115 protein-coding genes, 2 tRNA genes and 2 pseudogenes (2 of these 119 only partly in view) are annotated in these 115,343 nt (G+C 34.5%); 83 read left to right on the forward strand and 36 right to left on the reverse strand.

What is annotated here, in order from left to right; genetic code table 11:
- Positions 1-362, reverse strand: the 5' portion of a protein-coding gene (locus GJV85_RS02205; protein ID WP_207562248.1) for an exonuclease domain-containing protein. It extends 379 nt beyond the left edge of the window; 362 of the gene's 741 nt are visible here — the first part of the coding sequence; it begins with the start codon at positions 360-362; its stop codon lies beyond the left edge, outside the window.
- Between the two features lie 110 nt (positions 363-472).
- Here GJV85_RS02205 and GJV85_RS02210 point away from each other — a divergent pair, with 110 nt between their 5' ends.
- The gene (locus GJV85_RS02210; protein ID WP_207562249.1) at positions 473-865 is read left to right on the forward strand and encodes a hypothetical protein; all 393 of its coding nucleotides are present in this window, start codon (positions 473-475) and stop codon (positions 863-865) included.
- 8 nt (positions 866-873) lie between these two features.
- Here GJV85_RS02210 and GJV85_RS02215 read toward each other — a convergent pair whose 3' ends face one another.
- From GJV85_RS02215 to GJV85_RS02225, 3 genes are read right to left on the reverse strand one after another with little or no spacing between them, the layout of a single operon-like run.
- The gene (locus tag GJV85_RS02215) at positions 874-2,895 is read right to left on the reverse strand and encodes a sensor histidine kinase (RefSeq protein ID WP_207562250.1); all 2,022 of its coding nucleotides are present in this window, start codon (positions 2,893-2,895) and stop codon (positions 874-876) included.
- On the reverse strand, positions 2,895-3,311 hold the full coding sequence (locus GJV85_RS02220; protein WP_207562251.1) for a hypothetical protein: 417 nt from the start codon (positions 3,309-3,311) through the stop codon (positions 2,895-2,897). Before GJV85_RS02220 ends, GJV85_RS02215 begins: the two co-directional genes overlap by 1 nt.
- Complete coding sequence (locus GJV85_RS02225) at positions 3,311-4,453, reverse strand: hypothetical protein (protein ID WP_207562252.1); 1,143 nt, start codon at positions 4,451-4,453, stop codon at positions 3,311-3,313. The genes GJV85_RS02220 and GJV85_RS02225 overlap by 1 nt, the downstream gene beginning before the upstream one ends.
- Before the next feature lie 143 nt (positions 4,454-4,596).
- On the opposite strand from GJV85_RS02225, the gene GJV85_RS02230 reads away from it, so the two are divergent.
- From GJV85_RS02230 to GJV85_RS13640, 10 genes and pseudogenes are all read left to right on the forward strand, one after another.
- Positions 4,597-6,246: a hypothetical protein gene (locus GJV85_RS02230; protein ID WP_207562253.1), complete on the forward strand. Its 1,650-nt coding sequence runs from the start codon at positions 4,597-4,599 to the stop codon at positions 6,244-6,246.
- Positions 6,247-6,256: 10 nt separating this feature from the next.
- Entirely contained in the window at positions 6,257-6,829 is a 573-nt protein-coding gene (locus GJV85_RS02235) for a hypothetical protein (protein WP_207562254.1), read from the forward strand.
- A 10-nt stretch (positions 6,830-6,839) separates the two neighbouring features.
- Complete coding sequence (locus GJV85_RS02240) at positions 6,840-7,334, forward strand: TlpA family protein disulfide reductase (protein WP_207562255.1); 495 nt, start codon at positions 6,840-6,842, stop codon at positions 7,332-7,334.
- A 2-nt stretch (positions 7,335-7,336) separates the two neighbouring features.
- Positions 7,337-7,555: a DUF4266 domain-containing protein gene (locus GJV85_RS02245; protein WP_207562256.1), complete on the forward strand. Its 219-nt coding sequence runs from the start codon at positions 7,337-7,339 to the stop codon at positions 7,553-7,555.
- Positions 7,546-8,664, forward strand: coding sequence for a DUF3570 domain-containing protein (locus GJV85_RS02250; RefSeq protein WP_207562257.1), 1,119 nt, complete (start codon positions 7,546-7,548; stop codon positions 8,662-8,664). Before GJV85_RS02245 ends, GJV85_RS02250 begins: the two co-directional genes overlap by 10 nt.
- 35 nt (positions 8,665-8,699) lie before the next feature.
- Positions 8,700-9,584 carry an FAD:protein FMN transferase gene (locus GJV85_RS02255; protein ID WP_207562258.1) on the forward strand — a complete coding sequence of 295 codons (885 nt, stop codon included), beginning with the start codon at positions 8,700-8,702 and terminating at the stop codon, positions 9,582-9,584.
- A gap of 85 nt (positions 9,585-9,669) precedes the next feature.
- Positions 9,670-9,819, forward strand: a pseudogene (locus GJV85_RS13630) (YgaP-like transmembrane domain); the annotation flags it as partial.
- 339 nt (positions 9,820-10,158) lie between these two features.
- Positions 10,159-10,752 (forward strand): annotated as a pseudogene (locus tag GJV85_RS13635) (HD-GYP domain-containing protein); the annotation flags it as partial.
- Positions 10,745-11,113 carry a nitrate/nitrite transporter NrtS gene (gene nrtS, locus GJV85_RS02265; RefSeq protein WP_242689818.1) on the forward strand — a complete coding sequence of 123 codons (369 nt, stop codon included), beginning with the start codon at positions 10,745-10,747 and terminating at the stop codon, positions 11,111-11,113. The pseudogene GJV85_RS13635 and the gene nrtS, both read left to right, overlap by 8 nt.
- Positions 11,114-11,324: 211 nt before the next feature.
- Positions 11,325-12,011 (forward strand): methyl-accepting chemotaxis protein, encoded by a 687-nt coding sequence (locus GJV85_RS13640; RefSeq protein ID WP_255550637.1) that lies wholly within the window; start codon positions 11,325-11,327, stop codon positions 12,009-12,011.
- A gap of 8 nt (positions 12,012-12,019) precedes the next feature.
- Here the strand turns inward: GJV85_RS13640 and GJV85_RS02275 are convergent, their stop codons facing one another.
- The gene (locus GJV85_RS02275) at positions 12,020-12,685 is read right to left on the reverse strand and encodes a response regulator transcription factor (RefSeq protein WP_207562261.1); all 666 of its coding nucleotides are present in this window, start codon (positions 12,683-12,685) and stop codon (positions 12,020-12,022) included.
- A 79-nt stretch (positions 12,686-12,764) separates the two neighbouring features.
- Here GJV85_RS02275 and GJV85_RS02280 point away from each other — a divergent pair, with 79 nt between their 5' ends.
- Positions 12,765-13,898 carry a DUF819 family protein gene (locus GJV85_RS02280; RefSeq protein ID WP_207562262.1) on the forward strand — a complete coding sequence of 378 codons (1,134 nt, stop codon included), beginning with the start codon at positions 12,765-12,767 and terminating at the stop codon, positions 13,896-13,898.
- Positions 13,895-14,932: a dipeptide epimerase gene (locus GJV85_RS02285; protein ID WP_242689819.1), complete on the forward strand. Its 1,038-nt coding sequence runs from the start codon at positions 13,895-13,897 to the stop codon at positions 14,930-14,932. The genes GJV85_RS02280 and GJV85_RS02285 overlap by 4 nt, the downstream gene beginning before the upstream one ends.
- Here the strand turns inward: GJV85_RS02285 and nhaA are convergent.
- From nhaA to GJV85_RS02300, 3 genes are all read right to left on the reverse strand, one after another.
- A complete protein-coding gene (nhaA, locus tag GJV85_RS02290) occupies positions 14,903-16,237 on the reverse strand; it encodes a Na+/H+ antiporter NhaA (RefSeq protein WP_207562263.1) in 1,335 nt (444 codons plus the stop codon). The genes GJV85_RS02285 and nhaA overlap by 30 nt on opposite strands.
- Before the next feature lie 95 nt (positions 16,238-16,332).
- A complete protein-coding gene (locus tag GJV85_RS13645; RefSeq protein WP_207562264.1) occupies positions 16,333-17,403 on the reverse strand; it encodes a methyl-accepting chemotaxis protein in 1,071 nt (356 codons plus the stop codon).
- 67 nt (positions 17,404-17,470) lie between these two features.
- Positions 17,471-18,721: a diguanylate cyclase gene (locus GJV85_RS02300; protein WP_207562265.1), complete on the reverse strand. Its 1,251-nt coding sequence runs from the start codon at positions 18,719-18,721 to the stop codon at positions 17,471-17,473.
- A gap of 73 nt (positions 18,722-18,794) precedes the next feature.
- Between GJV85_RS02300 and GJV85_RS02305 the strand changes: the two genes are divergently transcribed.
- From GJV85_RS02305 to GJV85_RS02340, 8 genes are all read left to right on the forward strand, one after another.
- Positions 18,795-20,063: an ATP-dependent DNA helicase gene (locus GJV85_RS02305; RefSeq protein ID WP_207562266.1), complete on the forward strand. Its 1,269-nt coding sequence runs from the start codon at positions 18,795-18,797 to the stop codon at positions 20,061-20,063.
- Entirely contained in the window at positions 20,057-20,950 is an 894-nt protein-coding gene (locus GJV85_RS02310; RefSeq protein ID WP_242689820.1) for a DMT family transporter, read from the forward strand. The genes GJV85_RS02305 and GJV85_RS02310 overlap by 7 nt, the downstream gene beginning before the upstream one ends.
- A 97-nt stretch (positions 20,951-21,047) precedes the next feature.
- Positions 21,048-21,893, forward strand: a complete 846-nt coding sequence (locus GJV85_RS02315) for a PhnD/SsuA/transferrin family substrate-binding protein (RefSeq protein ID WP_207562267.1) — start codon at positions 21,048-21,050, stop codon at positions 21,891-21,893.
- Positions 21,890-23,362 carry a TolC family protein gene (locus GJV85_RS02320; RefSeq protein ID WP_207562268.1) on the forward strand — a complete coding sequence of 491 codons (1,473 nt, stop codon included), beginning with the start codon at positions 21,890-21,892 and terminating at the stop codon, positions 23,360-23,362. Before GJV85_RS02315 ends, GJV85_RS02320 begins: the two co-directional genes overlap by 4 nt.
- Positions 23,363-23,372: 10 nt before the next feature.
- Positions 23,373-24,302, forward strand: coding sequence for a phosphate/phosphite/phosphonate ABC transporter substrate-binding protein (locus GJV85_RS02325; protein WP_207562269.1), 930 nt, complete (start codon positions 23,373-23,375; stop codon positions 24,300-24,302).
- A complete protein-coding gene (locus tag GJV85_RS02330; RefSeq protein ID WP_207562270.1) occupies positions 24,295-25,878 on the forward strand; it encodes a sensor histidine kinase in 1,584 nt (527 codons plus the stop codon). Before GJV85_RS02325 ends, GJV85_RS02330 begins: the two co-directional genes overlap by 8 nt.
- 1 nt (position 25,879) lies before the next feature.
- Positions 25,880-27,580, forward strand: coding sequence for a two-component system response regulator (locus GJV85_RS02335; RefSeq protein ID WP_207562271.1), 1,701 nt, complete (start codon positions 25,880-25,882; stop codon positions 27,578-27,580).
- Positions 27,581-27,611: 31 nt separating this feature from the next.
- Positions 27,612-27,764: a hypothetical protein gene (locus tag GJV85_RS02340; RefSeq protein ID WP_207562272.1), complete on the forward strand. Its 153-nt coding sequence runs from the start codon at positions 27,612-27,614 to the stop codon at positions 27,762-27,764.
- A 43-nt stretch (positions 27,765-27,807) separates the two neighbouring features.
- Here GJV85_RS02340 and GJV85_RS02345 read toward each other — a convergent pair whose 3' ends face one another.
- On the reverse strand, positions 27,808-28,356 hold the full coding sequence (locus GJV85_RS02345) for a hypothetical protein (protein ID WP_207562273.1): 549 nt from the start codon (positions 28,354-28,356) through the stop codon (positions 27,808-27,810).
- A gap of 138 nt (positions 28,357-28,494) precedes the next feature.
- Between GJV85_RS02345 and GJV85_RS02350 the strand changes: the two genes are divergently transcribed.
- Positions 28,495-28,773: a peptidylprolyl isomerase gene (locus tag GJV85_RS02350; protein WP_207562274.1), complete on the forward strand. Its 279-nt coding sequence runs from the start codon at positions 28,495-28,497 to the stop codon at positions 28,771-28,773.
- On the opposite strand, the gene miaA is transcribed toward GJV85_RS02350, so the two are convergent.
- The gene (gene miaA, locus GJV85_RS02355) at positions 28,757-29,644 is read right to left on the reverse strand and encodes a tRNA (adenosine(37)-N6)-dimethylallyltransferase MiaA (RefSeq protein WP_207562275.1); all 888 of its coding nucleotides are present in this window, start codon (positions 29,642-29,644) and stop codon (positions 28,757-28,759) included. The two genes, GJV85_RS02350 and miaA, sit on opposite strands and share 17 nt — an antisense overlap.
- Before the next feature lie 68 nt (positions 29,645-29,712).
- Between miaA and mqnP the strand changes: the two genes are divergently transcribed.
- From mqnP to GJV85_RS02400, 9 genes are all read left to right on the forward strand, one after another.
- Positions 29,713-30,573, forward strand: coding sequence for a menaquinone biosynthesis prenyltransferase MqnP (mqnP, locus tag GJV85_RS02360; protein WP_207562276.1), 861 nt, complete (start codon positions 29,713-29,715; stop codon positions 30,571-30,573).
- Positions 30,570-31,091 (forward strand): hypothetical protein, encoded by a 522-nt coding sequence (locus tag GJV85_RS02365; RefSeq protein ID WP_207562277.1) that lies wholly within the window; start codon positions 30,570-30,572, stop codon positions 31,089-31,091. The genes mqnP and GJV85_RS02365 overlap by 4 nt, the downstream gene beginning before the upstream one ends.
- Positions 31,091-31,609 carry a hypothetical protein gene (locus GJV85_RS02370; protein ID WP_207562278.1) on the forward strand — a complete coding sequence of 173 codons (519 nt, stop codon included), beginning with the start codon at positions 31,091-31,093 and terminating at the stop codon, positions 31,607-31,609. The genes GJV85_RS02365 and GJV85_RS02370 overlap by 1 nt, the downstream gene beginning before the upstream one ends.
- A gap of 11 nt (positions 31,610-31,620) precedes the next feature.
- Positions 31,621-32,787, forward strand: coding sequence for an FtsW/RodA/SpoVE family cell cycle protein (locus GJV85_RS02375; protein ID WP_207562279.1), 1,167 nt, complete (start codon positions 31,621-31,623; stop codon positions 32,785-32,787).
- 1 nt (position 32,788) lies between these two features.
- The gene (murG, locus tag GJV85_RS02380) at positions 32,789-33,808 is read left to right on the forward strand and encodes an undecaprenyldiphospho-muramoylpentapeptide beta-N-acetylglucosaminyltransferase (RefSeq protein WP_207562280.1); all 1,020 of its coding nucleotides are present in this window, start codon (positions 32,789-32,791) and stop codon (positions 33,806-33,808) included.
- Entirely contained in the window at positions 33,805-34,404 is a 600-nt protein-coding gene (locus GJV85_RS02385) for a DedA family protein (protein ID WP_207562281.1), read from the forward strand. The genes murG and GJV85_RS02385 overlap by 4 nt, the downstream gene beginning before the upstream one ends.
- Positions 34,405-34,406: 2 nt before the next feature.
- A complete protein-coding gene (locus tag GJV85_RS02390) occupies positions 34,407-34,886 on the forward strand; it encodes a DUF420 domain-containing protein (RefSeq protein WP_207562282.1) in 480 nt (159 codons plus the stop codon).
- A gap of 26 nt (positions 34,887-34,912) precedes the next feature.
- Positions 34,913-35,383: a thioredoxin-dependent thiol peroxidase gene (gene bcp / locus GJV85_RS02395; protein ID WP_207562283.1), complete on the forward strand. Its 471-nt coding sequence runs from the start codon at positions 34,913-34,915 to the stop codon at positions 35,381-35,383.
- 136 nt (positions 35,384-35,519) lie between these two features.
- Entirely contained in the window at positions 35,520-36,722 is a 1,203-nt protein-coding gene (locus tag GJV85_RS02400) for an IS256 family transposase (RefSeq protein ID WP_207561025.1), read from the forward strand.
- Between the two features lie 70 nt (positions 36,723-36,792).
- On the opposite strand, the gene GJV85_RS02405 is transcribed toward GJV85_RS02400, so the two are convergent.
- Entirely contained in the window at positions 36,793-38,475 is a 1,683-nt protein-coding gene (locus GJV85_RS02405; protein ID WP_207562284.1) for a DUF3373 family protein, read from the reverse strand.
- Positions 38,476-38,793: 318 nt separating this feature from the next.
- Between GJV85_RS02405 and rpsB the strand changes: the two genes are divergently transcribed.
- From rpsB to GJV85_RS02450, 9 genes are all read left to right on the forward strand, one after another.
- Positions 38,794-39,561 (forward strand): 30S ribosomal protein S2, encoded by a 768-nt coding sequence (gene rpsB / locus GJV85_RS02410; protein WP_207562285.1) that lies wholly within the window; start codon positions 38,794-38,796, stop codon positions 39,559-39,561.
- A 2-nt stretch (positions 39,562-39,563) separates the two neighbouring features.
- Positions 39,564-40,616 (forward strand): translation elongation factor Ts, encoded by a 1,053-nt coding sequence (gene tsf / locus GJV85_RS02415; RefSeq protein WP_207562286.1) that lies wholly within the window; start codon positions 39,564-39,566, stop codon positions 40,614-40,616.
- A gap of 101 nt (positions 40,617-40,717) precedes the next feature.
- The gene (locus tag GJV85_RS02420) at positions 40,718-41,362 is read left to right on the forward strand and encodes an ABC transporter ATP-binding protein (RefSeq protein WP_207562287.1); all 645 of its coding nucleotides are present in this window, start codon (positions 40,718-40,720) and stop codon (positions 41,360-41,362) included.
- A 13-nt stretch (positions 41,363-41,375) separates the two neighbouring features.
- Positions 41,376-42,140 carry a flagellar biosynthetic protein FliR gene (gene fliR, locus GJV85_RS02425; protein ID WP_207562288.1) on the forward strand — a complete coding sequence of 255 codons (765 nt, stop codon included), beginning with the start codon at positions 41,376-41,378 and terminating at the stop codon, positions 42,138-42,140.
- Positions 42,141-42,209: 69 nt separating this feature from the next.
- Positions 42,210-44,042 (forward strand): DNA topoisomerase IV, encoded by a 1,833-nt coding sequence (locus GJV85_RS02430; RefSeq protein WP_207562289.1) that lies wholly within the window; start codon positions 42,210-42,212, stop codon positions 44,040-44,042.
- A complete protein-coding gene (gene gmk, locus GJV85_RS02435) occupies positions 44,042-44,662 on the forward strand; it encodes a guanylate kinase (protein ID WP_207562290.1) in 621 nt (206 codons plus the stop codon). Before GJV85_RS02430 ends, gmk begins: the two co-directional genes overlap by 1 nt.
- 68 nt (positions 44,663-44,730) lie before the next feature.
- Positions 44,731-44,961 (forward strand): Sec-independent protein translocase subunit TatA/TatB, encoded by a 231-nt coding sequence (locus GJV85_RS02440; RefSeq protein ID WP_207562291.1) that lies wholly within the window; start codon positions 44,731-44,733, stop codon positions 44,959-44,961.
- A gap of 3 nt (positions 44,962-44,964) precedes the next feature.
- Positions 44,965-46,566, forward strand: coding sequence for an arginine--tRNA ligase (gene argS, locus GJV85_RS02445; RefSeq protein ID WP_207562292.1), 1,602 nt, complete (start codon positions 44,965-44,967; stop codon positions 46,564-46,566).
- 1 nt (position 46,567) lies between these two features.
- Positions 46,568-46,888: a hypothetical protein gene (locus tag GJV85_RS02450; RefSeq protein ID WP_207562293.1), complete on the forward strand. Its 321-nt coding sequence runs from the start codon at positions 46,568-46,570 to the stop codon at positions 46,886-46,888.
- On the opposite strand, the gene GJV85_RS02455 is transcribed toward GJV85_RS02450, so the two are convergent.
- Positions 46,885-47,586, reverse strand: a complete 702-nt coding sequence (locus GJV85_RS02455) for a L,D-transpeptidase family protein (protein WP_207562294.1) — start codon at positions 47,584-47,586, stop codon at positions 46,885-46,887. The two genes, GJV85_RS02450 and GJV85_RS02455, sit on opposite strands and share 4 nt — an antisense overlap.
- A 54-nt stretch (positions 47,587-47,640) precedes the next feature.
- Here GJV85_RS02455 and GJV85_RS02460 point away from each other — a divergent pair, with 54 nt between their 5' ends.
- Entirely contained in the window at positions 47,641-48,261 is a 621-nt protein-coding gene (locus tag GJV85_RS02460) for an acyl-CoA acyltransferase (protein WP_207562295.1), read from the forward strand.
- 142 nt (positions 48,262-48,403) lie between these two features.
- Positions 48,404-49,639, forward strand: a complete 1,236-nt coding sequence (locus tag GJV85_RS02465; RefSeq protein WP_207562296.1) for a Na+/H+ antiporter NhaC family protein — start codon at positions 48,404-48,406, stop codon at positions 49,637-49,639.
- A 60-nt stretch (positions 49,640-49,699) separates the two neighbouring features.
- Here GJV85_RS02465 and hpf read toward each other — a convergent pair whose 3' ends face one another.
- From hpf to fliW, 6 genes are all read right to left on the reverse strand, one after another.
- Positions 49,700-50,233, reverse strand: coding sequence for a ribosome hibernation-promoting factor, HPF/YfiA family (hpf, locus tag GJV85_RS02470; RefSeq protein WP_207562297.1), 534 nt, complete (start codon positions 50,231-50,233; stop codon positions 49,700-49,702).
- A 65-nt stretch (positions 50,234-50,298) separates the two neighbouring features.
- A complete protein-coding gene (locus GJV85_RS02475) occupies positions 50,299-50,760 on the reverse strand; it encodes a hypothetical protein (RefSeq protein ID WP_207562298.1) in 462 nt (153 codons plus the stop codon).
- A complete protein-coding gene (locus GJV85_RS02480; RefSeq protein ID WP_207562299.1) occupies positions 50,736-51,632 on the reverse strand; it encodes a type II secretion system protein in 897 nt (298 codons plus the stop codon). The genes GJV85_RS02475 and GJV85_RS02480 overlap by 25 nt, the downstream gene beginning before the upstream one ends.
- The gene (locus tag GJV85_RS02485) at positions 51,632-52,252 is read right to left on the reverse strand and encodes a prepilin-type N-terminal cleavage/methylation domain-containing protein (RefSeq protein WP_207562300.1); all 621 of its coding nucleotides are present in this window, start codon (positions 52,250-52,252) and stop codon (positions 51,632-51,634) included. The genes GJV85_RS02480 and GJV85_RS02485 overlap by 1 nt, the downstream gene beginning before the upstream one ends.
- The gene (locus tag GJV85_RS02490; protein ID WP_207562301.1) at positions 52,246-56,847 is read right to left on the reverse strand and encodes a Calx-beta domain-containing protein; all 4,602 of its coding nucleotides are present in this window, start codon (positions 56,845-56,847) and stop codon (positions 52,246-52,248) included. Before GJV85_RS02490 ends, GJV85_RS02485 begins: the two co-directional genes overlap by 7 nt.
- Before the next feature lie 162 nt (positions 56,848-57,009).
- On the reverse strand, positions 57,010-57,393 hold the full coding sequence (fliW, locus tag GJV85_RS02495; protein WP_207562302.1) for a flagellar assembly protein FliW: 384 nt from the start codon (positions 57,391-57,393) through the stop codon (positions 57,010-57,012).
- Positions 57,394-57,517: 124 nt separating this feature from the next.
- Between fliW and bamD the strand changes: the two genes are divergently transcribed.
- Both bamD and lon read left to right on the forward strand, forming a co-directional pair.
- A complete protein-coding gene (bamD, locus tag GJV85_RS02500) occupies positions 57,518-58,255 on the forward strand; it encodes an outer membrane protein assembly factor BamD (RefSeq protein WP_207562303.1) in 738 nt (245 codons plus the stop codon).
- 17 nt (positions 58,256-58,272) lie between these two features.
- Positions 58,273-60,690, forward strand: a complete 2,418-nt coding sequence (gene lon / locus GJV85_RS02505) for an endopeptidase La (RefSeq protein ID WP_207562304.1) — start codon at positions 58,273-58,275, stop codon at positions 60,688-60,690.
- Positions 60,691-60,710: 20 nt separating this feature from the next.
- On the opposite strand, the gene GJV85_RS02510 is transcribed toward lon, so the two are convergent.
- The 6 genes from GJV85_RS02510 to GJV85_RS02535 all read right to left on the reverse strand — a co-directional run bounded on the left by GJV85_RS02510 (position 60,711) and on the right by GJV85_RS02535 (position 69,229).
- Entirely contained in the window at positions 60,711-61,088 is a 378-nt protein-coding gene (locus tag GJV85_RS02510; protein ID WP_207562305.1) for a response regulator, read from the reverse strand.
- Positions 61,089-61,099: 11 nt separating this feature from the next.
- Entirely contained in the window at positions 61,100-64,543 is a 3,444-nt protein-coding gene (locus tag GJV85_RS02515) for a hybrid sensor histidine kinase/response regulator (RefSeq protein ID WP_207562306.1), read from the reverse strand.
- A gap of 3 nt (positions 64,544-64,546) precedes the next feature.
- On the reverse strand, positions 64,547-66,496 hold the full coding sequence (locus GJV85_RS02520; protein ID WP_207562307.1) for an Hpt domain-containing protein: 1,950 nt from the start codon (positions 66,494-66,496) through the stop codon (positions 64,547-64,549).
- A 14-nt stretch (positions 66,497-66,510) separates the two neighbouring features.
- Positions 66,511-66,924 carry a PAS domain-containing protein gene (locus tag GJV85_RS02525; protein WP_207562308.1) on the reverse strand — a complete coding sequence of 138 codons (414 nt, stop codon included), beginning with the start codon at positions 66,922-66,924 and terminating at the stop codon, positions 66,511-66,513.
- Between the two features lie 69 nt (positions 66,925-66,993).
- Positions 66,994-68,799, reverse strand: a complete 1,806-nt coding sequence (gene uvrC, locus GJV85_RS02530) for an excinuclease ABC subunit UvrC (RefSeq protein ID WP_430739169.1) — start codon at positions 68,797-68,799, stop codon at positions 66,994-66,996.
- Positions 68,786-69,229: a hypothetical protein gene (locus tag GJV85_RS02535; protein WP_207562309.1), complete on the reverse strand. Its 444-nt coding sequence runs from the start codon at positions 69,227-69,229 to the stop codon at positions 68,786-68,788. Before GJV85_RS02535 ends, uvrC begins: the two co-directional genes overlap by 14 nt.
- A 152-nt stretch (positions 69,230-69,381) precedes the next feature.
- Between GJV85_RS02535 and GJV85_RS02540 the strand changes: the two genes are divergently transcribed.
- The 5 genes from GJV85_RS02540 to GJV85_RS02560 all read left to right on the forward strand — a co-directional run bounded on the left by GJV85_RS02540 (position 69,382) and on the right by GJV85_RS02560 (position 77,162).
- Complete coding sequence (locus GJV85_RS02540; RefSeq protein WP_207562310.1) at positions 69,382-70,830, forward strand: L-aspartate oxidase; 1,449 nt, start codon at positions 69,382-69,384, stop codon at positions 70,828-70,830.
- Positions 70,830-72,170 carry a sodium:proton antiporter NhaD gene (gene nhaD / locus GJV85_RS02545; protein ID WP_207562311.1) on the forward strand — a complete coding sequence of 447 codons (1,341 nt, stop codon included), beginning with the start codon at positions 70,830-70,832 and terminating at the stop codon, positions 72,168-72,170. The genes GJV85_RS02540 and nhaD overlap by 1 nt, the downstream gene beginning before the upstream one ends.
- A gap of 121 nt (positions 72,171-72,291) precedes the next feature.
- Entirely contained in the window at positions 72,292-73,830 is a 1,539-nt protein-coding gene (guaA, locus tag GJV85_RS02550) for a glutamine-hydrolyzing GMP synthase (RefSeq protein WP_207562312.1), read from the forward strand.
- Positions 73,831-73,852: 22 nt separating this feature from the next.
- On the forward strand, positions 73,853-74,482 hold the full coding sequence (locus GJV85_RS02555; RefSeq protein WP_207562313.1) for a uroporphyrinogen-III synthase: 630 nt from the start codon (positions 73,853-73,855) through the stop codon (positions 74,480-74,482).
- Positions 74,483-74,513: 31 nt separating this feature from the next.
- Positions 74,514-77,162 carry an ATP-binding protein gene (locus GJV85_RS02560; RefSeq protein ID WP_207562314.1) on the forward strand — a complete coding sequence of 883 codons (2,649 nt, stop codon included), beginning with the start codon at positions 74,514-74,516 and terminating at the stop codon, positions 77,160-77,162.
- Positions 77,163-77,169: 7 nt separating this feature from the next.
- Here the strand turns inward: GJV85_RS02560 and GJV85_RS02565 are convergent, their stop codons facing one another.
- Entirely contained in the window at positions 77,170-77,988 is an 819-nt protein-coding gene (locus tag GJV85_RS02565; RefSeq protein ID WP_207562315.1) for an HDOD domain-containing protein, read from the reverse strand.
- A 367-nt stretch (positions 77,989-78,355) separates the two neighbouring features.
- Between GJV85_RS02565 and purD the strand changes: the two genes are divergently transcribed.
- The 10 genes from purD to GJV85_RS02615 all read left to right on the forward strand — a co-directional run bounded on the left by purD (position 78,356) and on the right by GJV85_RS02615 (position 87,569).
- Positions 78,356-79,621, forward strand: coding sequence for a phosphoribosylamine--glycine ligase (gene purD, locus GJV85_RS02570; RefSeq protein ID WP_207562316.1), 1,266 nt, complete (start codon positions 78,356-78,358; stop codon positions 79,619-79,621).
- 11 nt (positions 79,622-79,632) lie between these two features.
- On the forward strand, positions 79,633-80,082 hold the full coding sequence (locus GJV85_RS02575; protein WP_207562317.1) for an RDD family protein: 450 nt from the start codon (positions 79,633-79,635) through the stop codon (positions 80,080-80,082).
- Positions 80,075-82,237: an LPS-assembly protein LptD gene (locus GJV85_RS02580; protein ID WP_207562318.1), complete on the forward strand. Its 2,163-nt coding sequence runs from the start codon at positions 80,075-80,077 to the stop codon at positions 82,235-82,237. The genes GJV85_RS02575 and GJV85_RS02580 overlap by 8 nt, the downstream gene beginning before the upstream one ends.
- 14 nt (positions 82,238-82,251) lie before the next feature.
- Positions 82,252-82,908, forward strand: coding sequence for a phosphoribosyltransferase (locus GJV85_RS02585; protein WP_207562319.1), 657 nt, complete (start codon positions 82,252-82,254; stop codon positions 82,906-82,908).
- Entirely contained in the window at positions 82,905-85,085 is a 2,181-nt protein-coding gene (locus GJV85_RS02590; RefSeq protein ID WP_207562320.1) for a polyribonucleotide nucleotidyltransferase, read from the forward strand. Before GJV85_RS02585 ends, GJV85_RS02590 begins: the two co-directional genes overlap by 4 nt.
- A 162-nt stretch (positions 85,086-85,247) precedes the next feature.
- A complete protein-coding gene (locus GJV85_RS02595; RefSeq protein ID WP_207562321.1) occupies positions 85,248-85,562 on the forward strand; it encodes a F0F1 ATP synthase subunit C in 315 nt (104 codons plus the stop codon).
- Positions 85,563-85,637: 75 nt separating this feature from the next.
- Positions 85,638-85,721, forward strand: a tRNA-Leu gene (locus GJV85_RS02600).
- Positions 85,722-85,807: 86 nt separating this feature from the next.
- Positions 85,808-86,455, forward strand: coding sequence for a hypothetical protein (locus tag GJV85_RS02605; protein ID WP_207562322.1), 648 nt, complete (start codon positions 85,808-85,810; stop codon positions 86,453-86,455).
- Positions 86,456-86,552: 97 nt separating this feature from the next.
- Complete coding sequence (locus GJV85_RS02610; RefSeq protein WP_207562323.1) at positions 86,553-87,005, forward strand: MOSC domain-containing protein; 453 nt, start codon at positions 86,553-86,555, stop codon at positions 87,003-87,005.
- Positions 87,006-87,101: 96 nt separating this feature from the next.
- Positions 87,102-87,569, forward strand: a complete 468-nt coding sequence (locus GJV85_RS02615; protein WP_207562324.1) for a hypothetical protein — start codon at positions 87,102-87,104, stop codon at positions 87,567-87,569.
- 68 nt (positions 87,570-87,637) lie between these two features.
- On the opposite strand, the gene GJV85_RS02620 is transcribed toward GJV85_RS02615, so the two are convergent.
- The 4 genes from GJV85_RS02620 to GJV85_RS02635 all read right to left on the reverse strand — a co-directional run bounded on the left by GJV85_RS02620 (position 87,638) and on the right by GJV85_RS02635 (position 89,613).
- Positions 87,638-87,976, reverse strand: a complete 339-nt coding sequence (locus GJV85_RS02620) for a hypothetical protein (protein WP_207562325.1) — start codon at positions 87,974-87,976, stop codon at positions 87,638-87,640.
- 96 nt (positions 87,977-88,072) lie between these two features.
- A complete protein-coding gene (locus GJV85_RS02625; RefSeq protein ID WP_207562326.1) occupies positions 88,073-89,035 on the reverse strand; it encodes a D-alanine--D-alanine ligase family protein in 963 nt (320 codons plus the stop codon).
- Between the two features lie 219 nt (positions 89,036-89,254).
- Positions 89,255-89,331, reverse strand: a tRNA-Met gene (locus GJV85_RS02630).
- A gap of 63 nt (positions 89,332-89,394) precedes the next feature.
- Positions 89,395-89,613, reverse strand: a complete 219-nt coding sequence (locus GJV85_RS02635; RefSeq protein WP_207562327.1) for a cold-shock protein — start codon at positions 89,611-89,613, stop codon at positions 89,395-89,397.
- Between the two features lie 353 nt (positions 89,614-89,966).
- Here GJV85_RS02635 and GJV85_RS02640 point away from each other — a divergent pair, with 353 nt between their 5' ends.
- From GJV85_RS02640 to GJV85_RS02650, 3 genes are read left to right on the forward strand one after another with little or no spacing between them, the layout of a single operon-like run.
- Entirely contained in the window at positions 89,967-92,207 is a 2,241-nt protein-coding gene (locus GJV85_RS02640) for a dynamin family protein (RefSeq protein WP_207562328.1), read from the forward strand.
- Complete coding sequence (locus GJV85_RS02645) at positions 92,207-94,231, forward strand: dynamin family protein (RefSeq protein ID WP_207562329.1); 2,025 nt, start codon at positions 92,207-92,209, stop codon at positions 94,229-94,231. Before GJV85_RS02640 ends, GJV85_RS02645 begins: the two co-directional genes overlap by 1 nt.
- Positions 94,224-94,835, forward strand: coding sequence for a pentapeptide repeat-containing protein (locus GJV85_RS02650; protein ID WP_207562330.1), 612 nt, complete (start codon positions 94,224-94,226; stop codon positions 94,833-94,835). The genes GJV85_RS02645 and GJV85_RS02650 overlap by 8 nt, the downstream gene beginning before the upstream one ends.
- A gap of 38 nt (positions 94,836-94,873) precedes the next feature.
- On the opposite strand, the gene GJV85_RS02655 is transcribed toward GJV85_RS02650, so the two are convergent.
- On the reverse strand, positions 94,874-95,317 hold the full coding sequence (locus GJV85_RS02655) for an FAD synthase family protein (RefSeq protein WP_207562331.1): 444 nt from the start codon (positions 95,315-95,317) through the stop codon (positions 94,874-94,876).
- A 130-nt stretch (positions 95,318-95,447) separates the two neighbouring features.
- Here GJV85_RS02655 and GJV85_RS02660 point away from each other — a divergent pair, with 130 nt between their 5' ends.
- Positions 95,448-96,098, forward strand: a complete 651-nt coding sequence (locus GJV85_RS02660) for a CDP-alcohol phosphatidyltransferase family protein (protein ID WP_207562332.1) — start codon at positions 95,448-95,450, stop codon at positions 96,096-96,098.
- Here GJV85_RS02660 and GJV85_RS02665 read toward each other — a convergent pair.
- The 3 genes from GJV85_RS02665 to GJV85_RS02675 all read right to left on the reverse strand — a co-directional run bounded on the left by GJV85_RS02665 (position 96,088) and on the right by GJV85_RS02675 (position 97,195).
- A complete protein-coding gene (locus GJV85_RS02665; RefSeq protein WP_207562333.1) occupies positions 96,088-96,459 on the reverse strand; it encodes a rhodanese-like domain-containing protein in 372 nt (123 codons plus the stop codon). The two genes, GJV85_RS02660 and GJV85_RS02665, sit on opposite strands and share 11 nt — an antisense overlap.
- Positions 96,460-96,539: 80 nt before the next feature.
- Positions 96,540-96,782 carry a hypothetical protein gene (locus GJV85_RS02670; RefSeq protein WP_207562334.1) on the reverse strand — a complete coding sequence of 81 codons (243 nt, stop codon included), beginning with the start codon at positions 96,780-96,782 and terminating at the stop codon, positions 96,540-96,542.
- A 29-nt stretch (positions 96,783-96,811) separates the two neighbouring features.
- Positions 96,812-97,195, reverse strand: a complete 384-nt coding sequence (locus GJV85_RS02675; protein WP_207562335.1) for a group III truncated hemoglobin — start codon at positions 97,193-97,195, stop codon at positions 96,812-96,814.
- A 162-nt stretch (positions 97,196-97,357) separates the two neighbouring features.
- Between GJV85_RS02675 and GJV85_RS02680 the strand changes: the two genes are divergently transcribed.
- The 14 genes from GJV85_RS02680 to GJV85_RS02745 all read left to right on the forward strand — a co-directional run bounded on the left by GJV85_RS02680 (position 97,358) and on the right by GJV85_RS02745 (position 108,106).
- Positions 97,358-98,017: a ferritin family protein gene (locus GJV85_RS02680; RefSeq protein WP_207562336.1), complete on the forward strand. Its 660-nt coding sequence runs from the start codon at positions 97,358-97,360 to the stop codon at positions 98,015-98,017.
- A gap of 37 nt (positions 98,018-98,054) precedes the next feature.
- A complete protein-coding gene (locus GJV85_RS02685) occupies positions 98,055-98,972 on the forward strand; it encodes an AAA family ATPase (RefSeq protein ID WP_207562337.1) in 918 nt (305 codons plus the stop codon).
- Complete coding sequence (locus tag GJV85_RS02690; RefSeq protein WP_207562338.1) at positions 98,938-99,810, forward strand: DUF58 domain-containing protein; 873 nt, start codon at positions 98,938-98,940, stop codon at positions 99,808-99,810. The genes GJV85_RS02685 and GJV85_RS02690 overlap by 35 nt, the downstream gene beginning before the upstream one ends.
- The gene (locus GJV85_RS02695; protein WP_207562339.1) at positions 99,779-101,695 is read left to right on the forward strand and encodes a transglutaminase TgpA family protein; all 1,917 of its coding nucleotides are present in this window, start codon (positions 99,779-99,781) and stop codon (positions 101,693-101,695) included. The genes GJV85_RS02690 and GJV85_RS02695 overlap by 32 nt, the downstream gene beginning before the upstream one ends.
- A 61-nt stretch (positions 101,696-101,756) precedes the next feature.
- Positions 101,757-102,266: a shikimate kinase gene (locus tag GJV85_RS02700; RefSeq protein ID WP_207562340.1), complete on the forward strand. Its 510-nt coding sequence runs from the start codon at positions 101,757-101,759 to the stop codon at positions 102,264-102,266.
- 30 nt (positions 102,267-102,296) lie between these two features.
- Positions 102,297-102,968: a response regulator transcription factor gene (locus GJV85_RS02705; protein WP_207562341.1), complete on the forward strand. Its 672-nt coding sequence runs from the start codon at positions 102,297-102,299 to the stop codon at positions 102,966-102,968.
- Positions 102,925-104,115 carry a sensor histidine kinase gene (locus GJV85_RS02710; RefSeq protein ID WP_207562342.1) on the forward strand — a complete coding sequence of 397 codons (1,191 nt, stop codon included), beginning with the start codon at positions 102,925-102,927 and terminating at the stop codon, positions 104,113-104,115. The genes GJV85_RS02705 and GJV85_RS02710 overlap by 44 nt, the downstream gene beginning before the upstream one ends.
- A gap of 77 nt (positions 104,116-104,192) precedes the next feature.
- A complete protein-coding gene (locus tag GJV85_RS02715) occupies positions 104,193-104,498 on the forward strand; it encodes a c-type cytochrome (RefSeq protein WP_207562343.1) in 306 nt (101 codons plus the stop codon).
- A gap of 14 nt (positions 104,499-104,512) precedes the next feature.
- Entirely contained in the window at positions 104,513-104,851 is a 339-nt protein-coding gene (locus GJV85_RS02720) for a cytochrome C (RefSeq protein WP_207562344.1), read from the forward strand.
- Between the two features lie 32 nt (positions 104,852-104,883).
- Positions 104,884-105,336, forward strand: a complete 453-nt coding sequence (locus GJV85_RS02725) for a thiosulfate oxidation carrier protein SoxY (protein ID WP_207562345.1) — start codon at positions 104,884-104,886, stop codon at positions 105,334-105,336.
- A gap of 46 nt (positions 105,337-105,382) precedes the next feature.
- Positions 105,383-105,688, forward strand: a complete 306-nt coding sequence (soxZ, locus tag GJV85_RS02730) for a thiosulfate oxidation carrier complex protein SoxZ (protein WP_207562346.1) — start codon at positions 105,383-105,385, stop codon at positions 105,686-105,688.
- A 110-nt stretch (positions 105,689-105,798) separates the two neighbouring features.
- On the forward strand, positions 105,799-106,683 hold the full coding sequence (locus GJV85_RS02735) for a GGDEF domain-containing protein (RefSeq protein ID WP_207562347.1): 885 nt from the start codon (positions 105,799-105,801) through the stop codon (positions 106,681-106,683).
- 155 nt (positions 106,684-106,838) lie between these two features.
- Positions 106,839-107,174: a hypothetical protein gene (locus GJV85_RS02740; protein ID WP_207562348.1), complete on the forward strand. Its 336-nt coding sequence runs from the start codon at positions 106,839-106,841 to the stop codon at positions 107,172-107,174.
- A 107-nt stretch (positions 107,175-107,281) separates the two neighbouring features.
- Positions 107,282-108,106: a tetratricopeptide repeat protein gene (locus tag GJV85_RS02745; RefSeq protein WP_207562349.1), complete on the forward strand. Its 825-nt coding sequence runs from the start codon at positions 107,282-107,284 to the stop codon at positions 108,104-108,106.
- 13 nt (positions 108,107-108,119) lie between these two features.
- Here GJV85_RS02745 and GJV85_RS13750 read toward each other — a convergent pair whose 3' ends face one another.
- Positions 108,120-108,251, reverse strand: coding sequence for a hypothetical protein (locus GJV85_RS13750; RefSeq protein WP_255550560.1), 132 nt, complete (start codon positions 108,249-108,251; stop codon positions 108,120-108,122).
- 115 nt (positions 108,252-108,366) lie between these two features.
- Here GJV85_RS13750 and GJV85_RS02750 point away from each other — a divergent pair, with 115 nt between their 5' ends.
- Together GJV85_RS02750 and GJV85_RS02755 are read left to right on the forward strand one after the other, a co-directional pair.
- A complete protein-coding gene (locus tag GJV85_RS02750) occupies positions 108,367-108,819 on the forward strand; it encodes an Hsp20/alpha crystallin family protein (protein ID WP_207562350.1) in 453 nt (150 codons plus the stop codon).
- A 12-nt stretch (positions 108,820-108,831) separates the two neighbouring features.
- Positions 108,832-109,257 carry an Hsp20/alpha crystallin family protein gene (locus GJV85_RS02755; protein WP_207562351.1) on the forward strand — a complete coding sequence of 142 codons (426 nt, stop codon included), beginning with the start codon at positions 108,832-108,834 and terminating at the stop codon, positions 109,255-109,257.
- Between the two features lie 89 nt (positions 109,258-109,346).
- Here the strand turns inward: GJV85_RS02755 and GJV85_RS02760 are convergent, their stop codons facing one another.
- Positions 109,347-109,781 carry a hypothetical protein gene (locus GJV85_RS02760; protein WP_207562352.1) on the reverse strand — a complete coding sequence of 145 codons (435 nt, stop codon included), beginning with the start codon at positions 109,779-109,781 and terminating at the stop codon, positions 109,347-109,349.
- A 399-nt stretch (positions 109,782-110,180) separates the two neighbouring features.
- Positions 110,181-110,549 (reverse strand): thioredoxin, encoded by a 369-nt coding sequence (gene trxA, locus GJV85_RS02765; protein ID WP_207562353.1) that lies wholly within the window; start codon positions 110,547-110,549, stop codon positions 110,181-110,183.
- 181 nt (positions 110,550-110,730) lie between these two features.
- Between trxA and GJV85_RS02770 the strand changes: the two genes are divergently transcribed.
- The 4 genes from GJV85_RS02770 to GJV85_RS02785 form a co-directional block, all read left to right on the forward strand.
- The gene (locus tag GJV85_RS02770) at positions 110,731-111,291 is read left to right on the forward strand and encodes a TetR/AcrR family transcriptional regulator (RefSeq protein WP_207562354.1); all 561 of its coding nucleotides are present in this window, start codon (positions 110,731-110,733) and stop codon (positions 111,289-111,291) included.
- Positions 111,292-111,362: 71 nt separating this feature from the next.
- The gene (locus GJV85_RS02775; RefSeq protein WP_207562355.1) at positions 111,363-112,643 is read left to right on the forward strand and encodes a TolC family protein; all 1,281 of its coding nucleotides are present in this window, start codon (positions 111,363-111,365) and stop codon (positions 112,641-112,643) included.
- On the forward strand, positions 112,640-113,734 hold the full coding sequence (locus tag GJV85_RS02780; RefSeq protein WP_207562356.1) for an efflux RND transporter periplasmic adaptor subunit: 1,095 nt from the start codon (positions 112,640-112,642) through the stop codon (positions 113,732-113,734). The genes GJV85_RS02775 and GJV85_RS02780 overlap by 4 nt, the downstream gene beginning before the upstream one ends.
- 1 nt (position 113,735) lies before the next feature.
- A protein-coding gene (locus tag GJV85_RS02785) for an efflux RND transporter permease subunit (RefSeq protein WP_207562357.1) crosses the window boundary here: on the forward strand, positions 113,736-115,343 show its 5' portion. It continues 1,497 nt past the right edge of the window; 1,608 of the gene's 3,105 nt are visible here — the first part of the coding sequence; the start codon lies at positions 113,736-113,738; the stop codon falls past the right edge of the window.

The following is a 115,343-nucleotide window of genomic DNA, read 5'->3' on the forward strand; positions in this document are numbered from 1 at the left end:
GGGAGTATATGCTTAGCCACACGAAGAGTGTCTATCACTTTCATTTGAGTGTCAAAGCCCTCTTTTTCTAGCATCTTCAAATCAAAAGGAGCGTTATGGATTATCATATAATTATCTTCAGTGTTAAGCTCTAGCAGTCTCTTGTAGGCTGAAGTCTCAACACAAGTTGGTTTGCCCTCAATCAGTTCTTGCGTTATGCCATGAACTTCCATCGCTCCATAACTTATGGGAACATCTGATGAGTTAAACTCATTGTGTACTTCTACCTCTTTTGCACCAAGGACTATATAACCTAGTTGTATGACTCTATCACTCTCTGCCGTTCCTGTTGTTTCTGTATCTAAAATTATATATTTTGCCATTAGTTTTACTCTTTTTTATTGTTTAATATTCTTCTATGAAAATGTAACAAAATTTCGCTTAGTATATCTATACTTTTGCTATAATCTCTCTTTATTTGAAGAGGATATTTATGATAAACGAACTTATATTGAACTACCTAATTATTTTTGTGTTTTTAGAGATTTATGAAGTATGGTGGCAAAAGGCAAACACTGTTATGGGAATGTTAGCTAAGATGTACCAGCACTACAGCAAAAATATTTTCCTATTTTTTATCATGCATCCGACATTTTACTTTGCAATTTTCTTTATGATGATGAGTGATTATAATGGATATGGCATTACACTTTTTTTGATAAAAACTGCTGATATGGTTTTGAAGTTAATCCTTATAAAACAGATATTTATAGACAAAGAGATATCTAAAGAGTTGACTTTAGCTATTCTCGCTCCTCTTCATCCACTCCTTCCTTACATAGGAATTGGACTCTATCCACCACTGATATATATGGCACTTATGTAGATATTGGTTTAAATTTTTAGAGAAAAGATAGCAGTAGAACCCTTTTTTAAACCATCACTCGTAAGTTGAATATCGCCATCAAGAAGATTAGCCATTTTTTTACTCAAAGAGAGGCCTAAACCTGAGCCCTTATGTTTTTTTTGCATAATGTTTTGAACTTGGGTAAAGTCACTAAAAAGCTTGCTAATGTCATCTTGAGATAGCCCAATTCCACTATCTTCTACCACTATATATAAAGAACTATTTTTATTATATACACTCAGTTTTACATAACCGCTAGAAGTGAATTTTATCGCATTTGAGAGCAGGTTAAGAATGATTTGCTGAAACATTTTAGAATCAGTTTGAATCCTCTTCTCTCCTAGCTTATCACTTATAAGCTCAAAAGCTATCTCTTTATCATCTGCAAGTGGTCGTAGCATGTCATAACAGTTTTGCACGAGTTCTAAAATATCCACATCTTTGATGTGTGTCTCCATCTTTCCAGCTTCAATTTTTGCAATGTCGAGTATCTCATTTATCATACTCAGAAGATACTCAGCAGATGACTCAATACTAGCAACGGAGTCTTGCTGATTTTCTGTAAGCTCTTCATAAGAGATGAGGTTTTGAGAGAATCCAATTATTGCATTTAGGGGAGTGCGAAGCTCATGTGACATATTTGATATAAATGCTGATTTTGCTTTTGAGACTGCTGTTGTAGTGTTTATAAGTCTTATCCTTTCAAGTTGAAGAGTAATCATACTTACGATAGAAGCATAAAAGTTTCGTTCATTCTCATCATCTATATTTTTTACAATCAATGAGATTGATCCGAAATACTCTTTAATATCTTTTTCAAAATTTGTTACATAAATATCTATAGAGTTTTGGTCTTTATTTTTGTGGAAATAGAGATCATTTTTGTTTGTAAGTTTTTGGATCTCTTGAATGGATGTCTCTATACACTCCTGCTCATCTTGCGTTTGAATAATAGTGTTAAATATCTCTATTAGTTGTATGAAACGCTGGAGTCTTACTCTATTTTCTGTCTCTAAAGTTTTTAGAGCATCGGAGGTAGTTTCAAGCATCTTGTTAAATGAATCAGCAAGTGTTGCTATCTCGTCTTGCGTGTTAATTGTAAGTTTTGTCGCATAGTTATGCTCTTTTGTAATTGTATCGGTAACTTTTGTGAGTTGCTGTATCGGTTTTACTATCTCTTTGGCGTATCTTATAGAGACTATTATAATGATAAGCAGTATAAGTGCAGATGTGTAGAGTATAAACCTTGTAAAATCATAGAGCATGCCTAAAGCTATATCTTTGTTAACGCCATAGACTAGATAGAAGCTTTCTAAGAATGAAGAGATCTTCTTATAGACTATCACATGTTCATCCGTTATGACACTCTCTATGTCTTTTTGAATACTGAACTTTAGATGGGCATCATCTCCTACACTAAAAGAAGAATTTGGATTTATAAGATAAGAGTGTATGCCCTCTTGTTTATGAAGATACTTATGTAGATTTAAAAGATTGTACTTTAAGACTAAATGACCTAATGTTTTTCTTTTATTAAAAGAGCTATATATGCTTGAGTAGATGTAGAGATATTTATCAACTATAGAGAAGCCACTTTCGTTTTTTAAAGGAAGTTGATGAAATCTCTGGGATAGGCTCATAATATTTGAAGATGAGACAATGTTTGCACTCTTATCGACAACAAGCATCTCTATATCTAAGTCATAATCTGCTACTTTTTTACTAAGAAGATTTGATATGCGTTTATCTATATCTTCGGCTAATATATCATCCATAATCTCAAGTGAACTCAAAAAGTTAATCTCTTTTTGCATTGATTTAAGATGTGCCTCTATGCGTTTTACCACTACTTCAGTTTGATTTATCTGCTCAGTTATGATTTTATCAAGCATCTTATTTTCACCCAAAAAGAGTGTGTAGCTTAAAAGGGCCAAGAAAGGTAAAACACTAATACTTATAAAGCTAAAGAGAAGTCTGTTCTTGAGAGATTTTTGTAAAAAATGAAACATCACTCACTCCATCTATATAAAACTTTAAGACTCTCATCTATATTTTTTACATCCATATAGCTAATAGCCCCATCGACTTTATTTATAAAGGCTTTTATACTCTTTTGAGAGTTCATAATCATTGGAGGACGATGGCCTTGATAGTGCTGTTTTGTCCAGTAGGATTTGAGTCTGGGGCGACTCATTTTTAATATATTTTTCTCAAAACTATCTCTAAGTGCATTTGGAGATTTAAGATTGATAGGGACTACTTGCACATCGTTTATAAAAGCTATTTTTTTGAGAAATATGGCTTTTATCTCTCCATGGGAGAGCTCTTTCATATTTTTGTTTGCTACGACTGCATACTCATCTGCATAGAGGTTTATAGATATAAATAAAAATATACTAAAGAGGTATAGAGTAGTTTTTTTCATCAAAACATCATTGAAAATGATAACTTAAGGTTATCAGATTGAGAAAGGGTATGAAACTGGTACTCACTCTTGATTGCAATAGGGTAGAGTGGTCTATAGGTATACCCAACTATTAACATTTCACCAGATCTATTTATGAACTTCTCACTATAAGCTTCTGCTCTAACTATACCAATATGCTTTTGTGTAAAACGGTATAACCCTTGAAGGTATAGAGCATAGTCTGTTGTAAATTCACTTTTAGATCTTTGTGAACCAAGCTCACCCATTATTTGATACATATCACTATCATACTTCATACTCAGGTGGGCATAGTATCGCTCTGGCTCTTTTAAGTCATCTTTTTGAAACCTGTACTTATCTTCAGCTTCTTCGTCATTTTCTTCACTCTCTTCCTCTTTTTCATCCTCCTCATATTCATCATCATCTTCGAAGTAGTACTCTATGATATTGAAAACACCAGCATTGAATTTCATACTAAAGTTATCATGTGTAAAAGTCATACCAATACCAAAGTGTTCATCAATCCTATAGTTGTTGTAAGTGGGGTCTAAATCACTATTTTTTTGAATCATTAGATCCAAAGTGTATTCATTTTCAGCAAAACTACTATAAGTAGCACCCATACCAGTAGTGTACTGAGGAAAGACAAGATAGGATGTATTTGGATTTGAGCTTGTTGCTCTAAGAACATTTACAGGGAGTAGGTTCCAGTAACCAATGGGTGAGTTGTACTTACCAACTCTTACAAGTGAGTTTTCATTAAAGTTATAGTCTACATAGAGTCTTTCAGTATGAAGATAAGTGTCCTGCTCAATTGAGGTCTCTTTGTAGTCATCACTATTTGGATTGTTTTTTGGTGGAGTTCTTTGAAGTTCTGTCTCCACATAAAACTCTTTAAACTCAAACTCTGCCATATAGGAAAACTTATCATAAGAGCCATAGGCTAGAAGTGCTATATCATCAACTCTATATTTTTGAGAGGTTTGAGTCTTTTTATAATCGAGTGAGAAGTAACCACCTATATAAAGAGGAAAAGAGGCTACCTGCATACCTTTGCCAAGTTCATAACTACTTTGCTCTAACTCCTCTGCACTAAGGGAGAGCATAAAAACAAAAAAAATAATTAAAATTTTCTTCAAAAAAAGTCCTAACATGATAAATATGCTGATATGCTAACATGATTTATGTGAATATGTTTTAAAATATATTCGAAATATTCAATCTTCATTAAATCTTCATAAAACTATTTTAAACTTACATAATTAAAAATTAGGAGTACAAAATGAGAGGATTATATTTAACAAGTTTTATAGTTGCTACATTAGTATTGAGTGGATGTGGGGGAAGTTCAGATAGTAGCAGTGAGAGTAACGAAGCTACTCAAAGTAGTTCAACTATTACTGTAGAGAGGGGTCCTATTCTTGGAGCAACAGTAGTTGATTCAGAGGGAAAAGTTGCAAAAGAAGATGCTAATGGTCGCTATATATTTACTCCAGCTCCTCTTTACCCTATTATCGTAAGTGGTGGTGTTATAGATATGGATAGAGATGGGAGTATAAGTATAGGCGATGTGAAGAATGATTATAAGCTCAGTACAACATCGGGGAGTGTCGTAACTATGGCTACTACAATGGCGGTAAATCCAGCAACAAAACTGAAGTTAGAGACACTTGCTAGTAGTTTTGGATTGTCGCTTGATGATGTAATGAGCAAAACACCAACAGAGTCTAAAGAGATAGAAGCCATTTCAAACATTCTATATAAGTATGCAAAAGATAATAATATTTCAGATTTACTAGATAGTAGTGATGAGAAAATACTTAACTTTGATATCGCAGCAATTACCTTAGATATAAAAGAGACATTTGATGCTTATGAAGCTGAGGGAGATGAGCATGATTCTAAAGAGACTGAAGAAGAACTGATGAATGCCATAGCTTATGGTGTCTCTATTTTAGACTCAGATGGAGTGAGTGAAGCACTAAGTGGTTTTGGGGAGATTGATGATGATTTAGTACAGAGTTTATCTCAAGAGCTTTTAGTAATGAAGAGCGAGTATGAGTCTGAATATGGAGATTTAGACTATGAAGAGAGTGATGGGGATGATTATGTGCATAACCAAGGGTTGGACTGTATGGCCTGTCATGGAACGAATCCTACTGCACTTTTTGAAAGTGAGGATGAAGATGATGAGTCAGATGATCATGATGATGAAAATGAAAATGAGTCTGAAGAGAATGATGAGCAGTTTACATCGGGTGCTACTATTTATAGAACTCTTAATGCAGCCAATGGAGTTACAAATGTGGCAAGTGGTTACTCTTTAAGATTAGTGCTTGAAAACACTAATGCAGTAATAAATTATAGATTAGGTCAAGGTAATGGAAATGTAAACGCGACCTTTGATGAAGGGACAGTAAATAGTTATACTGCTCATGTAATAGACCCAGAGGGGAATATTGTAAATAGCTCTCTTAGCAATTCTCATGATTTATCTAGACTTGCATGTAATAGCTGTCATACATCTGCTGGAGCTAATGGAGCACCGGGAAGAATAGTCTCTTTTAACTACTCTACCCCAGAAGCTGAAGTTCAAACACCTGTAGTTACACCTGAGGTAAATAGTACGACAGAAACTACACCTACTACTACAGTTGTAAAAAAATCTTTTGCAAATGATGTCATGCCAATATTTGAGGCTAAATGTAAGATTTGTCATGGAAATAGTGGAAATTTTAGTGTAACTACAGCTGCAGTAACATATATGAGTATTAATGCTTTTGGTGGGACAAATATAGCAACACCAACAAGTTCATCTATCTTAACAAAAGCAACTGGAGTTGCTCATGATGGTGGGGTTATATTCAGTAATACGTCAGCTGAGTATGCTACCATAAGGGATTGGATTTTTGAGGGTGCGTTAAATAACTAAAGGGGGCTTTATGAAAAATAGCATTTATTATCTTGTATTTTTGGCTTTTACAACTCTTCTCATCGGTTGTGGTGAGAGTGAAGATGAAACTGTTCTTACAACTACTCAAGGTTGGCACTATCAAGGGAGAGATTGTTTAGGGTGTCATAATATTGACTTAAAAGAGGAGAAGCATCTTCTCTTTGGAGGGACACTCTATAAAAGTGAAAATGTTACAGACCAGAATGACTTAGATAGTGTCTGTGGTGGTAACTTTATAATTAACTTTTTGGATAGTAGTTTTCAAACCATATACAGCTCAAAAGATTATGTAGATGAGAACTCACCGGGATATAATGCAAAAGGAAACCTTTTTGTGCTCCAAAGAGAGCTTCCTCTAATCAGTGCTGGAGAATACAGAATCCAAATTACAGATGAAAATGGGATTGTGATGGCTATAGAAGAACATACATTTAATTCACAACCTTATGACATCAACAACCCAGCAAACAGTCAAAATAATGTCTCGTGTAATGCATGTCATGGTATAGGTAAAAAAGAAGACCCTATTTATGTTGAAATAAATGCAAATCTTTGTAAATAAAGGATAAAAAATGAAAAAATTAATAACACTACTATTTTTAACTCTTTCGCTCTTGGCAGCTCCAAAAGTTGGTGATAAAGCAGTTTCGTTTGAACTGCCAAATCTTTATGATGCTAGTAAAAAATCACTCAATAGTGACTTTGAAGGCAAGGTAATCTTACTTAATATTTGGGCTAGTTGGTGTCCTGGCTGTAAAGAGGAGATGCCACTCTTTGTGAAACTTCAAGAGGAGTTTGATAAAAAAGATTTTTCAATTGTTCTAGCTAACATAGATTCTGAAGCTATAAACGCCATCTCATTTTTAGAAGAAGTGGATGATGATGCGATACTTACCGCACTCTATGATGAGTCTAAAAAACTACCAAAAGAGTACAGATGTATAGGTTTGCCATCTTCATATCTTATTGATAAGAGTGGGACTATTGTAGAGGTTTATGTTGGGGCTTTAAATGAGAATGCGATAGTAAAGTTAAAAGAGAAGATTAAAAATCTTATAGGAAAGTAGATATGTATAAACTTATCTTAATATTTTTTGCACTAATTATGAGTGGTTGTTCTGAGCATCTTGTTCGTGTAATGCCTTATGAAAAAGAGTATTTTGCACAAGATAAGATGAGTCTCTCGCCAATAGCTGAGCGCTCAGAACAAGAGGGACATATATTCTTGATTCGCGAAGCAAGTGCTGGTGGAGAGAGTTCATTTCAAGGAGGATGCGGATGCAGATAAAACAACTACTTAGCTTTGTTCTCTCTTTGATTTTTCTAAATCTAAATGCGATGGCATCTGACCTTAAAGATAAAATGTCATTTGGTGTAAGCACATATAGTGATAACGCTGATGTTGAAGTCTATTCACCAACGTTTGCACTCTATAAAAAACTTGCATCTCAGTGGATGCTGGGTGTAAAGATGAGAATAGATGCAATAACAGCCGCTAGTATTAAAAACGGAAGTAGTGCTGGTCGTGTAGATGCTGTAACTTCAGCTTCATCAAAAGAAGACAAAACATTTGATGATGTCCGTTTCGCTCCAACTGCTATGCTTACATACGACGACAGTGATAATACACTGACATTTGGAACTTACTTTTCATCTGAGGTTGACTATACTGGTCAGGCACTCTTTGTAAACTATGTAAGACAACTCAATGAGCAAAACACAGCTTTAGGTATCGGATTTGCCCAATCATTTGACAAGTGGAAACCAGTATATGATAGAGAACTTCCAAGAGATAATAGAAATGAGATGAAGCTAGATTTATCTATAAACCAACTTATATCACCGACATTCTCTATGCAAGCGGTTTACTCTTTCATGAATAGTGAAGGATTTCTCTCTTCACCATATCATTATGTACTTCAAGATGACCTCTCAAAGTTTGAAAACTATCCTGCTACAAGAGCGGGTCATGCCTTTGCACTCAAAGGGGTTTATCTTTTAAATGCGACAAATAGTATGAACTTTTCATACAGATACTATATGGATGATTGGGATATCACTTCACATACTTTAAACGCCGAGTATCTACATGATTTTTCTAAAGTTTTTACAAGTGGTTTGAGACTACGTTACTACTCTCAAAGTGAATCTTTTTTCATTAAACCAATTGGCTCATATACTTTAACTGATAGATACTATGCGACAGATTATAGGATGAGTGCATTTGATTCTTATACTATTGGTATTCCATTTATCTATAAACTTGGTGGTGGGGATAAGCTTACTGCGAGTGTAGATTATTATAAGACATCGAGTAATGAGTATCTTCAAACTTGGTATGGTATAGACTCTTTAGAATCAGTTTTTGCAACTTTAACATACGAGTTTGATTACTGATGTCCATCTTTAGCAACGGTCTTAAAACGACCGTTATGAGTACAGAACTTCTTATAGAGTCTAAGGTTTCTAAAAAAGTGCTTTTTGAGTGTTTAGAGTTGGCAAGAGAGTTTGAGGCTAAATACTCTGCTTATAAAATAGACTCACTCCTGAGTAAGATAAACGCCAACTCTGGCAAGACTCCCATTAACGCAACAAAAGAAGAGCTAGAAATTTTTCAAAAAGCACTTGATATGGCAGTACTCTCAGATGGAGCATTTGATCCAACCATAGGCTCTATAACACAAGGGAGTTATGGCTTTGGAACTTCAGAAGAAAAAATCCCTTCTCAAAAAGAGCTAAATTCAAAAAAAGAGTTAGTAAACTATAAAAATATCCAACTGACAAATGAGAGTATATATCTAACAAAAAAAGGTATGCGACTTGACCTTGGTGGAATAGGTAAAGGGTATGTGGCAGATAAAATAATAGAGCACTTAAAACTCAAAGGTGCAACTAAAGGCTTAGTCTCTGTTGGTGGTGAGGTTTGCTCATTTGGTAAAAAGTATAACATAGCAATTAAAAACCCATTTAATGATTCAAATATTGCTCTCATTAAAAGCTCTAATAGCGAACTAAGTATATCAACAAGTGGAGATTATGAACGCTACATAGACTCAAAAGAGCATCACCATATACTTGACTCTAAGACACAACTCTCTAACCACCATTATAGCTCTTTAACAATAGTCCAAAATGGCAGAGATACAACTACTCTTGATGCTTTAGCGACTGTGGCGTTTAACTCAAAGCCATCAGAGTTAAAGGTATTGGCAAAGAAGTTTAAAGTTGCTTTTTTTGCGTTAACTCCACAAAAAGATATCATTATAGAAAACTTTATAAATCTAGATATAGAGGGTTTTGAACTTTTTTCGCTTTAGTATTTTTACTCTATTATTAGGATATACTCTTGTAGAATAATATAGAGAGGGGGATTTTTAGATGTTTAACAAAACAAGTTGTAACATGAATCAGACTGAGTCTTATATCCGCTTTGTTATTGCATCAGCACTTCTCACTTATGCTGTGTTAAATAGTAGTATTGTTTTTAGTGTTATAAGCTTATTTATCTACTATAGTGCAGTTAAAAAGTTCTGCTTACTTTATCATATCTTTCATATCAATGAGAAATATGGACTCAAAAACTATTACCTTGCACTTTTACCTAAATATAGAACTTCACCAGTCTTTATTTTTAATGATAAATCTAAAATTATTTTTTCTAATGAGTCTGCAAAAGAGGAAATACCAAATATTCAATCACTTACAGATCTCAATATAGACAATCAAGATGAGTTTATCGACAATGGACTAGAAGATGTCATCATGTATAGATATAGAGATAAACATTATCAAGTAGAACTTAAAGGGATTTCACAAGAGAAGATTTTTTTAGCATATTTTACAGATGTAACAGAACTTATAGAGCTAAATGAAGCTGTCAGTAAAGCAATAGAAGAGACACAAAGAGAGATTATCTATGCTATGGGTGAGATAGGTGAGACCCGATCTAAGGAGACAGGAAACCATGTAAAAAGAGTTGCCCTATACTCTAAGGAACTTGCTAGACTTTATGGACTCTCTGAAGAAGAGTCAGAGAGACTACAGATGGCAAGTCCTATGCATGACATTGGTAAAGTTGGAATTCCTGATGCCATTTTAAATGCACCAAGAAAATTAACTTTTGATGAGTTTAAAATTATGAAAACACATGCGCAGCTTGGATATGAGATGCTCAAAAGCTCAAATAAACCCATACTTAAAGCTGCATCAATAGTAGCAAATGAGCATCATGAAAAGTGGGATGGTTCAGGGTACCCTAATGGAACAAGTGGCGAAGATATTCATATATATGGTCGCATTACTGCCATTGCAGATGTGTTTGATGCACTTGGAAGTGAGAGGGTTTATAAAAAAGCTTGGGAGCTTGATGATATTTTAGAGCTATTTAAACAAGAGAGCGGTAAACATTTTGACCCAAAACTTATACTGCTATTTATAGATAATTTAGACAAGTTTTTACTCATTAGAGATAAATATATTGATTAAAATAGAACATATTAAAATATACTGTGAGATTGCAAGCTCAAAAAGTGTAGTAGCTAGGGCAACGAAAGTCTCATTTGTCGTGGGCACAACACTCAACCTAATAAATCAAGGAGACTCTTTAATAGCACTAGATCTGATAAATGTAAGTATCATTAAATTAGTTCTTACATACTTTGTGCCATATGGAGTTACTACATATACAGCAACTGCAATGAAGGTTGAATTTCAAATAGGAACAAAGGCAATAGTCGATGCAGATTTACAATGTGTAAACTGTAAGCAGGAGATTCATGTAGATAAAGATGAGATCATACCAGAGTGTAAATCATGTGGGATAAAGACACATTGGCAACTAAAATAAGGTCTAATATATGTTATTTGGAATCAAGCTTCAAGAAGATGAAGAGATAGTAAAAAAAGAGCAGATGAGAAAACTCCAAGAACAAGCTAAGCTACTTGAACAAATTCTTCAACTAAACTCACTAGACATTGCAACTACAATATTTACTAATGCACAAAAAGTAAATGATGCATCAAAAAATCGTTTACTGAGTATAGAAGTAACTAAAAAAATGGTAGATAGTTTTATAGCTCAATCCATAGAAATTCAAAGCATAACAAAAAATTCTGAGGAGATTGCAGATAAGACACTCGACTCAACAAACCAAAGTCGTGAACATATAAATAAGCTCTCACAAAACTTAGAAAAAAATCATGAGCTTACAAGTGAGTTTCAAGAGCAAGTATCAGAGTTATATGGAAAAATTAGAGGGATTAACTCTCTGGTTGACTCCATTAAAGATATAGCCGATCAAACAAATCTTTTAGCACTAAACGCAGCTATCGAAGCAGCACGTGCTGGAGAACATGGACGTGGGTTTGCTGTTGTTGCTGATGAGGTAAGAAAACTAGCTGACAGTACTAACAAATCTGCTGACCAAGTCCAACAAGAGATGAATATAATAATGGGTATCTCGAATGATGTGCTTGAGAGACAAGATGGTATGGCCGAGGCTATTCAAAGTAGTGTCGTTTTAGCAGAAGATACAGTAGATATACTAGATGAGTTAGGTAAAAATGCAGTACAAAATAAAGAAGAGGTAGCAGTGGCGTTAATCTCTATACAAAAGCAACTGCAAGACTCACAAGTCATTAAAGATAATATGAACTCTTTAGTTGATGATACAAAACACTCCATAGATGGATCTAAGAAAAATATTGCTTTATCTCAAGAGTTGATTTCTAATTTAGAGTATTAATTTTTGAGTTAAACTTTACCAAGTTTATACCCAATGCCACGAACATTTTGAATAATCTCTTTTTGAGAGAGTTTTTTTCTTAAGTTTTTAATGTGTACATCGACTAGATTACTATGTTTTATGGAGTAGTTATCTTTGTTTATATGCTCACTAAGTTGAAAGCGTGTAAGTACTTGGTTTGGATTTTTCATAAAGAGCTCAAAGAGATCAAACTCGGATGCAGTAAGATTAATGAGACTACCCTCTATAAAAACTTCTCTGGATGTTGTATCTAGAGTAACATTTCCTACAACTATAACACTACTCTTCTCATTAGAGTCCCTTCTCAAAAGCACTCTCATTCTTGCTAATAGTTCCACTGATGAGTAGGGCTTACAAAGATAATCATCCGCGCCACTATCCAAAACTGCCACTCTATCATTTATCTCTACATTAGCTGAGAGCATCATGACAGGAGTGATTAACTCTAAATCACGCATCTCTTTTAATAAAACAAGACCATCCCCATCGCCTAAATTCCAGTCAAGTAAAACAAGTGCATAACTATTTTGGTCAAGTAGCTTTTTAGCCTCTTCATATCCAGCTGCATGGTCACAGTGATACTTCTCACTTCTTAAAAGTTGTAGAAGTTGTTTTGCAGTGAGGGCATCATCTTCAACTATGAGTAAATTCAAATTAAATTCCCTAAAGTTATATTTTCACCCTTATTATAACAGTAGTTTGCTACACTTATAAAAAAATATAGGTAACAATTTGATTACAAATCCTTTTATATATCTTTTTATACTCTCTTTTATCGCCACAGGCTTTTATGTTTTAGAGAGTAAAACAAAGTTTAAAATCTTTACTCTCATCCCCGGCGTTGTTATGATATATGCTTCGAGTATGGTTTTAGCCTCTTTTAATCTTTTTGAAATGAACGATGAGATAAATGAGATATATAAGCGAGTTAAGAGTAACCTTCTTCCAGCGATGCTTTTTTTGATGCTCTTGCAAATTGATTTTAGACACTTTTTGAAGCTCGGAAAGTCTCTGCTAATCTCTTATGTTTTAGCAGTTTTCTCCATAGCGTTTAGTTTTATTGTAGTGGCGTTTATATTTGACTTTTCACCTGAGATTTCTGGAGCTTTTGGAGCACTTGCTGGCTCATGGATGGGAGGAACTGCAAACATGGTAGCAGTAGGTTCCGCTCTTGAAGTAAGCGAAGCGAGTTTTGCATATGCACTTGTAGTAGATAGTGTAAACTACACGCTATGGGTGATGTTACTTCTCTTTTTAGTTCCCTTTGCACATATTTTCAATAGGTTTACTAAGAGTGAACAAAACTTAGAATATTTAGGTGAGATAGGATGCTCATGCACTATAGGGGCTAAACGCTATTGGTTGTTTATACTGCTCTCTTTAGTGGTGGCGTTTATAGTTAACTTAATAGCTCTAAGTGAGTTTAAGATACTCAATTCTACTACAACGGCAGTCCTCTTAGCAACACTCCTTGGCATACTAGGCTCCTTTACAAAACTAAAAGAGATAAATGGCTCAAGTGAAGTGGCAACGACAATGCTTTACCTTTTAATAGCGCTCATTGGCTCAAAAGCTGTGATAGATAATTTCTCAGGCATTGGCATTTATGTCTTTGCGGGCTTTATGATTTTATCTTTGCATGCTCTAATTATGATTATTGGAGCGAAGCTTTTTAAGTTGGACCTTTTCTCCATTGCAGTTGCATCACTCTCTAACATAGGCGGAGTAGCCTCAGCACCAATACTTGCGGCAGCTTATAACAAGTCTCTAGTAAGCATTGGTGTTTTAATGGCGATAATGGGTTACTTAATCGGAACATTCGGTGGACTTGGAGTTGGAACCATTTTGATTAGGATGGCACAGTGATAAAGATAAAAGAGATTCTAACTGAGGTCAAACGCATAGCCCTAAAAACTCCCTTTATAACAGCACTAAGACGAGTTGAGACTATAGAGTTTGTAAGAGCAAAAGTACTCTGTGATGATGGAAGTCTTGGCATAGGCGAGGCTCCTGCGACTTTTGCTATCACTGGTGAGGATATTCCTATCATTTTAAGTTCTATAAAGAGCACAAAAGAGAAACTTTTAGGTAAAGATATCCTTACCTCTTTAGAGCTACTCCACAAAATGAGTATAGGTTCAAGTGCTAAAGCGGCTTTAGACATGGCATTTGTATCATTACTTATAAATGAGAAGTGTCAAACGCCATTAGAGTACTTTAATATCAAAGATAAAAGAGCAATACAAACGGATATAACCATCAGTTTAAATCATAAAGAGAAAATGTTTGCAGACGCAAAAGAGGCTCTGCAAAATGGCATGGATATCTTAAAAGTAAAACTAGGCTCAGATATCTCTCATGCCATTGAAGTGACAAAACTTTTAAGCTACGAACTTCCATCTGCAAAACTCCTCATAGATGCAAATCAGGCTTGGAGTCTAGATGAGAGTTTGAAATATGTAAATGCGGTGGAAGATTTAAATATAGAGCTTATAGAACAGCCTGTAGTTGCAGATGACTTAGAGTCGCTAAAGATAATTACAAATGCCACGAAGATTCCAATTTTAGCGGATGAGGCTACGTTTACTCTTGAAGACGTAAAAAGAGCGTATGAGAGCTCTTGTGCTGATATGATAAATATAAAATTGATGAAGTGTGGTGGCGTTACAAAAGCCATAGAGATTTTAGAGTATGCAAGAGAGAAGAAGATAATTTGCATGCTTGGTTCAATGCTTGAGGGGCCATACTCTATAAACGCAGCTTTGTATCTAGCGTTTGCCTATAGAGACGTTATCAAGTATGTAGACCTAGATAGTCCGCTACTTTATAAAGAAGCGCCAAGTGAGCTAGACTTTAACTTTTTTAAAAACTCAATCAGCATTGTTAGAGATAAATCGTAGCCATAAAAAACCAAAGAGTCCGGCAAACAAAGAGGCTGTAAGTATGCCTATCTTTGCTTGAAATATTAACTGCGGTGAATTTAAAAAAGCTAAATCTGCGACAAATATACTCATAGTAAAACCTATGCCGCCAAGAGCGGATACTCCAAAAATCTGGCTCATTGTACTATCTTGGGGGAGTTTAGCTATTCCCAGTTTTACAGCTATAAATGCGACACCCGCTATGCCTATGATTTTTCCTAGAACAAGGCCTAAGATTATTCCCATAGAAACAGGTTCTAAAATAGTGGAGCCAATAGATGAGAAGTTGATGCTGACACCTGCGTTTGCAAGGGCAAAAAGAGGTATGATAATCAAACTCACCGGAAGATGTAAGTCATGTTCAAGCCTAGCCGCAGGCGTACCCACAGAGTCAATTCTATCTTTAATATTTAGCAGAATAGCCTTTTGCTTTTCATGCATCATATGGTCAGTTCCAACGGGATAGTTGTCAAATTCATCGAGTAGGTTCTTAGCATGTATGGTAAGGTCAATAGGTGCTCGTTTTGGTCGTGATGGAATTGCCATTGCAGCAATAACACCGGCTATAGTGGCATGAACACCAGACTCTAGCATAAAAAACCACATCAATACTCCAAAGATAAAGTAGGGAAGAATAGTATGAATCCCAAAGCGATTAAGACTAATCATAACTAAAAATGAAACACCAGAGAGAAAGAGTGGTAGAAACTGTATCTGCTCAGTATAAAAAACTGCTATGACAATTACCGCACCTAAGTCATCAACAATGGCAAGGGCAACTAAAAATGTAACTAAAGGTGGTTTAACGCGATGGCCTAAAAGTACTAAAGCACTAATCGCAAACGCGATATCTGTAGCCATTGGTATTCCCCATCCTGAGGCTCCATTTCCTGAGTAGTTGATACTAAGGTATATAAGTGCAGGTAGAACCATACCTCCAATGGCTGAGAGTATAGGAAGAATGGCTACTTTTATCTGAGAGAGTTCTCCAACAGAAATCTCGCGTTTAATTTCAAGCCCAATAATAAAGAAAAATAGGGCCATAAGACCATCGTTTATCCAGTGGTGTATTGTGTGAGATATTTTCCAGGTGCCAACAGTTAGGTTTACCTTTGTATGAAAGAAGTCTGCATAGGCTTCAGTCAGAGGAGTATTAGCTAGAGTGAGTGCTAATATTGTCATACCTAAGAGAATGATGCCGGTTGTAGTTTGTGCATGAATAAAGTGCTCTAAAGGAGTATAAATCCTATTAAACACCTTCTCCCATGGTGCATATATTTTCATTGTCGCCCTATGTTTTAGTGTAGTGCCTTATTATAGCAACAAAGCCTTGATTTGTGACTTTGCAAGAGGTCTAATTTTTAATCATCTTCTTATATTTACTGTGATTGAGATGCTTTTACAAGGGAAAAGAGTTCATTAAAACCTGCTTCGCTTGAGTTTTCTACATCTAGCATACGTGTAAGTGCTGCTTCATACTCTCCTGCATCTTTAAGCTCTATGGCTTCTTTGAGACCTTGGTGTACATTTGAGTGGTGTTTAGTGATAGTAGAGAGAGATGAGTTTCCTTTTAATATTCCATTTGTCGCTTCAGCATACCATTTTCCAAATCTACAACTATCTTCATCTATGATATTTACACTCTCAGAGTTGATAAGTGCTTTATAGCCCTGAACTTTTAAAGAGATATGGTCAATTTTGCCAACATTGACTTGTAGTTCATCTGTAACGTATTGTGTTTTATTTTTAATGCCCTCTGAGTTATTTACAACACCTTCTATGCTATGGCTAAAGGCATCTAAAATCCCCATAACAGTAGAGGTCTCATCTTGAAAAGTATTACTAATTTCCATCATTGAGTTTGAGTTTTGTTTGAGACCGTTTATGTTTATCTCTACCTCTTGAGTTGCTTTTTGAGTACGCTCGGCTAGTTTTCTTACTTCATCTGCCACAACGGCAAAACCACGACCATGCTCACCAGCACGCGCCGCTTCTATGGCTGCGTTTAGTGCTAAAAGATTTGTTTGGTCTGAGATGTCTTTAATAAGGTTGATGATAGCCGCAATTGACATAACGCTATCATTTAGTGATACCGAGTCATTGCCAAGTGAGTGTGAAAACTCCTGTATTTTATCAATTGCTGAAGATATTTGTGCAGTTTCACTCTCAACTTCACTCATCATCTCTGAATTTTGAGCAGTGAGGATATTTATCTCTTCAAGTCTATTTAGTGGAGAGTCTACAGTTTTTTGTAAAAAAGTATTTCCATCCTCGTAGCTCTTAAGCATACTCGTGACAAACTCATCTTTTTTTGTATCAACTGGTTTGGAAACAGGTGTCTCAAGTTGAAGAACTTGCATCTCCAACTCATTTATCTGAGCCTTGAGCGCATTTACCTCTTGTTGGTGTTGAGCTTTTAGCTCATCTATCTTTTTACTAGTTCCAAACATTTGTTTCTCCACAGATTAGATTTGAAATTCTTATAATAAGTCTATATTAGTTTCTCTTAATGAGAGGTTAGTTCTCAAAAACAACTTGATTGCGTCCCTTGTTTTTCGCGTTATATAACATGAGGTCTGCTTGGGAGATACTATCTTCGAGAGACTCTTCACTATTCATCACCGCCCCTATTGAGATTGTTGATTTTATGAAGTTATCGGCATCTAAAGGAAATGAGTAGTTGGCAACTTCGTCTTTGATGCGCTCAAGAATATCTAACGCACTATATCGATTGATATTTTTTAGAACTACACAAAACTCTTCTCCACCAAAACGGGCAACAATATCTCTGTGACTTGTAGAAGTTCTTAGTATCTCAGATATAAAAACTATGATTTTGTCTGCTACATCATGTCCATAGGTGTCATTTATCTTTTTAAAGTGGTCTATGTCAATCATTGCAATTGCAAACTGCTCCCCACTATTTTGAACATCTATCTGATAATCGTTCATGTTCTGAAAAAAGTATCTTCTGTTGTAGAGGCCAGTTAAGTAGTCACGGTTTGCATGGTTGGTTACTATTTGAATGTTTTCTAAGGCTTCTATGGCATTGTGAACGCGACAAGAAAACTCCTCTTTAGAAAAGGGCTTTTTTATATAGTCGTTTGCACCCTGTTTTAAAAACATGGCGTTTATCTCTTCATCTTGGTTTGAAGAGATCGCCAAAATACTGATCTCATTTTTACTCGAAGTTTTGCGTATCTCGTAAGTTAACTCCAGTCCATCCATTACAGGCATATTGTAGTCAGTTAAAACTAAAGAGATATCTTGATGTACATTCATTATTCCAAGTGCTTCTTCGCCATGTGCGACTGTGATGACCTGAAAAAAGAGATTTTTTAGCATCGTCTGCATGGTTTTTCTAAAAACTAGGGAGTCATCAACTATGAGTACTTTATGATTTTGGTTCTTTTGAAGTCTTATGATAGTTTGGATAATGTAGTTAATCTCGTTAACGCCACCCTTATTTACATAGTCAACTATATTTTTTTGAAGGATTTTTTTTCTAAACTCTTTGTCTATGTTTGCACTTAGAACTATAGCCCGTGTGCCTTTAGAGAGTACATAATCAACAACTTCCCCATTAGGAGCGTCTGGGAGGTTGATATCAAGGAGCGCTATAAAGTACTCATATCTCTTTAAAAATAGTTTTGCCTCTAAAAGCGTGTATGCGATATCTACTTCAAAATTAAGAGCATTTTCAATCTTTTTTGAGATCAGCTTAGCTAGCGTTTTGTTATCTTCAACTATTAATATTCTCTGGCTCATATTCTCTCCAAATTTGTTGACATATATTACTATAATTCATCTGATTTTATAGTAATTATCGCTATTATTTTATATGAATTACCTCGATACAACTATTGAAAAACTAAACTCCAAAACAAACATTTTTTTAACAGGTGGTGCTGGCGTTGGCAAAACAACTATAACGCGAGAAGTGATAGAACACTTTGAGAGCGAAGCAAAAAAAGTGGCAAAACTTGCTTCTACAGGTATGGCTGCTACTCTCATTGGGGGTCAAACGCTACATAGCTTCTTAGACCTAGGCATCGCTTCAAATGTGCAAGAGTTAGAAAAAAATAAAAAGTACGAGATAAAAAAGAAGATAAAAAAACTCATAGAAAGTATGTCCCTTATCGTAATAGACGAGATATCTATGGTGAGCGACGCTCTTTTTGAGATGATATCTCTACGTTTAAAGCAAGCTGATTTTCATGGAACTCTAATGGTTGTAGGAGATTTCTTACAGCTTCCTCCCGTTGTGCGTGGAGCGGAGGAAGTGAAGTTCGCATTTGAGTCTGAAGCTTGGGATAGTTTCGCGTTTGATAAAATAGAACTCACTCACATATATAGAACAGATGACGTGGCGTTTATAGAACTTCTTCATCATGTGCGTTTTGGTTTCGTGGATGAGGGCGTTCATAATCATCTTAACGAGTATATCAAACCTCTGCCTGAAGATTTAAGTCAGTTTACTTTTTTGTTTGGGAAAAACATCTCAGCCGCACACCATAATAAAAAGCAGTTAGCACATATAGAGAATGAGCTTTTTGTAAAAGAGGCTCAGATAGTTAAGCATCAAAAGTCTGCAAAAGATATTGAGGTAGAGCGCTTTATGAATGACGCAAGAATAGAAAAAGAGCTAGAACTCAAAATAAACTCTCCAGTTCTTTTTACAAGAAACTCTTGGAACTACTTTAATGGTGAGCGAGGCATCGTTGTAAATATAGATGCCTCAAATGTTTATGTGCAAAAAAGCGATGGCAAGGTGGTGAAACTCGAAGCTACAGCACAAAGTAAAGCCTTGTGGAAGGAAAAGACCATAGACGGCAAAAAAGAGATGGTAGAGGAAAATATCTTTAGTATTTATCAGTTTCCTATAAAGCTAGCGTTTGCCATAACCATACACAAATCACAAGGAATGAGTATAGAAGATTTGATAATAGAGACAAATGAGATATTTGCTCCCTCACAGTTTTACGTAGCGCTTTCGCGTTCATCAAACCCCTCGCGTTTAAATCTAATAGCACCCCAAAAACAGTGGTATGACTTAGCTTATGTAAACGCTAAGGCAATGGCGTTTGTAAAAGGGGAGGAGAGTTGTTAAAAACAATAGACAAGGGCATACTCTATATGCTCTTAGGTGCTCTTATCTCAGCACTTAATGGAGCACTTACAAAAATACTTTCAGAACATATGAGTGCGTTAGAGATAGTCTTTTTTCGTAACCTTATTGGCGTCTTTATTATTTTATATGCTTTAAAACATACAGCGCCTAAACTTAGTGGCGGAAAGTTTTATATGCTCTTTAGTCGTGGCCTATATGGTTTTTTGGCAATGATTTTATTTTTCTATACCATTACCGTTATTCCTCTTGGCGAAGCAATGACACTTAACAAAACTTCACCTCTATTTGTCACTATACTAGCTTATTACATTTTAAAAGAAGAGTTAGACCAGAAGACGCTATTTGCCCTACTTATAGGTTTTTTAGGAATTATTTTGATAGTGAAGCCTTTTGGTATGAGTATCTCGTATGTACACTTTTTAGGAATTTTAGGTGGATTTTTTGCGGCTTCTGCTTATACAACTATAAAAAAGATAAAAGACATATATGACTCTCGCGTTATAGTGCTCTCTTTTGTTGGAGTGGGAACTCTGCTACCGGCTATTTTCTTTTTAGTAGCTCCCTATTTTGAACCACCAGAGGCTATTAGCTTTTTATTTCCTCTGTTTGTTATGCCTACAGATATTTATGTTTGGACTTTGATACTTTTTATAGCTATGATTTCTACACTTTCACAGTGGCTTCTTACAAAGGCATACAGTACTTCAAACCTTAGTATTATAGGTGTCATTAGCTATACAAATATACCCTTTGGGGTTGGTTTTGGGTTTTTACTTGGAGATACTTTTCCTGACTTTTTAACCCTCATGGGTATCACTCTTATTGTTCTAGGTGGTGTACTTGTTGGCATGAAAAAGAGGAATTAAAACACAAAATATATTTTAAAATGTTAAGCTAAAATTATTATTTTAAATAGTATGATTATTATTATTACTACTATTTTAATAAGGAACAATACAACATATGAAATATTATCTCTTACCTCTTCTCTTAACTCTTACTCTCCATGCTGGGCATATGAATGTAGCATACGGAAATGCTTCTATGAATCAGTTTAGTAAGAAAGATACGATGATTGTTATGGATATTTGGATTCAAGAGATTATGAAGACTACAAAACACTCTGCCACATTCTTTTTTTATGACTCCTCTACAGAGATGGCAAAAGACTTCGAGGAAAGAAAGCTAGACTTAGTCATTACTACAGGTGTTGAGTTTGTAAAGTCTTTTGAGAAATCAAACCTTGTTAAAGCCTTTACGGGTGGTTCAAAAGAGAAACATGCTGAAGATATTATAGTTGTCTTACCTGCAAAAAAATCACTCCAAGAGCTCTATAGTAAAAAAGACCCAAAAGTAGCTCTGCAAGAGAGTGAAGAGATAGCTATGATCTATATAGAAAAAAACTTTTTTGAGAAAAATAAAGAGGCAAAGATTGAGTATATCAAAACGCGAAAAAGAAACGCCGCTATTTTAAAACTCTTTTTTGGCAAAGCAGATGCAGCAGTCGTTACTAAAAAAACATTTGATTTCGCAAAAGAGTTAAACCCTCAGATAGGAAAAAAACTAAAAATAGCTAAACTCTCTACTATCTCAGCGAGAACTTTTGGTTTTTTTCACAAAGATTTCAATCCAGAAATGGCTGAAGAGATACGAAGTTTCGCCTTAGCTATCGGTAAAAGTGCACGTGGACAGCAAATCTTGACAGTTTTTCAAACCGATAAGGTTGTTGAGACAACTGTAAAAGATTTAGAACCAATTGGTAATATCTATAAAGAGTATATAGCTTTGAAAAAGGAAAATAATAAATGAGAAAAAATAAGTTTGTAGGATTTCTGATCCTATCTATCATCGCCAAACTAAGTTTAAATGCACAAGAACATATAGTCTCATTAGATGAGGCAATAGCAGTTGCATTGGAAAATAATAAAAAGTTAAAAGTTTCACAAACTTCCATAGAGATAGCAGATACTATGTATAACCAAGCTATGAGCGCACACTATCCGACTTTAGATGTGGAAGTAAGTGCTATGAGAATGGATCAGGCTCCTACATTTACAATGGTTGGGAGTACTACAGTCGATAATTCTCAAACAATAGCACTATATAATGGTTTAAGCGGGGCGGCAGCGGCAGATGGAAATGCGTTTACGTCAGGCGTGTATGCGCAAACTGCCGCAAATACTCCTGCAACAAGTTCACTTCCTATAAATATGGAAGTTCAAATGGCTGGAAGAGATACTGTTGTGAGTAACATTAACACTAAACTTCCTCTTTATACAGGTGGAAAAATAAGTGCTATAGTTGAGCAGGCTAATGGCGGAAGAAAAATAGCGCAAGTTATGAGAGAACGCACAAAGAATGAAATCATCTTTGACGTTAAACGCTACTACTATGGTGTTGTGCTTACAAAACAACTTAAACAACTCTCTGAAGACACTATTGAGAGAATGGGATTTATAAGTGATTTGACATCAGAACTTTACCAGGGTGGTTCTATGAACGTAAAAAAGACAGACTATCTTCGTACAAAACTGAGTGTTAGCCTTTTAGAGTCGCTGAACCAAAATATCTCAGAGAAAGAGACAATGGCAAAAGCGGCACTGTTATTTGCAATGGGTCTTCCTTATAATGACACCATAGATGTTCAAGATACAAAGCTTATGGATCCAAATATGGGAGCATCTTTAACTACTCTTGTAGAGGATGCATACCACTTTAACCCTCAGTACAAAACACTTAAACTTGCAGTTGATATTCAAGAGGCAAAGATTGATGAGGCACAGAGTGGTTATCTTCCTATGGTTGGACTTTCTGCGAGTGCACAGCATATTCATAATGACTATGAATATGGCGTTTTTAATGAGACAAACGATAGGTCATGGACTATCGGTGTTGGGGTGCAATGGTCACTTTTTGATGGAATGAGAACAACAAACCAAGTGGAGCAGAGTCGCTTAGAGAAGATAAAACTTAAGCAACAAGAGATTTTACTCCAAGAGGGCTTAGCACTACAGGTAAAACAGGCATTTATGAAGATGCAAAGTTCACATAAACAGTTTGTTATCTTAAGTGAAGCAGTAGAAGTAGCACAAGAAAACAGAGAATTAAATACACGTGCTTATCAAGAGGATATGGTCGAAACTAAAGATGTAATAGAGTCTCAACTTTTTGAAGCATACTCGAGTGCTGACTATTATCGTAGTATTCATGATCATGCTTTAGCAAAAGCAAATGCAGACTTTTTAGTTGGTAGAGCACTTGAAGATAGTGTAAAGTAGTCTGTTACTTATGCTAAAAAACTTATTTTTATTCTCTTTTATATTTACTCTATTTATTGGGAACTCTCTTGTAGCAAAAGAGGAGTCTACTAAGTCTGCTAAAGCTACTATGGGTTACTTAGTTGAAGGTCTTCATGACATAAAGTTTAAAGATGCAAGAATAGCATTCTCTTTATGGATTAAAGAGTTATCTATAAATGAGGATATGGATGTAGGAATTAAGTACTATGAGAATGAAGAGGAGTGTATTGAAGATTTTGAATCTGCATCTTTTGAGTACTTAGCACTCAATGCATACTTTTATCTCAAGCATCAATCAAGAATAGATGCTAATGCAAAAGAGTATTGGGTTGCAACAAAAAGTGAAAAGAGATTTACAAACAGAGTTATATTAGTAAATAAAAAGAGTGGCATAAAAAGTTTAAAAGATTTAAAAAATAGAACAGTTATGTCTCGAGAAGATGACTATCTCGGTAGACTTGTCTTAGATAAAGAGCTTTTAGAAGAGCTTGGAGCTGACTCAAGTTCTTTTTTTAAAAGTTCTCTAAAGAGTGCAAAATCCTCTACAGCGATTTTAAAAGTATACTTTTCTACTGTAGATGCTTGCGTGGTTCCAGAGTATATGTTCAAATTTATGCAAGAGATGAATCCAAAGTTATCCTCAGAGCTTAGTGTACTCAAAAGAACACCGGATATATTTCTCCCTGTGATGGCTGTTTTTCATAAAACAACACCTACTTCGAGTATAGACTCTTTTCATAGAAATGTAGCAACACTAGAGAGTACACCTAGAGGACAAAATATTTTAGCACTTTTTAAGATGCATAAAATGAGAGTAGTTGATGTAAAAGAGTTTGATGGCTTAAGAGAGTATTACCAAGAGTATCTTCATCTGAGTAAGGCATACAAAAAATCCAAAACAGGAAGCTATAATGAGTAGCAAAAATAGTCTTTTTAAAAGAACCTTTTTTATTATCGTTACGGGACTTTTGAGTGTTGTAACACTTTTTAGCTATTTGACAATAATGGATCAAAAAAGTGCACTTATTGAGGTTATGTACTCAAAAACAAAAACTATAGCTAAGTCAATATCTCTTGTCTCTTCTGATGCTATGGTTATAGAAGATTATGGTTTTATCGTAGAGCATAATGAAAAAGTTTTACAAGACAATAAAGAAATTAGTTATATACTCATTGTGAAAAAAGGGGAGGGAGAGAGTAAGCTTTATAGTGATGTTAATCGCTGGGAATTAGTAGATAAACTTCCTGATTCAGTAACTGCCTCACTACTCTCGAATGAGTATCAATCGATTATTAAAAATGGTTTTTCTAAGAGTGCTGAAGATGTCTTTCACTACTCATATCCAGTGGTCTTTTCTGGCCTTGAATGGGGCTGGGTAACAATAGGCTTTTCATTAGAGAGATATAAAGAGATGATGAACTCAATTTATGTAAATAATGCAATTCTCATTGTAACAATTTTATTCGGCTCTATGCTGTTTTCTCTGCTTTTGGCACGCTGGATTACTAAGCCTATCTTTACTCTCAACGAAGCAGCTAAGCAGGTCGCGTTAGGTGATTATAGTGTAGCTGTAAATGTAGATACAGATGATGAACTTGGTGAGTTGGCAAGTAGTTTTAATATCATGATAAACACTATTAAACTCTCAAGTGAGCGACTTTATGCATATAATGAAGAGTTAGAGAGTAGAGTTGAAGAGCGCACAGATGAGCTAATTACTCTCAATCAAGAACTTGACCAAAGAGTAAAGGATGAGGTGCATAAACGTGCTGAGCAAGAGCAGATCCTTATACAACAGTCACGTTTTGCAGCTATGGGTGAAATGATAGGAAATATCGCCCATCAGTGGAGACAACCTCTAAATGCCCTTGGACTTCTTTTACAAAACATCGAAAATGCTTACGAGATGGATATGCTTGATGAAGAGTATATTAATAGAAGTATAGAAAAAGGAACTCGTCTTACAAATGGGATGTCACAAACTATAGATGACTTTAGGAACTTTTTTAAACCAAATAAAGAAGCACTTACTTTTTCAATAGCCTCAATTATAGAAACGGCCATGGGAATGTTACGTCCAAGTTTAAACAATCATAATATTGAAGTAAAAGAAGAGATAGACAAAAATGTTTTAGTTCGAGGCTTTCCAAGTGAGTTCTCTCAAGTAATACTTAACATAGTAAACAACTCTAAAGATGCTCTTCTTGAAAATAGAGAGAGTCAAAGAGAGATATATATTCGTGTTTTTGAAAAAGGGGATTATGCATATCTGGAGATTGAAGATAACGCAGGGGGCATTCCTAAAGAGATAATTAAAAAAGTATTTGACCCATATTTTACAACAAAAGATGAGGGAAAGGGTACTGGTATTGGTCTTTATATGTCTAAGACAATTATTGAGAACAATATGAGTGGTGTCCTATCTGTCCATAATACAGAGCATGGTGCATGTTTTGTCATTAAGATAAAAGTAGAAGACTCTAAAGGTAAATAAAATGGTTAAAAACAATATTGATAAATTAAAAAATTATAAAATACTCTATGTTGAAGACAATCTTGAAATCGCTGAGGAGATAGCTTTCTTTTTAAATAAAAAAGCAGGAGAGTTATACTCTGCATATAACGGTGAAGAAGGTGTTGCTCTGTTTAATGAAAAGAGACCAGACATAGTTATCACTGATATACAGATGCCTAAAATGAATGGCATTGAGATGATTAGAGAGATACGTAAGATTGACTCTAATGTCCCCATAATCATCACTACTGCGTTTAATGAAAGTAAGTATCTTTTAGAAGCGATTGACCTACAAGTAGATGGCTACTTGATGAAACCACTCAATATGAAAGAGCTTATAAATCGTGTACTTAAAATTCTTGAACCTATAGAGTTAAAACAGGCACTTATGGATAAAAATAGTGAACTTGAAGAGATAAATAATAACCTAGATGCTATCGCTAAAGAAAAAACAAAAGAGTTAGAACATTTTTATGCACATGATCCACTTACTGGACTTGAGAACTTTATAGCACTAGGTCAAGAGATAGATACGGGGGAGTATAGACATCTGTTACTTTTAGATGTGTCAAACTTTTCTTTGATAAATAAACAGTATGGAAAAGATTTCTCAAATGCAATTTTAAAAGAGATAGCAAAGATTTTAAAAAGTCATATAGCTAACCATGCGAGACTTTTTAAAACAGAGTCTGATCGTTTTGTCTTTTTACTTGAAGAAGAAGATCACACAAAGATAGAAGAGTTCTGTCAGCAACTTATCAGCTTTTTTGATACACAAGCTGTAGTGATAGACGCGTTTGAAGTGAACATAAGCTTTTCTATGGGAATCGCAGAAATAGCAGAAGATTTTTTTCCACTTGTAAATGCTGAGTTTGCCTTGGATATAGGTAAAAAAACAGGAAGCCGTTACTACTACTTTTATGATGAAACTGAAGATAGTGTAAAACAAGCAAAAGAGACTATCAAGTGGATAAATATAACAAAAGAGATGATACAAAATGATAGAATTGAGCCATACTTTCAGCCAATAGCTGACACACAAACAGGTGAGATAGTTAAATATGAAGTTTTAGCTCGTGGAAATTATGAGGGTGAGGTGTTTTCTCCGTACTTCTTTATCTCTCCAGCTGAGAGGCTAGGAATGATTAGCTCTATTACTCGAATGATGATAGGTAAAAGTTTTCAATACTTTAATGGACAAGAGATGAATTTTTCTATTAACATTACCCATAGAGATCTACTCGATAAGTTTCTCATCCAGTTCTTAGAACAAAAACTTGAACTTTATAATATCGAAGCTAAAAATGTTACCTTTGAGATACTTGAAAACATCACAATAGGTGAGCAGCATAAAGTTGTTATCGCTCAACTCAAAGCTTTAAAAACGATGGGATTTAAGATTGCTATTGATGATTTTGGTATAGAAAACTCAAACTTTAGTCGTCTTTTGGAGATAGACTTTGACTACATAAAATTAGATGGCCTGTTTATAAAGTCTTTGGAAGTAAACACTAAAGACAGAATTGTTGTATCTGCAATAGTTAGTCTAGCAAAAACATTAGGTATCAAAACTGTAGCGGAGTATGTTGAAAATGAAGCTATTTACAACATCATTAAAGAGTGTGGAGTCGATATGGCGCAGGGTTATTATATAGGAAAACCAGAGGCACAGACTTTATAGGCTATAATAATTTAAAATTTAAGGAGTCAATATGAAAAAGTTTTTACTGTTTTTAATACTAATTGTTGCATTTGGGATGAGTGCTTGTTCAAGTAAGCTGATGAAAAATAGTCATGGTTCTTATGAAAGAGCGAACGATGCTTCTAAAGAATCTATTAAAACATTAGATAAAGATACTAAGTAGCTCCTAATAAGGAGCTATAAAAAGTATGATCTCTCTTAAGTTTTTAGTTTAAAACTTTATTTATCATTGGTGCAATCAAAGACATTGGTGATTCATCTTCTATCATCTTTTTAAGTTCAGCTTCTGTTGAGAGACTCTCTATCTTAGTAATCGTCTTATTTATTATATAAACAACAACAATTTTTTCAGTTTCAACATCTTTTCTAAATGGTGCAGCTGCTGTTTTATCATCGAGTAACATAACTGTATGTTTAAAATCTTTGAGTCCAGGAAGGATAAAAAGGCTTCTTATAAGTGATGGAGCAGTACTAATGTCAGCTATAAACTGAGCATTATGCTTTTGTAAGTAATCTGCTTCTTGTGAGTTAAAAAAATCATTACAAATATGTGCTGGCTCTTTGTCAAGTGCAAAGATAAGCTTATAAGTATCTGCACTTATAGTGTGTGATTTTTCAAACTGATCGTTTAACTTTAAATCTCCAAGAGTTTTTCCAACAACTAGTTTAGGTTCTACATTAACAACTTCTTCACTTTTTGAGCTACAGCCTATGATGAGTAGTGTAGCAATTATCGCCGTAAGAGTTTTGAGCATTTTGAGTATCCTTTTAAATTTTTGACATACTACATGAACTTAGATTGTAGTATCAATATTAATCATATCTAACTATTAATATTAATAAAATTTAAAGAACTTCCGTGTAGAATTTCAATAAAAAATTAAGGATGCAATATGGCATGGGCAACAGCAAGACATATATTAGTAGATAGCGAAGAAAAGTGTAATGAATTAAAAAGTGAGATAGAAGGCGGAACTGAATTTGGCGAAGTTGCAAAAGCTAACTCAAGCTGTCCATCATCTAGAGATGGCGGAGATTTAGGTAAATTTGGACCTGGACAGATGGTTCCTGAGTTTGATAAAGCAGTGTTTAGTGGTGATGTGGGTGTTGTTTATGGGCCTATTAAAACACAGTTTGGTTATCACCTACTAGAGGTTACCGGGAGAGGATAATCTCTTCTAGCTCTTCAAGCGGAGCGCTTATAAGTCCATCAAACTGAGTTTTATTAAAAGTTTGTTGGCGTTTAGCAAGTTGAGCGGTATGTATAGAGATTAACTCTATCATTTGCTCTTTATCACTCTTACCATCAAGAAAATCTAAAACTTCAACAACTCCTATAGACTTCATTGAATGTGGTGCTCTTGTATACTTCTGCTCTAAAAAAGAAACTTCATCTATTAGTCCCATTTCTAGCATTTTTTTTGAGCGTTTAGAAATTCTTTGTCTTAATACATCTCTAGAAACTTCTATATTATATATATCTAAATTCTCGATAATTGGTTTTGGCGGGTTCAATTCAAACCATTTTGAAGGGCTAAGTTTAGATGCTTCGTATATAAGTAGTGCTTTTTCTATCCTATAGCTATCGTTTGAATCAATCTTACTCATATATGTTGGATCTAAATCATTTAAAAACTGATAACACTCTTCTAAATTTTTTAGTTTTTTGTTTACACTCTCAACTACCTCTTGAGATATCTCTGGAATATTTGAGAGTCCTTGAATAAGTGTTTTTAAATAAAAAGAGGTACCACCAACAATAACAAGATTTTTCTTATCTCTTTGACACTCAAAAAGTACCTGTTTATAAAGGTCTATAAATATATCAACGCTGAAGTATTCATCAGGATTTAAAACGTCTATTCCAAAATGCTTTATACTACTTAACTCCTCTTTGGAAGGTTTTGCAGATACTATATCTATCTCTTTATAGATACTAAGAGAGTCTATGGAAAGTATGTAGGCATTAATTTTTAAAGCAATTTTTATAGCTAAATCACTCTTTCCTGAAGCAGTTGGTCCAATAATCGCGAGTTGTTTCATGAGTGAATTATATCATTTTAAAACAACTTTGGATAAAATGAGCATTAATTATCTAAGAGGGTTAAATATTGCAAAGAGCTATACAAAAAGCGAAAGATTTTAATGAGTTGGTTATGTTTGAACACTCTATATTTTCCCTGCCTTTTATCTTCATAGCTATGGTTGTTGCAGCTGATGGCTGGTTTGGTTTTTGGCTTTTGTTTATGGGTGTTTTAGCTGCACTTAGTGCTAGAAACTTTGCTATGGGTGTAAACCGTTATGCAGACCGTGACATTGATGCACAAAACCCAAGAACGTCTGGACGTCCAAATGTTGATGGGCGCTTGAATGCTTCGAGTATTTTACTTTTTATCTTTGTAAACGCCATTATATTTATCGCAGTAGCGTATATGATTAATCCTCTAGCGTTAAAGTTAAGTGTCCCTATATTGATTGTTCTTGGTTCTTATTCTTACTTTAAACGCTTCTCATCTTTAGCACACATCATACTAGGGATATCATTAGGTCTAGCTCCAATAGCTGGCGTTATAGCGGTTAGTGCGACTATCCCGTTATGGTCTGTATTTTTAAGTTTAGGCGTTGTTTTTTGGGTAGCAGGATTTGATCTGTTATACTCACTGCAAGATATGGAGTTTGATAAAGAAAATTCTCTGCACTCTATCCCATCAAAATATGGTTCAGAAAATACACTGAAAATTTCAGCATACTTTCATAGCTTAACGGTACTTTTTTGGGTACTCTTTGTATATTATTCAGGTTTGGGAGCAGTGGCTTACGTAGCAGCAATTGGAAGCGCGCTTGTTCTTGCATATGAGCAAAAACTTGTGAGAAAAGATTTCACTCAGATTGATAGAGCGTTTTTTACAGTCAATGGTTACCTTGGTATCGCATTTTTTACCTTAATAGTAATAGATAGGATTGTAGCATGAGTGAACCGCGTTTAGTTGCAGCGCCGATACATATATATTTCAGTGAAGCCGAAACAGATTTACTAACATATGAGAGAGAATACCAACAACTTAGTGAAACAGATGATGATCCCATCTCTCAATGGCTAAAACTAGCTAAGGCCCGTGGGGATACAAGAGAAACAGATCAGGTTTTACTGCAACTTGTAGTAGAGCTTCACAGAAAAGTAGACGCTCTGGAGATGTTCATAAAAGATGAAAAACCAAGTAGAGTATCGCTGACAAATGAGATGCAGATTAACTCCATAGGTTTTGAGTACTTTAACCTTGAAGAGCCTTCATTAGATGTTGGTAAGATTTACTATGGTCGCATAGAGATGCCAGTTTATCCTAAGCACGACGTTGGAGTCTTTTTTGAAGCACTTAGCCCTACGCTTGCTAAGTTTACTAAGATGCATGAGCGAGATGAAAAAGAGTGGGCAGCATATATGACTGCACGCGAAAGAATACTAATCCGAGAAGCAAGAGAGAAGAAATAGTGAATATTGAACACTTTAACATAGAGTATGTCGTTGTAATTATGGCGGCTATTATTTTATACCTTTTATATTATGTTTACACAAAAGATGCAGATTACACAAAAAACATTCGCTCCGTTGCCTCTGTTGTCGAAGAGCTAAATCGTGAGCTGTTTTATATGAAAAAAAACATAAGTGAAACGCAGGGAAGTATTAAAGAGAACTCGCAAAGAATGAACGATGAAGAGATTTATCAAGAGATTGAACGCAGCGTTTATGACATGGTTCAGCCACTAAGCGCAGGTTTTAAACAACTCCAAGAAAATATAAACGCGATAGATGTGGAAATAGGTAGTCGTATTACTCAGCTTGAGAGTGGCGTGAAGCAGATATCCATTCCATCTTCGATTCATGGAAATGACGACGAGAAGATTATTTCACTTTTTAAGCAAGGTGTTTCCGTTGAGACGATATCAAAAGAGCTTCATATCTCAAAACCCGAAGTTGAGTTTGTTCTAAAAATCAACAAAATAAAGTAAGCAGAGCGAGCATGAGCGCAGATAGACAACTTTTTACACTTGTTGGCATACTTATTATGACTAGTATAGTATTGTCTTACACTCTTGCTCCCTATACAACGCTTCTCTTTGGCGTGAATGAGTTTCATTTCGCTATCCGTCAAGCTATTTTTGGATTTCTTGGAATCACTATCATTTTTATCCTCTCGCAATTAGACCCAGAAAAATGGTTAAAACCAGTAGGCTTCTTACTCTTTTTTGGCTCACTGTTTTTAATGGTAGCTATGCCATTTTTACCTGAGAGTTTAGTCTCAGAAGTAGGTGGGGCTAAACGCTGGATTAAAGTAGCCGGGTTTTCTTTGGCTCCCGTTGAGTTCTTCAAGGTTGGATTTGTTTACTTTTTAGCATGGAGTTTTTCTAGAAAACTAGGCCATCATGATGGAATGGGACTAACAAATGAGTTTAAGCGTTTCTTACCTTATGGCGTTATATTTGTGGGGGCGATGTTTATTATCGCGTTTTTACAAAAAGATTTAGGTCAGGTTGTTGTTTTGGGACTTACTCTAATCTTTATGCTTATATTTGCTGGAAGTAGTTTTAGATTTTTCTTTTCCATTCTTGGAGCAATTTTTGGCGCGGTTATTCTTTTTATATTAACCGCAGAACATAGAATCATCCGTATAAAGTCTTGGTGGGCGCTTGCTCAAAACTCGGTACTTGAAATATTTCCAGATTCTATTGCAGATAAGTTGAGAGTGCCAGTAGAAGTTGAGCCTTATCAGATAGGACACTCTTTAAACGCCATACATAATGGCGGTTTTTTTGGCGTTGGAATAAGCAATGGAACATTTAAACTTGGTTTTTTAAGTGAAGTTCATACTGACTTTGTCTTAGCTGGACTTGCTGAAGAGTTTGGATTCTTGGGTGTAACGTTTGTCGTAGTCGTATTTTTATGGATGCTTCAGAGAATTTTTAAAGTAGCAAACCGTACAAAAGATAGAAGTGCTTATCTATTTAGCATAGGTATAGGGCTTAGTCTCTCATTTGCATTTTTAGTAAACGCTTATGGTATCAGTGGAATTACTCCGATTAAAGGTATTTCAGTTCCATTTTTAAGTTATGGGGGTTCTGCTATGTTAGGTGCGGCGTTTGGCGTTGGAATGGTTCTAATGGCTTCAAGAAAAGCGGATATGAGCTAAGATGAAGTTATGTATAACGGGTGGGGGCACTGGTGGTCACTTAATGATAGCCGAAGCTCTTGTGGCAGAGGCCGTTTCTCGTGGTCATGAGGCTATTTTTATAGGTTCTACTAAGGGACAAGACAGAAAATACTTTGAGTTCAATAGTCAGTTTTCTCATGTGTACTTTTTACAAACAACAGGCGTGGTAAATCAAAAAGGCTTGGGAAAACTAAAGGCATTGTGGAAAGTTTTTTTAGCTTTTTTAAAGGCTCGAGCCTTACTTAAAAAGCATAAAGTTCAAGCTGTATACAGTGTTGGCGGATTTTCTGCGGCACCTGCGTCATTTGCAAGTCTGAGTCGCTTTACTCCTCTGTTTATACATGAACAAAATGCGGTTACTGGAAGACTCAATGCTCTTTTAAAACCATATGCAAAAAGTTTTATATCGGCATATGAAGATGACTCAAAGATAAAAGGTTATCCCATAAAAGAGATTTTTTATAAATCTGCGCATAAACGCCAGAATTTAAAAACAATCATATTTTTAGGTGGCTCTCATGGAGCGAAGGCTATAAATGATTTAGCACTTAGTGTGGCGTTAGAGTTAGATAGTCGCGGCATAGCTATTATTCATCAAGCAGGTGAAGCTGATTATGAGAGAGTAAGAGATGAGTATGAAAAGCTGGGCTTAAGAATAGAACTCTATGGATTTACTAAAGAGTTACCAGAACTTATAACAAAAGCTGATTTGGCAGTAAGTCGTGCAGGAGCAAGTACTCTTTGGGAGCTTACAGCAAATGGATGCCCAGCTTTTTATATTCCCTATCCTTATGCAGCGGGAGATCATCAGTATCATAACGCGAAGTTTATAGTTGATAATGAGATGGGTTGGTGTGAGAGAGAAGGTGAGCAGTTAAAATCTAAGTTTTTAGATATATTAGAGAGTGACCTTGAGCAAAAAAGTACAAAGCTACTCTCATATAGTTCAAAAGACGTAGCGGAAAAAATGATAAAAGACGTTGAGGAAAGTATAAAATGATAAAAGAGTTAGCACAGATTTTAGTAGATCTTATTTTTGACTGGGGGTATCTAGGGATATTTTTATTAATGGCTGTAGAGAGTAGTTTCATCCCCTTTCCAAGTGAAATAGTCCTTATTCCTGCAGGTTATTTAGCCTCAAAAGGTGATATGAATATAGTGATGATTATGATAAGTGCTCTTGGAGGCTCTTTAATAGGTGCGTTTATTAACTACTATCTCGCCCTCACTCTTGGGAGAAAACTTTTAACGAAGTATGGAAAGTACTTTTTTATTAAAGAAGAAGCCCTTGTTAAGATGGAGAGTTATTTTAAGAAACATGGGCATATCTCTACGTTTACAGGAAGACTCATCCCGGGAATTCGTCAGCTAATTTCGATTCCCGCAGGGCTTGCTCGTATGAATTTGGCACAGTTTACGCTCTTCACGTCTTTAGGTGCAGGTATTTGGGCTTTGATTTTAGTACTTTTGGGTTATATCATAGGTGAAAATCAAGAACTAATAGATATCTATCTTAAGCAGATAACAATGGGTGTTTTAGCTTTGATGGTTATCGTAGCTTTTGTATACTACAAATATAAAAAAAATAGGGATTAATTATGGATTATATGTTCGCACAAGGTTTTTTAGGAACTAGGGCTCCATTTTTTATGGATTTTGTTACTTTAATAGTTGCTGTTTTACCGCTTTTAGTTTTTAGCTCCATCCTTCTAGCAAGACAAGGAAGATACAAACTTCATGCTCTTACTCAAAACTTGATTTTTATCGTATCTGTTATAGTTGTTGGTTATTTTGAGTATGGCGTTCGCGTTGGTGGAGGATTTGATTTTTTCATCAGTGAAAGTGGCGTTTCTAAAAGTTACGCTTCGGTTGTAATGGTATTGCATATTATGATAGCTATTGTTACGTTTTTTACTTGGGTTGTTACAGTCTTTAAGGCAAATATACAGTTTTCAAAAGGTCTCATTCCAGGAGAAAAATCAACTTCTCATAAATCATTAGCGCGTAAAACATTTTTAGGAATTATATTTACGTCATTTAGTGGTATTTGGGTTTATGTACTTCTTTTTGTGTACTAATAAAATTAAATTAAGGAATAAGAAAAATGATACAAATAGATGAAAAAGCACCGGAGTTTTGCTTACCAAATCAAGATGATGTAGAGATATGCTCTCGTGATTTAAAAGGAAAATGGGTAGTTTTATACTTTTACCCAAAAGATAGTACACCAGGGTGTACAACTGAAGCATGTGAATTTACAGAAGCTGCACCAGACTTTTCTTCACTTGACGCAGTTATCATTGGAGTGAGCGCAGATAGCACTAAACGCCATCGTAACTTCATAGAGAAGCAAAACTTAGCTATCACACTACTAAGTGATGAGAGTACGGAAATGATGCAAGAGTATGGTGTTTGGCAACTCAAAAAGAACTATGGCAAAGAGTATATGGGAATATCTCGTACAACAATGATTATAGACCCTGATGGAGTTGTAAAGGCACTATGGGAAAAGGTAAGAGTTAAAGAGCATGTTGCTAAAGTGAAAGTAGAACTTGAGAGATTGACTGCAATCTAATTAGTAGTTAAATATAGTATGAAAAATAAGTCACTTTAAATAGTGACTTATAGAGAAAGTATTTTAACTATAGATAAGGGACCGTTTAAAAATCTGTGTCAATCGGGTAAAATAACAATTACTCAAGGACACACAGATGAAGATAGAAATAGATGCAGAGCAATTTGCTCGTGATATAAAGGCTGGTAAGAGTATCAGTGGTAAAGATGGAGCATTAAGCTCTTTAATAAAGCAACTTACAGAAGCTGCTCTCTCCGCAGAAATAGATTCCCATTTAACACAAGATATCTCAAAGAACCGTAAAAATGGCTATGCCACTAAAACTATGAAAAGTGAACATGGTGAATTTGAACTTGATGTTCCAAGAGACCGTAGTGGTAGTTTTGAGCCTGAGATTGTAAAGAAAAATCAACGAACTATGTCAGGTGAGATAGAAGATAAAATACTTGCTCTTTACTCTCATGGTAACAGCTACTCTCAAATAGCAAAGCTTATCGAAGATATTTACGGTGTAGGCTTTTCTAAGGGTGCAATCAGTACAGTAACAGATAAAATAATACCTATGCTTCAAGAGTGGAAAGTTCGTCCTCTTGAAGAAGTATATCCTTTTATATTTTTAGATGCGATTCACTATAAAGTAAAAGAGGATGGAAGATATATCTCAAAAGCATTTTATACCGTTCTCGGTGTCGGCATTGATGGGAAGAAAGAGATACTTGGTCTCTATCTCAATGAGAGTGAAGGTGCTAAGTTCTGGCTACAGGTACTTACTGATTTATCTCATCGTGGTGTTAAAGATATACTCATCGCTTCCGTTGATGGTTTAAAAGGCTTTCCTGAAGCCATAAACTCAGTCTATCCTGACACAGAAGTACAACTCTGTATTGTTCATCAAATCCGAAATTCACTTAAATATGTAGGTTCCGCTAATCAAAAGCAGTTCGCAAAAGAGTTGAAGAAAGTCTATCAAGCCTTTACGAAAGAAGAAGCTGAAATTGAACTCGATAAGCTTGAAGAAAAATGGGGTAAAAAATATCCAATCGTTTTTACTTCTTGGAGAAATAAATGGGATAATCTGTCTGTATATTTTAAATATCCAGCTGATATTAGAAAAGTAATCTATACCACCAATATCATTGAGTCTGTGCATCGACAGTTCAGAACACTGACTAAGACTAAAGGTGCTTTCCCTAATGATAATAGCTTATTAAAATTACTCTATATGGGCATCCAGAATGCCTCAAAAAAATGGACTATGCCAGTTAGAAACTGGAGCTTAACTATCTCTCAACTCTCAATTCACTTTGAGGGGAGATTAGATAAAGCTCTTAATTTATGATACAATTTTAGGAATTACTCGATACTGACACAGATTATTGAACACTACCATAGATAAGAACTAAAAAGCTCTAAAATCTATAACGTAGGTAAGCACGGATATCTTGTGCAGTATCCACTGTTACTGTTGAACCAGTCATTGGCGTTAAATCTTTAATTAACACTGCACTACCAGTATCCCCTCCAAAAAATCCATTACTTCCAGTATATTCATAATCTATATATGTATAGCGAATCTGAAAAGTTAAAATATCTTCAACAAGCGGTTCTGTAAAATAGACTTCATATGCACTACCGCGAGTTGCAAGTTTTGAGCCAATATTTGTATCCTCAGCATACGTAATACTTCTCCAGTATTGTGAACCCTGATTGTACTCAACTCCCCATCTTCCATCTTCAGTTATAAAAGAGGGCATTTGTAAACCAAGCCAAACTGAGTGCCCTGTTACAGACTCGCCAGCAACAGTTGTAGCACCTGTTAGATCATTTTTTCCATAAAGCATTCTCTCATCAGATTTTGGATCCGTTACACTCATCGCACCACTTATAAAGAAAAATGTATCATCGAGGTAATCATTCCACTCATCACCGATACCATTTACTGTAAAGTTTGCGGTAAAACTATGCATGCCACCTACTGTTTTCATACCATTCATTGTCGGTACTCCACCCGGGTAAACAATATCTGCATCAATTAAGTTATTTGCATAGTAGTATTGTGTTGCAAATGCATATTGACCATTGTCATATGGAACAAAGATAAGACCTCCAAGGTCTATATCACCAAGATCATCTGGTTGAGTAGCATATGGAGCACCAGTTTGAACAACAGAACCATTTTGAGGATTTACAGCAAAGAATTTTGGATTTGCATTTGTTCCACCACGACCTGCACAAAACTTAACATACATACCTTCAATGCCAGTTAAATCTTCAAATGAAAACTTTGAACTTATCCCATCAAATTCAACATTAATAGTATGACCCATAGGTGAAGCAGCACCATCATCATCTCTTAGATTAATTAAATGACCATTTGTTGATGGACGGCGACCTATACTAAATGTCCATGGAATTTCTGTGCCCATAAATGTATCATTCTTATAAAGAAAATAAGCTGAACGAACTCTTAGTAGATCATCATAGGCATTTTCATTGGTAACCCAGTCGAATGTTTCCATGCCTGGTATATTTGAATTCCAACCACTTCTGTGACCAAAAGCTTTATTGTAAGCAAGTTGACCAGAGAAACTTAGATTGTCAGTTGCCTTCCAATCCATGTTTATCCATAATCTATTTGTCATAAATGCATCATTACCTGCATCACTTCCATCTGCCATTTTATATTGCATGTTATCAATAGCAAATCTATAATCAGCACCAAGCTTGAGTTTGTTACCATTTGTAGCTTTATTTAGTTCAAAAATACTCTCATTAATCTCTTCTATCTCTTCTTGAGCATTAAACTCTTCTTCCTCATCATCTTCTTCTTCGCCATCATCTGAATCAGCTTCTTCTACTGTACTCTTTGTCTCGTCTTCGCTATCTTCTTCATCTGACTCTTCTTCACTTTCATCATTTGCACTTTCATCATCGGATTTTTCATCTCCTGAAGCTCTGAGAGTTGAAATCTCATCTTGCATCTTTTTTATGTTAAGTTCCATAGACTGTATACGTTCATACATGGATTGTGCATTTAAACTTGTAGCTAGGATTGTTGCTGCTGCGAGTGAAATTAATAGAGGCTTATTCATTTTTTCCCTTTTTTTTCTAAATAATAATGTTAGTACTATACATCATCTATTATAAAGATACTTTTAAATGAACTAGAATTGCTATAATTAATTATTATACCCTCACTCTATATTTTATAAACTTCTCCTATCTAAAAGCTATATTTAAATTATATTTTTGTATAATTCGCCGATTTTTCTTCTCTAATGTAGTTGAAAATATTAACAGGTATGTGTCAAAAGTTAGTGCAACTTCCTCTTTAGGGAGTCAATGTCCGACATTACCAAAGAATAACTAACAAATTTCTGGCTTGAAAATATAGCCCTTAAGGATTACCTATGGTAACTATGAAAGACCTTTTAGAATGTGGTGTACACTTTGGACACCAAACTCGTCGTTGGAACCCGAAAATGAAAAAATATATTTTTGGTGTTCGTAAAAATATCTATATTATTGATTTACAAAAGACTTTACGTTATTTCCGTAACACATACACAATCGTTATGGATGCAGCTGCTGAAGGGCAAACTGTATTATTCGTTGGTACTAAAAAACAAGCTCGTAACTCTGTAAGAGATGCAGCTATCGCTTGTAATATGCCATATGTAGATAACAGATGGTTAGGTGGTATGCTTACTAACTTCCCAACTATTCAAAAGTCTATCCGTAAACTAGATGTTATTTCTGAGATGCAAGAAAATGGTCAAATTGATCTTTTAACGAAAAAAGAAGCTTTAATGCTTACTCGTAAAAAAGTTAAACTTGAGCAGTATTTCGGTGGTATCCGTAATATGAAAAAACTTCCAGATATGCTATTTGTAGTAGATGCAGTTAAAGAGCATATTGCTGTTTTAGAAGCAAGATGTCTTGGTATCCCAGTTGTAGCTCCTCTAGATACTAACTGTGATCCAGATCTTATCACTTACCCAATTCCTGGTAATGATGATGCAATTCGTTCAATTCAGCTTTTCTGTCGTGAAATGACTGCAGCTATTAATGAAGGTAAAGCTCTTCGTGATGCACCTGCTGAAGAAGAACAAACTGAAGAAGAAGTAGCTACTGAAGCTCCTGCAACTGAAGAAGTTGCACCAACAGAGGAAGTATAATCATGGCAGCAGTTACAGCAGCAATGGTAAAAGAGTTGCGTTCAGCAACTGATGCACCTATGATGGATTGTAAAAAAGTTCTTGTTGAAGCTGATGGAGACATGGCTAAGGCAACAGAACTTTTAAAAGAACGTGGTATAGCAAAAGCTGCTAAAAAAGCTGATAGAGTAGCTGCAGAAGGTCTTGCAGGAATCGTTATAGCTGATGATTTTTCAAAAGCTTCTGTTATTGAGATTAACTCTGAGACTGACTTTGTTGCTCAAAACGAAGGCTTTCAAAAACTTGTTAAAGATTCTGCATCTGAAGTTTTCAACAACCAGCCTGCTGATGTTGCTGCTTTTATGGCAAGTCCATTTGGTGCTGAATTTACAGCTGCTGTTATCAAAATCGGTGAAAAAATCGAAGTGAGACGTTTCAGTACTTTAACAGCTGATGCAACTACTTCTTTAAATGGGTATATTCACTCTAACAATCGTATAGCAGTTATTGTTTCTGCTAAATGTGATAGTGAAAAAACTGCTGAAGGTATGAGACCATTTCTTAAGCAAGTTGCTATGCATGCATCTGCAATGAAACCAACTACTCTTTCTTATAAAGATTTCGATGCTTCTTATGTAGCTAGCGAAACTGTTGGAAGAATCGAAGTTATCAAAAAAGAGAATGAAGAGTTAGCACGTTTAGGTAAAACACTTAAAAATGTTCCAACTTACATCTCTATGAGTCAATTAACTGATGAAGTTTTAGCACAAGCTGAAGCTGATATCAAAGCTGATTTAGCTGCTCAAGGTAAACCAGAAAAAATCTGGGACAAAATTGTTCCTGGGTCTTTAGCTCGTTTTATCTCTGATAATACTACTTTAGATAAAGAGCAGTGTTTACTAGATCAAAACTTTGTTCTAGATGAGAAGTTAACAGTTGCTCAAGCTGTTGAAAAAGCTGCTAAAGAACTTGGTGGTACTGCTGAAATTACAGAATTTGTTCGCCTAGAAGTTGGTGAAGGAATTGAAAAAGCTGAAGATGATTTTGCTGCGGAAGTTGCTGCACAAATGGGTTAATCCTTAGGGATTAATTTCTTCTCTTTTTTATTCAAGGCTAGGACTTAGGTCTTAGCCTTTTTTTTTGCCAAATTTTTAGTAAGATTTGCTATAATCTTCACATGAATCTATTATCTGCACAAAATATATCACACACATTTGAATATGAACTTTTTTATGATGTAACACTCGAACTTAAAGAAAAAGAGTCTATCGCTATTATTGGAATGAGCGGCAGTGGAAAGTCTACACTTTTACATATTCTCTCTACACTCTTAAAACCCCAAAACGGAAAAGTAGAGTTACTTGGAGAAGATATAGCAGGTATGGGCAAAAAACGACTTGAGAAGATTAAACGCTATGACTTGGGACTTATATTTCAGTCACACTACCTATTTAATGGCTTTAGTGCTTACGAAAATTTAGAAGTAGCACAAATACTCTCAAATAACTCTATTGACGATGCCCTTTTACAAAGGTTAGATATACATCATTGTATCAAGCAAAAAGTAACTGAACTCTCAGGTGGACAACAACAACGTGTCTCAATAGCAAGAGTTTTAACTAAAAAACCTAAAATAATTTTTGCGGATGAGCCCACAGGGAACTTAGATAAAGAGACTGCAGATGAAGTGATGAATCTTTTTTTTGAGTATTGCGTAGAAAATGATGCTGGTATGGTTTTAGTGACACATGACAATGAACTCGCTCATAAATGTGATAGAGTCTATAAACTAGAAGATAAAAAACTTCATCAGATAAAATGAGTGAAATCTAAATATGCAATGGGCAGGAATATTTAATGAGGCTAACACAGTAGGGTTTATGCTTCTTTTTTTTAGATTTGCCGCACTGTTTCTAGCCGTACCCATCTTTTCACATCAAAATATTCCTATGAATGTCAAAGCATCCATGGCATTTTTTTTCACCATTGTCTTTTACTCTTCTATGCCACCTTTAAATATTAGTATAGATGTCCCTACTATTGCTCTAGCAATACTAAGCGAATTTATGTTTGGATTAGTTATTGGAATAGTCTTACTATTAGCTTACAATGTTATTACTTTTGCTGGTGGAATTATATCTTTCATGATGGGTTTTTCTATGGCTAGTGCTATAGATCCACAGACGGGTGTCTCGATGCCTATTATCTCACAGTTTTTATCTCTACTTGCACTAATGGTACTTCTCGCACTTGATCTTCACCATTGGGTTTTACTCTTTGTGGATAACTCTTTAAAAACTGTTCCTCTTGGTGGGTTTGTTATGAGTGAAGATATCTTTAACTATGTTATTCATGCTGCTTCAAATATGCTTGTAGTAGGATTTATGATAGCTTTTCCTATTATTGCACTTTCATTATTAGCCGATGTAATATTTGGAATGCTTATGAAAACAATGCCTCAATTTAATCTTTTAGTCATTGGTTTTCCTATAAAAATTATGGTTTCATTTGCTGTCTTAATTGCAACAATAACGGCAATAATGCTCATACTGAAAAACCAAATGAGTGAAGCATTTAATGTCTTAGAGATATTTTTTTAGTTTATTTAGATACAATAATGTTTAGATAGATTTGTAAATATAATCTGAGACCCTGCTTAAGGAATATGCGTGAAAATATTACTCTTAAATGATAATCCAGTTGTAAATAAATTAGTCACATTGAGTGCCCACAAAACATCTGATGAACTTGAAGTTGTAAGTTCACCTTCAGAGATAGAGTCTACAAAGTATGATTTGTTAGTTGTAGATGATACACTTTTTAATGATGAACTCCTAGAAACACTAAAATCTCAGATTAAATTTTCAAAATCATTATATATATGCTCTAGAGATGCTGCAGAAGTTGAAGCATTTACACATACACTAAAAAAGCCTTTTCTTCCTACTGACTTAGTAGAGATATTCGCAAAATTAGGCAATGAAATCAGTGAATCAGATCTTGATGAAGATGATTTAAGTGATGATATTGCTCTAGATACTCCAGTTGTCGATGATAGTTCGGATGAATTTGAAGAGATTGAAACTATTGAAGGCTTAGATGAACTAGAGGAACTTGAGGATTTAGATACTCTAGATGATGATTTAGATCTTGAAGACGAACTCTTGTCCTTAGATGATGAGGAACTTAGTCTAGATGATGAAATTTCATTAGATGAAGAAGATGAACTCTCTCCAGAAGATGATGATATCTCTTTTGATGATGAATCAGGAGAGAGTGTTTTAGACGATGAAGAAGCACAAAAAGTTAAAGATTTACTTGATGAAACAAGTGGCGAAGATGATTTAGACTTAGAAGACGAGTTAGATTTTGATTTAGATGATGACTTAGGTCTTGATGATGAGTTGGATTCAGAAGATGCTCCTAAAGTTGCTCAAGAGACAATAGCTGAGGATGATGAGCTTGGAGATGATTTAGATTTAGATGATGAATTAGATTTTAATTTGGATGATGATCTAGAGCTCGATACTGAGGATAATAGTGATGATATTCCTAACACTGTTGAGAGTTCTTTAGAAGATGATTTAGACTTAGAAGACGAGTTAGATTTTGATTTAGATGATGACTTAGGTCTTGATGATGAGTTGGATTCAGAAGATGCTCCTAAAGTTGCTCAAGAGACAATAGCTGAGGATGATGAGCTTGGAGATGATTTAGATGATGATCTAAAACTCGATACGGAGGATATTCCTAACACTGTTGAGAGTTCTTTAGAAGATGATTTAGAGTTAGAAGATGAATTGGATTTTGATTTAGGCGATGATTTAAACCTTGATGATGAGTTAGATGCTGATGAAACCACTGAAGTAAGTGTAAGTGAAAATTCTGATGAGGATGAAGATGTTGAAGCAATTGATGACTTTGATTTAGAAGATGAGTTAAAGCTAGAAAATGATTTAGACTTAGATGAAGAGATGGATCTTGATAGTGACCTTGAAGATATCTCAAAAGAGCCTTCTGAAGAGTTAGATTTTGATGATGAGTTAGAACTTGAGGTTGATGATGAATTAGATATGGATGATGAAGTTGATTTAAGTGAAGAAATTTCTGAAAGTGAATCTCTTGAAGATGAGCTTGATTTAGAGTCTCAGATTGAAAGTGCTGTTGAGGAACTAAGTGAAGAAGATTTAGCTAGTGAAGTTGATGAAGAGACTCTCCTAAATATTGCATCTGTAAATATAGACTCACTTGATAATCTCACAAGTAGAGATCTGAAAATTGCTATGGGTGAAGAAGTTGATGAGATTAAAGACTCAGAAGATTTAGTTGAAGATGAAGTAATCCATGATAAGCCTGATACAGAAGTTTTAGAAGATGATGTAGTGAAAAATGATGGCGTAGAGTCTTTGAAAAAATTACTTGTTGCTCTGAGTGACAAAGATGTAGCCGCTTCGCTCAAAGGTATGAAAATAAGTATAAATATTACACTAGGAGATAATTAGTGGTTGAAAAGAATGGTGTTGTATTAGTTCTCTCTGGCCCAAGTGGAGCTGGCAAAAGTTCACTGATAAACAGAATAGCAGATGACATTGGTGATTACTACTTCTCTATATCTACTACAACAAGAGAGATAAGAGATGGTGAAGTTGATGGTGTTCATTACCACTTTGTGGATAAAGAAGAGTTTGAGCAAGATATAAAAGATGACTATTTTTTAGAGTATGCTACAGTACATGGTAACCATTACGGTACATCTATAAAACCTGTAAAAGAGGCACTTAGCAAAGGTAAACTCGTTATATTTGACATCGATGTACAAGGTAATACAGCGATTAACAATAGACTAGGTGATATTACAACTTCTGTATTTATAACACCACCTAGTTTATCTGAATTAAGAAGGCGTTTAGTAAGTCGTTCTACGGACAGTGACGAAGTGATAGATAAACGCTTAAAGATGGCAAAAAGAGAGATTCAAAGAACTTCAGAGTATGATTTTTTAATCATTAATGATGATTTGGATGTAGCGGCTGAAGTTTTAAAACAAATTGCTATAACAGCAAGGTTGAAAATACCCACAGATAGGATAAATAGTTTTGTCCAAAAGTGGGAAAATATCTAGTAATGATAAGAGAATTTACAGCAAATAGCTGATATAATTCGACAATTAATTTTAAAAGGAAATATACTATGGGAATGCCTAGCGGAACAGAATTACTGATAATCTTTGGAATTATCGTTTTATTATTTGGTGCAAAAAAGATACCTGACTTAGCAAAAGGTTTTGGTAAAGGAATCAAAAACTTTAAAGCTGAAATGAAAGATGTTGAAGAAGAGATAGCAGCAGATGAGCCTAAGAAAGTTGAAAAAACTGAAGAAGTTGCATCAGCTGAAGCTCCAAAAACTACTACACAAGCATAACTTTTGAAACAACGAGTATCGGCGTTATTACGCGAAAAACTAGGTCGTGAAGTTGTTCTTGAAAAACCTCGTGACCGTTCTTTCGGTCACTTTGCTACCCCAATAGCATTCTCACTAGCTAAAGAACTTAGAAAATCACCAATGGTAATTGCTGAAGATTTAGCTTCTTCTTTCGGTGAGTATGTAGAGTTTTCTAGCGTAGAGTCAGTGAAAGGGTATCTAAACTTTAGACTAAGTGAAAACTTCTTAGCAGAGTATGCTTCTTGGGCATTAGATAATCCTTCTGAATTTGCTACACAAGAGAAAAATCAAAAAATACTTTTAGAATTCGTAAGTGCTAACCCGACAGGTCCTCTTCATATAGGTCATGCTCGTGGAGCTGTTTATGGTGATACTCTTTATCGTCTAGCTAAACATTTAGGTTACGACATAACAGCAGAGTACTATGTAAATGACGCAGGTAATCAGATAGATCTATTGGGTCTTTCGATTCAGCTTTACGCACGTGAAAATATTTTAAAAGAAAAAAATGTTGAGTATCCTGAGTCTTACTATAGAGGTGAATACCTTGAATCTCTATCTATTGGAGCAAAAGAGCACTTCGGCATAGAAATCCTTTCTGATGAGTCTCGTCAAAAAGAACTTGCAATGTGGGCTAAAGACAAAGTAATGGAAATTGTTGTTGACACTTTAGCGGATACTAACATTCACTTTGATACTTTTGTAAATGAGTCTGGTCTTTATGAGGACTGGGACAGAGTTATGAAGAAGATGGGCGATAATGTTTATGAAAAAGAGTCTAAACTCTGGATAAAATCTGAGTCAAAGGGCGATGATCACGATAGAGTGGTGGTTCGTGATGATAGCCGTCCAACCTACTTAGCTGGTGACATTGTTTACCATAACCAGAAATTTGAACGCCAGTACGACCATTATATTAACATTTGGGGAGCTGACCATCATGGTTACATCCCAAGAGTAAACGCAGCCATTGAATTTCTTGGGTATGACTCAAAGAAACTTGAAGTTCTTCTTGCTCAAATGGTTTCACTTCTTAAAGATGGCGAGCCTTACAAGATGAGTAAACGCGCTGGTAACGTAATACTGATGAGTGACATAGTTGATGAGATAGGAAGCGACGCTTTGCGTTTTATCTTCGCTTCAAAGAAGTCTGATACTGCGTTAGAGTTTGATTTGGCTGAGTTTAAAAAACAAGATAGTTCAAACCCTATCTTTTATATCCAGTATGCTCATGCTCGTATTCAGACGCTACTCTCTAAAGCTACAGTTTCAAGAGAAGATATAAACGCAGCTTCACTTAAAAATCTTGGTGAAAATGCAGACATACTTCTTTTTGACGCGCTGCTTTTACCTGAGATAGTTGAAGACGCGTTTAACTCTCGTCAAGTGCAGAAGTTACCTGAATATCTAAAATCGCTCGCAGCATCATTACATAAGTTCTACTATGATGTGCGAATGATAGGTACGGAGGATGAAGCAAAACTACTAAAACTTCTTTTAGTAGTGGCGTTGAGTATTAAAACTGGACTCTCTTTGATGGGCATAGAAGCTAAAGATAGAATGGAAAAAGAAGAGGAGGCATAAGATGTTTGTTATACCAGATGATAGAACAGGTTTTTCTATGAAAATAGATGGCGTTCGTCTTACTCGTCCCGACTTACATATACTTGCAGCTGACTTAGGCATTAAAACTAAGGATGTACTTGTAGAAAATGGTGTGCTTACTATTTTTAATACATCAGATGAGTGTCAAGAGATTATAGATGATAATGCTCTTGTATCTTTTGTTGCGATGACTCTTAGTATTTCACCTGATGATATTAGTGAATTAACAGCAGTTAAAGCGATACCAAAGGTTATAGAGAAAGCTTCGTACGAACTCGAAGATGACGATGATGAGGACTAGAGTTCTCTTTTAAGTAGTTCTGAATTTTTTAGTTGAGGATATACTTGGAGTATCTCCTCTCTAGAACTTTTTGGAATTTGAATTAAAATAGGATTTTTCTCTTTTTTAAGCCAGTGTGTTATTTTTTTAAGATCTTTTAGCTTCATTGATGTACATCCAGCTGTGCCTTCATTATCTCCTTTTTGAACATGTAAAAATATACAAGAACCGTGTTTAGGTATTGCCTGATTGTTATGTGCTACCACTACACCCAACTCATACTGGGCATCACTGCGTTTCATATACTCAAAACTTTTTTCATCTCCTTGCATCTCTACTATTTGGTTATAAAAAGGAGAGTCACTGTCGTCAACACATATAAGATTTTTCGATGTAAAAAGATAAGGAAGAGAATAGTTAGAGCCATGGCTATATCCAAAAATATCTGTCAATTTAAAAATACCGGCAGGTGCCTTTTTATCACCTTCCATTTTGATAGGTTCATTGTTTACCTTATGTAATGATTCCTTACCTATCCCCCATCCTAAGCCATTTTTTCCGATATTAACATCTATAATTGGAAACATTGTTTTATTATTTTCAAAGCATTCAAGCTTTGCTTTTGAGCTATTAAAATCATTTGAAACTACAAGTACTATTTGTTGTGATGAATATAGTGAAATTGTTAAACTTACTGTAATTAATATACTTTTTATCATAAAGTATGGTACTATTACTCTTATATGATATAAATTAATTTATGGATAAATATGATGAGTATTAAAATTAGAAAAGCAATAGCTGAAGATAGTCCTTTTTTAGCTCAAATGATATTGCAAAGTACACGTGCTGGGAAAAAAGATGGCTTATTTGATCTTCTTTTTCAAACTAACGATAATAAAATTGTTTTGAGTAAATTAGAAGAGTTAACTAAGGCTCAAGCTAAAAGTCATTGTAGTTTCTCTAATTTTTTAATCGCAGAACTCGATGGAAAAAGCGTTGGAACTCTTTGTAGCTTTGAACCTAGAATAGCGACGAAAGAGACATTTGAAGAGGCACTCATCGAGATTGGATGCAGAGATTTTGAAGATCAACTTGAAGTTATCTATAATTGTAAATTTGATTTAAACAAGAGAACGTTAATGTTTGATTTTCTTGAAGAAGTTGAAGGTCTTATAGATGTTGGAATTTTAAAAGAGCTTATGCAAAAAAGTCTTTTAACAGCAAGACTTAAAGGCTATAGAATAGCTCAAACAATCATAGAAATTGGCTCACTTGAGACAGAACTTTTTTATAAAAAATTAGGGTTTAAAGAAGTAGCACAAAGTCAATGTGAACTTTATAAAGAGAGATTTGGCCGTTCTGGTCTTATGCTTCTAGCTATAGAATTTTAGGGGTAAACTTATAGAACTCTCTGCCCTCTCTTTAGTCCCTTCACTTCTAGCTATAGTCTTAGCCCTTTATACAAAAAATGTAATATTATCTCTTTTTACTGGAACCATATTAGGCCTGCTGATACTAAATGAGTTCTCATTTATGAGCACTCTTGAAGCAGCATATGAGCTCTATTTAACAATTTTAACTACCGGATGGATTCTTAATACATTAGCATTTGTTGTCCTCCTTGGAAGTATTATGGCTGTTATTGAAAAGAGTGGTGGAGTAGGTGGCTTTGTTGACTTTGCTCTTCATAAAAAACCTTTTGTAAAATCTAAACGCTCAGCACTACTCCTAAGTTATATAATTGGAGTTGTCGTATTTATTGAAACGTCTATAACGGCATTAGTATCTGGAGCTGTAGGTAAGCCATTTTGTGATAAGTATAAAATTCCATATGCAAAGCTTGCTTATGTGTGTGACTCTACAGCAGCGCCGATAGGCTCTTTAATAGTTATTAATGGATATGGTGCTTTACTGCTGGGGCTTATCTCAACTCAGATTGATAACGGCGTATTAACTGGCAACGCTTTAGATATTCTCCTTGATTCAATCGTATTTAATTTTTACGCGATATCTGCATTAATAGTAACTTTTTTAGTGATATGGTTTAGTATAGATATAGGACCAATGAAGTATGCAAAGTACTCTAAAGGTCACTCAATTAAGAATAATAAAATTAATAGTATGTACTTAATGCTATTACCAATTTTTATAATGTTAATATTTATATTTGTATTTTTATATATCACAGGTGATGGAAATATATTAAATGGAAGTGGCTCTAATTCTATACTCTACACCGTTTTAACAACCCTCTTTTTTACGCTTTTTTACTATGTTGCAACTAAAAATATGACTCCTAGTGTTTGGCTTAAAATATCATTGCATGGTGCGAAAAGATTTTTTGCAATTGCTATGATATTAATTTTTGCTTTTTCAATTGGTAACGTAACGGTTGAGCTTAAAACGGGTGAGTATCTAGCGTCTTTAGCAAACGAAAACTTAAATGTTATATTTTTAGCGGGAACTATTTTTCTTTTAGGGAGTATTATTTCATTTTCTACGGGTACGTCTTGGGGTACGTTTAGCATTATGATTCCTATTGCTATTCCGATGGCAGTAGGCATGGATGCAAATATAGCTTTGTGCATAGGTGCGGTTATCTCAGGTGGTATTTTTGGAGACCACTGCTCACCAATCTCTGATACTACGATTATCTCGTCTATGGCAGCTGATTGTGATGTTGTAGAGCATGTAAAAACACAATTGCCTTATGCCTTAGTAAGTGGGGCTATCGCATTTAGTCTGTTTATTGGGTTGAGTATAATTTAATTGAAGAGAAATTGAGGGAATATAGTGGCTTTTTATAAAGAGTATAAAAAGCCAAAACTATTAATAGAGTCCGAATTTACCATCGCTGCGTTTATATAAAACACGAGTTTTATCTTCATGGTCTATAAAGATTTCAAATGTTTTGTCACCCTCTTTGAGGTCGTTTAATACATCTTCAACTTCACGGGGCTTGTAAAGCGTAAGTTCCATAGGAACTATTTCATCTTCCATAGCTTCTGTCACTTCTTTTACATCTACACTCTCAGCTTTTACTTCGTTAAGTCCAACTTTACCATGCCCAACTTCTTTGTCATGCATACGGCGAAGCGCTTTTTGTGCACGAGAGATTGCTATGTCTATAGCTGCATATAAGTCATCATCGTTTTGTTTAATGATTACAGAGTTTTTATGAGCAAGATTAATAACAAACTCAACAACTGAGTGTTCTTTACCTTTTTTTGTCTGAGCAGACGCAACTACATTTACTGAGATAATGTCCATATTAAATTTATTAAGTGTGTCTATAGATGTATTGATATGTGCTTTGATAGCATCTGTGAGTTCTAAATGTCTTCCTGTTAAAGAGATATTCATAATAAAATCCTTTTGTTGTAATGTTAATGATTATAACATTAAAAGGTTTACAAAAAATTATTTACCTATAATTTTTGAATACTTCTTCTAAAAAATGTGATAGGTTCATTTGTTATATTGGTATCATTTATACTTACGGTGACATCAAGTAGAACAGACCCATCTTGTTCTGGTGTTTGTATATTTGAGATATAGTCACTGCATGCTGTTGGAGCAGTGCCAATATATTTTATATCTATAGTTATATCATAGATAGAGTCAATGGTAAATGGAGCTATTGTATTTAAACATCCATTATTTTGAGAGATTCTAAGTAGTGCATACTCTGTTGCACTTTTTGACATAAGTACAGACTGCTCATAGAGGTATAAGTCTGTTGTACGCTTAGTTGTTTGTGCTGTCATAGATAAAGAAAGAGCCATAATGGTAGCCACAATAACTATGACGGTAATGGCCATAATCATAGCGATACCGCTACGTGAGTTTTTATACTTAGAGGTTTTTAGAAAATAGTTTTTTCTTTGCATATTGAATACTCCTCCGTTGTAATTAAGTCACTCTTGACACAAACTTGAACTTTCATAATTGAACCTATTGACATAAACTGAAAAGCACTTACATTTTCCATTAGAACTGAAGCTGTTCCATCAGTTAAAAAATTGTCCCCATTCCATGGCTGATAATCATAATAAAGAGTTAAAGTACCTTTACCATTAGTTCCAGCAGTATAAACTAAGGCATAAGCAGTCCATACAAGTTTATAATATTCGTAAATATCAACTCCTGCAAAGGTAATTCCTGGAGAAAATTCATCACTATTTGCTCCAAAATCTATAGGATGTAGTGTCTGGTTTTGATCTGTGATAGCTCCACTCCAGCCATATCCATTAATGTTACTGTTTGAACCTATAAAGTAAAGTGCAGCATCTGCTATAGTTTTATCGCCATAAGAGAGAGTATTTATTAGCGAACTAACTTTTGCTGTATCAGTTCCAGGGGAGACTAAACCTGCAGCATTTCCTGGGACTAAGTCGATGACACCACTCCAGTTTGGAAAATTATCTGTCGCTACATTATCTGAGTTACCGCGAAAGCCATCAATATCTGAAGAGATCCATTCTAATACACTATAAGTATTACCTACAGCATTAAAAAGAGCTATGGGAGGTGCCCCCGCTCCCGTTCTGGCTATAACGGAATCTTTTATTCTATCTCTTAGTCTTGCAGATATAAACTCAACTGTACTGGCACTGTCGGACTGAAGTTGATTATTTATATTTGAGAAGATAAAACTTTTTGAAGCCTGTGCTAGAAATTCTGTACCAAACTTTCCAATTATTCCCATGATAACAATTACAAATATTAGCTCCAACATGGTAAAGGCACTACGATATTTCATTAGTAGCTCCTCTTATAGTAATCAACTTCACCAATGTTAGCACTATATGCACTTAATCGTGTCACTAAGCCACCTGCATCAGATATAGAGATGGTTATTTTTTTCATATTCTGACTGGCGGCTGTAGTAGTGCCAAAGTCCGCATAAGCGACAGATATACTACTATTATAATCTTGTTTATATCCCTCGGCTGTTCCAGGGGTCGTACCTGTTAAAATACTTGAGGGAGAGTGAATCGTGTCATCTATGTCATCAGAATCTCCAGCATCTGGACCAAGGTTAGCAGTAGCTGTTACTGTTACAGTTGTATCTTCTAAGCATCTTCTATGAAGAGGTTGGTTGATATGTCCAGGTCTTAGTTTTGTTGTTGCATTACAGTCACCTGTATTTATAACCCTAGAAAGAGAGTTAGGGTCAGTTAGCTCTAGAGAGTTTTCATCCCATCTATATGTGATAGTCTCTGTAAGTTCAGTAGTTGCTGCAAAAATAGCTTCTTGAACAATATTTTCATCTATACCTTTTGCAGTAACCTGAGTCATCATTGGTAATGATACAACGGTAATCCCGATTACAACAATAGCAAAGATAAGTTCAATAAGCGTAAACGCAAATCTTACCACATACTTCTCCTGTTAGTTTTACTCGCGGCACTATTTTTTGTTTTCGTATTACTCTCTTCATGTTGACCTGCCCATGAGCTTGTACCACCAACAAACTCTACTTCAAATTCATTTGCTGTTGCAGTGTTGTCATATCTATTATATATGAGCCATGAAGAAGAATTGTGTTCCATAGTAGCCTTATATGGTAAGTTTGCACCGGTGTAAGTCAATGGAACTTCCGTTGGCGTTACATTATTTATAATTCCTACTCCGACATTAGCGGCAGAGCCTTTTTGTGAAACTACTCCAACTGTGCCCGATGTAGTTGATGCATTGTGAAGAGTGTTTCTAAACCAACGCGGATCATTTGTACTTTGAGATGCTACTCCATCTGGTAGAAGTGCTTTATCACAGACTACACCATTTGCATCTGTACCATCACAAAATGACTCATAGTATATCAGTGTAGTTCCAGTTGTTCCTTCAAAAATATGTCTTGGAGCATTTGTTCTTCCATAAATAAATGTTGCATTTGAAGTTGCAGGATCCGCGAAACTTGTAACAGGGACGACTGTTCCTGAGTCTGAATATATAGAAGTTGCATTAAGTGTTACATCAGCAGCATTAACAACAAAAGGATTAAGTGTATTATTTACAGTTCTATCAAAGTTAAAGAAGATATTTTTACTATTATTTGTGTCAGCTGTAGTAATTAAAATTTGACCATTCGTAAAACCTAAGTTAAGGTTCTGATTAATATCATTTATATTAACTGTCGGTGTATTTACTGTTGTCACAGCTAAAATCACATCAACAGGGTTTTCCCATGAACCTGAGTTGAAGTTTTGAGTAGTCGCTCCAAGGGAATTTTTAGCGGATACTATAGTTGCAATATGTGCTGACATGTTTATATCATTAGGAGTACTAGAAATATAGGTAAAAGTAGCAGCACTTTGGTTAGATAGTACAGTATTATTTAAATCAAAATGGTCAGGTATAAATGTAGCATTGATCTCTCCACAGATATATCTTCCAGCTAAAGAACAATCGCCAGGTGTATCATCGCTATCCACACTGGACCAATTGATATCTTGAAGTTGGATAGTTACTTTTCCGACATCGCTAAAGTTCATATTCAGTGCATTTACTGCATTACCATTTAACATATTAAAGGTTGTGCCAAAATTTGCTATACCAGTTAGAGTATTATCAAGAGTGACCGTATCTGGTGCATACATTGCTGTTTTTTGTATATCTAAGATAGTTTCTGCAGCGGTAATATTGTAACGAAATGTAGGTGTTGTTATATTATATTGACTGGCAACAAGAGGAAAGTCATAGTTAGTACCTGATGTTAGAAGGTTTATATTTTGTCCCGTAGGTACTGAAATATCAAACTTTTCAGGACGGATGGCAAAGTTGTCTGTACTATCAGCTTCTTTATAAATATATCCACTCGCACCACTTGCACAAAGACCCAACTGAGCTAGTTCATCATTAAGTTGATTTTCACAATATCTAAACCTGACACGAACATCTTTGTATGCACCCGAAGTTATAGTAAAGTTCTCAACTACAGAACCCGAAGTGAGATTAAAGTCAGCGTAGTTTGTTACATCAGATGAAGTGTCATTATCGTAGAGTTTATATTCTATCACCATATTTGGCACTGCTTGAAGAGAAGTGCTATCTGCACTCAGACTAGCAAGTGTAAGAGAAAATGGTTTGTTAACTATTTTAGTAGTAATATTTCTATCGCTTATGCTAGTTTCCCATGCGTCTAAACTACTTAAAATAGAAGGGTTTGCATTGTATACTCTACAAACTCCATCAAGTTTTAAGTTGTCTATTTCGTGAACTGCATTAAGTCCACCAGTACTACCAGTGATAGCAAGTCTTACATAGGCAGGAGGAGTTCCTTGCTGTGAAATTGCATCAAACTGACTAATTATGGTGCTCTCATATGTGCCATCGATAGCTGCATCTCGTTCAAGTGATATATATAAATGTGCTGGATCACGTGAATCCACAGTCATTTTAAAACGACCACTTGTATAGTTTGAAGATGAACTCCATAAAACAGGGTTAAGCGAGTTTGTACCAGCTAAGTATTCATAGCCGCTTTGTCCACTTCCTTTACCTCTAAGACTTACGGCATGTTTTCTAAAACCTGGTCCACCTATTCGACCTTCACTTGGGTTAGAATAGTTTCCATACTCATCTAAACCAAGTCCCAGCCATCCACCTTCAAAACCAGGTGTTTCACCAGCATCACTGGCCGCATTTTTTTGAGCATAACCAAGGGAACCACCAAAAGCACCTGGATTTGGTGAATCACCGACATTAGTGTCATATAGAACGACTGTAAACCCATCTGCTCCATTGCCACTATGAGCATAAGCATCAAACTCAAGTATTATGAGGTTATGTGCAGCTTGAAACTCATAATCTTTTGTAACAGCAGTTGCAATTTGCCCCTGTGCAGGCGTCATTCGTAGTCTTCCATTTACTATAGTAGGGATAAAGCTTCCATTACTATAAAGTGTTCTCCAGGTATCATCTAAGGTACCTGTGAATTCATCTTCATAACAGTTTTGAACTGTTGTTTGAGTATTTATTATAACCTCAGTTGGATTGACACCAAATATTATAGATCCATCATTTGGAGAGATATTGCTTAAGTCTATAAAAAAGTTCTCTTCAAGCTCAACATCAACATCATGGCGGATGAAAATTTCTATAGTTACTGAAGTGTCGCCAGCAGGGATAATGACTGTTTTAGTTGCTGATACATAGTCAACATCGGCAACGGCAGTTCCATTACGTGTTGCATACACCACTGAAGTGTCAGTCGGAGAAGGACTAGATAGGACTATATTCACTGGCATTGCCTCTAACAAATCATCAGCTAAGTTGATATTTTCTGAAACAGTATAAGTAGCTTGCTCAAATCCGATAGTAATCTCACACTCACCAAATCCAAGAGCATTTGCACCAGCTTCATCGTATGTGAAATTTACATTATTTCCAGGAATATTTATATTACCTTCTGCAGCAAATCCTCCATATAAATCAGATTGGCTATTCCAATTTATTAGCAGATTGCCTTCAGTGTATACAAACATGTTTAATAAGCTATTTCCTCCACCATTTCCAGTAAAGTCGGTGTCACCTAATACATATATGAAAATTGAGCCAGTTCCATATGAAACGGCACTATTTCCTCCAAATATAAAGTTCTCTTTAATATATATACGTACATCCCCATTTACCACAATATTAGCTGTATTTCCAGCCATATTCCAAGAGTTAAAGTAGTAGTCCCCTTCTTCAAAGGTGATAGTTTGACCATTTTTTGAATTAGTTATATCTCCTAAAAGCATCACTCTTCTTGTTGAATTATTATATGTTTCTTGAGGTTCAAAATATATTTTTTGATTATTGCCATTAAATTCATAGCTTCCATATTCTAAGTCAGTAAATGTTATGTCACTACCTGTTACAGTGACAGGAGTAAGGGGAAAACTTGTTGAAATATGAGTATGGTCGTAGCTGTTTTCAGGTTCTGGAATAAGTTCACAGCTTCCATTATCGCTACAGTAAGCACCAGTACAGACACATTCAGGAGTATGAATATTTGGTCCTTCATAACATGTTAGTGCTGTGTTTCCTGAAGTGGCTTCATTAAAGCTACCAATAGGAGTAGAAACTGTACATTGATTAAATATATCATTTTGTGAGGTCGTTAAAGATGTATAAGAAGCAAGCACACTTGGAAAAATACCACATACTGATGTGTCAGCAATAGGTTCATCAGGAGCAGGTTGTGTTGTTGACGAGCTACATATTGATTCTCCACTTATTGTAGCATCTCCTGTGTTAATAGTTGTAGCAGTTATAGCACCGGAAAAATTTGTAGTGGCATTAAATGTTAAATCACCATCAGAGTACAATGCTGCCGTAAAGTCATTATCACTATCTGTGGTGAGTTTAGTTTTTGCTAGCATTGCAAATTCATGAGCAGCATGCGATGACGTGGTCTTAAAGCCAGAGCCAGTTTGAATTACATCTGCATATATTGTAAGTGAAGCCCCCGGATTTATATTTATTTGATTATCAGATCCAAAGAGAACCTTATTTGCATATATGACGACATCACCAGTGATATTTATCACATCATCACTACCAAGGAGAAATTCGCTCACAACTTTTATAGTAGTGCTTTCAAATGTTAGAGTTCTATTTCCTCTTAACTCTAATTTACTGTACTCTTTTGGTGTTGATATAGTTGTAGAATTTAATTTGACCTCTCCATCACTACCGCTACCTGTATCAAGTGTAAAACTATAAGGGGATACTTCTGTACCTGTTAGCATACATGGACTTATACCATCACATGTCTCTCCATTGCCGTTATTTATATTAGTACTTATTACTTGACCTATGGGGGAAGTTCCAGTTACTGTAGCGGCACCAAAGGTTATGCTACCGCCAGGCAGAGAGTTTAAAGGCCCTTCAAATGTATTTGTACACGGATCAAATACGGCTGCATTAAGCGACAAAGGCAAGAAAAAAATATTAAAAAGTAAAAAAAGTGTGTAAAAAGACTTCATGGTGGACTCCTATAAAAGAGTAAAAATTACAGCACAAAACAACGGGGCTCAGTAGTAATTATTACTTATAATATTACATTATCTTCCCGATTAGCTTTGAAAAAGCTTAAAATAAGCTATTTTATCTATAAAGTATCTAATTATAAAAGTAGTATTAAATTATTATTCTTTATTTAAAAAATCAGAAATCTTTTCAGCAACGCCATACTCTTTTGAGTCGGCTAGAATGATTTGTGCGGCTTTGTTATTATCCGTATTATAAATTACAGGGCCTATGAAATTGACTATAGAATCTTCTATTGGCGTTTGTATAAGTACAATGTTTAAGATAAGAAGGTTTGATTTTTCTGAGATATCTAGTAGTGTTTTGATATTTTGGGGAACTTCAAAGTCATACTCTCTTAAAACAAAAGGATTTATCATAGTAAAAGATATATTTTCATCTTTACAAGATACCATTTTCATAAAGATATCATCAATCTTTTGTAGTTCAACTTCTTTTACATCTTCGAAACCTAAAAGAGGTACTGATATATCAAATTTCATTTAAAACCCTTGTGCATAATGTTTGTATTAAACTTAATAAAGCATAATTTGTACCTACTTTAAAGAGATATATAACTCTTTTAGATAAAATAACAACTTATATAAAATACAGGAATACTTTTTTATGATAATACAAAAAAAATTAATACTTACTTTTTTTACAATACTAATTTTGTTTAGTGGCTGTGCAAAAGAAGTAGATGAGTATAATAAGCCAGCTCTATTTTGGTATGCAAAGATAATTGAAGCTATATCAGATGGAACTATTGACAAAGCAGATAACTATTATTCCTCACTTCAAGGAGAGCATATAGGCTCACCTCTTTTACCAGAGGCAACTATGATACTTGCTATCGCACATATGCAGTATGAAGAGTATCTCTTAAGTGAGCATTTTTTAAATGAGTATATTAAACGCTATGCAAATCCTAATGAGAAAGAGTTTGCGGAGTTTTTAAAGATAAAAGCAAAATATTTGGCTCTGCCAAATCCAAGACGTGATCAAGTTCTGATAAACGATGCAATTCTTGAAGCAAAGCAGTTTAGATATAACTACTCTAACTCTATGTACTTGAGCTCTATCGACAGCATGATTACGAACCTTTATATGGCTGATGCAGCACTCAATGAGAGTATTGCATCTCTATATGGTAGACTTGATAAACCTAAAAGTGAACAGTACTATCGTGATATAAAGCCTCAACCATGGATAGAATGGAATAATATTGATAGAGCAGATACACCATGGTATAGAGAGTGGTTTGAAGGTGATGGCACATCTAGTTGGTATGAGTATCTAATACCTGAGACACAGAGTGTAGTTTCACGCAACTCTGTAAAAGAAACAAATACAACAAAATAAATATAAGGTGATAATGTATGCAACTAAGTAATTATGGAGAGTTTCCAGCAGATATACCAGTAATAGCTGAGGATGAACTTTTTTTATACCCCTTTATGATTTCACCACTTTTCTTAAGTGATGAAGAGAATATTAGTGCAGCAACTAAGGCTATAGAAGAGAACTCTTTAGTTATAGTTTGTACGACTAAGCCATCGCATTCTGGTAAACGTGACTTTGAGTCTCTGTATGATGCTGGTGTTATTGGCTCTATAATGAGAAAAGTAGCCCTTCCTGATGGTAGAGTAAAAGTTCTTTTTCAAGGTCTGGCTCGTGCAAAATCTATGTATGAAGTTTCAGCAAACCCGCTTATAGCTCATGTTTCGGTAATGGAACCAACTGAAGTACATTCACTTAAAGTTGATGCAATTCTTGAAGTACTTAGAGAAAAGGTGAGAACTCTCTCCGGCGTTAGTAATTACTTCCCACCCGATTTACTTAAAACTATAGAAGAAAATCATGACCATAATCGCATTATAGATTTAATATGCTCAACTGTAAAATTGAAAAAAGAACAAGCATACAACCTTTTTGTAGAACTTGATACTGAAAAAAGATTTTTAGATCTTATAGATTACCTAATAGATGAAATAGAAGCAAATAAACTTCAAAAAGAGATACGTTCAAAGGTACATACTCATATAGAAAAAGTGAATAAAGAGTACTTTTTAAAAGAGCAACTAAAACAGATTCAAAAAGAGCTTGGAACAGACAACTCTAGAGATGAAGAGATAGAAGAGTATAGAAAAAAACTTGAAGCTAAAAAAGAGAAGATGACTAAAGATGCTTATAAAGAGATAAATAAGCAACTCGAGCGTTACTCACGAATGCATCCAGATTCATCAGACTCTTCAATGACTCAGACTTATCTTGAGTGGGTTTTAGATATCCCTTTTGGTGAGATTTCTAAAAAATCACTCCATATAGATAATGTAGAAGCTCAACTTGATAAAGATCACTTTTCACTTGAAAAACCTAAAAAACGTATAGTTGAGTATTTTGCGGTTAAAGAGTTACTTGAACTTCGTGGGATCAATAATAAAAAGAGTGCAGGGGCTATCCTCTGTTTTTCAGGACCTCCAGGTGTAGGTAAAACTTCACTTGCTAACTCTATAGCTACTGCGTTAAAGCGCCCACTTATTCGTATAGCTCTTGGTGGACTTGAAGATGTAAATGAGCTTCGTGGACATCGTCGTACTTATGTTGGAGCAATGCCTGGACGCATAACGCAAGGTTTAATAGACGCTAAGAAAATGAATCCGGTTATCGTTCTTGATGAGATAGATAAGGTTTCTCGTTCACAACGTGGTGATCCAACTGCGGCACTTTTAGAGATTTTAGACCCAGAACAAAACAATGAATTTCGAGATTATTATTTAAATTTTGATTTGGACTTAAGCAACGTAATATTTATAGCTACGGCAAACGATGTTGGCCGTATACCAGCTCCACTTCGTGATAGAATGGAGTTTATATCTGTAAGCTCATATACTCCTCAGGAGAAGTTTGAAATAGCTTCGCGTTATCTACTTCCTCAAGAGATAAAAAAACATGGTCTTAAAAAGTCAGAGCTTAATATTTCAAAACCAGCTTTAAAAGAGTTGATACATAGCTACACGAGAGAAGCGGGCGTTCGTAACCTTCGTCGCCGTTTAGCCGACTTAAGTAGAAAAGTTGCAAAAGAGATACTGCAACATAGCGATGTTAAAAAAGTTTCGGTGACACTAAAGAATTTAAAAGAGTTCTTTGATAAAAGTGTTTTTGAAATTGAAAAAACTGACAAAGTTGCAGTTGTTGGTGTTGTTAATGGTCTTGCATGGACTGCAGTTGGTGGAGATGTCTTAAAAATTGAAAGCATACGTATCAAAGGCAAAGGTGGCATGCAACTTACAGGTAGTCTTGGCGAAGTTATGAAAGAGTCAGCTCGTATTGCTATGAGTGTTGTTAAAACATTAATAGACACGAAAAAGCTTAAAATTTCTACTGATAATCTACCTATGACATTTAAAGAAAAAGAAGATGGTATTGTTATTGACCCTAGTGAAGTGTATAAACGCTACGATCTTCATATTCATGTTCCAGATGGTGCAACACCAAAAGATGGTCCAAGTGCAGGTATAGCAATGGTGAGTGTTATATCGTCAATCCTGAGCTCTAAAAAGATACGTTCAGAAGTTGCTATGACTGGTGAAGTGTCTTTAAGCGGAGATGTACTTCCGATCGGTGGATTAAAAGAGAAGCTTATTGCTGCTCATAAAGCCGGGATGACAAAAGTTTTAATTCCTGCAAAAAATTATGAGAGAGATCTAGAAGATATTCCTAAAGAAGTTCAAGATAGTATTGAGATTATTGGTGTAACTAGAGTAGAAGAAGTTTTAAAACAAGTCCTTATATAGGCTTGTTTTAAAGATAATATTTAAACGATTACCGTCGATATTTTTTTCAGAAGATCATCATTTCTTATAGGTTTCATTAAAAAGCCATTTGCTCCACACTCCAAAGCTTCCACTTTTTTTGTCTCATCAGTTGTTAGTACTATGATTGGCAGTTGACGAAGATTATCATCAGCTCGTACTACTTTAAGCATATCTATCCCACCCATTATAGGCATGATGATATCGAGTAAAATAAGGTCAATATCATCACGACTCTTTAGCTGGCCAATAGCATCAGAACCATTCTTTGCCTCTATTACTTCTTTTACATTTCCACTTTTCATAAGCATTGATTTTAGTAGTTTTAAGTTGATCATATCATCATCAACTGCTAAAACTACCATATTCTCTTTAATCATCTACAGGGTCCTTAAATAAATTTTTCTATTAGTAGTCGTAATAAATCTTTGTTAACAACATTTTTTATATTTTCATCTACATAAAGTGCATCATCTGGATCTTCAGGCATTGCTGGATCTGTAAGAAGTAAAATATTTGATTTTAACTTTATGAGCTCATTAGAAGCTTTAACAAGCTGTGAAAAGTCTTTGAGATCTAATCCACTACACTCTTTATCTATCAAAATAAGCTTATAAGCATTTTCTTGAATCATGATATTTAATTCATCAGTTGATTTTGCTATCTCATAGCTATAACCTAGTAGATCTAAAATTTTTGTAAATAGTTTTGTTTCGAATGAACTCTTTTTAGAGAGTAAAATATCAGCTTTATACTCTGGGATTGACTCTTCTACAATCTCTTCTATCTCTTCAATCTCAACTGGAGCTTCTTTAACAGGAACAGGAATCTCCTCGATAATAACTTCTTGTTCTATATCTTCATTATCAATTACAATCTCATCTAAAACTGCTAACTCTTCAATAGCTGGAGGTGTCTCCTTCACTACAACTTCAGGAACCTCTTCTACGATTAGAGGAATCTCTTCTGGAGTCTTCTCTTGTATAGTTTCAACAACTTCTTCAGGTTCTTTAGCAGCCATTACCTCTTTTTTAACAGGTTCGGCTTTAACTGCTGGTGTAGTCTCTGCAGTAGGTTTTCTCTGTGGAGGAGTAGAAGTGTCTACAATATAATCAGCTAGAAAGTGATTTAAAAGTGAAACAATCTCTGAACGCACAAGAGGTTTTGTTGTATACTCGTCTAATCCAGCTTCTAAGAATCTCTCTCTATCACCTTTGAGTGCATTAGCTGTTAATGCTAAGATAGGTACGTGAGGCTGATTATAAACCTCTTCATACTCTAGTATCTCTTTTGTAGACTCCATTCCATCTAAGAAAGGCATCTGTATATCCATGAAGATAAGATCAAAGTTTCCATCTTTTCTCTTTTGGAAAGCTTCAAGACCATTAGATGCGATGGTAATTGTAAGACCAATATCCTCTAGGGTTCTTTTAATCAACTTTTGATTAATTATATTATCTTCAGCTACTAAAACATTTGCATTAAATTTTGACGTTTCAGCATTAAACTTTGTTCTATTTATCTTCTTTGCTTTTTTAGCATTAAAGTTTTCACTATGGTAATTCTCTAGTGCTTGCTTTATTTTAGAGTTATTAAGAGGTTCATAAACAGTTTTAAATATCTCTAAATTCATAGTGTCGATTTTCTTCATGAAGTACGATTTAGTAAGTAAAATTAACTCTTGAGATACGTCGCTATATGCTTTAAGTGAAGATTCGTCGGCATAATCATAATCTACAAAAAGTAGGTCATAACTTACTTGTCTCTCTAATGTTTTAAGCTCGTTTAGATCTTTAAACGATGTATAGCTTACTCCGTAAAAGTCAAGATATTCACGAAGGTAAGTCTCTTGGCGTTTAGTTTTATGAGATGACTCTAGAACTAGTGCATTTATACTTGAGAATGATCCTTTAATACTTTCATTAAGTGTTTCTATCTCTTCAAAATCAATAGTAAAGAAGAATGTAGTTCCCTCTCCTGGTTCACTGTGAAGATCAAGTTGTCCACCCATAAGCTCAATAAATCTACTAGAAATTGTAAGACCAAGTCCAGTACCACCATATTTACGAGTAATTGATGTATCTGCTTGGGAAAATGCATCAAATATTCTTGCTTTTTGCTCACTAGTTACACCGATTCCACTATCTTGTACTTCAAATCTAACTCTTGTTATACCTTCTGTATCGCATGCTACTTTTCTAATGTCAACATTTATAGCACCAGAGCTACTTGTAAACTTAACAGCATTAGATAAAAGATTAATGATAACCTCTTTAATCTTAGTTGGATCACCTTTAATAGGATGCTCAAGCTGAGGATCAATAAAACAACCGAGGTCAATATGTTTTTCACTTGCTCGAACTGCATAAACATCAACAGCACTTTCAAACTCTTCACTCGGGTTAAAGGCGATATCTTCGATTTCAAGCTTATTACTTTCAATTTTTGAAAGGTCAAGAATATTATTGATAATCTCAAGAAGATTTTCAGAACTTTTTTCAATGATTTCAACAAACTCAGATTGCTCTTCTTCGAGTCCTGTATCTTTTAGAAGTTCAGTAAAACCAACAATACCATTAAGTGGAGTACGAATCTCATGAGACATATTTGCGAGGAACATAGATTTTGCTTCACTTGCTTCTTGAGCAGACTCTTTATCAAGTCTAGTTTGCTCAATAATTCGCTCGAGGAGCTCATAGGCTTCAAGTGTTCCTTTTGCAGTATGGAGGTTAATATCTACGCTTCCTCCACTTTCATTTGTATCTTTTGCAACCCTTTTTAAGACATCTTCAAGGTTTTTAATATTTGTTGCAATCTCATTAGATAGTAAGTAACCAAGTATTGCAAGAAGTGTAGATACAATCCAAACAGTTAATGTAATTGTAAGGAACTGGAGAGCTTCTTCTTGTACTGTAATAGCTCTATTATCCATTGCTGTTAGAACAATCTCTTCAGCACTAGAGATACTATTCATTTTTTCAGATAGCATAGTAAACCAGATACCAGAAGTTGTCTCAAAGTCACCACTAACGGCAGCAGATAAAATAGCCGTTCTTTCAGTGTTGATGTCTTCAAATAACTCTAAAGTATCTTCATTTTTAAAGATAGCGTTTAGTTGAGTGACAAGCTCTCTATTTTTTAAAGTATCATAGGTAAATGCATCCGCTTTAGCAATTAGTGAGATCCAACTGTTTACTTCTCCCTCTTCAAACTCAGAACCACGCGCAATAGCAAATGAGATAAAGTCACGCTCTGCAGAAGTAAACTCAGCAGCACGTACTAGAGAAATATACTCAGTTGCATACGCATTAATCTCTGAGTCTAGCTGGTTTGATGTAATCTCTTCAAGTCTTGATATAGCCTTATGTTGGGCTGCACCATATACAGTTTTGTAAACATCTTCAAAGTTTGTAGCATGTTCATCAACTAGAAGTCGTGTCTCTTTTATCTGGCTGAGAGACTCACTAAGTGCTTCTATACTTTGACAAGTCGAGCAGTTGACCATGCCTTCTGAATGATCATGAAGTGCTTCATTGTTTTTGATATTACTCATATAGAGTGCTTCTTTTTCATTAACAACTTTTCTTTGTTTGATAAGTGACTTGAGTGTGTTTTTAGATGAATTACCTAAATACATAACGGTCATACCACGTTCTCTTGAAATGTTATTTACTAAAATATTAAGTTCTCTATTCTCAGAAAGTTTATCCTGGAGTATTTGTGCAGCTCTATAATTTTCATAAGAGTTATAAACAAAGTAACTTGTGATGACAAATAAAATAATAATTGGAAGTAAACTTATAAGTCTTAGTCTATTTTTAAGTCCTAATTGCATCCTTTAAGCTCCTTTTTTCATGTATGCAATGGTTGCATCAATTTTGCTAATAGCATTGGATATCTCTTTTTCATCTGATGAGTGGATAAGAGTCTCAAGCTCTGTTGTAAAAGAAGTCATTCTCATATTGTCGCTCATCCCTTTTAATTTTAGTGCTTGTTGTTTTATTGCTTTTATCTCTGAGTTTTCTAGATCTCTTTGCATTGCTTGCAACATCTCTTTAGCTTCATTAAAATAATCTTCTAATAGTTCATTAAAACTATCTAAATCTAAGCCTATTTCATTTGCGATACTCTCTTTTTTATAATCAACAGCTATTGCTTCTTCTGGAGACTCTTCTTCTATTTCTATTAGATCTTCATCAGTATGAAGTTCTGAGTCGTCAGTTAAAATTATCTCTACTCCATTATCATCTTCTTCAACCAATAACTCATTCTCTTCTACAGATACTATTTCATCTGTGAATAGATTGTCTTCAGCTTCAATCTCTACTGGAGTATCATCACTGTATACATCATCTGCTAGTTCAGCAACATCTATTTTTTGGGGTACTTCTGAATCAACAATATCAATAGTCTCATTTTCTAATAGATCTTCTTCATCTTTAAAATCAATAGTGAGTTCATCTGTATCTATTTTAATCTCTTCTTGGGATTCTTTAGAGTCTACTATATCAATAGTCTCTTTTTCAAATAGATCCTCTTCATCTTTAAAGTCAATAGTGAGTTCATCTGCATCTATTTTAATCTCTTCTTCGGGTTCTTTAGAATCTACTATATCAATAGTCTCTTCTTCATCCTTGAAATCAATCGTAAGTTCATCGGTATCTATATTGATTTCTTCTTCTGGCTCATCAATATGGGGCTCATCATCGGTTTCTATTACATGCTGTACTTCGATACTTTCACCGGCCAATTTTGCAATAATTTTATATAGGGTGTCTAGGTTTTCTTTTATAACAGTAACATTTGCGTTGGTATTGATGATTGCAAGAACTTCAAAAGCATCTTCAATTCTCAAGTTCGCAGCAACACCTTTTAATTTGTGTGAGAGTATTTTTACATTATCTAAATCAGATTCTCTGAGTGAGTTATATAGAGCCTCTTTAAACTCTTTAGCCTGTGCTATAAAGTCTTCTATAAACTCTTCAATAAGGTCAATAGGAAGACCAAGTTCATTTGATGCTACATGTGGATCATAAATGTAGCCATTATCATAAGTTTCAGAAGAGACTTCAACTCTTGTTTTTGGTTGTTTTGGTGCAACTACCTCTGGCTTTTCTTCTTCAAGTTCAGGAAAATCATCCATAGCAACATCTAGACTAAGGTCATTTATATCCATCATTTGTGCTTCATCTGAACTCTTAGCACTTTGCGGAGCCTCTTGGATACGAGTAGGTTTCACTTCTTCTGGTACTAATGAAATATCATCCTGTATGTCCATATCAGAACCCATGTCAACATCAAGTGGTATTTCATATGGGTCTGATGTTAGGGATGAAGATTTTACTTGTGGCTGTGCATAGTCTTCAAATTCAGGTGTGTTGAAAATCTCTTTTGGGCTTTCGTTGTGGATCTGCGGTCGCTCAACTATATCGCCTGATATTCTTTTACTATCATCTAGGCTCAACTCATGAATATTATTTAGGTTTATTAAAAATGCTTTTTGTGATGGACTATCAACTAGGTAAGCAGTTGTAATTGTAATAGTAGATCTGTAGTTTTTTGAGTTAACATTAATGATAACTTTTGATTCTTCGTTTGATTCAGCACATGTAATAAAGTCTATCCAATGTACATGTTTAAAATTATGTATATATCCTGGTGTTTTTACAAACAGGTCTGCAAAATCTGAAACTTCAGTTTTTAGTTGTGCAAGATTATTAAAACCGAGTAGTCTTAAATCTCTTTCATCAATTCCTAAAAACTCTTTTTGGTAATTATAAATTAACATATATCTTTACCCCTTTACTCTTGAGTATCGAGCATTTTACTGTATGCTTCTTTATTCTCATTAATATCTTTTCTTGAGGCAATTTTTCTTGCAGCTATATAACCTGTAATCTCTTCATCAGAATTTTTTATAGGAAGTATTTCTGTGTCAACCCAATAGTAAAGCCCATCTTTTCGAAGGTTTTTGATAAGGCCATTCCAAACTTGACCACCTTTGATTGTTTCCCACATTCTTGAAAACAGAACTTTTGGCATATCTGGGTGTCTGACAATATTATGAGAAGTTCCCACTAATTCATCTACCTTATATCCTGATACTTCACAAAATGCCTTGTTTGCATATGTAATAATACCTTTAGCATCTGTTTGACTAATGATGACATTAGCTTCAAAAATATGCTCTTTATTAACCGGTGTTACTTTATTCATTAAAAATACCTTGTGTTAAGTAAAAACTAGAATCCTCATAAATATAACATAATCAAGTGAAAAAAAAACTTATTTATAATATTCTTTTATAGTTTTTGCATCTTTTACATTTAAAACAGTACTTATTTCCTCAATACTTAGGTTTTTAAGCTCGTTGAATGTTCCAAAGTGTTGCAGGAGCTTTTTGACTTTTGCCTCTGATATGCCATACATATTAAGAAGCTTGCTCTCTTGGTCAAGTTTTAATTTTGTTTTTTTATGAAAGGTTATAGCCGACCTATGTGCTTCATCTCGTAAATTTTGAACCCATTGTAGTCTTTTATCGCTATTTTTTAATCTAAAAAGGTCATCTTTTGTATAAATGATGTCGTTTGCTTTGCCTTTTGCTCGATGAGCTTTTGCATCAACTTTTTCTTTTGAAATGGCTATAACATCTATAAAGACAGAAGATGAGTTTAGTATTTCAATAGCTAGCTTTAAAAGGGTAGCCCCACCATCGAGAATCCATAAATCTGGAGGAGAACTCTTAGTAAAACTATTGACTCGCTTTGTGAGTGTTTCTCTCATCTGTGCATACTCATCTTTGGCTTCTAAGTGATAAGTCCTATAAGACTTTTTGTCAAACTTGGAGTTTTCATACACTATCATAGCCCCTACAGTTGCAACTCCTGACATATGTGAGTTGTCAAAGACTTCAACACGACTTGGAAGTTTCTCTAGACTACATAACTCTTGAATCTCATGGAGGATTTTTGTGTTGTTTACATTTTTATCTCTGTTTAAAAGTTCATCGGCATTTAGTATAGCCAGCTCTATAAGATCTTTTCTTTTTCCTCTTAAGGGCCTCGATATAGATGCTTTACGTTCAAAAATCCTACTTAGATGCTCTTGCAGTAGGTTAAGTTCTTCTAAATCTTTAGAGATGAGTATGGGAGCTATGATTGGGGGTTTTATATCCTTGTAGAAATCTAGTAGAGCTCTAAATAGAAGCTCATTTTCATCAAAACCTTCATTAATATTAATATAATCATGAGAGGAGGATATGATTTTACCTGAACGCATAAATATTCTCACAACCACTGCTTTAGAAGAGGTGTTTCTTACCGCAAAAATATCATAATCTTCATTAGTGGCAAAGTCAATATCGCTAGTAATTTCTGACCTACTTATCTTTTGTACTCTATCACGCAGCTCTGCTGCCTCTTCAAAACGCATCTCATCTGCATAAAACTCCATCTTTTCTTGGAGTTTATGTATTAATGTCTTTTTATTTTTTATATATGAGGTGGCTTTATCTATCTCTTCTTGGTACCTCTCTTTTGTAACTGGAAGCTCGCAGGGACCAAGGCACTTATCTATTTGATGGTATAAACATAGTTTTTTTGATTTCAGGCACCCTTTTTTTTGTACAAGTTTTGTGAGTTCATATACAGAGTCTAAAATATCTCTAGCTCCAATAGAGTAGGGGCCATAATAGAGTATGTCTTTTGAATTAATGATTTTTCGTGTTATATCGAAACGCGGGTACTTTTGAGATTTATCTAAATATATGTATGGATAGGTTTTATCATCACGGAGTAAAATATTGTATTTTGGATTTAACTGCTTAATGAGTGAGTTTTCTAGTATGAGCGCATCATGTTCAGAGTTAACAACTATATAGTTCATAGAAACAGTCTGTTCTATCATCTTTTTTATTCTCAGAGATAGATTCGAATTAGCACAAAGGGTAGGCGTAAATTGCCAATAACTCTTCACGCGATTTGAAAGATTCTTTGCCTTACCAATATAGAGTAGACGACTGTTTTTGTCAAAATATTGATAAATACCAGGGGATGATGGAAGTTGTTTTATAGTTTGTTCAAGAATTGTGATGCCTTTTGATTATCTCTTGTATACTTTTTGCTAGAGCTCTTAGTTTTTCATCTTTTATGTTTACTTCAATATCACCACTTGCTCTTTCACTATATAATTGTAACTCTTTTGGCTCAATATCTAATTTTATATCTGGAGTGTGTGTTACAAATGCTTTAATCTCTTTTATAGGAGTTTCTTTACATTCGTCTGGTGTGTGAAAATTTAAAGCACTTTTAATATTTTGTATATTATTATCGAACTCTTGCTTAGCACCCGGGTGATTTAAAACAAAAAATAGTGTATCATTCTTTATATATGCGAATTTTATCATTTTTTGAAGAGCGGGTACAAAGATTGATTGGATTTTTTTAATGCATTTGAATTTAGCGAGTTTTGTAAATTGAGGTTTATCTTGAATGGAATTAATAATTTGAGCAGCATTTTTCATCTGCTTATTATAACAATCTTTTTATTAAGTATTAGTGCTTGTGGCTATAAAGCTTCTCCCTATTATGAAGATAAAATATATGAAAATAATGAAAATATAAGTTTTACAATAAAAAAAAGTGACGAAAATTTAACTAGTGAGAAGTGTGATTAATGTTTAGATACGACGTAATTATAATTGGAGCGGGCATTGCGGGTTTATACGCTGCTATGAAGCTACCAAAGAATAAAAAAGTTTTAATAATAAATAAACGCGAAACGTTTAAGTGTAATACCTTTTACGCGCAAGGCGGCGTAGCTTTGGCTAGAGATGAAGCGGATATCCCATCACATATAAAAGATACATTAGAGGCTGGTTCAGGACTATGCGATAGTGAAGCTGTTGATATTTTGAGTAAAAATTCTCTTTTGGAGATAGAAAATCTCATCCACCTTGGTTTTGAGTTTGATAAAAGTGAAGATGGGGAGTTGCTTTATACCAAAGAAGCGGCACACTCATGTGAGAGAATACTTCATGCTGGAGGTGATGCGACAGGAAGATATATTCACTATTTTTTACTTGAGAGAAATCCTCACGCTATGCTTGGTGACGCTAGAGTAGTTGATCTACTCATAAAAGATGGCGTTTGTCATGGCGTTACAGTCTTAGATCACAGAGAGAGTAGAAATATCTATGCCAAGGATATTATCATTGCGAGTGGAGGACTAGGGTCACTTTATGAGTATCACACAAACGCACCATGTATTAGTGCTGACATTCAAGGACTTTGCGTTGTAAAAGGCATAGAGCTTGATAGAATGGAGATGTTACAGTTTCATCCAACTGTATTTGTAAAAAGTGACAATGCTCAAAAAATGCTTTTAACAGAAGCACTGCGTGGAGAAGGCGCGACTATAGAAGATGAAAATGGTAGAAGATTTTTGTTTGATTATGATGAACGTGGGGAGTTGGCGTCTCGAGATATTGTAAGTAAAGCTATCTACCTTTATAAGAAGAAGACTGGCATGCAGGTTTATTTGGCGTTTGATAAGTTTAGTGATGAGTATTTTGCTCATAGATTTCCAAATATATGTGAAAATTTAAGAGGCTTAGGTTTTAAAGTGCCTTCCCAAAGAGTTCCAATATCTCCGGCATTTCATTATGCAATTGGGGGTATCCGAAGCGATTTAAATGCGAGAGTTCCAAGTGTAAAAAACCTTTATGCAATAGGTGAAGTTGCTTCTACCAGAGTGCATGGAGCAAATAGACTTGCATCAAACTCTTTACTTGAAGGCTTGGTATTTGCTAAAAGAGCCGTTGAAGATATATTGAGCAGGGATGAAGACAAAGAACTAGTAGAGTTTGACGTAACGGATGAAGTTATGAGTCTAAAAGATGATAAGGCTAAGAAAAATCAACTACGAAAAATTATGTGGGAGAATGTTTCCATAATAAGAACAAAATCAGGATTAAATGATGCATTGGAACAAATTAATGCACTTTTAAATGAAAATATTGGTACACTACTTAAATTTCGTTTATTGACAGCGAGAGAGATAGTTTTAGGGGCACTCTCACGTGATAAATCAATTGGCGTTCATACAATACAAGAGGAGATATAATGGAACATGGTTCAGTAGTTGAAGGTGTAGCTCAAGCAGTTACACATGTAAGTCTAGCAACAGAATGGGTGGGTTGGTTAAGTTTAGCTGTTTTTATAATAGCTTATTATTTTATTGCGACAGAGGATAAATACGAGGTAAACAAAGCAAAACCTGCTCTTTTTGCTGGTACATTTATGTTTATGCTTATTGGTATTTATCATGCCATAAATGGTATGAATCCTGATGCTCTTCATGATGAGTTAGAGCTTCTTATCTTAGAAATTGCGGAGATATTTTTCTTCTTACTTGTTGCAATGACTTTCATTGAAACACTGATAGAACGTGGTGTATTTGACTTGATGAAGTATAAGCTTGTTTCAAAAGGGTACACATATAAAAAGCTTTTCTGGCTTACAGGTCTTTTAGCATTTTTTATCTCACCAGTTGCAGATAACTTAACTACGGCACTTATCCTCTCTACTGTACTTTTTACGATTGATAAGAAAAATCTTGCATTCTTAGTTCCTGGTGCTATAAACATTGTTGTTGCTGCAAATGCTGGTGGTGCATGGTCTCCATTTGGTGACATTACAACACTAATGGCATGGACTGCTGGAAAGGGTGAGTTTGTTGACTTCTTATACCTTTTTCCTGCTTCTGTAGTTGGATGGGTTATTACTGCATTTTTACTTAGTATGTCTATTCCAAGTGGACAGCCACCTTTTGATGCTTCAACTGAAGAGAAACCAGTAGTTTGTGATGGTGGAATGGTGGTTGCATATCTTGGTGTGGCTACAATAGCAATGGCTGTTTTAGGTCACCAGTTTTTCCATTTCCCTGCAATGTGGGGTATGATGTTTGGTATGGCTATACTTAAGCTCTACTCAGTTCAGCTTACGAAAACAGGAAGAAATAGCTTTAATATTTATGTAAATATGCAAAAAGTTGAAAATGATACACTCCTTTTCTTCTTTGGTATATTATCAGCTGTTGGGGCACTACACTTTTTAGGATTCTTACACTATATTCACAATTTATATGAATCATTTGGTCCAACTGTATCAAATATAGGTGTAGGTTTTCTTTCTGCTATAGTTGATAATGTTCCAGTTATGAGTGCAATTTTAAAATCGTCTCCTAGTATGGGACTTGACCAATGGCTACTTGTAACACTAACAGCAGGTATTGGTGGTAGTTTAATCTCTTTTGGTTCAGCTGCAGGTGTAGGTGTAATGGGTAGACTTCACGGTATCTATACATTTGGTGCACATATGAAACATTCATGGACAATTTTAGTTGGCTATATTGCTTCTATTGCTGTATGGTATGTTCAATTTGAAGTTTTAGGTCTTTACTAAAAAACTCTTTAATGTCGCGTTTAATTATATAAATGCGACACCCTTCTCGTAAATCAAAAATTAATCTTGTTTTTGGTATCCTTTCATAATTAATTACCTCATTACTATTAAAGGCATCAACATGACAAATGTAAGCATTATTGTTCTAGATTTCGGTTCTCAATACACACAACTTATAGCTCGTCGTCTTCGTGAAGATAAAATTTATTGTGAAATTCTTCCATATCATACTTCAGTAGAAGATATTAAGGTTAAAAATCCTAAAGGTATTATTTTAAGTGGTGGCCCCTCTTCTGTTTATAACGCAGATGCTTATGAGGTTGATCAAGGTGTATACTCTATGGGTATACCCGTTCTTGGTATTTGTTACGGTATGCAAAGAATTGCCGTAGATTTTGGTGGTTCTGTGATTCGCTCTTCTCATCATGAGTATGGAAAAGCAGAATTAAAATTAGAAACTGCTTCTCCACTTTTAGCTGATTGTGATGATGGGAGAATCGTTTGGATGAGTCACTCTGATAAAGTAGATGTTCTTCCAGAGGGTTTCGCACCAATAGCAACTTCAGATAATTCTCCATATGCAGCAATCGCTAATGAAGAAAAACGTGTTTATGCTATGCAGTTTCATCCGGAAGTTCAGCACTCAGAAGAGGGTTACCTCATGCTTCGCAACTTTGCAAAAAATATTTGTGGCGTTACAGAAAAATGGAAAATGGAACACTTCTTAAAAGAGCAAATCAAAATAATTCGTGAAAAAGTGGGAACTGGTAAAGTACTTTGTGGACTAAGTGGTGGGGTTGATAGTTCAGTTGTTGCGGCTATGCTTTATGAAGCTATTGGCGATCAACTTATTCCAGTGTTCGTAGATAACGGATTGCTCAGAAAAGGTGAACGTGAACAAGTTGAAGAAGTATTCAAGATAAATTTAAAAACACCACTGATTACTGTTGATGCAGTAGATAACTTTCTTGGTAAACTAGAAGGTATATCTGATCCTGAACAAAAACGTAAGATAATAGGGCACACATTCATAGAAGAATTTGAAAAAGAGGCTAAAAAACATGATGGTATTAAGTTTTTAGCACAAGGTACTCTGTATCCTGATGTCATTGAGTCTATCTCTGTAAATGGCCCATCTGAAGTAATCAAGTCTCACCACAATGTTGGGGGATTACCTGACTGGATGGATTTCGAACTTATAGAACCACTTCGCGAATTATTTAAAGATGAGGTACGTAAAATTGGATTAGAACTTGGGTTACCAGAGTCTATGATTAATCGTCATCCATTTCCTGGTCCTGGCCTTGCCATTAGAATAATGGGTGATGTTAATGTTCCTGATTTGACTATTTTACGTGAGGCTGACGTAATTTTACTCGATGAGTTAAAAGCTAGTGGGTACTATGCTAAAACATGGCAAGCATTTGCAGTTTTACTGAATGTAAAATCAGTTGGCGTTATGGGTGATAATCGTACGTATGATAACACAGTATGTGTAAGAGTTGTTGAAGCGGTTGATGGAATGACTGCTACATTCGCACACCTTCCACATGATCTACTTGAGAGAATCTCTCGTCGTATTATTAATGAAGTAGATGGAATAAATAGAGTTGTTTATGACATCTCCTCTAAGCCACCTGCAACAATAGAGTGGGAATAGGACGTAAAACTCCTATCTATTCATGCAAAAAAAAGTTTACCTTTTTTCTACCTCTTCACATGCAGATGCCATTAGCATAAACTCTCTTGATATAAAACTTCTAAAACCAGAGATCGACTTTTCAAAATATGATTATTTAATTATCACGTCCAAGCAAGTCTCTAATGCACTCTCTCAATATGAAAGAGCAGAATATATAGAAAAAAAAGCACTCTGTATTTCAACCCAAAGTGCAAAAAGCTTTGAAGAACTAGGTGGAAAAGTTTTAAGCTTAGGTAGTGGCTATGGGGATAACCTTTCATCTATAATAAAGAGTCACCCTAAAGATATAAAATGGCTCTACTTAAGAGCCAAGGTGGTAGCATCTGACTTTACTAAAGAGTGCTTGAGTGATGGATATAATATTGATGAAGTTATAGTTTATGAGAGTGAGTGTTCTCAAGATATAAAAAATGTTTGTGTATCACAAAATGATACTTTAATATTTACATCACCATCAAGCATAAAATGCTTTTTAAAATATCATAAGATTTCTAAAACAAACGATGTGATAGTGATTGGAAGAAGCAGTGCTAAAGCTATACCAAAGCATATAGAATATAAAATATCCCAAGAAACAACTATAAAGAGTTGCATGGAACTACTGCATTGATATAGTAATACCAATTTTTTTAAGGTTATTGATGAAATATATATCATTATTTATACTATTTACCCTCTTTTCAACTATTTTAAATGCTTCGTATATACGTAGTATTAGAATAGGTTCATTTCCAACTCAAAAACATGCCGAAGACTCTTTAGCAAAAATCAATGAATTTGTTTTGAATAATAATACATTAGTTGATTTGCAAGCTGAGAACTATTTTGAATTTAAAACGAGAAGATCAGGTAAGTATTATATTACCCTTGTTGAGCCCTTTACTCAGAGACCTGTTCTACAAAAAGTACTTGATATCTTACGTACCGAGTATGAAGGTATATATGTTAGTAAATTAAAATCTTTACCTGAGGATATGCAAGAGTTAGAAGAGTTTAGCGAACCTGTCACTCCTGTTGTTCCCAACTATAAAACACAAAAGATAGAAAAAAAACCTATAGAAATTAAAGAAAATGTAGATGATAGCGAAGATGAAGAGTATATTCATACAGATGAAAAAGAAGATGAAGTTCTTAGTCAAAATAGTACATCTACCACAGTAGATAAAGTTGAAAAATATAATGAAATTGATAAGCCTCAAGGAGATAACTCCCTTCTATTTCAAATTCTCTCTTTTGCATTGTTTATAATACTTTTACTGATTGTAAGGGTGTTGGTAAAACAAAAAAAAGATCTTGAATCATATGTAAATCAAGATATGATAAATGTTGAGAAATTTAATCAAGTTAATCAAGAGATAAGTAAAAAAGATAAAATAATGGCACATGTAAGTCATGAACTGAGAAGTCCTGTGACTGCAATTATGGGCTTAACTCACTTGGTTTTGGAGACAGGGTTAACAAAGGTACAAAAAGATTATATTACAAAGATTGAAAGCTCATCAGAACATCTTTTAAACCTACTTAATGATATTTTAGATGTCTCAAAAATAGAAGCAGGCGAATTAAAAATTGAGAAATCCGAGTTTAATATTAATGATATACTTAATTATGTAATCAGTGTAAACACAATAGGTGCACAGAAAAATAATACAAATATTTCATTAGATATCGCACATGATGTTCCATCGAGAGTCATTGGGGACTCTTTACGTTTAGGTCAAGTTCTGATAAATCTTCTTGGTAACTCAGTCAAGTTCACACATGATGGTGAGATAGCATTAGAGGTGAAGAAGATATCTGAGTATTCTGAGAATTTGCGATTAGAATTTTCTATCTCCGACACAGGAATAGGGATGAGCGATGAGGAGTTAAATAAAGTTTTTACATCTTACTTTCAAGCAGATGACTCAACATCAAGAGAGTTTGGGGGAACTGGATTAGGACTTTCTATATCAAAACAACTTATAGAGATGATGCATGGAGAGATAAAAGTTCAAAGTAAAAAAGGTATAGGGACAACTTTTACATTTAATATACAGTTTAAACTCAAAGACTCTCAGAATCAACGCCAATATCGATTGCCATCATCAAAAATGCTTAACAAAAAAGTATTAATAGTTGATCCATCCAATAAAAATGTTATTCCTATAATAAAATCATTAGGCTATTTTAACTATAGAACTACTTCAATATCTTCTTTTGAGGAGGCTGTATTAGAAAAAGATGTACATTTTGACATTGTTATCATTAATCAAGAGAGATTGACTAAAGTAGCAATAGAGAAAATACAGACAATGCAAAATATAGATAAAGGTATGAAAGTAGTAACTCTTAATGGATTAAGTGGGATAAACAATAATATTAACAACCTAGTACAAGACTTAAAAGTAGATGCATATTTAAATATGCCATGTACACAAAACAGTATCTTAAATCTTATGATTGACCTCTATGTCGTAAAGAAACTTGACCAAAGATCTCGTAAAATTGAATCAAATGATAAATTTAAAAAGCTAGTGGGAAAAAAGATGCTTGTTGCTGAAGACAATGAGCTAAACCATAAGGTTATCTCTGGACTATTAGCTAAAACAGGGATAGAGATTATTTTTGTAAGAAATGGGCAAGAAGCTGTAGACTTAATAAGAAAAGATATTGATTTTGACATAGTTCTTATGGATATTAATATGCCACTTCTCAATGGATATGAAGCAACTAGAGAGATACGTAAAAGTATCAAATATAACTCTCTTCCAATCTTAGCATTAACAGCAGATGTAATGGATGAATCTATCACAAAAGCATATGAGTCGGGAATGCAAGGGCACATTGCAAAACCAATCATTGTAGATATTTTTTACAAAAAAATAATAGATACCCTAAGTCATCCTGCTGTAGTCCGTAAAGAGATAAATCAAAGTACTAATGCTCTAAAAAAAGAGTTAGGTGAGTTAGAAGAACTCTCAGTTATGATAGGCCTTGGTAGGTGTAATAATGATGTTGACTTTTATAAATCCATACTGAATGATTTTAAAAGTATGTATGCAAACTCTAGTGATAAACTTAAGAGCCTATGTGAAGATGATAACTTTAAACAAGCAAGGCGAATGGCTATGGATATTAAAGACGTAGCTCTTAATATCGGGGCGTATAACTTATGCGAAAGTGCTGCTACGATGGAGTATGAGTTTGAAAAAGGTTCACGTAGCAACTGGAAAGATTTTATAGAGTTTTATAGTGGGGTTTTAGAAAAATTACTTAAAGATATAGATACTTATTTAACTAAATCTTAAAGCTTATTTAATCAAAATATTTATGTTGAATTCTCTTAACAGCTCTTTTAAATGAGTCTATATTTAAAGAGTGTTTTTTTACGAGTACTAGAGCACTGTTTATGGACTCTTCACTTAACTGCTCTTCCATATTTATAGCTAAACGTACAACTTGAAGTGCTGTGACCATCTCTTTCATATGCGATGGTATTTCTACCTCATTATCTAAGTATTTCATACATTCATAGAAGGTGTCATTAAGATTTAAATGTTCAAAAATTAAAGCATTTATCTGAGCAGTTGTCATCATAGTATGAATAGTCTCAACATAAGATATATTTTTATACTTTAAGATATCTGATAAAAACTCTTCTACTTTATTCGTCTCAATAATCTCTTTAGATATTAATATTTTTCCAGTTTCCATCAAAAATGCTATAGGTGTTAGATTTCTCGCTAAATCTATATCTATACTCATATACCACTGAAAAATCAATTCACTCTGCATTGCACTTATTTTTGCAAACTCAGCCGTTGAAATATTATAAGGAGACAAATCTACATCAAATGTTCGTTTTATACTTGAAGCAAGTACAATAGAACGTATCTTGCTTGATCCAAAAAGTGTAACGGCCTGCAAGATAGAAATAATACTCTTTGAAAAACCATAATAGGGAGCATTAACCTGTGAGAGTATATTTGCAGTAAGTGAGGGGTCCTTCTCAATAACCTTTACAATATCTTCAATATCTGGATCCCCCTTAGCAAAAAGAGTTTCAATTTTAACAACAGACTCTGGCAGGGGCGGGAGAGAGTCTATTCTAGCTATTAATGGGATATATGACATATAAAGAAACCTTGGATAATTTGATTTTGTATTATATACGAATAAAGCTAAAATTAAATCAAGTAAGATTCTTGTATAATTTTAATAGATGATCTGGGTAGTTCGACACATCGCACATATGAGGGTTCTACATATACATTTTGAGAACTAGTAGGTTTTTTGTGTGTTGGTGTTTTCGTTTGAGCTCAGTTAATTCTAGCGAGAAAATGTCACCGTTAGAGAATCCTCTCTTCTCCCAAATACGGCTTTTAGAACCGAGCCAATTGCGAGACGGCTATTTGGGTCATCTTATTCATCTATCCAGAGTCTTTATCTAAGAGATTGTTAATGTTTTAGTTAAATATTTTAAAAATAATATGGAGTGTAAATGAAAATTTTAATCTTAGGTAGTGGTGGTAGAGAGTACTCAATCGCTCGTGCAATTTTGAATGAAGATGAAGAGCATGAACTCTTTTTTCAACCAGGAAATGGTGCTACAAGTGATTTAGGGACAAACTTAAGTATTAAAGATTATTACGAATTAGCTTCATTTGCAAAAGAGAATGAAATCGAGTTAACAATAGTTGGGCCAGAAGCACCACTAGTTGATGGTGTAGTCGATATTTTCAAAAAAGAAAACTTAACGATATTTGGTCCGAGTAAAGAGGCTGCTCAGCTTGAGGGATCAAAAGTTTATATGAAAAACTTTTTAGCAAAATACAGTATTCCAACAGCTCGTTATATCGAAACGGCTTCCATTGAAGATGCTTTTAAATTTGCAGATACATTAACTGCTCCAATAGTTGTAAAAGCAGATGGTCTTTGTGGTGGCAAGGGTGTGATAATCGCACAAAATCATGATGAAGCAAAAGTTGCAATTTCAGAGATGTTAAGCGGAAAGAGTTTTGGAGATGCTGGACTTAAGGTAATTGTCGAAGAGTTTCTAGATGGGTATGAGCTTTCAATGTTTGCAGTGTGTGATGGTAAGGATTATATACTTCTTCCAGCTGCACAGGATCATAAACGCCTTTTAAATAATGATGAGGGACCAAACACTGGAGGGATGGGTGCTTATGCTCCAACACCGCTAGTTGATGAGGAGCTTTATCAAAAAGTAAAAGATAGAATCATTCGCCCAACATTAGATGGTATGCAAAAAGAGGGTAGTCCTTTTGAGGGCGTACTGTTTATCGGTATTATGGTTGTTAATGGTGAACCTATTACTCTGGAGTTTAACGTTCGTTTTGGAGATCCAGAGTGTGAAATTCTTATGCCGCTGATGACATCAAGTGTAAGTAGTATGTTTTATAAAGCTGCAACAAATCGCTTAGCTGAGATTAAAGTTGAGTTTTCTTCTCAGTATGCTGTCGGAGTTGTTATGGCAAGCGAAAATTACCCATATTCAAGTTCTACTCCTGCTGAAATTATTGTTGATAAAGTGCATCACGAAGAGATAAATAAATTTACACACATCTCATATGCTGGTGTTAGCAAAGAGGATGGTGTTCTCTATGCTGATGGAGGAAGAGTACTTGTTTGTGTAGGCCTAGGTGATAGTATAAAAGAAGCTAGGGATAGAGCATATCTTAGATGTGGTCAAGTACACTTTGTTGGTAAAAAGATACGTACTGATATAGCATATCAAGCACTGTAGAGAAGTACATATTGAATGATGAGATAGAGACTATACTTCACAGAGAAGATATTACGTTAGCTCCAATAAGAAAACGATCACTTGCATTTTTTATTGATGAGATACTTCTTTCATTTTTATTAATATTTGCACTTTGGGATTCATTTACCAGTGCACAGACCATGGAAGAGGTGATCTCTTTAACAAATAGTTTTGTTTTAGAGTATATGGCTATAAAAATAATCTATCAAGCTTTTTTTATTATGCAATATGGTGCATCGCTTGGTAAGCTTGCTATGAAGATTAGGGTTATTGAAGTGAAAACTCTACAAAACCCTAATGTCCTCTCTTCACTTAATCGTGCAATATTTAGAGTGATTAGTGAGATGTTTTTCTACTTAGGTTTTTTGTGGGGAATGATGGATCCATCACGCCAAACTTGGCACGACAAAACAGCAAAAACTTTGGTTGTAAATGCTTAAAATCCTCGTCATTTTTATTCTTGTCGCGTTAAGAATAAATGCAAGCGATAAAGTAGAAATATATGCGGCTACTATAGAGTCGTATGATAATTATATTGAAGCAACTGGTGGTGTGACTGTTGTATATAAAGATTATTTTTTAGTTGCAAATAGAGCAAAGTATAATAGAGAAAGTGGTGACTTAGAACTTTTTGATAAGATAAGACTTAATCAAGGTGGAGAGTATAAACTACTAGGGAAGTATGCAAAGTTAAATATTGAAAAAAAAGAAAAATTCTTTGAGCCATTTTATATGTCTGAAATTAAATCAAAAGTTTGGATTAGTGCAGGAGAAGGTAAAAGTACAGCCGATAATATAGAAATAAACTCTGGCTCAATTAGTGGCTGTGATCCAGTCAATCCTCTCTGGAAACTAGAATTTTCTTCTTCAGATTATGATTCTGAGTCAAAGTGGATGAATATATATAATGCGAGACTCTATATATATGATATTCCTGTTCTTTATACACCCTATTTTGGTTACTCTTTAGATACTAAACGCAGAAGTGGCTTGCTGATGCCATCACTTGGTTACTCAGGTGAGGAGGGTTTTTTTTATGAACAACCTCTCTATATTGCTGAACAAAGCTGGTGGGACTTAGAGATAAAACCACAGTTAAGATCACAACGTGGGCAGGGTATATATCAAACTTTTAGATTTGTAGATTCTAAGTACTCACATGGAGAGTTTGAAGCAGGTTACTTTAAAGAGTCAGGTGAATACTTTGAGAGTAGTAATCTTAAAAATAATTCTCATTATGGGTTTAAATTTAATTATGATAATAATGATTTTATTAATCAGTGGTTTGGGTTGAGTTTAGAAGGTCAAACAGGTTTATATGTTGATGCTCATAGCATGAATGATGTTGATTATATCAATCTTGCATCTAATGACACTTTTAATAACTCAACTGCTACACAACTACTCTCTAGAGCAAATATGTTTTATAATAGTGATAAGAACTACATAGGTTCTTATTTTAAATACTACCAGGATCTTACCCTTACTAGTAATGATGCTACATTGCAGAAATTACCTACAATTCAGTATCACCGCTATTTAGATACATTTTTAAAAGATCATCTATTATATTCACTTGATGTGCAAACAAACAATATTGAGAGGCTAGTAAATAAAAAGGTTATACAAACTGATATAAGTCTTCCAATTGTGTTAAGAACTACTCTGTTTGATGAGTATTTAGATCTCTCATATAAAGCAAACGCTTATATGCAATACTCAAGGTTTTCAGGGACAGAAGATAGTGCCGTAACAAATTTTCTATATAGAGATGGTTACTTACTTAGAAATTATCACACACTTTCAGCCTCTTCACAACTAACGCGAAAGTATGAGGAGTATTCTCATGTAGTAGGTTTTGGGCTCTCTTATAATAAATCTGGCACTGAATCTAAAAATGGTTACTACTCTGATACTTCAGTTTTTTGTGCAGACCAGTTAAATAAAGAGGCTCCTGAGTGTGAATTTTATAATATTTCCGATGTTCAGGATGAAACGCTTATTGATTTTACACAATATGTTTACAATCAATCTGCTGAGCAAGTTTTGTATCATAGAATGGCCCAAAAAATCTCTTTTTTAAATAATAAAGATCAGTTTGGAGAGCTAGAGAATGAACTCGACTATAAGTTTTCAAGCTCTTTTTCATACTATAATAATATGTTTTTTAATTATGAAAAAGGACTTTTCTCAAAAGTATTTAATCAAATAGCATTTAAAAAATATGGTCTTGATACGGCATTTTCTCATCTTTACAAAGATACATTCAATGATACATCTTTGATTAATAATAGGCATACAAGTTATTTAACATCTTCGCTGAGCTATACTTATAACAATCATTACTCATTTAGTGGTCGGTATAATTATGATCTTCAAACGCGAGATACAAAAAGTATTGAAGCAGGGTTTATGTATAAAAAAAGATGTTGGGACTTTGGAATAAAATATAGTGAAAACAACAGACCTATTCTAATAGCGAGTGGGGAATCATCTATTTATGATAAATATATCTACCTCACAATAGTACTTAAACCATTGATGCAGTCAGATGGATCTTCATTTTTGACATATCAACTTCCAAATAAAGATTAGGTAGAGATAGTAATATGAAAAGATATAAAAATATACTTATAGACAGAGAAGACGCAGGTAAGAAACTACTTGATGTTGTTCCTCTTGCAAAATTAAAAGAAGAGTCTTGGAAGATAGTAGCAGTCTCTAAGGGTGGATTGGCGTTAGGGGCCGCTATACGAAAAAAATTGAATAACTCTTTAGAAATTCTCTTTAGCGCGCCGATAATGGCACCTAATAATAGTGAATGTGAAGTAGCACGAGTAAGTGAAACGGAAGAGATAGTCATTAATGAAGCACTTGTAAAAGCTTTTGAAATACAGTATGACTACATATATGGCGAGGCGCACCGTAAACATGAAGAGAATATTTTAGGTAATATCTATAAGTATAGAAAAGGTCACCCATTCCCATCTATGTATAATGAAGTTGTTCTTTTAATTGATGAGGGGAGCGAAACGGGGAGTAAGTTTATGACAGCGCTAAAGACTATACTTAATCAAAAACCTAAAGCAGTTTATATAGCCGTTCCTATACTGCCAAGTGATGTTTTAGAAGTGTTAGAGCCGTTCGTAGATGATATATACTTTCTTTATAATGTAGATGATTATGTTGAAACAGATTTATATTATGAAAATTTAGAGATGATAGACGATAGTGAAATATTAAAATTATTAGAGGAAAACAAATGAAATATGATGTCAATTTAGAATTAAAAAATAAAGAAGAGTCTTACTCTTTTGGAGATGTAGCAAAACAAGCAAATGGTTCGGCTTGGGTTAAATCAGGTGATAGTGTAATTTTAGCTACGGTAGTAATAGATGAGACAGAAGTAGTTAAAGATGATTTTCTCCCTTTGACTGTACAGTATATAGAAAAAACATATGCAGCGGGTAAGATTCCAGGTGGATTTTTTAAACGCGAAACTAAGCCTAGTGATTTTGAAACTCTTACATCCCGTATAGTTGACCGTTCTCTTCGCCCACTTTTCCCTAAAGGGTTTGGACATCCTACGCAGATAACAATTATGGTATTTAGTGCAGATAGCGAGTCAGACTTACAGCTTTTAGCACTCAATGCGGCTTCAGCAGCACTTTATACGTCAGATATAGAGATAAACACATCGGTAAGTGCAGTACGCGCAGCTAAAATTGATGGAGAATTAGTGTTAAATCCTACTCTCAGCGAGCTAAAATTATCAACGCTTGATTTATACTTATCTGGAACAAAAGACGATCTTTTGATGATAGAGATGAGAACTATAGGCGGAGAGAAGATAGATGTTCAAGATATGGTAATTGATCCTATGATTGATCCAACAATGAGCCCTGTTATGATGAGTTCACACATCTCAAATGCTATGAATGAGAGTGAGCTTATAGAAGTACTTGAGAAGACTCAAGATGTCCTTTTTGAGTCCAATACAAAATATGAAGAAGCTTTTAAACCATTTCAAAAAGCTACACAAGCACTTGACTTAAAAGCACATGCAATAAATGAAGAGATGGTTTCTTATGTTAAAGAGAATCATCATTCAGATATTACAAATGCTATGCAACAAATGGCAAAATCTGAACGCTCAACCGCACTTAGATCATTAAGAAAAAGTATTATTAATCTAAAGCAAGAGTGGAACACTATTGAAAAAGAGTTAGAACTAAAAGATGCAATTGAAAAAGTAAAAAAAGAGCAAGTGCGTTCACAAATACTTAATGATAAAGTTCGTGCGGATGGTCGCGCTCTTACAGAGGTAAGACCAATTAGCATTGATACAAATGTTTTACCAAAAGCACACTCTTCATGTCTTTTTACTCGTGGGCAAACACAGGCTTTAGTAGTCCTAACTATGGGTGGACCTAAGGATGCACAGATGTTCGAGAGTTTAACGGATGATGGGACTCAAAATGAGAATTTTATGGTTCACTATAACTTTCCAGGTTTCTCTGTTGGTGAAGCGTCTCCAGTCATGGGAACAAAGAGACGTGAACTTGGGCATGGCAATTTAGCTAAACGTGCACTTGAACCTGTAACAAATCTTGATGGTCAAACCGTGCGTTTAGTGTCTGAAATATTAGAGTCAAATGGTTCTTCATCTATGGCTACCGTATGTGGTGGATATATGGCACTTAAAGCTGCTGATATTGAAACAAGTGACGTAGTGGCGGGTATTGCGATGGGTATGGTGAGTGAAGGTGACAACTATGCCATCCTCTCAGACATTATGGGATTAGAAGATCATGATGGCGATATGGACTTCAAAGTAACTGGATCAAAAGATGGCATAACTGCAATGCAGATGGATATCAAACTCGGTGGAATATCATTAAATGTTTTAAAAGAGGCACTCTACCAAGCAAAAGAGGGAAGAAGTCATATTATAGATATTATGATTGAAGCTGAGGAAAATATAGAATTTAATGACGGTGTTTTACCAAGTGTCGATCTCTTTCATATAGACCCTAGTTTTATTGGTGAAATAATTGGTCAGGCTGGAAAAACAATTCGTGAAATGATTGAGAAGTTTGAAGTTGCCATTGATATTGATAAAAAAGATGGAAAAGTTAAAATCACTGGTAAAAATAAATCTGGCGTTGCAGGCGCACGCGGACATATTGAAAACATAGTAAACACTCCTAAGGTATCAAAAATAAAATATGAAGTAGGCGATAAGTACGAAGGGACGGTTAAACGCATAGTTGACTTTGGTGCGTTTATTGAACTGCCAGATGGAACGGATGGTTTGCTCCATATTTCTAAAATTTCTGATCAAAGAGTTGAAAAAGTCTCTGACGTAGTGAGTGAAGGCGATAAAATTTCTGTTGAAATATTAGAGTTTAAAGGGAATAAAATTTCCCTTGGACGCGCATAAGTAGCTCCTTTTTTAATTTAAACTTATATTTAGTAGTGAAGCGGTATAATCCCACATCAATTTTTAGTAGGGAAATCCTTGCATTTATGTATGGGTTGCTTCATTTAACGATGAGGTTACGCTATCCGAACGACTTTGTAATAATATTATATGGAGAAACTTATGAAAAAAGTTCTATTTTTAATGCTAGCTCTTGCAACTGCTGCAATGGCATCTGACGGAGAGGTTGCTAACCAAACTCTTAAAGCTTACTCAATGATCGCTGCTGGTCTTGGTCTTGGTCTTGCTGCTCTTGGTGGTGCTATCGGTATGGGTCATACTGCTGCTGCGACTATCGCTGGTACTGCACGTAACCCAGGTTTAGGCGCTAAGCTTATGACTACAATGTTCATCGCTCTTGCAATGATTGAAGCACAAGTTATTTATGCACTAGTAATTGCTCTTATAGCACTTTACGCTAATCCATATTTAGGATAGTCTTTAGACTAATCTAGATACCCTCTTAAAAGCTTTAACTCTTTGTAGTTAAAGCTTTTTTCTTTTTAAAAAAATGCGATCGTGGTGGAACGGTAGACACGCGGGCTTGAGGGGCTCGTGCCTAACGGTGTGAGGGTTCAAATCCCTCCGATCGCACCATCTTTATGCCCAACTTAAGGGTTTTCAAAACAAAATCAAATATAATCAAAAATAGTTTAACTTAAGAATATTACTAAGGATAAAGTATGCAAACAATGACAGAAGAGTTAAAAGAGAATACATACAAAGATGAAAATGAAAATTTAATAGAATATTTTGTGGATACAGTAGCGTTTCAAAAGAGTGATAAAGAGTTTTATACATACTTACCTGATCCAGATTTTCTAAATAGTGGACGATATACACCGCCAAAAGGCCATGAAGGTTTTGATATTAATAAGTTTATTGCAAGTGGTGATGTTGATAAAATAGAAGAGTACCTAACTGCAGTGATGAAAGATAGTAGTATGAAAGAGCAACTAGAAAGAATATATAAGGCTCAAGCGGATATTACAACTATAGTGCTTGTAAGAGATTCCAACAATAATAAAATAGTTGTAAGTATCGACTCTCATGAGTTTTGTACAGTTCCTGATGCAATTCAAAAGCTTCAAACTTTAAAAGAGTGTACGAATTGTATTAACTCAACTGACTCTATAGACGCACATAATTGCATTAGCTGTCATAAAGTGTATAAAGCAAGTAATTGCATAGGTGTAAACGACAGTATAAATATAGAAAATATAAGTTTTATAGATACAGTAGTAGATAATGAAATAGACCTAAGTGTAAATTATGAAGAAGATGACATAGAAGATTTAGCAAAGGATATGTTTCCTCGTTATTTCTCTTAGGATTATTATTTTATCTATCTAATTTAAAAGAGTAAAAAAGATATAGGTTAATTATGCTATTATCCCAAAAAATTAGTGATACAACAAAGGACAATAAATGACAAGTGGAAAAGTATTAACATTATATATGACAATGCCTGATATGATGCGTGCTGGTCACCGTATGCGAGTCGAAGACTTTGACTGTGATGAAAATGGTATTGTAGGTAGTAGAGATTATGATAATGGTGACGATAAGCCATTGGTTTTGATTTCAAAAAAGAGTTATGACATCATAGAAGAGGCTGAACTTGTTCTTGAAAAAGGTGTTCTAATGGAAGATATATATGTTGATATTGACCTTTATCATTTAAAAACTGGATCAATCATTGAGATAGGAGAAGTACTGTTTAAAGTAACGGGGCCATGTTTAGATTATCGCTATCTATATGCATTCGCACCTGAATTACCTGAACTCCTTCATGGAAACCGTGGTCTGTTTATTACTCCTATTGATTATGGCGGTATCCAAGTCGGTGACGAAGTAAAGATAATAGAAGAAGCATCTTAAGTTTAAGTATAAAAATAACAATTTAAATAAACTACTATTGCATGTCTTAAAATAATGTTTTAAAGAAGGCATGCTCTTTAAAAGAGAGTACTAAACATGAAAAAAATAGGTATTGGAATAGATTATAGTAATATCTGTAAAGACTATAATACATCATATTTAGACAGGGATAATACAGACCCTGCAACAAAAAAGTGCATGAAACAAATACTAACTTGGAGTAATGAATTTTTGTCTGATTTCATGAAAAGCTTTGAGTATAAAATATATCACTTACATTCATCTACTACAGTTAAGATAGATGAAGTCGCTTCTAAAAGATTTCTTTTTTATTCTCTAGAAAAAGAGATAACCTTACAAAGTTATGTACTACAAAAAGAGTATGTAGAGTATGATTCTTTAGTATCTTGGCAAGAGAATAATAATGAGGGAATACTTATTAGCAATGATGAAGATGGAGAAGGCATTTTTTTATATCTTGCAGAAAACTCCAAAGAGTATCAATGGATAGTCAGTAAACTTAATGATTTATCTTTAGAAGAAGTTCCCTTTCCTACAAAGTAAGAGTTGATAGGATTAAGTGTTAGAGTGATGAGTTGTCATCGGAAACTAACACTATAAAAGCACTTTTATTAATCTTGGATTTTTACATCCGAAGCGACTATGTATAATGGCGCGTTAAGTACGTAAAGCATAGTAGTTGCGTTTCCTACAGCAAAACCATAAAGATCATGTTCTTTTATTATGCTGATACCACTCATCATATCAAGAAATGAAAGTACGCCATTTTCAAGAATTCTTGAATCATTTATATTATTAAATTCTATCTTTACACTTTCAAGGTCTTCTCCGTCATCATCTTGTATTACTATAGTCAGAAGTTTTGAAGTGTCAGAAAGTGGTTGAATTGAGCGAAGTTGAGCACCTATAAAGTTATCATACTTTTGCAGTAGAGCGTTTATTTGTTCCATTGTTTTCCTTTGAAAATTATTGTGACATATTAGCGATAAAAGACTTTCTTAACCCTTTGCTAGTTAGAGTAAGATTCTCTTTAATCTAATTGAAATTTAACTAACTCTGCTTAAGCCTTCATCAACAATTATCTTCACTAGATTTTCATAGCTTAGTTTATGCTCATCTGTAAAAACTTGAAGAAAACTACTAGTTGTATTGGTTATTTCAGGGCTTAGGTTTACTTGCATGAAAAAACACTGACCATTCGTATTCATTTTTATATTTATCTCTCCATAGTCTCTAATGTCAAGGTCTATATATGCATCTATGGCAAGATTTTCAACCTTGTTTTTAATGAATTTGTCTTCTATGGGAATAGTTTTACTTTTAATATCTGTTTTTATCTCTTTATTAATATTCATCATGTTTTTTTCTGATTTAAGCGTTATTATCTCAATTGATGAAACTAGCATATTCTCATCTTCTGCTTTAATGATAGAAACTTTAAAATCGCGTCCATCCAAATACTCTTCAACCAAAGTAGGAGTTTTAGATAGGGCATAAAGATCACAAACTCTAGTCTCAAATTCATTGAAATTATTTACAAAAGGCAAGATCTCTTTATGAGGTATAGTTGCAGAAGATAGAGGCTGTAAAAAAAGAGGATAGTTGATTGGTATGTCATAATCGCGTTTATATTCACCAGGAACTGCTGTAAAGTATCTAGGTGTACGAATACCTTTATCTTCCAAGTAGGACTTTGCAAGAGCCTTATTGGAGCCAAATAGTAATGCTTCTTTAGAAGAACCAGAAAAATTAATATTATTATCTGTAAAAAAATCTGATAGTAAAACAGTTGAACCGTCTTCTGTTATTAAACTTTGGATATCTAGGATTAGTAAGTCTGGTTTTCTTTTTACTATATCGGTTAGGTCTGTTTGTGTATTACATATGCTTAACGCTACATCATAACCTGCTTTTTTAACTGCTTCTAATACATTAGTGTAAGATTTTTCTTTTGCTAAAGCACTCTCATTTGAGCAGGTGTTTTGCATTGTAATTATTTCTATATTCAATAGTAGATATCCTTCAATAAATGTACTGTTAGTAAGTAAAAGTACATGAAAAAGCCCGAAAAAAATATGTTTACATTAAATTTTGCTAGATCTAGGCTTTTAGTGTGGCTATGGTGTTTTTAAATAATTATAAAAACGAAGTCATATACAGATCAAGTATAATGAAATTGCCTACAGTATAGCATAATTATGGGGAGTTGTTAGGAGGTATTTTATAATTGGTTGCGGAAACAGGATTTGAACCTGTGACCTTCGGGTTATGAGCCCGACGAGCTACCGAACTGCTCTATTCCGCGACATTTGGGTAGTAAAAAATCTAAATTAAAAAGTTCAAGCAGCCTAAGCTACTTGAGACGATACTATAAACCAGTAACGTTTTCTGCTTGTGGGCCTTTTTCGCCTTCACCAACTTCGTATGTTACTCTTTGACCTTCGTCAAGAGATACACGACTTTGTCCATTACTATTTACTTGACGAAAATGTACAAATACATCTTTCCCGCCATCTTCTTGTTCGATAAAACCGAAACCTTTTTCAGAGTTGAACCATTTAACTGTTCCATTTAATAATGTTGCCATTTTAAATCCTTGTTTGTTTGAGTACACCATATCTCTAAGGTGATAAAAATCTAATATAAAGTTTTCTTTTAGGGTGAATGTACTGTAAACAAGAAGTTAGCAATATAAAGCAGACTAAAGATGTAACTTGAATCATCTTTTCTTGGTCACAGTATATCTGAATAAAATACAAAGTACAAGGGGTACTTAAAAGCTTGTAATAAGTAAGGTGAATCTTTTATGGAGTTTTCATCTTTGAGCTAATCTGATATAATCAGTTTATCATTATACGAAATGGAGTTCCTATCAGCTTATCAAGTAACTATTTTTTACTTTATCATGGTCTTAGTTTTGAAGTAGATGAAATAAAAGAATTGGATGAAAAAATAGATGATGAGACTTTTTTTGAAGTCTCAGCTCTTCTCCTCTCTTTAAACAGAAAAACTTTGGAGACTTTTTTAAATCTGAAGAGTTTTTCTCCACTTATGAGTACTCTTACTGATGAAAAAGTAAAAAACATAGACTCCCTCTACAGCCTACAAAATTCCATAATAAAACATTTTGATAAGCATAGCAGTAAAAATAATATTCATCATTTACACTCTGCATTTAACTATTTAAAAGAGGAGTCACTGCTTGATAGTCTCTCTTACGAAAAGCTTATCTCGCTCTTTGATCCATCACTTTTAAACAAAAAAAATAGAAGTGAAAAAGAGTCACATGTGTATGAAAATTTTCATACGGATAAAAAGGATATTTTAGTCACTATCGAGGAGTTGAAAAAACTTTTTAGTGTTTCAAAAAAACTAGACTCTATAGAAGAGTACTTGAACTCTCAAACATTTTCTATAGGAATTACGGGCGTTATGAACGCAGGTAAATCTACTATGTTAAATGCCCTTATGGGCAAAGAGATACTTGGAACAAGCGTAGTTCCTGAAACTGCCAATCTTACTGTCGTGAAGTACTCACAAACGCCATCTGCAAAAGTACTCTATTGGAATGAGCAGGAGTGGGGCTCTATTGTAAAGAGCGCTCGGAGTATAAAGGCGATGAGTAGATATGTGAGTGAGACAGAGAACTATTTTAAAGATATGTTGGACGAATACATACTAAAAGAGACTCGAGTTGATGATATATCAATAGAGAGTCTTAGTGAGTATACTTCTGCAAATGACAAAAAATCAAACCTTGTTAAGTCTGTGCAACTAGAAACGTCTTTAGAGTTTTTGCAAGAGGGCATTGAAATCGTAGATACTCCTGGTTTGGATGACACGGTAATTCAAAGAGAGCAGATCACCAAGGAGTATCTATCAAAGTGTGACGTAATGCTTCATCTTATGAACGTAAGTCAGAGCGCAACTCTTAAAGACATAGAGTTTATCATTGATGCTGTTTTATACCAAAACGTCTCCAAGGTCCTTATAGTTATAACTCGCGTTGACATGGTCTCTAAAGAGGATGTGTCTGAGGTTATTGAGTATACTAAAAGTTCTATCGCAAGAAGACTTTATGAGCAAAATGAAGACGCCAAACTTGATTATATTTTACAAACGCTGCACTTTATTGCACTCTCTGGAAAAATGGCCCTTCTTCATAAGACGCAAAAAAGTCAAGAGGCAATAAACGCAGGCTATAGCTTAGAACAAACGGGTATACTGGAGATAGAAGATTATATCAAAGAGACTCTTTTTGGAAAAAAGAACTCTCGTAGTTCACTTATAATCCACTCTGCAAAAAGTCGTTTAAAAGAGAGTATAAATAAAGAGCTAGAAGCACTCAAATATGAGAACTCGCTACTATTTAAAAGCGAAGATGAGATAGATGAAGAGTTAAATGAACTACAAACAAAAAAAGTCAAACAGCAAGAGAGTTTTGAGTTGCTTAAGCAGCAGATTAGTGGTTATGAAGTAGAACTTTCAAATTATCTTACAAGACTACAAATCTTCTTAGAAAATGAGTTGAAATCACTCCAGAACGTTCTTAGACAACGTTTAATTGATGAGACAAAGTACACACTGCAAAAACAAAAGGCGACACCAGAGCTAAAAGATATTCAAAGAATTATTCAGAGTGCACTTAAGCATGGTTTGATGGATATCATTAGAGAATACCGTTATAAGTTTGTTAAAAAATCAACAGAAATTTCGGAGATAATTAGACTACAGTATGATGAGATAGATGAAATGAAAGAGGGTAGTTTTAGTGCATTTGAACATCAAGAAATATTTGCTGAATCTTACGAGAATGGCTTCTTAACTTCTAACTATGAAGTTTTACTACAAAGAGTCTCAAAACTTTTAGGCATTGCCTCTATGAAAAAACTACTAAACGTGGATGAAGAGTTAGCTCTTATAATTAAAGATGAGTTTATCTCTATTGAGAGTGAGATAAAAGTAAAGGCGAAAACATTAAGCAAAGAGTTACTCAATGAGTTGATATTAACTATTAATAGACCAATAACTGAACTTCAAGAGGGCCTATTAGAAAGTGAAAATATGCTAAATAATCATATAAAACTACTTAAAGAAAATGTAAATTCAAAAGAGCTCAAGTCTTTAGAAATTTATGAAAAAATAAAAAATATAGAGCTTATTTTGCAGAGGTACTCTTAATGAAGCATCTTCAAAATATAGTTAGAGAGTACAAAGAGACTTATCTTAATGAGGAACTTTTTGATGATACCATAAGCGGGGAGATTAAACACAAGCAGAAACTATTGCTTGATGAAAAATTTCTTCCATCAGTTGGACTAAAGTCTCTTTTTAACAAACTTCTTCGTCGTAGCACATACCCTATGGAAGTCGCGATTGTTGGACAGTTCTCATCTGGAAAGTCAACATTTTTAAATGCGCTTCTCTCTAAAGACATTCTTCCAACGGGGATAACTCCGGTAACCTCAAAAGTAAACTACATCAACTACTCAGATGAGTATAAACTCAAAGTGACCTACAATAACGGAGCAGATGAGTATCATCCCCTAGAGAGTATTTCAAACTTTACTGATCAGCGATACTCTATGGAAGACGTAAAGTACATTACGCTTTACGCACCGATGGAAATTTTAAAAGATATATCTTTTGTTGATACTCCAGGGCTAAATTCTCAATCACTCAGTGATACTCAGGTAACAAAAAAGATACTTAGAGACGTAGATGGTATTATTTGGCTTACGCTTCTAGATAACGCAGGTAAGGAGAGTGAATCGCAGGTACTCAGTGAGTATCTAGAAAACTTCAAAGATAAATCACTCTGCGTTTTAAACCAAAAAGATAAGTTTGATTCTAAGCAAGTAGAGACTACGGTTGGGTATATGCAGATGAATTTTAAAGATTTTTTTGTGCAAGTTATTCCTATATCCGCAAAGCAAGCACTTGACTCGCGCGTAAATCAAAAAGATGTACTTATAAACAGCGCTCTCATTAGTATGCAAAAATCTTTTAACGAAACCAGTAAACTTTATAAAAACGAGGATGATTTATCCTTTTTTCAAAAAGAGTTTGAAATATACTCTGAAAATATTAAAGCTATACAAAACAAAGATAACTCCAAAGACAAAGAGCTTATGAAAGAGTCAAATATCTCTGAAGTACTTGATTTTATAGAAAATACGATTAGGCCACAGGCCAAGGCTTCTAAAGAGTACTCTATAAAAAAAGAGTTACAAGATATATGTGATATTCTCATTAAAGAGTATGAGAGCATACTTGGCGTTTATGAGAGTTTGGTAGAAATTTTAAAGAGTAAAGAGAGTGAAGTCTTAGTTGCTTTTGACTCTGTTACGCATAAACACTCCAAGGCGCTTAGTCTCACATATAGGCAGATGGAGTCTATCGTTGAATCTGTAAGAGATGCTATATATGAAAATATAAAACAGAAGCAATCGAGCTATTATAAAGTAGAGAAGGGTATATTTGCACAAAGTAGCATTAAACGCTATGACTATGAGAGCACTTATGTTGATGGAGAAGCGATTATGAGCGCTCTTTTTTACAATAATCAATCTCTAGATAAGCAGATAAATAGTGCGCTTGCTTACTCTAAAAGTATAGAAAAACAGAGTAGTGAAGATCTTAAAGGCGTCTTTAGAATTCTAAAATATGCTATACAGTTATGGCAAGAGCCTTATGAACTAATAAAAAAACATAGAGAGATAGCCTCTGACTTAGAGTTTGCAAATACAAGGCAGTTCGTCTCGAAGGCTTATGAGAATATTATACTCCCTTACCATAGGCTTATTCTTACTAACATAACTTATTTGCAAAAAAACTTTGCATATTTCCATGGGGCGTTTGCTTTTTCATACAAGCAGGTAACGCAGGAGGCTATCTTTTTGATACAACAGAAGATAGATATACAAACTACCTCTTTTGAGAAGGACCCTCTAAAGTACTCACTAAGTACTCCAACTTCAGATGAGATAATGGAGATTGTAAAAGAGAGTTTTTCATTTGATAAGGTAGAGGCTTTTTTGACATCAAAAAGAAACTATCTTTTTAAAACCATAGAGAGATCAAAAGAAGAATTCCTAGAGGTAAATACTCAGCAAATAGAGTATGTTACATCCAAAAAAGAGATATATGAACAGAAGATAAAAGAGCTTAAAGATATAAAACTTAACAAGGAAAGTAATGAGTAAGAGTGCTGTGGTGATAGTAGATGGTTTGGACTGTTTTGCAGAAGATTTTGAAAAAATTGAGATCAGTGGTGAGAGCGTAAAAAGTGCAGAGTTTGAAGAGTGTAGTTTTATCTCATGCGATTTTAGTGAGACTCTATGGCGTTCATGTCGCTTTATTGATTGTCATTTTAAAAATTGTAACATGAGCGTAATGAGGCTTACTGACTCTAAGCTTAGTGGGTGTACTTTTGAGTCGTCTAAGATGTTGGGCATTGACTGGACTATGTGTGATTGGAAAAGTCTTTTAACTAATGATCTGATGAAGTTTTACAAGTGTATACTCAACGATAGCAACTTTTATGGAATCTCGATGGATGGCGTTGAGATGAAAGAGTGTAGTGCTAAAGAGCTTGACCTTCGTCTAGGATCGTTTAAAAACGCGGACTTTAGTGGGAGTGATTTTAAAGGCTCTCTTTTTGAAAACACTCATTTAGAGTACGCTAACTTTAGTGACGCTAGCAACACGCATATCGACCTTAAAAATAATTATCTTCAAGGCACTCGATTTAGTAGATATGAAGCTCTCTATTTACTAGAGAGTATGGGGATTGTTTTAGTTGACTAGTGTTCTTAGTTTAGTAGCTTAAGTGGTTTTATTCTAACTTACTCAATTATATGTGCGACATATTTACCCTTGTGGGATTGGGCAATGACATTTTGTTTTATCTTTGTAGATGAGGTTTGTGGATTATAACTAACTTGCATAATCTTTTTACCCTGTGCTTTTAGGTATTTTTCTACTGCGATATTATGAGGTTTATCTCCCCAGTCTTCTCCAATTACAAATATATCAATATTTTGCTCTTTACAGTTAGTCACATACTCAAGCTTGTCATAAGATACGACAGAGTCCACGCAGCTTAAAGCTTTTAGCATTTCCATTCTTTGGTTAAGTGGGATTACCGGTACGTTTCTTTTGTATGAGCCTACTACTTCATTAGACGCAACGCCAACTATCAACTTATCACCTAAAGTTTTACAGTACTCTAGTAAAGCTAAATGACCAACATGTAACAAATCGAAAGTGCCTACGGTATATACAATCATTAATTTCCTTTAACGATAAGCCATCTTAATAATAAGTTATCTTAGTTATAATAGCTTTTTATAATTAAGTCTTCGGTCGATTAAATTAATAATTTAAATACAACGCTTTCGCCACTTACAAGGACTTATAATGTCAACAAGAAATTCTACATTGCCACAACCTAGTATTCTCTCTTACATAAAGGATATACCAAACCTTTTATCACTCGCAGGATTAGCCTGTACGCTACTTGCCATATATTATGCAATTTTAGAAAATTACTCCATCTCAATGATTGCAATGGTGTGGGCCGTCGCTTTTGATTGGGCTGATGGTCTAGTTGCTAGAAAACTCAAAGGAAGAACCTCTACCGATGCAAAATTTGGAGGACAACTTGACGTTTTAATAGACATAGTAAGTTATGGCGTTACTCCCGCAATTATACTTTTGAGTTATGGAAAGTTTGAGCCACTCTATTTAGTTGGAGCTTTTATTATGATAGCGGCTGCGGCAGTAAGATTAAGTTATTTTAGTACATACGGTCTAGCAGGCGGAACAAAATATACTGGACTCGCTCTTGACAATAATAGTCTGATTTTAGTATTTGTATTTTTACTAGAGAGTTTTGTAAGTCATGATATGTTTACAATCATCTTATATCTTAGTGGAGTTGGACTTGCAGTTTTAAACGTATCAGAGATTAAAACGCCAAAACTCTCAGGCAACCCTAGAAACGTTTGGCTACTTGGCACTTACATTCTTACTATCACATTGATTTATGGGTCTAAACTTATTTTTTAACAGGCTCTTTGACTTCTCTATTGTAGTCGCTCTGCGTTGCAACATCATAAACCGTATATCCATTTTGATATAAGAGTTGTGCCGCTGCGCCACTCCTGCTTCCTGTTCTACAGTAGAGTACTAAAGCTTTGTTTTTAGGCACTCTGCTTAGAGTTTTAAAAAGCTCCTCCACAGGGATGTTTATAGCGTTGGGTATATGTGAGCGTCTATACTCCTGATAGGTACGCACGTCGATAATTACTGCTCCATTTTCTACCGCTTTGCGAGCTGCTATTATGGTAGCATCATCAACGCTGCTACAGCCTGTAAAATTACTAATGATGAAGAGTGAAAAGAGTATGTTTGTTAAAAGATATTTCAAAATTATGCCTTGAATTTGTATGGAAGCGTTTGTTCTTGTAATTATACTAAAATAGGAAAGTTATACCATTCAAGATACGCTTAATTTTTACTCTTTACTCTTTTCTTATAAGCTGAAGCGTTCAAATATTTGCCACTTGTATCATTGGTTCCCGAGTTTTCTTCTCTTATGATAGTATTGGCCTTTGGTTGGTACTGAGTAGCTTTAGCCTTTGGTTTGCCATTGGTCTCAATTTCTAAAATCAAGCCCTCTTTTAAATTATTTAAAATCATAAGTATCGTTTCTAAGTTTTCATCATTTACTGATAGTTTTATCTGATTCATTGTATTCCAATATTTTGAGTGAAGTATATCTAGCTAATATTTAAGTTACGGATAAAGTTACTTGCAATTTGTCTAGCTCGAGAGAGAAAACGCTGAGCGATTTCAGGTTCATAAATCGTATTTAGCGTTTGGAAAAAAAGTTCCAACCATCGCTCAAAAGCTTTTACACTCAATCTATCTTCAAACTGCATGTGAGGAGCGAAAGGACTACCCGTATATGCAAAGTCGCCTAGACCTATAGAAGCCCAGAAATCAGTTAATAACTCAATATGCACTTTCCACTTTTCACTTTTTAAATCTTTACCTAGCACATCTATAAATATTGGCCCGATTAAATCATCTTTAACTACTTTTGCATAAAACTTCACGACTAATGTATTTAAATTTTCTTTTGTTATTTCATTGCTTAGCATTCGTATCTTGAACCTTTAGTGACTAGTTATATAATTGTGAAAGTATATCTTTTATTTAATTTAGCACCTCTTTAATAGATGAGAATCTATTTTATCATCAGATTAATTAACAAACGTTAATTATTAAAAGCGTTATACTAAGCTAATAAAAAGGAGTTAATTATGAGACAATATGAGACATATAGATGTAATAAATGTGGAAATATAGTAGAAGTGCAGAGTGTTGGTGGAGGCGAGCTTCACTGTTGTGGAGAAGCTATGGAGATGATAACGGAGAACTTAACGTCAGTAAACTTGATGAAAGCCTTTGCTGGTGAATCCCAAGCTAGAAACAAATATGAATACTTTGCTAAAGTAGCGCAAAAAGAGGGTTATAGAGATATTGCCGAGCATTTCCAAAGAGCTGCAAATAACGAAAAAAAGCATGCAAAAATGGAGTTAGCGCTTAACAACAGAATGACAAGTGGCAGTGAAGATGAATTTGGAGATACAAAAGAGAACCTTCAGTTGGCAATAGATGGCGAGTCGTATGAAAATACTACTATGTATCCTGATTTTGCAAAGATTGCAGAGGATGAAGGGCATAAAGAAGCGGCAAGACTCTTTAGCGGGATAGGAAAAATTGAAATAGAGCATGAGAAAATGTTTCAAATGCTTTTAGAGAGACTTGAGAGTGGTTCTGAGTTTGTCAGTGAAGATGAAGAAGAAGCTTGGATATGCGAAGTGTGTGGACACGTTCACTACGGAAAAAAAGCTTTAAAAACTTGTCCGGTATGTAAACATCCCCAGGAGTATCAGTCGCGTTTAAATAGTAAAAAATAAATATTAGCGTTATAGTTTTGTATATAAAAGGGTCTCTATGAAAGATTATGAAAGTTTAATTGGGCAAGTACTCGATGAGAGTCAAAAGATAATTATAGGTAAAGAGAAGCAGATTAAACTCTCTCTCGCCACTTTTTTATCTGGCTCGCACCTCTTAATAGAGGATATTCCCGGCGTTGGAAAGACCACTCTAGCCAAGACTATCTCTCACGTTATGGGTTTAGAGTACTCCCGTATTCAGTTTACAAATGATCTCTTGCCCTCAGATATCATAGGCGTAAACTTTTATAATACAAAAGAGTCAACGTTTAGTTTTAAAAAAGGTCCTGTATTTTCTCAGTTTTTATTGGCGGATGAAATTAACCGCGCTTCATCAAAAACTCAAAGCGCACTTTTAGAAGCGATGGAAGAGCAGCAGGTTAGTATAGATGGGGAGAGTTTTGATCTGCCTCGACCTTTTTTTGTTATAGCTACGAAAAACCCTTATGAAGAGATCGGTACATATATGCTTCCCTCATCTCAGCTAGATAGATTTGCAATATCATTCTCCTTGGGTTATCCCTCTTTTGACGCCGAGAGAGAGATTTTGTCTTCAAAAAATAGATATCGCATAGATGATTTAAAATCATTAAATATGCAAGAGATAGAGTTGCTTCAAAATAAGTTTGAAGAGATGTATGCAAATGAGGAGATCTTAGATATCATCCAAGAAATCTTAAAGTTTACTCGAGAGAGCTCGCTTTACGTAAAAGGACTCTCAACAAGAGCGGCAATAACGCTTTTAAAGATATCAAAGGCATGGGCTATGATATCTCTTAGAGACTATGTTTTGCCTTCTGACGTTTTAGAAGTCTTGCCATATATTACTCATCATCGTCTAGAGTCAAAAGGTGATAAGAAGAGTCCAGTTGAGATTGTAGATGAAATCATTAAAAACTTACATATCGATATTTAGAAGCGTAAACAACAAACCTACTAAGTACTTTCTTTTTCTTGTTGTCGCTATAGTAGGTCTGTTTTTACAAGCTTATATGCATAATTACAATATTGTATTTTTAGTTCTTTTCTTTCTAGTTGGCATAGCTGGAGCATCATCTATGTATGGCGTTTATAATATTTATCATATTAAAGGGAGACTCTTATCTTACGATAGATTTTTTGCGGGGAGTGCCTCGACTTATAAACTCTCAATCGTAAATGAGTATGAATATCCATCCTATGATATAACTCTTACAAGTAAGCAAAAAGAGATACATATAGAGTCCATAAAACCACACCATTTTCAGACCATATCATTAGAAGAAAAATTTGACACTAGAGGTAAGCACTCTCTATCAAACATAAAAATGCACTCTTTTTTTCCACTCCCTCACGAGATTAAGTTCAAAGAGATTGAGATAAACAAAGAGGTAATCGTATATGCTAAGCCAGAAGGCATATCACTTTTTAAGTTTTATAATAAGAACAACTCCATGAGTGGCGAAATAGATGAGTTTGATGGCGTTAAGAAGTTTAATCAAGGCGATAGCACATCCTATATTCATTGGGCATCTTTAGCAAAAAATGACACCTTAATGGTAAAAAACTTTTTATATGAAGATGAGACTAAAAAGCTATATTTTGATTTTAAGACAATGACTGGAACTAATGAAGAGAGGCTTTCACAACTAACTCTTTGGGTATTAGAGTGTGAAAAAAATAGATTTGATTTTACGATAAACTTAAATGGCGACATCTTAGAATCTAAAAAAATGAGTACAGATGAAATCCTTCAAGCAATTGCTCAGTTCTAGAGTGCCCTCATCATCTAAGCTTTTAGATATAGCTATAATCTTATCTATAGTTCCACATCTTTTTGTTATGAAATTTTTCATGATTTTGTATATATTTATAGCTCTTGTTGTTATTATGAAGAAACATAACTCTAGTAAAGATAAGTATATCTTGATGCTGACTGGTGCTATTCTCATAGCACTCTCTTTTTTCAATGATTATAATTTCTCAAACTTCTCTAGAATGCAATTTTTTGTATCTTTAGTGAGTGCCTTACTCATTTATGCAGTAACGCTTCAAAAAACTACAGGAGAAATTAATGTCTATTTAAAACTCTCTCCCGCGTTTTTAATGTTACTCAGTTTCTTCTTTTTTGAATCAATCACTATGTTACTCTATACAGTTTTCACGCTTTTTGTTTTTACTCTTTTAAACATTTGGAGTAGAATGAACACGACACTGCTTGACGTTATCAAACTTACTTCCCAACTCTTTGTCTTAGCACTTCCCATAGTTGTGATTTTGTTTTTAGTTTTTCCTCGTATCTCATTTCAAAAATCTGACTTTGGATTTCAAGCAGATAGCTATTTATCGAGTGGATATAACGATGAGATGCATCTGTCCTCGGATGAAGTGCGACCATCAAACAGAGTAGTGATGGAAGTCTATTTTCAAGATGAAAATATATCTGATGATAGTTTATACTTTAGAGGTGCGACACTTTACAAACAAAATGGAATCGATTGGCTTAAAGAGTCAAAAAACAGAGAAACCGATAGATTGATTAAAGCAAAAAATATCATTAACTACGACATTACACTCTATCCACATGCAAAAGAGTGGATATACCCACTAGATATGCCAACTAAAGCAGTTGAAAAAACAGTTCTAAAAAGCGACTATACACTCTCTTCCATAAAACCTATCTATAATAAAAAAAGATACAAACTAGATGCAGCCTTGTCTTATAAGTTAGTTTCAAAAGATTTATCTAACACGCTTGACGTAGACGTAAGGAATAGCCCTCAAACATATAAAGCCTTAGAAGAGTTAAAAAACTCAAACTTAAGTGACATACAAAAGGCAGTAGGATTAATGAACTTTTTTAAAAGGCAAAAAATACTCTATTCTCTAAAGCCAAAAAACATTGATTTAGACAACTTTATGGACTCATTTCTTTTTGATGCAAAAAATGGATACTGCATTCACTTTGCTTCTTCGTTTGCTATGAGTGCAAGATTGGTTGGGATTCCCTCTCGAATCGTTACAGGATTTAGACCTAGTAAGGAAAACATGATAAAAAACTACCTCTTAGTCAAGAGCTCTGATGCACATGCTTGGGTTGAACTTTATGTAGATGATAGGGGCTGGATGAGGTTTGATCCTACTACTACAGCTATGCAGAGTGCAAGGCAAGAAAGCCAATCTCAAGTAGTATCAAAAAACACTCTCTTTGAAACCATAAACCTGAACTTTATGTATGCAAAGTATGTAATAGATAGTTGGATATTAGACTACAACAGAGCCAAGCAGCTGAGTATACTCAATAAACTTATGAACGACACCCTTTATGTTGCAAAATTTGTCGCATCGATTGGTGGGTTTTTTATCCTAGTGTTTATACTATATATAACTATAAAAACTCCTAGAGCTAAAGATGAGCTTATGAGTGAGGTAGCTAAACTGCTCAAAGCTCTTAAGCGCCATGAGCTGATAAAAAAAGAGAGTGAACCTATGCGAGAGTTTCTTTTAAAAGTACAAGAGAGTAGAGGCTTAGACACTAAAAGTTTAAGTAATGCCTATCATGAACTGAAATACTCTAAGAAGGATAAAGAGTTAAATTTAGAATCATTAAAGTATGAAATAAAAATATTAATAAGCTCTTTAAAAAAGAAAAATAACTAACCCCGAATAAAGAGTGTTTTAGTATAGTCACACTTACAAAAAGAGTAAAAGGAGAGAAGCATTGGTAGTATATGATAATGTAGTATTGATAGGTTTTATGGGAAGTGGCAAAACTAGCGTTGGTAAAGTTCTAGCACGTCACCTATGTAAAACCTTTGTTGATGTTGACACGGTTATTGAAAAAGAGCAAAATTGTAGCGTTTCTGAGATTTTTGCTGACAAGGGAGAGGAGTATTTTCGCTCTTTGGAGCAAAAATGCATAAATGAGTTAACTCAAAATAAGGGTCAAGTGATAGCTACTGGCGGTGGATTGCCTATTTACAGTGAGATATCAAAGAAGTCTCTTATCATTTACATAGATGCGGACTTTGACGTGATACTTGGGCGTTTACCAGCAAAAGAACGTGCTAAACGCCCTCTGCTTCATGATGAATCTAGAGCAAAGGGTCTCTTTAAAGAACGCATAGGAAGATATGAAGAGCTTGCAAACTTTAGAGTAGACGCAAATCAAAGCATACCGACCTTTATACATGTCGCGCTAGATTATGTTTTAGACCAAAGAGTTTTATAACTTCTAGCTCTTTCTAGGATATAATTAATTATGAAAAAGAAACTTTTGCTACTAGAAGACGATCTGGCGTTAAATGAGACTATTGTCGATTATCTTGAGAGTATTGGCTTTAGCGTTACTTCCGTATATGATGGCAATAGTGCTATAGACGCTATTTATGAGAATAGTTTTGATTTGTTGCTATTAGACGTTAACGTCCCCGATATAAATGGCTTTGAGATACTCAAGAAAACAAGAGAGCAGGGATCAAGTGTGCCTGCCATTTTTATAACATCTTTAAACTCAATGAGTGACGTAGAAAATGGGTATGATAGCGGTTGTGATGATTATATAAGAAAACCATTCGCGTTAAAAGAGTTGAAACTAAGAATAGATACGATTTTAAAAAGAGATTTTTTTCATAACGCTAGTGATAAAGTACAAATTGACACGGATATCTACTATGACACTCAGAGCGACCTACTAACTATAGGCAGTGATGAGGTACAACTCAACAACAAAGATGCGAAGCTACTAAAACTCTTTTTAAAAAATAGAGAGACTCTTCTTACCCATGAGACGATTTACGAAAATCTTTGGGAGTATGGAGAAGAGATAAGTGAGAGCGCTTTGCGCACTTATATAAAAAATTTACGAAAGTATTTAGGAAAAGAAAAAATTGTCAGTATTAAAAAACTTGGATATAGATTTACCACAAAGTGAAAAAAAGACGTTATATAGACTTCTCTCTTTATATGTTTTTTTTACAATAGTAATTTTAGGCTTAACGGTATCTCTATACTATACTATGCAAAAAGAGTTGGCCATTAGCCAAAGAACAATACTCCTAGATGAGTATACAAATAATTTTTTATCACTACTCCAAGAGTTACAAAATGACAAAACAAATACTCTCGTTTATCCAAGAGATGAAAAGTTTAAGACCTCTTTATATGGAGAGGACTATAAACTTATCTATTCAACCCTACCTGACCCGCAAAAGCTATTAACAGAGGTGACGTATACTAATAGCAAAAAGATTAGATATGTCGCCCAGCCTCAAAAGTTTTATCTAAACACTCAATATATTGTCGTAGAGGTTATTGATGATAAAGAGTGGCTGAATAAGACTGTAGAGAATATAGTTCTTTATAGTTCTTTGTTTTTTATCTTTATGTTAGTTCTTGGATACTTCTTAGTAAATCTTTTTTTAAAACCAATGAAAGAGACTCTTTTACTTCTAGACACTTTCATAAAAGATACTACGCATGAGTTAAATACTCCAGTAAGTACGATTATGACAAATATTGAGCTGATAGACAAAGACTCTATTGAGGATAAGTATCTTTTAAAAATCATCAATAGAATCGATATAGGGGCGAAGACAATATCAAATATATATAATGATTTAACCTACTTAGTATTAAACAATAAAATCATATCAGATAACCAAGATATAGAGTTAAAAGAACTAATAGAGCAGAGAGTGGAGTATTTTTCAATTTTAGCAAACATGAAAAAAATAGAAGTTATAGCTACTCTAGAGTCAGGAGTGGTATTAAACATCGATAGTAAAAAACTCTCAAAACTCATAGACAATATTCTTTCAAACGCCATCAAGTACAATAAGGTAAGTGGTTCAATCTATATTCATTTAGATTCAAAACGTCTTAGCGTAAAAGACACGGGTCGAGGTATTAAGCAAGAGCATCTTGATTCTATGTTTGATAGATATGCACGATTTGATACAACGGTTGGTGGCTTTGGCATTGGCTTGAATATAGTGAAGATGATATGCAGTGAGTACCATTTGAGTATAAACATAAAATCAGAACTAGATAAGTGGACAGAAGTCACAATCACTTTTTAACTCCCTCTTTTTTAATTCCACAATCATTCCACAATTATTTTATATACTACCCTTATAAGAAAATTAAGGAGAAGAAAATGAAAACAATTAATAAAGTCTTATTAGGTTTAGCGGTAGTTGGTTCACTAACGGCGTTATCGGCAAATGGAGCTAACTTATATAAAAAATGTTCCGTATGTCATGGTGCATTAGGTGAAAAAAAAGCTTTAGGTAAATCTGCAGCTATTAAAGGTTGGGACGCGACTAAGACTATCGCGGCGCTAAAAGGTTACAAGAAAGGAACATATGGTGGAGCGATGAAGGCTCTTATGAAAGGTCAAGTTGCAGCTTTAAATGATAAGCAGATTGAAGATTTGGCAAAACATATACAAACACTAAAATAGATAAAGGAAATAGTATGAATAATTTATTAAAAACGGTATTAGCAAGCGCATTGATACTTGCGGTAGGTTCAACAGTTGCATCAGCAGATGCTAAAAAAGGTCAGAAATATTACCTTAAAAAACTAAAAGTATGTAAAAAAGACGGTCTTAAAAATGGTGCGGTTTTCGCAACTAAACATGATCGTAAATCGTGGGAAGGGCTAAAGTCTTCTGGTAAGTTAATGGATGAATTCAAATCTATTTGTCCAAGTGGCGTTAAGAAAATGAAAAAGATGAAAGAAAAAGACATTACTAACCTGTATGATTTCGTTTGGAAGTATGCATCAGATGGTGAAGTTCCATCTTGTGGTTAATAAAGTAATTATAAAAAAATAAAGGAAATATTATGCAAAGAAGACAATTTTTAAGTATGACTCTAGGCGCGTTAGCTTTAGCTACTGTTCCTGCAAGCGTAAGAGCAGAAGATTTTAGAAAAACTAAACCAACTGTATGGTCTGCGCACACTGTTGACGACGCTATCAAAGCAATGTATGGCTCAACTAACTTAGTTATGGAAGGTGTTACTTTAACGGCTCCGGACGTTGCAAGTAATGGTGGAGCAATACCTGTTGATTTTGGTACGTCTAAAGACGCTAAAACTATCGCAGTGTTTCAAGATGCAAATCCTGAAGCTGCCGTATGCGTTTATACATTAAACAAGTATAGTAAAAATGATTACTCTATAAAAATCAAAATGGCAAAATCAGGAACTATCACTATCGTTGCTGAAGGTAAAGATGGAAAGCTATACGCAGCTAAGAAAACTCTAGACGTTGCTCTTGGTGGATGTGAAGGTTAAAACTTTCACATCTAAAAAATAGAAAAAAATAGTTAAAGGATATATAATGAAAGTAAAAGCAAAATTAAAAAATGGCGTTGTTAAAGTTAAGTGTATGGCTAAACATGACATGACTACTTACAACCAGATGGAAAAGAAAACAGGTAACAAAGATGATGCAAACTTTATTACGTATATGAGTGCTAAAATCGGTAATGAAACTGTATTTGAAGCTTCAACTTCTCAGTTTTTATCTAAAAACCCAATCTTCAAGTTTCAATTTCAAGGCATTGGCGCTAAAGGCGACAAACTTGTAATGGAATGGATAGACCGTAAAGGTAATAAAGGTAAAGGTAAGAGTAAAATTAAATAATTTTAACTGTATGCAAGGTAGTACTTAAAACAATAACTCATTGCTTTAAGATTCAAGGCAATATAAGTAGCTATAATATTTAAGAAGAACATAACTTAAGGTAAAAAGTAATGGAATTAAATATATTAGAGCTACGTGCAAAAGCCTTTGATTACCTGTTTGACGCTGTTGTTGTAACAGATGGTCAGGGGATTATTACGGACTGGAATAGTGGTTCTGAATTACTCTATGGTTATACCAAAGAAGAAGCTATTGGACAGCCTGCAAGCATACTCCATGTTCTTGAAGATAGTGATTCTATCACCTCGCTTGTCCTCTCTTCAGTTGAAAAATATGGAAAATGGAATGGTGAAATCAGGTACTTACATAAAGATGGTCATATAGGTTGGCTAGAATCAATATGTATTCCCGTTTTTGATGATAAGCAACAGATGATAGGCGCGCTTGGTATAAACCGAGATATAACTACTCGGATTGAAGAGACAAAAAAACTTGAGTACCAAGCACATTATGACCCTCTAACTAAACTCCCAAATCGTGCTCTCTTTTTTGAGAGATTAGAAAAAACCTTAGCAATTTCAAAGCGAAAGAAACACTCTTTTGCAATACTGTTTATAGATCTGGATGACTTCAAAAGTATAAATGATAAGTATGGACATAATATTGGAGATGAACTTTTACACGAAGTCTCTAGAAAACTGGAGAGTTGTATACGAGAATCCGATACAGTTGGGAGAATTAGTGGTGACGAGTTTGTTATTTTACTAACTGAGATAGCCTCCCATGATGAGCCTGGTATTATGGCAGAACGTATTATTAAAACAGTTTCAAGCCCCATTAAAATAAAAGATTCTGTATGTAATATAGGTGTTTCAATAGGAATTAGCCTCTATCCTGAACATAGTAGTGACTTGGATGAACTACTAATACTCGCAGATAAAGCTATGTATCATGTTAAGCATTTTGGTAAAAATAGCTCTGAATATGCAAAGTAATTTTATTTATTTGTAAGCTATTCCTTACTTAATTAATAACTTTTTACACCAAAGTAAAAAAACTTTTACAAACAACAACTACTTTTTAAGAAGCATCTTTATTTTGTTTATAATAACTATAATTACATAATTTAATTTTCTAAAGGAAATAGCTTATGTATACAGTACAAATGCAAAAAGAGTGTGAGTGTTTTCAAAAAAGTGAGTACACAAACAATAGTACGTTTCAAACACAACAAGAAGCTTATAAATACGCTAATATTCTAGTTGAACTTATGAATGAAGAGTTTTGTGGCCGACATACTTTTTACCCTGAAGTAGGCGAAAATGACACCTTTATAATTAAAGTCGATTTAAACGCTACTTTTGTCTCTGGTTGTAGTACAGGTGTAACTTGTGACGTTGGCTGTGGTTCTACTGATGACTGGACTCTTGAAGCTACTGATAAGAGTGATGATGAGAGTTGTGGCACAGGTTGTGGCTGCGCTTAAAGTCTATACTTTGAGAGTCACAATATTTCTAAGATGCGACAAAACATTAATGTAAGGATGTGAAAATCATATTTTTTTTCAATAAACAAAGAGTAATTAGCCGTTATATGTTAAGTTTACTTCTTCTAACTCTATCCACTCCATTACTGCTTCAAGCAGAAGATAACTCACAAAGTAAAAGTATGCTTGAGAGACCTTTAATGGAACGCTATATTTTGGATGAGCTAAAATCCATTAGAATTGATAATCAACAAACCCGAATAGATGTAGAAGAGAGAATCGCTAGGTCAAAAGTAGAACAAACAGATAGAGCCGCGAGGTATCTTACCGATACGATAGGAAATATATTTTATATAATAGCAGCTGCAACATCAATCCTATTTTTTGGTGGATGGAACTCCTTGAGAGATATTAGAAGAAAAACTGAAAGGATGATAGAAGAGAGAGTTGAGGCTATTACTCTAAAATATCATACAGAATTAGAAGAACTACAAGTGCGTTTAAGTGAGCAATCGCAAAAAATTATTAACAATCAAAATATGATTTCTAATACTCATATCGCTCATTCACTTTGGATGCGAGCAAATCTTGAGTCAAACCCACAATCTAAAATAGATATATATGATGAGATTTTGAAAATACATGATGAAGATGCCGAGGTTTATGCTTATAAGGCGGATGCCGTTTTAGATTTGGATGAATGCGAATGGGCATTAAACCTAAGTAATAAAGCGATAAACATCGATCCAGAATATGGTTATGCCTATTGGCAAAGGTCTTGTGCAAATGCGATATTGGGTAATAGCTCTGAAGCAATAGAAGATTTAAAAATAGCTCTAGAAAAGGCACCAAACCTTAGAGAAGAAATTCAAAAAGAGCCATCCTTCTCAAAAATCAAAAATCTAAAAGATTTTAAAGAAGTCACTATTTAAAATCATTAAAACTTTATTCTGAAGGGGATTCTTGCTCGGATATGAGACACTTTTCAAAAGTCTCATCACATTTTGAAAAATAATCTACACAACCCTCCTGAGACTCTTCACATGTAGCTATATTTATCATCACAACTATTGGCATCTATCACATCTTCATAAAAACCTTACTATCAAAACAAGAATTTATGCTACTTAAGGGGCAGAACTTTGAAAAAATATCATTTATAATTTGAGTAAATAAAACAAAGGAGTTCGTTATGTTTATTACACATTATAACCCACAAAGAAGTATAAGAGAGTTTAGGAGAGGCTTTGACCTTCTTAACAGTATGCTAGATGACTATGCGCCAAGAAGTGAAGGTAGTAATCTTAATGCCGACTTCAGCCCTGCTATAAATACAAGGGAGGGTGAATTTGCATACCATGTAGAAGTTGATTTACCTGGAATAAAAAAAGAGGATATTGATATTTCAGTCGAAGACAATAGACTGATTATTTCTGGCGAAAGAAAAATTAAAGAGGAGATAAAAGAGGAAAACTACTACAAAGTCGAAAGTAGTTTTGGCTCATTTTCTCGTTCTTTTTCACTTCCAGAAGGAGTCGATATTGAAAATATTCATGCAGAGAATGAAGATGGTGTTCTAGAAGTGATAGTGCCTAAACTAGAAAAATCTTCAGTAGATAAAGTGAAAAAAATCACTATAAAATAAAAGGAGAATATTATGGAAATAACAAATAAAGTTAAAGACATTGGTTCTGAAATAGAAAAAGGCGTAGAGGTTGTTGGTAAAAAAGTTTCTGAAGCTTTTGACAATTTGGCAAGTCATTTGCCTTTTGCAAACCTAGCAAAAAAGGAGGATGCCGCTTTTCATATTGAGGTTGATCTACCTGGTGTTAAAAAAGAGGATATCGACCTGAGAGTTGAAGAAGATCTCTTAATAGTGAGCGCTGTGCGTCATTACAAAAATGAGCTTAGTAGTGATAGTTATTATGTTTGTGAGAGCTCATTTGGAAAAATTGAGAGGCGTTTTGCACTTCCGGAAAATATTGATACTGAACAGGTAAGCGCTAGTTTTGATGATGGCCGACTGGAGATAGAACTGCAGAAAACTGAAAAAGCAAAACCAAAGAGCATATCCATTAAATAAAAAGAGAAAAGCCATACTCAAGATAATTATTCAAAATAAGATAGGAGTTGAAAATTTTCACACTCCTAGATTTAAAGTATAAAGATTGTTTATACTAAGATAACTTCATTTTTTATATTTGTAAACTCATGTATTAGTTGAAGTGTTTCTGATGAGATGTATCCACCATTACATACTTGCGCAATAGCGATTAAATTATCCGTATTTTTTATATCAATACTTTTTTTCTGCAAGATGCGATTAGAAAGTACTTCAATAAATCTTTGCTCATTAACATTAAATTGACTGCTAAGGAGCATTACTGCTTGATTTATCTCTTCGTCACTATTATGTATTTGAATAGGCAAATTCGTAGCAGTCAAGCCTTTAGAAACTAAATGCTCTTTAATTTTATTCTCAAAGGTTAATTTACTCTCTGATTGCAATGTATTTGTGCTAGATTGAACTTTCGTAACGATAATAAGAGCAAGTGAAATATTACCAACTAGAACTAATCCATAGAGTACTGAAATATGTTTTTTCATGAGTTACCTTTATCTATAAAGTCTGTTTAGCAAGAAGATTAAAGATAGATTTTTATTGTAAATACTTTTTAATTTTAAATTGATTGATTAAATTTTTCCAAAATTCATAAACTATATAACGTATTTCATAGTAGTATGTTCTAACGAAAACTACTATAGTATAAATGGTAAGCAACATTAAAATTGTTAGCATAGATAAATAATTTTCCATTAGATCCTCCTAATATTAAAGTTAATATATTCAACTCACTAAACTTGAGTCTAATTCTATAAGGCTTTGGTAAATAGTAACATAACAAATATTTTAAAATGAGATTGTATAAGAGAGAGTGAGTTCAAAAGAGAGTGGACAGTTAATAAGAAATATATAACTGCCTATGAATATTATTGTTTATCTATTTAGTCGTCATCTTCATTCTGGGCTAGCTCTTCACGTATCTCATCCATGTCAAGGTTTTTTACATGTGCTATCATATCGCCAAACTTATCTTCAGGCAACATTCCTCCAGTATTAAGTAAAGTAACGCCGTCTCTAACAACCATTAAGGTTGGGACTGCACGTACATTGTACTTTAACGCTAGTGCTTGTTGCTCTTCAGTATTTACTTTAGCGAAGAGTACATCGGGGTAAGCCTCAGCTACTTTTTCAAAAATTGGTGCAAATTTTTTACATGGACCACACCACTCTGCCCAAAAGTCGATAATTACAATGTCGTTATTTTCAAGAGTTTCATCAAAAGTCTCTTGTGTTAAATCTATAGATGCCATATTTCATATTCCTAAGTAAGATCTCACTATGCTGCGGTTGAGCTGAGTAGCTGTGAGCTTGTGATATATTATTGATTTTTTATATAAGTGCTAGTATACAATTATTTAACAAGGATGTAAAATTATCCTCTCTTGACATTACAGAATCATTGTTCTATAATTTTGAACATGGAGATTTAAAATGGCTAGACCAATAGAATATAATTTAAATGAAGTTCTTGATAGTGCGATGCAATTGTTTTGGCAAAAAGGATACGAAGGTGTTTCTATGGGTGAACTTGTTTTACATACAGGATTAAACCGTGCCACGATGTACTCTTTATTTAAAGATAAAGAAGGGCTATTTAAAGATGCTCTTGAGAATTATTATTCAAAAATGTCTATACGAAAGCTAGCTGTTTTGAAAAACAATCCTGGGAAAAAAGGGATTGAACTATTCTTTGAAACTTTTAGTTTTAATGATAACTTTAAAGGGTGTTTGTTCTCGAACACCATGAGAGAAAAAGAGTTTATGCATGAAGAAACTTACAATATTCCAAAAGATTATTTTGAGAATGTTCGTTTACAAATGCAAATAAATTTAGAACAAGCCTCTATAAATGGGGATTTTAATGGAGATGCTAAATCAATGGCCTTGACTCTTGTGACCCTAATCCATGGTTTTCATGTTTATGGAAAGTACAATCAATCAAAAGAAGATAGTAATGCTATTATCACCAATATATTGAGCATGATAAGGTAGTTTATCCCTTGAAACATATAAACAAGTAATAGAAGAATTTTTAAATAAAAAGAATATATAAAAGGCAACCTATGAATGATATTAAAAAATCATCAATATTTATATCGCAAGAATCGCATGTAAAGACTTTTGTTCTGCTGTTGTGTCCTGTTTTTCTTTACTCATACAATTTAGAAGAACTCGTAGAAATTTCTCAAAAAAACAGACTAGTTGAATCGGCAACTCTTAGTGTAACCGCTAGAGAAAAAGCATATCAAAGTACAAAAAGTACTTACCTTCCCACTCTAAACCTTGGAGCTTCTTACTTAAACACACTAAATGAAACTCCAGCTTCTGCAGAAAACACCTTAAGAGCTACAGTAAGTCTGCAATACACTCTTTATGATGGTGGGAAAAAGGATGCACTTTATGAGAAGCTTCTTTACAATGTAGATGCAAGTAAAGAGAGTCTAGAATCTGTTAAAAATACCATCTCCCTTGATGTCACTCGACTCTATTTTGACTATCTATCATTTATGTCATATAAAGAGGCAACAAACCAGCAGATAAAACAGCTCGAAGCAGAACTACAAAGACTTCAGATGTACTATAAAATAGGCTCTGTTACACGTGATGAAGTAGATAAAATCGACTCGCGAGTAAAACTAGAAAAAGTAGTTTTAAATGAGATTGATCTTGATATTGCTAGAATACTACATACATTAGAGTACTACACTATGAAAAATATAACTCAAGTCGATGCAGGCTCATCTATCGATATGGGCGAGACACAAAAAGTTCAGATGCGCCCAGATATTAAGATTTTAGAACTTGAAACTAAATCACTTATGTATGATGCACAAACTGCAAAAAGTGAAAACCTTCCAACACTTTACTTAGACAACACATATACATATTCGGATTATTACTTTGCTGATAATGCTAACAAAAGCCCCTTTGTCGTTAGTAATCAAAATGTAGCATCACTTAATCTAAAATGGAATGTTTTTGATTTTGGAGCAAGAACTGAGGCTTATGAGGCTAAACAGTCTGAGTATTTAAGTCAAAAAGCATCTCTTGAACACCAGATAAATAAGGCGGACGTAGATTATCGTCTCTCTCAAAAAGAGCTTGAGATTATAAAACTAAAAATAGCAGCTACTAAAGCGACACTCGATGCAGCCTCTGCTACATATAAACTTATCAAACTTAAGTACCAAAATGGGGCCATAGATAATGTGGCTTACCTACAGTCTCTAAGTGAAAAGTTCAATGCACAACGTGTTTATGAAAAAGCCAAAAATGATCTAGAAATTAAAAAAGCAGAAGTGCTTTTTTATAGTGGACATATAATTAAGGAGTATTTTAGATGAGAAATTTAGCATTATATTTAGCAGTTTTAGGATTGTTTTTAGTAGGTTGTTCACAAGAAGAAAAACCACAAGTAAAAGAGGCAAAAACAGAGATGCCACCTATGCCGGTAAAGGCTTACGAAGTAAAGCTTGAAGATACTACTTTTTCAAAAACTTACTCAGCACTTCTCAAACCTTTCAAGGAGGTAGAAGTTGTTGCGAGGATTAATGGTGTTTTAGAAAAAGAGAATTTTGTAGAGGGTAGTTTTGTCAAAAAAGGCACTGTTTTGTATGAGATTCAAAAAAATGAATTTAAAGCAGCACTAGACTCAGCAAAAGCAACACAACAAAAAGCTCAAGCAAACTCTGAAAAAGTCACTAAAGACTTTATAAGAGGGGAGTACCTATTTAAAAACAAGGCGATAAGTCAGCAACAGTATGATGCCCTTATATATCAAAATGATGATGCAAAAGCACAGCTTCAAGGTGCAAAAGCGACACTTGATAAAGCACAGATAGAGTATGACTATACAACGATAAAAGCACCTATTAGCGGATTGATTGGCATTAGTAAGAGTGATGAGGGAACTTATATTTCAACACCTAACTCAACACTAACTACTATTACAGCACTTGACCCTGTATATGCTGAGTTTTCTCTTCCAAACAGTGATGTACTCAAGTATCGTTCACAGATTAAAGTAGGCAGTGAGGTCTCTTTAATGCAAGCTGGCACATTATATAGAGGAGTAGTTGACTTTATCGCTGCTAAGTTAGATGCTAAAACAGATACCCTTTTAGTGAGAGCCACATTTAAAAATAAAAGTCAGAATCTAGTGATAGGCTCTTTTACAGAGATAAAACTTGATGGTTTTAGCTATAAAAATGTAGCAATTATTCCACAGTACGCACTTATAAAAACACCTGAAGCGGTTGTTGTGTATGTTATAGGCGAAGAGGGTGCACTTAGTATGAGGCCAGTTGAAATCGCTCTTGTAAAAGATGGTAATGCAATCGTTGTAGAGGGACTAAACGCAGGTGAGAAAATAGTAGTAAGCAACATGGCAAAACTAAGACCAAACTCAAAAGTTAGCATTATAGGAAGTAACTAGTATGTTTTCTGCATTTTTTATAAAGAGGCCAATTTTTGCATCGGTTATCTCTATTATCATTCTGCTCGCAGGAGGAATTTCGATTTTTTCGCTTCCTATTTCTGAATATCCTAGGGTATCTCCACCACAGATTGTAGTCACTACAATGTATCCTGGTGCAAGTGCTCAAACTATATCTCAAACAGTAGCCGCACCACTTGAACAAGAGATAAACGGCGCAAAAAATATGCTCTATATGAATTCAGTCTCATCAGATAGTGGAATGCTCAGTATTAGTGTTTATTTTGAAATAGGAACTGATCCAGATAGTGCAAAAATTGATGTGAACAACAGAGTACAATCTGCTCTTTCAAAGTTACCAGAACAGGTAAGTCGCCAAGGTGTAAGCGTAAATGAGCGCTCACCTGATATGTTACAGGTTGTAATTTTAAACTCACCAGATGACAGTAGAGATATAACGTACATATCTAACTATGCACTTATGAATGTAGTGGATGATTTAAAAAGAGTAAAGGGTGTGGGTGATGTTCAGATTTTTGGTGCTAAAGATTATGCCATTCGTGTATGGATTGACCCTTTAAAACTTAAGAAGTACTCACTTAGCGTTACAGACCTTATAGATAGTATTCGAGAGCAAAATGAGCAGTATGCAGCGGGTAAAATAGCTGCTGAGCCAGTTTCTAATCATGAGATGTTTACCTACACTATAGAGACACCTTCGCGTTTGAGTGACCCTTTAGAATTTGCAAACATAATCATAAGAGCAAATGAAGATGGAAGTGCTCTTAAACTCAAAGATGTGGCGACTATAGAGTTAGGTTCACAAAGCTATGACATGAAAACTAAACTTAATAATTCTCCAGCGATTCCAATAGGTATATTTTTACAAAGTGAGGCAAATGCCATTGAAACGGCTAAGGAAGTTCGTAAAGCCATGCAAGATGTTAGTGCAAACTTCGTGAGTGGTCTTGAGTATAAAATACCTTATGATATTACGGATTTTATCCAAGTCTCTATAAATGAAGTTATTAAGACTTTCATCGAAGCGCTTATCTTAGTAATTCTGATTATATTTTTATTTTTACAAAACTGGAGGGCGACGCTTATTCCTATTTTAGCAGTTCCGGTTTCCATAGTCGGTGCATTCGCAGGGATGTATATTTTAGGGTTTAGTATTAACCTTCTCACTCTTTTTGGACTTGTTTTAGCCATTGGAATAGTGGTGGACGATGCTATTATAGTTATTGAAAATGTTGAGCGGCACATCGATGAGGGCATGAGCCCATTTGATGCTTCTATGCAAGCAATGAAAGAGGTTTCAGGGGCACTTGTCGCTATCGTACTTGTTCTCTCTGCTGTTTTTATTCCAGTAGCATTTTTAGGAGGTCTAAGTGGTGAGATGTATAGACAGTTTGCTGTTACTATCGTAATATCTCTAGCTATTTCAGGATTTGTTGCACTTACACTTACTCCCGCTCTGTGTGCTGTTTTACTTAAACCTACTCATAAAAAGCCTAACTTCTTTTTTAGAGGTTTCAATCGCTTTTTTGAATGGGCAACAAATGGGTACACAAAAGCAGTCCAGCTTACTATTCGCTATGCATTTTTA

Source organism: Sulfurimonas aquatica, assembly GCF_017357825.1.
Taxonomy (GTDB): Bacteria; Campylobacterota; Campylobacteria; order Campylobacterales; family Sulfurimonadaceae; genus Sulfurimonas; species Sulfurimonas aquatica.

Coding starts and splice junctions, on each gene's coding strand:
- GJV85_RS02210 (WP_207562249.1), top strand. CDS start 473: ATGATAAACGAACTTATATTGAACTACCTAATTATTTTTGTGTTTTTA.
- GJV85_RS02215 (WP_207562250.1), bottom strand. CDS start 2,895: ATGTTTCATTTTTTACAAAAATCTCTCAAGAACAGACTTCTCTTTAGC.
- GJV85_RS02220 (WP_207562251.1), bottom strand. CDS start 3,311: ATGAAAAAAACTACTCTATACCTCTTTAGTATATTTTTATTTATATCT.
- GJV85_RS02230 (WP_207562253.1), top strand. CDS start 4,597: ATGAGAGGATTATATTTAACAAGTTTTATAGTTGCTACATTAGTATTG.
- GJV85_RS02235 (WP_207562254.1), top strand. CDS start 6,257: ATGAAAAATAGCATTTATTATCTTGTATTTTTGGCTTTTACAACTCTT.
- GJV85_RS02240 (WP_207562255.1), top strand. CDS start 6,840: ATGAAAAAATTAATAACACTACTATTTTTAACTCTTTCGCTCTTGGCA.
- GJV85_RS02245 (WP_207562256.1), top strand. CDS start 7,337: ATGTATAAACTTATCTTAATATTTTTTGCACTAATTATGAGTGGTTGT.
- GJV85_RS02250 (WP_207562257.1), top strand. CDS start 7,546: ATGCAGATAAAACAACTACTTAGCTTTGTTCTCTCTTTGATTTTTCTA.
- GJV85_RS02255 (WP_207562258.1), top strand. CDS start 8,700: ATGAGTACAGAACTTCTTATAGAGTCTAAGGTTTCTAAAAAAGTGCTT.
- GJV85_RS13640 (WP_255550637.1), top strand. CDS start 11,325: ATGGTAGATAGTTTTATAGCTCAATCCATAGAAATTCAAAGCATAACA.
- nhaA (WP_207562263.1), bottom strand. CDS start 16,237: ATGAAAATATATGCACCATGGGAGAAGGTGTTTAATAGGATTTATACT.
- GJV85_RS13645 (WP_207562264.1), bottom strand. CDS start 17,403: ATGTTTGGAACTAGTAAAAAGATAGATGAGCTAAAAGCTCAACACCAA.
- GJV85_RS02300 (WP_207562265.1), bottom strand. CDS start 18,721: ATGAGCCAGAGAATATTAATAGTTGAAGATAACAAAACGCTAGCTAAG.
- GJV85_RS02305 (WP_207562266.1), top strand. CDS start 18,795: ATGAATTACCTCGATACAACTATTGAAAAACTAAACTCCAAAACAAAC.
- GJV85_RS02315 (WP_207562267.1), top strand. CDS start 21,048: ATGAAATATTATCTCTTACCTCTTCTCTTAACTCTTACTCTCCATGCT.
- GJV85_RS02320 (WP_207562268.1), top strand. CDS start 21,890: ATGAGAAAAAATAAGTTTGTAGGATTTCTGATCCTATCTATCATCGCC.
- GJV85_RS02325 (WP_207562269.1), top strand. CDS start 23,373: ATGCTAAAAAACTTATTTTTATTCTCTTTTATATTTACTCTATTTATT.
- GJV85_RS02330 (WP_207562270.1), top strand. CDS start 24,295: ATGAGTAGCAAAAATAGTCTTTTTAAAAGAACCTTTTTTATTATCGTT.
- GJV85_RS02335 (WP_207562271.1), top strand. CDS start 25,880: ATGGTTAAAAACAATATTGATAAATTAAAAAATTATAAAATACTCTAT.
- GJV85_RS02340 (WP_207562272.1), top strand. CDS start 27,612: ATGAAAAAGTTTTTACTGTTTTTAATACTAATTGTTGCATTTGGGATG.
- GJV85_RS02345 (WP_207562273.1), bottom strand. CDS start 28,356: ATGCTCAAAACTCTTACGGCGATAATTGCTACACTACTCATCATAGGC.
- GJV85_RS02350 (WP_207562274.1), top strand. CDS start 28,495: ATGGCATGGGCAACAGCAAGACATATATTAGTAGATAGCGAAGAAAAG.
- miaA (WP_207562275.1), bottom strand. CDS start 29,644: ATGAAACAACTCGCGATTATTGGACCAACTGCTTCAGGAAAGAGTGAT.
- GJV85_RS02365 (WP_207562277.1), top strand. CDS start 30,570: ATGAGTGAACCGCGTTTAGTTGCAGCGCCGATACATATATATTTCAGT.
- GJV85_RS02375 (WP_207562279.1), top strand. CDS start 31,621: ATGAGCGCAGATAGACAACTTTTTACACTTGTTGGCATACTTATTATG.
- murG (WP_207562280.1), top strand. CDS start 32,789: ATGAAGTTATGTATAACGGGTGGGGGCACTGGTGGTCACTTAATGATA.
- GJV85_RS02385 (WP_207562281.1), top strand. CDS start 33,805: ATGATAAAAGAGTTAGCACAGATTTTAGTAGATCTTATTTTTGACTGG.
- GJV85_RS02390 (WP_207562282.1), top strand. CDS start 34,407: ATGGATTATATGTTCGCACAAGGTTTTTTAGGAACTAGGGCTCCATTT.
- bcp (WP_207562283.1), top strand. CDS start 34,913: ATGATACAAATAGATGAAAAAGCACCGGAGTTTTGCTTACCAAATCAA.
- GJV85_RS02400 (WP_207561025.1), top strand. CDS start 35,520: ATGAAGATAGAAATAGATGCAGAGCAATTTGCTCGTGATATAAAGGCT.
- GJV85_RS02405 (WP_207562284.1), bottom strand. CDS start 38,475: ATGAATAAGCCTCTATTAATTTCACTCGCAGCAGCAACAATCCTAGCT.
- rpsB (WP_207562285.1), top strand. CDS start 38,794: ATGGTAACTATGAAAGACCTTTTAGAATGTGGTGTACACTTTGGACAC.
- tsf (WP_207562286.1), top strand. CDS start 39,564: ATGGCAGCAGTTACAGCAGCAATGGTAAAAGAGTTGCGTTCAGCAACT.
- GJV85_RS02420 (WP_207562287.1), top strand. CDS start 40,718: ATGAATCTATTATCTGCACAAAATATATCACACACATTTGAATATGAA.
- fliR (WP_207562288.1), top strand. CDS start 41,376: ATGCAATGGGCAGGAATATTTAATGAGGCTAACACAGTAGGGTTTATG.
- GJV85_RS02440 (WP_207562291.1), top strand. CDS start 44,731: ATGGGAATGCCTAGCGGAACAGAATTACTGATAATCTTTGGAATTATC.
- GJV85_RS02450 (WP_207562293.1), top strand. CDS start 46,568: ATGTTTGTTATACCAGATGATAGAACAGGTTTTTCTATGAAAATAGAT.
- GJV85_RS02455 (WP_207562294.1), bottom strand. CDS start 47,586: ATGATAAAAAGTATATTAATTACAGTAAGTTTAACAATTTCACTATAT.
- GJV85_RS02460 (WP_207562295.1), top strand. CDS start 47,641: ATGAGTATTAAAATTAGAAAAGCAATAGCTGAAGATAGTCCTTTTTTA.
- GJV85_RS02465 (WP_207562296.1), top strand. CDS start 48,404: ATGAGCACTCTTGAAGCAGCATATGAGCTCTATTTAACAATTTTAACT.
- hpf (WP_207562297.1), bottom strand. CDS start 50,233: ATGAATATCTCTTTAACAGGAAGACATTTAGAACTCACAGATGCTATC.
- GJV85_RS02475 (WP_207562298.1), bottom strand. CDS start 50,760: ATGCAAAGAAAAAACTATTTTCTAAAAACCTCTAAGTATAAAAACTCA.
- GJV85_RS02480 (WP_207562299.1), bottom strand. CDS start 51,632: ATGAAATATCGTAGTGCCTTTACCATGTTGGAGCTAATATTTGTAATT.
- GJV85_RS02490 (WP_207562301.1), bottom strand. CDS start 56,847: ATGAAGTCTTTTTACACACTTTTTTTACTTTTTAATATTTTTTTCTTG.
- fliW (WP_207562302.1), bottom strand. CDS start 57,393: ATGAAATTTGATATATCAGTACCTCTTTTAGGTTTCGAAGATGTAAAA.
- bamD (WP_207562303.1), top strand. CDS start 57,518: ATGATAATACAAAAAAAATTAATACTTACTTTTTTTACAATACTAATT.
- lon (WP_207562304.1), top strand. CDS start 58,273: ATGCAACTAAGTAATTATGGAGAGTTTCCAGCAGATATACCAGTAATA.
- GJV85_RS02510 (WP_207562305.1), bottom strand. CDS start 61,088: ATGATTAAAGAGAATATGGTAGTTTTAGCAGTTGATGATGATATGATC.
- GJV85_RS02515 (WP_207562306.1), bottom strand. CDS start 64,543: ATGCAATTAGGACTTAAAAATAGACTAAGACTTATAAGTTTACTTCCA.
- GJV85_RS02520 (WP_207562307.1), bottom strand. CDS start 66,496: ATGTTAATTTATAATTACCAAAAAGAGTTTTTAGGAATTGATGAAAGA.
- GJV85_RS02525 (WP_207562308.1), bottom strand. CDS start 66,924: ATGAATAAAGTAACACCGGTTAATAAAGAGCATATTTTTGAAGCTAAT.
- GJV85_RS02535 (WP_207562309.1), bottom strand. CDS start 69,229: ATGAAAAATGCTGCTCAAATTATTAATTCCATTCAAGATAAACCTCAA.
- GJV85_RS02540 (WP_207562310.1), top strand. CDS start 69,382: ATGTTTAGATACGACGTAATTATAATTGGAGCGGGCATTGCGGGTTTA.
- nhaD (WP_207562311.1), top strand. CDS start 70,830: ATGGAACATGGTTCAGTAGTTGAAGGTGTAGCTCAAGCAGTTACACAT.
- guaA (WP_207562312.1), top strand. CDS start 72,292: ATGACAAATGTAAGCATTATTGTTCTAGATTTCGGTTCTCAATACACA.
- GJV85_RS02555 (WP_207562313.1), top strand. CDS start 73,853: ATGCAAAAAAAAGTTTACCTTTTTTCTACCTCTTCACATGCAGATGCC.
- GJV85_RS02560 (WP_207562314.1), top strand. CDS start 74,514: ATGAAATATATATCATTATTTATACTATTTACCCTCTTTTCAACTATT.
- GJV85_RS02565 (WP_207562315.1), bottom strand. CDS start 77,988: ATGTCATATATCCCATTAATAGCTAGAATAGACTCTCTCCCGCCCCTG.
- purD (WP_207562316.1), top strand. CDS start 78,356: ATGAAAATTTTAATCTTAGGTAGTGGTGGTAGAGAGTACTCAATCGCT.
- GJV85_RS02580 (WP_207562318.1), top strand. CDS start 80,075: ATGCTTAAAATCCTCGTCATTTTTATTCTTGTCGCGTTAAGAATAAAT.
- GJV85_RS02585 (WP_207562319.1), top strand. CDS start 82,252: ATGAAAAGATATAAAAATATACTTATAGACAGAGAAGACGCAGGTAAG.
- GJV85_RS02590 (WP_207562320.1), top strand. CDS start 82,905: ATGAAATATGATGTCAATTTAGAATTAAAAAATAAAGAAGAGTCTTAC.
- GJV85_RS02595 (WP_207562321.1), top strand. CDS start 85,248: ATGAAAAAAGTTCTATTTTTAATGCTAGCTCTTGCAACTGCTGCAATG.
- GJV85_RS02605 (WP_207562322.1), top strand. CDS start 85,808: ATGCAAACAATGACAGAAGAGTTAAAAGAGAATACATACAAAGATGAA.
- GJV85_RS02610 (WP_207562323.1), top strand. CDS start 86,553: ATGACAAGTGGAAAAGTATTAACATTATATATGACAATGCCTGATATG.
- GJV85_RS02615 (WP_207562324.1), top strand. CDS start 87,102: ATGAAAAAAATAGGTATTGGAATAGATTATAGTAATATCTGTAAAGAC.
- GJV85_RS02620 (WP_207562325.1), bottom strand. CDS start 87,976: ATGGAACAAATAAACGCTCTACTGCAAAAGTATGATAACTTTATAGGT.
- GJV85_RS02635 (WP_207562327.1), bottom strand. CDS start 89,613: ATGGCAACATTATTAAATGGAACAGTTAAATGGTTCAACTCTGAAAAA.
- GJV85_RS02645 (WP_207562329.1), top strand. CDS start 92,207: ATGAAGCATCTTCAAAATATAGTTAGAGAGTACAAAGAGACTTATCTT.
- GJV85_RS02650 (WP_207562330.1), top strand. CDS start 94,224: ATGAGTAAGAGTGCTGTGGTGATAGTAGATGGTTTGGACTGTTTTGCA.
- GJV85_RS02655 (WP_207562331.1), bottom strand. CDS start 95,317: ATGATTGTATATACCGTAGGCACTTTCGATTTGTTACATGTTGGTCAT.
- GJV85_RS02660 (WP_207562332.1), top strand. CDS start 95,448: ATGTCAACAAGAAATTCTACATTGCCACAACCTAGTATTCTCTCTTAC.
- GJV85_RS02670 (WP_207562334.1), bottom strand. CDS start 96,782: ATGAATCAGATAAAACTATCAGTAAATGATGAAAACTTAGAAACGATA.
- GJV85_RS02675 (WP_207562335.1), bottom strand. CDS start 97,195: ATGCTAAGCAATGAAATAACAAAAGAAAATTTAAATACATTAGTCGTG.
- GJV85_RS02680 (WP_207562336.1), top strand. CDS start 97,358: ATGAGACAATATGAGACATATAGATGTAATAAATGTGGAAATATAGTA.
- GJV85_RS02685 (WP_207562337.1), top strand. CDS start 98,055: ATGAAAGATTATGAAAGTTTAATTGGGCAAGTACTCGATGAGAGTCAA.
- GJV85_RS02690 (WP_207562338.1), top strand. CDS start 98,938: ATGAAATCATTAAAAACTTACATATCGATATTTAGAAGCGTAAACAAC.
- GJV85_RS02695 (WP_207562339.1), top strand. CDS start 99,779: ATGAAATCCTTCAAGCAATTGCTCAGTTCTAGAGTGCCCTCATCATCT.
- GJV85_RS02705 (WP_207562341.1), top strand. CDS start 102,297: ATGAAAAAGAAACTTTTGCTACTAGAAGACGATCTGGCGTTAAATGAG.
- GJV85_RS02715 (WP_207562343.1), top strand. CDS start 104,193: ATGAAAACAATTAATAAAGTCTTATTAGGTTTAGCGGTAGTTGGTTCA.
- GJV85_RS02720 (WP_207562344.1), top strand. CDS start 104,513: ATGAATAATTTATTAAAAACGGTATTAGCAAGCGCATTGATACTTGCG.
- GJV85_RS02725 (WP_207562345.1), top strand. CDS start 104,884: ATGCAAAGAAGACAATTTTTAAGTATGACTCTAGGCGCGTTAGCTTTA.
- soxZ (WP_207562346.1), top strand. CDS start 105,383: ATGAAAGTAAAAGCAAAATTAAAAAATGGCGTTGTTAAAGTTAAGTGT.
- GJV85_RS02735 (WP_207562347.1), top strand. CDS start 105,799: ATGGAATTAAATATATTAGAGCTACGTGCAAAAGCCTTTGATTACCTG.
- GJV85_RS02740 (WP_207562348.1), top strand. CDS start 106,839: ATGTATACAGTACAAATGCAAAAAGAGTGTGAGTGTTTTCAAAAAAGT.
- GJV85_RS02745 (WP_207562349.1), top strand. CDS start 107,282: ATGTTAAGTTTACTTCTTCTAACTCTATCCACTCCATTACTGCTTCAA.
- GJV85_RS13750 (WP_255550560.1), bottom strand. CDS start 108,251: ATGCCAATAGTTGTGATGATAAATATAGCTACATGTGAAGAGTCTCAG.
- GJV85_RS02750 (WP_207562350.1), top strand. CDS start 108,367: ATGTTTATTACACATTATAACCCACAAAGAAGTATAAGAGAGTTTAGG.
- GJV85_RS02755 (WP_207562351.1), top strand. CDS start 108,832: ATGGAAATAACAAATAAAGTTAAAGACATTGGTTCTGAAATAGAAAAA.
- GJV85_RS02760 (WP_207562352.1), bottom strand. CDS start 109,781: ATGAAAAAACATATTTCAGTACTCTATGGATTAGTTCTAGTTGGTAAT.
- trxA (WP_207562353.1), bottom strand. CDS start 110,549: ATGGCATCTATAGATTTAACACAAGAGACTTTTGATGAAACTCTTGAA.
- GJV85_RS02770 (WP_207562354.1), top strand. CDS start 110,731: ATGGCTAGACCAATAGAATATAATTTAAATGAAGTTCTTGATAGTGCG.
- GJV85_RS02775 (WP_207562355.1), top strand. CDS start 111,363: ATGAATGATATTAAAAAATCATCAATATTTATATCGCAAGAATCGCAT.
- GJV85_RS02780 (WP_207562356.1), top strand. CDS start 112,640: ATGAGAAATTTAGCATTATATTTAGCAGTTTTAGGATTGTTTTTAGTA.